This window comes from Ruegeria sp. CK2, from assembly GCF_056536585.1.
Window position 1 is genome coordinate 1 of the sequence record NZ_JBQFPW010000002.1, and the last position, 114,622, is coordinate 114,622.

General features: G+C 55.6%; 104 protein-coding genes and 3 pseudogenes. 68 read left to right on the plus strand and 39 right to left on the minus strand.

Going from position 1 to position 114,622, the window contains the following annotated elements; all coding sequences use genetic code 11:
- Together ACR0BU_RS03215 and ACR0BU_RS03220 are read left to right on the plus strand one after the other, a co-directional pair.
- A partial coding sequence (locus tag ACR0BU_RS03215; protein WP_480736297.1) for a hypothetical protein occupies positions 1-226 on the plus strand: 226 nt, incomplete at its 5' end.
- 291 nt (positions 227-517) lie between these two features.
- A complete protein-coding gene (locus tag ACR0BU_RS03220) occupies positions 518-1,207 on the plus strand; it encodes a c-type cytochrome (protein WP_480736296.1) in 690 nt (229 codons plus the stop codon).
- 125 nt (positions 1,208-1,332) lie between these two features.
- Here ACR0BU_RS03220 and ACR0BU_RS03225 read toward each other — a convergent pair.
- From ACR0BU_RS03225 to ACR0BU_RS03240, 4 genes and pseudogenes are all read right to left on the minus strand, one after another.
- Positions 1,333-1,434: pseudogene (locus ACR0BU_RS03225) on the minus strand (integrase core domain-containing protein); the annotation flags it as partial.
- Positions 1,435-1,979: 545 nt separating this feature from the next.
- Positions 1,980-2,459 (minus strand): RidA family protein, encoded by a 480-nt coding sequence (locus tag ACR0BU_RS03230; protein ID WP_480736295.1) that lies wholly within the window; start codon positions 2,457-2,459, stop codon positions 1,980-1,982.
- Between the two features lie 23 nt (positions 2,460-2,482).
- Entirely contained in the window at positions 2,483-3,241 is a 759-nt protein-coding gene (locus ACR0BU_RS03235; protein WP_480736293.1) for an alpha/beta fold hydrolase, read from the minus strand.
- A 96-nt stretch (positions 3,242-3,337) separates the two neighbouring features.
- The gene (locus tag ACR0BU_RS03240; RefSeq protein WP_299891700.1) at positions 3,338-3,784 is read right to left on the minus strand and encodes a MarR family winged helix-turn-helix transcriptional regulator; all 447 of its coding nucleotides are present in this window, start codon (positions 3,782-3,784) and stop codon (positions 3,338-3,340) included.
- 337 nt (positions 3,785-4,121) lie between these two features.
- Here ACR0BU_RS03240 and ACR0BU_RS03245 point away from each other — a divergent pair, with 337 nt between their 5' ends.
- The 3 genes from ACR0BU_RS03245 (at position 4,122) to ACR0BU_RS03255 (ending at position 7,431) form a co-directional block, all read left to right on the plus strand.
- On the plus strand, positions 4,122-5,156 hold the full coding sequence (locus tag ACR0BU_RS03245) for an amino acid ABC transporter substrate-binding protein (protein WP_480736290.1): 1,035 nt from the start codon (positions 4,122-4,124) through the stop codon (positions 5,154-5,156).
- 72 nt (positions 5,157-5,228) lie between these two features.
- Positions 5,229-6,362 (plus strand): ABC transporter permease subunit, encoded by a 1,134-nt coding sequence (locus ACR0BU_RS03250; protein WP_480736289.1) that lies wholly within the window; start codon positions 5,229-5,231, stop codon positions 6,360-6,362.
- A gap of 1 nt (position 6,363) precedes the next feature.
- Positions 6,364-7,431: an amino acid ABC transporter permease gene (locus ACR0BU_RS03255; protein ID WP_299891708.1), complete on the plus strand. Its 1,068-nt coding sequence runs from the start codon at positions 6,364-6,366 to the stop codon at positions 7,429-7,431.
- Positions 7,432-7,526: 95 nt separating this feature from the next.
- Here the strand turns inward: ACR0BU_RS03255 and ACR0BU_RS03260 are convergent, their stop codons facing one another.
- Genes ACR0BU_RS03260 through metC form a run of 3 tightly spaced genes read right to left on the minus strand, consistent with a single transcriptional unit; the run spans position 7,527 to position 10,246 of the window.
- Positions 7,527-8,411, minus strand: a complete 885-nt coding sequence (locus ACR0BU_RS03260; RefSeq protein ID WP_480736287.1) for an MBL fold metallo-hydrolase — start codon at positions 8,409-8,411, stop codon at positions 7,527-7,529.
- Between the two features lie 13 nt (positions 8,412-8,424).
- The gene (locus ACR0BU_RS03265; protein WP_480736285.1) at positions 8,425-9,060 is read right to left on the minus strand and encodes a VOC family protein; all 636 of its coding nucleotides are present in this window, start codon (positions 9,058-9,060) and stop codon (positions 8,425-8,427) included.
- A 10-nt stretch (positions 9,061-9,070) separates the two neighbouring features.
- The gene (metC, locus tag ACR0BU_RS03270) at positions 9,071-10,246 is read right to left on the minus strand and encodes a cystathionine beta-lyase (protein ID WP_480755726.1); all 1,176 of its coding nucleotides are present in this window, start codon (positions 10,244-10,246) and stop codon (positions 9,071-9,073) included.
- 92 nt (positions 10,247-10,338) lie between these two features.
- Between metC and ACR0BU_RS03275 the strand changes: the two genes are divergently transcribed.
- Together ACR0BU_RS03275 and ACR0BU_RS03280 are read left to right on the plus strand one after the other, a co-directional pair.
- Positions 10,339-12,672: a molybdopterin-dependent oxidoreductase gene (locus ACR0BU_RS03275; RefSeq protein ID WP_480736284.1), complete on the plus strand. Its 2,334-nt coding sequence runs from the start codon at positions 10,339-10,341 to the stop codon at positions 12,670-12,672.
- On the plus strand, positions 12,669-13,436 hold the full coding sequence (locus tag ACR0BU_RS03280) for an IclR family transcriptional regulator (protein ID WP_480736283.1): 768 nt from the start codon (positions 12,669-12,671) through the stop codon (positions 13,434-13,436). Before ACR0BU_RS03275 ends, ACR0BU_RS03280 begins: the two co-directional genes overlap by 4 nt.
- 20 nt (positions 13,437-13,456) lie before the next feature.
- Here ACR0BU_RS03280 and ACR0BU_RS03285 read toward each other — a convergent pair whose 3' ends face one another.
- Entirely contained in the window at positions 13,457-13,852 is a 396-nt protein-coding gene (locus tag ACR0BU_RS03285; RefSeq protein WP_480736282.1) for a rhodanese-like domain-containing protein, read from the minus strand.
- Between the two features lie 129 nt (positions 13,853-13,981).
- Here ACR0BU_RS03285 and ACR0BU_RS03290 point away from each other — a divergent pair, with 129 nt between their 5' ends.
- The 8 genes and pseudogenes from ACR0BU_RS03290 to ACR0BU_RS03325 all read left to right on the plus strand — a co-directional run bounded on the left by ACR0BU_RS03290 (position 13,982) and on the right by ACR0BU_RS03325 (position 23,830).
- Entirely contained in the window at positions 13,982-15,256 is a 1,275-nt protein-coding gene (locus tag ACR0BU_RS03290) for an NAD(P)/FAD-dependent oxidoreductase (protein ID WP_480736281.1), read from the plus strand.
- Positions 15,257-15,262: 6 nt separating this feature from the next.
- On the plus strand, positions 15,263-17,329 hold the full coding sequence (locus ACR0BU_RS03295) for a hydantoinase/oxoprolinase family protein (RefSeq protein WP_480736279.1): 2,067 nt from the start codon (positions 15,263-15,265) through the stop codon (positions 17,327-17,329).
- A gap of 3 nt (positions 17,330-17,332) precedes the next feature.
- Entirely contained in the window at positions 17,333-18,979 is a 1,647-nt protein-coding gene (locus ACR0BU_RS03300) for a hydantoinase B/oxoprolinase family protein (RefSeq protein ID WP_480736277.1), read from the plus strand.
- Between the two features lie 6 nt (positions 18,980-18,985).
- A complete protein-coding gene (locus ACR0BU_RS03305) occupies positions 18,986-19,732 on the plus strand; it encodes an SDR family NAD(P)-dependent oxidoreductase (RefSeq protein WP_480736276.1) in 747 nt (248 codons plus the stop codon).
- Positions 19,729-21,630, plus strand: a complete 1,902-nt coding sequence (locus ACR0BU_RS03310) for a propionyl-CoA synthetase (protein ID WP_480736275.1) — start codon at positions 19,729-19,731, stop codon at positions 21,628-21,630. Before ACR0BU_RS03305 ends, ACR0BU_RS03310 begins: the two co-directional genes overlap by 4 nt.
- Complete coding sequence (locus ACR0BU_RS03315; RefSeq protein WP_480736273.1) at positions 21,627-21,971, plus strand: RidA family protein; 345 nt, start codon at positions 21,627-21,629, stop codon at positions 21,969-21,971. The genes ACR0BU_RS03310 and ACR0BU_RS03315 overlap by 4 nt, the downstream gene beginning before the upstream one ends.
- 13 nt (positions 21,972-21,984) lie before the next feature.
- A complete protein-coding gene (locus ACR0BU_RS03320; RefSeq protein ID WP_299891739.1) occupies positions 21,985-22,728 on the plus strand; it encodes an amino acid ABC transporter ATP-binding protein in 744 nt (247 codons plus the stop codon).
- Between the two features lie 418 nt (positions 22,729-23,146).
- A pseudogene (locus tag ACR0BU_RS03325) lies at positions 23,147-23,830 on the plus strand (IS6 family transposase).
- Between the two features lie 91 nt (positions 23,831-23,921).
- Here the strand turns inward: ACR0BU_RS03325 and ACR0BU_RS03330 are convergent.
- Both ACR0BU_RS03330 and ACR0BU_RS03335 read right to left on the minus strand, forming a co-directional pair.
- Complete coding sequence (locus ACR0BU_RS03330; protein ID WP_480736271.1) at positions 23,922-24,272, minus strand: putative quinol monooxygenase; 351 nt, start codon at positions 24,270-24,272, stop codon at positions 23,922-23,924.
- A 60-nt stretch (positions 24,273-24,332) separates the two neighbouring features.
- Complete coding sequence (locus tag ACR0BU_RS03335; protein WP_299891744.1) at positions 24,333-24,635, minus strand: DUF1330 domain-containing protein; 303 nt, start codon at positions 24,633-24,635, stop codon at positions 24,333-24,335.
- A gap of 107 nt (positions 24,636-24,742) precedes the next feature.
- Between ACR0BU_RS03335 and ACR0BU_RS03340 the strand changes: the two genes are divergently transcribed.
- A complete protein-coding gene (locus tag ACR0BU_RS03340) occupies positions 24,743-25,657 on the plus strand; it encodes a LysR family transcriptional regulator (protein ID WP_480736269.1) in 915 nt (304 codons plus the stop codon).
- A gap of 49 nt (positions 25,658-25,706) precedes the next feature.
- Here the strand turns inward: ACR0BU_RS03340 and ACR0BU_RS03345 are convergent, their stop codons facing one another.
- Complete coding sequence (locus ACR0BU_RS03345) at positions 25,707-26,315, minus strand: TetR/AcrR family transcriptional regulator (RefSeq protein WP_299891750.1); 609 nt, start codon at positions 26,313-26,315, stop codon at positions 25,707-25,709.
- A 72-nt stretch (positions 26,316-26,387) separates the two neighbouring features.
- Between ACR0BU_RS03345 and ACR0BU_RS03350 the strand changes: the two genes are divergently transcribed.
- The 3 genes from ACR0BU_RS03350 to ACR0BU_RS03360 are packed head-to-tail and all read left to right on the plus strand — an operon-like array spanning position 26,388 to position 27,803.
- Positions 26,388-26,921 carry a peroxiredoxin-like family protein gene (locus ACR0BU_RS03350; protein ID WP_480736267.1) on the plus strand — a complete coding sequence of 178 codons (534 nt, stop codon included), beginning with the start codon at positions 26,388-26,390 and terminating at the stop codon, positions 26,919-26,921.
- Positions 26,922-26,933: 12 nt separating this feature from the next.
- Positions 26,934-27,335, plus strand: coding sequence for a nuclear transport factor 2 family protein (locus ACR0BU_RS03355; RefSeq protein ID WP_299891755.1), 402 nt, complete (start codon positions 26,934-26,936; stop codon positions 27,333-27,335).
- A gap of 27 nt (positions 27,336-27,362) precedes the next feature.
- A complete protein-coding gene (locus ACR0BU_RS03360; RefSeq protein ID WP_480736266.1) occupies positions 27,363-27,803 on the plus strand; it encodes a YybH family protein in 441 nt (146 codons plus the stop codon).
- A 538-nt stretch (positions 27,804-28,341) separates the two neighbouring features.
- On the opposite strand, the gene ACR0BU_RS03365 is transcribed toward ACR0BU_RS03360, so the two are convergent.
- The 4 genes from ACR0BU_RS03365 to ACR0BU_RS03380 all read right to left on the minus strand — a co-directional run bounded on the left by ACR0BU_RS03365 (position 28,342) and on the right by ACR0BU_RS03380 (position 32,124).
- On the minus strand, positions 28,342-29,028 hold the full coding sequence (locus ACR0BU_RS03365; RefSeq protein WP_480736264.1) for a vWA domain-containing protein: 687 nt from the start codon (positions 29,026-29,028) through the stop codon (positions 28,342-28,344).
- A gap of 246 nt (positions 29,029-29,274) precedes the next feature.
- Complete coding sequence (locus ACR0BU_RS03370; protein WP_480736262.1) at positions 29,275-29,895, minus strand: cysteine hydrolase family protein; 621 nt, start codon at positions 29,893-29,895, stop codon at positions 29,275-29,277.
- A gap of 481 nt (positions 29,896-30,376) precedes the next feature.
- Positions 30,377-30,661, minus strand: coding sequence for a hypothetical protein (locus tag ACR0BU_RS03375; protein ID WP_480736261.1), 285 nt, complete (start codon positions 30,659-30,661; stop codon positions 30,377-30,379).
- Between the two features lie 596 nt (positions 30,662-31,257).
- Positions 31,258-32,124, minus strand: coding sequence for a LysR family transcriptional regulator (locus ACR0BU_RS03380; RefSeq protein ID WP_480736260.1), 867 nt, complete (start codon positions 32,122-32,124; stop codon positions 31,258-31,260).
- A 109-nt stretch (positions 32,125-32,233) separates the two neighbouring features.
- Between ACR0BU_RS03380 and ACR0BU_RS03385 the strand changes: the two genes are divergently transcribed.
- The 6 genes from ACR0BU_RS03385 to tcuA are packed head-to-tail and all read left to right on the plus strand — an operon-like array spanning position 32,234 to position 43,020.
- Positions 32,234-33,778, plus strand: a complete 1,545-nt coding sequence (locus ACR0BU_RS03385) for a trimethylamine methyltransferase family protein (RefSeq protein ID WP_480736259.1) — start codon at positions 32,234-32,236, stop codon at positions 33,776-33,778.
- Positions 33,775-35,064, plus strand: a complete 1,290-nt coding sequence (locus ACR0BU_RS03390; RefSeq protein WP_480736258.1) for an aspartate aminotransferase family protein — start codon at positions 33,775-33,777, stop codon at positions 35,062-35,064. The genes ACR0BU_RS03385 and ACR0BU_RS03390 overlap by 4 nt, the downstream gene beginning before the upstream one ends.
- Complete coding sequence (locus ACR0BU_RS03395; RefSeq protein WP_480736257.1) at positions 35,061-37,460, plus strand: GcvT family protein; 2,400 nt, start codon at positions 35,061-35,063, stop codon at positions 37,458-37,460. The genes ACR0BU_RS03390 and ACR0BU_RS03395 overlap by 4 nt, the downstream gene beginning before the upstream one ends.
- The gene (locus tag ACR0BU_RS03400; RefSeq protein WP_480736255.1) at positions 37,460-39,871 is read left to right on the plus strand and encodes an FAD-dependent oxidoreductase; all 2,412 of its coding nucleotides are present in this window, start codon (positions 37,460-37,462) and stop codon (positions 39,869-39,871) included. Before ACR0BU_RS03395 ends, ACR0BU_RS03400 begins: the two co-directional genes overlap by 1 nt.
- A 3-nt stretch (positions 39,872-39,874) precedes the next feature.
- Complete coding sequence (locus ACR0BU_RS03405; protein WP_480736253.1) at positions 39,875-41,548, plus strand: thiamine pyrophosphate-binding protein; 1,674 nt, start codon at positions 39,875-39,877, stop codon at positions 41,546-41,548.
- 2 nt (positions 41,549-41,550) lie between these two features.
- Positions 41,551-43,020, plus strand: coding sequence for an FAD-dependent tricarballylate dehydrogenase TcuA (gene tcuA, locus ACR0BU_RS03410; protein ID WP_480736251.1), 1,470 nt, complete (start codon positions 41,551-41,553; stop codon positions 43,018-43,020).
- 134 nt (positions 43,021-43,154) lie between these two features.
- Here the strand turns inward: tcuA and ACR0BU_RS03415 are convergent, their stop codons facing one another.
- The 7 genes from ACR0BU_RS03415 to ACR0BU_RS03445 form a co-directional block, all read right to left on the minus strand.
- A complete protein-coding gene (locus ACR0BU_RS03415; protein WP_480736250.1) occupies positions 43,155-43,787 on the minus strand; it encodes a tyrosine-type recombinase/integrase in 633 nt (210 codons plus the stop codon).
- Between the two features lie 1,012 nt (positions 43,788-44,799).
- Positions 44,800-45,873 (minus strand): hypothetical protein, encoded by a 1,074-nt coding sequence (locus ACR0BU_RS03420; RefSeq protein WP_480736248.1) that lies wholly within the window; start codon positions 45,871-45,873, stop codon positions 44,800-44,802.
- Positions 45,874-45,944: 71 nt separating this feature from the next.
- Positions 45,945-47,780, minus strand: coding sequence for a glycosyltransferase family 2 protein (locus ACR0BU_RS03425; protein WP_480736247.1), 1,836 nt, complete (start codon positions 47,778-47,780; stop codon positions 45,945-45,947).
- Positions 47,777-49,315 carry a cellulose biosynthesis cyclic di-GMP-binding regulatory protein BcsB gene (locus ACR0BU_RS03430; protein WP_480736246.1) on the minus strand — a complete coding sequence of 513 codons (1,539 nt, stop codon included), beginning with the start codon at positions 49,313-49,315 and terminating at the stop codon, positions 47,777-47,779. The genes ACR0BU_RS03425 and ACR0BU_RS03430 overlap by 4 nt, the downstream gene beginning before the upstream one ends.
- A gap of 85 nt (positions 49,316-49,400) precedes the next feature.
- A complete protein-coding gene (locus ACR0BU_RS03435) occupies positions 49,401-50,621 on the minus strand; it encodes an NAD-dependent epimerase/dehydratase family protein (protein ID WP_480736244.1) in 1,221 nt (406 codons plus the stop codon).
- A gap of 151 nt (positions 50,622-50,772) precedes the next feature.
- Complete coding sequence (locus tag ACR0BU_RS03440; RefSeq protein WP_480736242.1) at positions 50,773-53,310, minus strand: hybrid sensor histidine kinase/response regulator; 2,538 nt, start codon at positions 53,308-53,310, stop codon at positions 50,773-50,775.
- A gap of 43 nt (positions 53,311-53,353) precedes the next feature.
- Positions 53,354-53,848 carry a putative pterin-binding protein gene (locus ACR0BU_RS03445; protein ID WP_480736241.1) on the minus strand — a complete coding sequence of 165 codons (495 nt, stop codon included), beginning with the start codon at positions 53,846-53,848 and terminating at the stop codon, positions 53,354-53,356.
- A gap of 155 nt (positions 53,849-54,003) precedes the next feature.
- On the opposite strand from ACR0BU_RS03445, the gene ACR0BU_RS03450 reads away from it, so the two are divergent.
- Entirely contained in the window at positions 54,004-54,621 is a 618-nt protein-coding gene (locus tag ACR0BU_RS03450) for a response regulator (protein ID WP_480736315.1), read from the plus strand.
- Positions 54,622-55,498: 877 nt separating this feature from the next.
- Positions 55,499-56,044: a LuxR C-terminal-related transcriptional regulator gene (locus tag ACR0BU_RS03455; RefSeq protein WP_480736240.1), complete on the plus strand. Its 546-nt coding sequence runs from the start codon at positions 55,499-55,501 to the stop codon at positions 56,042-56,044.
- A gap of 422 nt (positions 56,045-56,466) precedes the next feature.
- Here ACR0BU_RS03455 and ACR0BU_RS03460 read toward each other — a convergent pair whose 3' ends face one another.
- The 7 genes from ACR0BU_RS03460 to ACR0BU_RS03490 all read right to left on the minus strand — a co-directional run bounded on the left by ACR0BU_RS03460 (position 56,467) and on the right by ACR0BU_RS03490 (position 63,581).
- Positions 56,467-57,843, minus strand: coding sequence for an FGGY-family carbohydrate kinase (locus tag ACR0BU_RS03460; RefSeq protein WP_480736239.1), 1,377 nt, complete (start codon positions 57,841-57,843; stop codon positions 56,467-56,469).
- Positions 57,840-58,154, minus strand: coding sequence for an L-rhamnose mutarotase (gene rhaM, locus ACR0BU_RS03465; protein ID WP_299884489.1), 315 nt, complete (start codon positions 58,152-58,154; stop codon positions 57,840-57,842). The genes ACR0BU_RS03460 and rhaM overlap by 4 nt, the downstream gene beginning before the upstream one ends.
- Positions 58,154-59,137, minus strand: a complete 984-nt coding sequence (locus ACR0BU_RS03470; protein WP_480736238.1) for an ABC transporter permease — start codon at positions 59,135-59,137, stop codon at positions 58,154-58,156. The genes rhaM and ACR0BU_RS03470 overlap by 1 nt, the downstream gene beginning before the upstream one ends.
- Positions 59,134-60,114 carry an ABC transporter permease gene (locus tag ACR0BU_RS03475; protein WP_480736237.1) on the minus strand — a complete coding sequence of 327 codons (981 nt, stop codon included), beginning with the start codon at positions 60,112-60,114 and terminating at the stop codon, positions 59,134-59,136. Before ACR0BU_RS03475 ends, ACR0BU_RS03470 begins: the two co-directional genes overlap by 4 nt.
- The gene (locus tag ACR0BU_RS03480; protein ID WP_480736235.1) at positions 60,111-61,658 is read right to left on the minus strand and encodes a sugar ABC transporter ATP-binding protein; all 1,548 of its coding nucleotides are present in this window, start codon (positions 61,656-61,658) and stop codon (positions 60,111-60,113) included. The genes ACR0BU_RS03475 and ACR0BU_RS03480 overlap by 4 nt, the downstream gene beginning before the upstream one ends.
- Before the next feature lie 74 nt (positions 61,659-61,732).
- Positions 61,733-62,731 carry a rhamnose ABC transporter substrate-binding protein gene (rhaS, locus tag ACR0BU_RS03485; RefSeq protein WP_480736234.1) on the minus strand — a complete coding sequence of 333 codons (999 nt, stop codon included), beginning with the start codon at positions 62,729-62,731 and terminating at the stop codon, positions 61,733-61,735.
- Positions 62,732-62,777: 46 nt separating this feature from the next.
- Entirely contained in the window at positions 62,778-63,581 is an 804-nt protein-coding gene (locus ACR0BU_RS03490) for a DeoR/GlpR family DNA-binding transcription regulator (RefSeq protein WP_480736232.1), read from the minus strand.
- Between the two features lie 187 nt (positions 63,582-63,768).
- On the opposite strand from ACR0BU_RS03490, the gene ACR0BU_RS03495 reads away from it, so the two are divergent.
- Both ACR0BU_RS03495 and ACR0BU_RS03500 read left to right on the plus strand, forming a co-directional pair.
- Positions 63,769-65,871 carry a bifunctional rhamnulose-1-phosphate aldolase/short-chain dehydrogenase gene (locus ACR0BU_RS03495; protein WP_480736230.1) on the plus strand — a complete coding sequence of 701 codons (2,103 nt, stop codon included), beginning with the start codon at positions 63,769-63,771 and terminating at the stop codon, positions 65,869-65,871.
- Between the two features lie 12 nt (positions 65,872-65,883).
- Entirely contained in the window at positions 65,884-67,113 is a 1,230-nt protein-coding gene (locus ACR0BU_RS03500) for an L-rhamnose isomerase (protein WP_480736229.1), read from the plus strand.
- A gap of 316 nt (positions 67,114-67,429) precedes the next feature.
- On the opposite strand, the gene ACR0BU_RS03505 is transcribed toward ACR0BU_RS03500, so the two are convergent.
- Entirely contained in the window at positions 67,430-68,362 is a 933-nt protein-coding gene (locus ACR0BU_RS03505; RefSeq protein WP_480736227.1) for a LysR family transcriptional regulator, read from the minus strand.
- Between the two features lie 314 nt (positions 68,363-68,676).
- On the opposite strand from ACR0BU_RS03505, the gene ACR0BU_RS03510 reads away from it, so the two are divergent.
- The gene (locus tag ACR0BU_RS03510) at positions 68,677-69,450 is read left to right on the plus strand and encodes an MBL fold metallo-hydrolase (protein WP_480736225.1); all 774 of its coding nucleotides are present in this window, start codon (positions 68,677-68,679) and stop codon (positions 69,448-69,450) included.
- A 151-nt stretch (positions 69,451-69,601) separates the two neighbouring features.
- Here the strand turns inward: ACR0BU_RS03510 and ACR0BU_RS03515 are convergent.
- The 7 genes and pseudogenes from ACR0BU_RS03515 to ACR0BU_RS03545 form a co-directional block, all read right to left on the minus strand.
- Positions 69,602-70,237: pseudogene (locus ACR0BU_RS03515) on the minus strand (site-specific integrase).
- 167 nt (positions 70,238-70,404) lie between these two features.
- Positions 70,405-71,061: a TVP38/TMEM64 family protein gene (locus ACR0BU_RS03520; RefSeq protein ID WP_480736223.1), complete on the minus strand. Its 657-nt coding sequence runs from the start codon at positions 71,059-71,061 to the stop codon at positions 70,405-70,407.
- A gap of 3 nt (positions 71,062-71,064) precedes the next feature.
- On the minus strand, positions 71,065-71,796 hold the full coding sequence (locus ACR0BU_RS03525; protein WP_480736222.1) for an SDR family oxidoreductase: 732 nt from the start codon (positions 71,794-71,796) through the stop codon (positions 71,065-71,067).
- A 275-nt stretch (positions 71,797-72,071) separates the two neighbouring features.
- Positions 72,072-72,911, minus strand: a complete 840-nt coding sequence (locus tag ACR0BU_RS03530) for an MOSC domain-containing protein (RefSeq protein WP_480736220.1) — start codon at positions 72,909-72,911, stop codon at positions 72,072-72,074.
- Positions 72,912-72,940: 29 nt separating this feature from the next.
- The gene (locus tag ACR0BU_RS03535) at positions 72,941-73,300 is read right to left on the minus strand and encodes a GNAT family N-acetyltransferase (protein ID WP_480736218.1); all 360 of its coding nucleotides are present in this window, start codon (positions 73,298-73,300) and stop codon (positions 72,941-72,943) included.
- A 313-nt stretch (positions 73,301-73,613) separates the two neighbouring features.
- Complete coding sequence (locus ACR0BU_RS03540) at positions 73,614-74,279, minus strand: GntR family transcriptional regulator (protein ID WP_480736215.1); 666 nt, start codon at positions 74,277-74,279, stop codon at positions 73,614-73,616.
- A gap of 42 nt (positions 74,280-74,321) precedes the next feature.
- On the minus strand, positions 74,322-74,708 hold the full coding sequence (locus ACR0BU_RS03545) for a YciI family protein (RefSeq protein ID WP_299077491.1): 387 nt from the start codon (positions 74,706-74,708) through the stop codon (positions 74,322-74,324).
- Positions 74,709-74,792: 84 nt separating this feature from the next.
- Here ACR0BU_RS03545 and ACR0BU_RS03550 point away from each other — a divergent pair, with 84 nt between their 5' ends.
- The 11 genes from ACR0BU_RS03550 to ACR0BU_RS03600 all read left to right on the plus strand — a co-directional run bounded on the left by ACR0BU_RS03550 (position 74,793) and on the right by ACR0BU_RS03600 (position 82,824).
- Positions 74,793-75,677, plus strand: coding sequence for a fumarylacetoacetate hydrolase family protein (locus tag ACR0BU_RS03550; RefSeq protein ID WP_480736213.1), 885 nt, complete (start codon positions 74,793-74,795; stop codon positions 75,675-75,677).
- Entirely contained in the window at positions 75,674-76,339 is a 666-nt protein-coding gene (locus tag ACR0BU_RS03555; RefSeq protein WP_299077484.1) for a malonic semialdehyde reductase, read from the plus strand. The genes ACR0BU_RS03550 and ACR0BU_RS03555 overlap by 4 nt, the downstream gene beginning before the upstream one ends.
- A gap of 18 nt (positions 76,340-76,357) precedes the next feature.
- On the plus strand, positions 76,358-76,813 hold the full coding sequence (locus tag ACR0BU_RS03560; protein WP_300071775.1) for an OsmC family protein: 456 nt from the start codon (positions 76,358-76,360) through the stop codon (positions 76,811-76,813).
- Positions 76,814-76,846: 33 nt separating this feature from the next.
- Positions 76,847-77,548 carry a type 2 periplasmic-binding domain-containing protein gene (locus tag ACR0BU_RS03565; protein ID WP_480736211.1) on the plus strand — a complete coding sequence of 234 codons (702 nt, stop codon included), beginning with the start codon at positions 76,847-76,849 and terminating at the stop codon, positions 77,546-77,548.
- Between the two features lie 58 nt (positions 77,549-77,606).
- Entirely contained in the window at positions 77,607-77,741 is a 135-nt protein-coding gene (locus tag ACR0BU_RS03570; protein WP_480736209.1) for a hypothetical protein, read from the plus strand.
- 30 nt (positions 77,742-77,771) lie between these two features.
- Positions 77,772-78,323 (plus strand): TRAP transporter small permease subunit, encoded by a 552-nt coding sequence (locus ACR0BU_RS03575; RefSeq protein WP_480736207.1) that lies wholly within the window; start codon positions 77,772-77,774, stop codon positions 78,321-78,323.
- The gene (locus ACR0BU_RS03580) at positions 78,320-79,624 is read left to right on the plus strand and encodes a TRAP transporter large permease (protein ID WP_299886646.1); all 1,305 of its coding nucleotides are present in this window, start codon (positions 78,320-78,322) and stop codon (positions 79,622-79,624) included. The genes ACR0BU_RS03575 and ACR0BU_RS03580 overlap by 4 nt, the downstream gene beginning before the upstream one ends.
- 10 nt (positions 79,625-79,634) lie before the next feature.
- The gene (locus ACR0BU_RS03585; protein ID WP_300071640.1) at positions 79,635-80,501 is read left to right on the plus strand and encodes a dioxygenase family protein; all 867 of its coding nucleotides are present in this window, start codon (positions 79,635-79,637) and stop codon (positions 80,499-80,501) included.
- Between the two features lie 12 nt (positions 80,502-80,513).
- A complete protein-coding gene (locus tag ACR0BU_RS03590) occupies positions 80,514-81,329 on the plus strand; it encodes an amidohydrolase family protein (protein ID WP_480755736.1) in 816 nt (271 codons plus the stop codon).
- A 68-nt stretch (positions 81,330-81,397) separates the two neighbouring features.
- Positions 81,398-81,703, plus strand: a complete 306-nt coding sequence (locus ACR0BU_RS03595) for a FixH family protein (protein ID WP_480736205.1) — start codon at positions 81,398-81,400, stop codon at positions 81,701-81,703.
- Positions 81,700-82,824 (plus strand): cytochrome-c peroxidase, encoded by a 1,125-nt coding sequence (locus ACR0BU_RS03600; protein ID WP_480736203.1) that lies wholly within the window; start codon positions 81,700-81,702, stop codon positions 82,822-82,824. Before ACR0BU_RS03595 ends, ACR0BU_RS03600 begins: the two co-directional genes overlap by 4 nt.
- A gap of 176 nt (positions 82,825-83,000) precedes the next feature.
- Here ACR0BU_RS03600 and ACR0BU_RS03605 read toward each other — a convergent pair whose 3' ends face one another.
- Positions 83,001-83,747 (minus strand): IclR family transcriptional regulator, encoded by a 747-nt coding sequence (locus ACR0BU_RS03605; protein WP_298934002.1) that lies wholly within the window; start codon positions 83,745-83,747, stop codon positions 83,001-83,003.
- 215 nt (positions 83,748-83,962) lie between these two features.
- Between ACR0BU_RS03605 and ACR0BU_RS03610 the strand changes: the two genes are divergently transcribed.
- The 18 genes from ACR0BU_RS03610 to ACR0BU_RS03695 all read left to right on the plus strand — a co-directional run bounded on the left by ACR0BU_RS03610 (position 83,963) and on the right by ACR0BU_RS03695 (position 104,744).
- Entirely contained in the window at positions 83,963-84,799 is an 837-nt protein-coding gene (locus tag ACR0BU_RS03610; protein WP_480736201.1) for a cyclase family protein, read from the plus strand.
- A gap of 61 nt (positions 84,800-84,860) precedes the next feature.
- Complete coding sequence (locus tag ACR0BU_RS03615; RefSeq protein ID WP_480736199.1) at positions 84,861-85,205, plus strand: cupin domain-containing protein; 345 nt, start codon at positions 84,861-84,863, stop codon at positions 85,203-85,205.
- 11 nt (positions 85,206-85,216) lie between these two features.
- On the plus strand, positions 85,217-86,002 hold the full coding sequence (locus tag ACR0BU_RS03620) for an SDR family NAD(P)-dependent oxidoreductase (protein ID WP_480736198.1): 786 nt from the start codon (positions 85,217-85,219) through the stop codon (positions 86,000-86,002).
- Positions 86,002-86,928, plus strand: coding sequence for a 3-hydroxyacyl-CoA dehydrogenase family protein (locus ACR0BU_RS03625; RefSeq protein WP_480736196.1), 927 nt, complete (start codon positions 86,002-86,004; stop codon positions 86,926-86,928). Before ACR0BU_RS03620 ends, ACR0BU_RS03625 begins: the two co-directional genes overlap by 1 nt.
- A gap of 43 nt (positions 86,929-86,971) precedes the next feature.
- The gene (locus ACR0BU_RS03630) at positions 86,972-88,252 is read left to right on the plus strand and encodes an ABC transporter substrate-binding protein (RefSeq protein ID WP_480736195.1); all 1,281 of its coding nucleotides are present in this window, start codon (positions 86,972-86,974) and stop codon (positions 88,250-88,252) included.
- Positions 88,253-88,302: 50 nt separating this feature from the next.
- Entirely contained in the window at positions 88,303-89,031 is a 729-nt protein-coding gene (locus ACR0BU_RS03635) for an ABC transporter ATP-binding protein (protein ID WP_480736193.1), read from the plus strand.
- Positions 89,024-89,731, plus strand: coding sequence for an ABC transporter ATP-binding protein (locus ACR0BU_RS03640; RefSeq protein ID WP_480736192.1), 708 nt, complete (start codon positions 89,024-89,026; stop codon positions 89,729-89,731). The genes ACR0BU_RS03635 and ACR0BU_RS03640 overlap by 8 nt, the downstream gene beginning before the upstream one ends.
- Position 89,732: 1 nt before the next feature.
- A complete protein-coding gene (locus ACR0BU_RS03645) occupies positions 89,733-90,596 on the plus strand; it encodes a branched-chain amino acid ABC transporter permease (RefSeq protein WP_480736190.1) in 864 nt (287 codons plus the stop codon).
- On the plus strand, positions 90,593-91,621 hold the full coding sequence (locus ACR0BU_RS03650) for a branched-chain amino acid ABC transporter permease (protein ID WP_480736188.1): 1,029 nt from the start codon (positions 90,593-90,595) through the stop codon (positions 91,619-91,621). Before ACR0BU_RS03645 ends, ACR0BU_RS03650 begins: the two co-directional genes overlap by 4 nt.
- A 4-nt stretch (positions 91,622-91,625) precedes the next feature.
- Complete coding sequence (kce, locus tag ACR0BU_RS03655) at positions 91,626-92,564, plus strand: 3,5-dioxohexanoate:acetyl-CoA acetone transferase (protein ID WP_480736187.1); 939 nt, start codon at positions 91,626-91,628, stop codon at positions 92,562-92,564.
- A 532-nt stretch (positions 92,565-93,096) separates the two neighbouring features.
- Complete coding sequence (locus tag ACR0BU_RS03660) at positions 93,097-93,681, plus strand: ANTAR domain-containing response regulator (protein ID WP_480736185.1); 585 nt, start codon at positions 93,097-93,099, stop codon at positions 93,679-93,681.
- A complete protein-coding gene (locus ACR0BU_RS03665; RefSeq protein WP_480736184.1) occupies positions 93,678-94,847 on the plus strand; it encodes a CmpA/NrtA family ABC transporter substrate-binding protein in 1,170 nt (389 codons plus the stop codon). Before ACR0BU_RS03660 ends, ACR0BU_RS03665 begins: the two co-directional genes overlap by 4 nt.
- 271 nt (positions 94,848-95,118) lie before the next feature.
- Complete coding sequence (locus ACR0BU_RS03670) at positions 95,119-96,483, plus strand: CmpA/NrtA family ABC transporter substrate-binding protein (protein ID WP_480736182.1); 1,365 nt, start codon at positions 95,119-95,121, stop codon at positions 96,481-96,483.
- A 73-nt stretch (positions 96,484-96,556) separates the two neighbouring features.
- A complete protein-coding gene (locus ACR0BU_RS03675; RefSeq protein ID WP_480736180.1) occupies positions 96,557-97,639 on the plus strand; it encodes an ABC transporter permease in 1,083 nt (360 codons plus the stop codon).
- 5 nt (positions 97,640-97,644) lie between these two features.
- On the plus strand, positions 97,645-99,324 hold the full coding sequence (locus ACR0BU_RS03680) for an ABC transporter ATP-binding protein (protein WP_480736179.1): 1,680 nt from the start codon (positions 97,645-97,647) through the stop codon (positions 99,322-99,324).
- Positions 99,325-99,328: 4 nt separating this feature from the next.
- Entirely contained in the window at positions 99,329-101,764 is a 2,436-nt protein-coding gene (nirB, locus tag ACR0BU_RS03685; protein ID WP_480736177.1) for a nitrite reductase large subunit NirB, read from the plus strand.
- Positions 101,761-102,093, plus strand: coding sequence for a nitrite reductase small subunit NirD (gene nirD, locus ACR0BU_RS03690; protein WP_480736175.1), 333 nt, complete (start codon positions 101,761-101,763; stop codon positions 102,091-102,093). The genes nirB and nirD overlap by 4 nt, the downstream gene beginning before the upstream one ends.
- The gene (locus ACR0BU_RS03695) at positions 102,093-104,744 is read left to right on the plus strand and encodes a molybdopterin-dependent oxidoreductase (RefSeq protein WP_480736174.1); all 2,652 of its coding nucleotides are present in this window, start codon (positions 102,093-102,095) and stop codon (positions 104,742-104,744) included. The genes nirD and ACR0BU_RS03695 overlap by 1 nt, the downstream gene beginning before the upstream one ends.
- Before the next feature lie 674 nt (positions 104,745-105,418).
- On the opposite strand, the gene ACR0BU_RS03700 is transcribed toward ACR0BU_RS03695, so the two are convergent.
- Positions 105,419-106,099: a GntR family transcriptional regulator gene (locus tag ACR0BU_RS03700; protein WP_480736173.1), complete on the minus strand. Its 681-nt coding sequence runs from the start codon at positions 106,097-106,099 to the stop codon at positions 105,419-105,421.
- A gap of 340 nt (positions 106,100-106,439) precedes the next feature.
- Here ACR0BU_RS03700 and ACR0BU_RS03705 point away from each other — a divergent pair, with 340 nt between their 5' ends.
- The 9 genes from ACR0BU_RS03705 (at position 106,440) to ACR0BU_RS03745 (ending at position 113,997) form a co-directional block, all read left to right on the plus strand.
- Complete coding sequence (locus ACR0BU_RS03705; RefSeq protein WP_480736172.1) at positions 106,440-107,423, plus strand: TRAP transporter substrate-binding protein; 984 nt, start codon at positions 106,440-106,442, stop codon at positions 107,421-107,423.
- A gap of 93 nt (positions 107,424-107,516) precedes the next feature.
- A complete protein-coding gene (locus ACR0BU_RS03710; RefSeq protein ID WP_480736170.1) occupies positions 107,517-108,011 on the plus strand; it encodes a TRAP transporter small permease in 495 nt (164 codons plus the stop codon).
- Positions 108,008-109,318 carry a TRAP transporter large permease gene (locus ACR0BU_RS03715; protein ID WP_480736169.1) on the plus strand — a complete coding sequence of 437 codons (1,311 nt, stop codon included), beginning with the start codon at positions 108,008-108,010 and terminating at the stop codon, positions 109,316-109,318. The genes ACR0BU_RS03710 and ACR0BU_RS03715 overlap by 4 nt, the downstream gene beginning before the upstream one ends.
- Positions 109,319-109,415: 97 nt before the next feature.
- Positions 109,416-110,159: an SDR family NAD(P)-dependent oxidoreductase gene (locus tag ACR0BU_RS03720; RefSeq protein WP_298933957.1), complete on the plus strand. Its 744-nt coding sequence runs from the start codon at positions 109,416-109,418 to the stop codon at positions 110,157-110,159.
- A gap of 18 nt (positions 110,160-110,177) precedes the next feature.
- The gene (locus tag ACR0BU_RS03725; RefSeq protein ID WP_299886574.1) at positions 110,178-110,489 is read left to right on the plus strand and encodes a cupin domain-containing protein; all 312 of its coding nucleotides are present in this window, start codon (positions 110,178-110,180) and stop codon (positions 110,487-110,489) included.
- Positions 110,490-110,494: 5 nt separating this feature from the next.
- A complete protein-coding gene (locus ACR0BU_RS03730; protein WP_480736168.1) occupies positions 110,495-111,412 on the plus strand; it encodes a sugar kinase in 918 nt (305 codons plus the stop codon).
- Between the two features lie 31 nt (positions 111,413-111,443).
- Positions 111,444-112,640 (plus strand): mannonate dehydratase, encoded by a 1,197-nt coding sequence (uxuA, locus tag ACR0BU_RS03735; protein ID WP_480736166.1) that lies wholly within the window; start codon positions 111,444-111,446, stop codon positions 112,638-112,640.
- 419 nt (positions 112,641-113,059) lie between these two features.
- The gene (locus tag ACR0BU_RS03740) at positions 113,060-113,716 is read left to right on the plus strand and encodes a class II aldolase/adducin family protein (RefSeq protein ID WP_480736165.1); all 657 of its coding nucleotides are present in this window, start codon (positions 113,060-113,062) and stop codon (positions 113,714-113,716) included.
- A 29-nt stretch (positions 113,717-113,745) separates the two neighbouring features.
- Positions 113,746-113,997, plus strand: a complete 252-nt coding sequence (locus ACR0BU_RS03745; RefSeq protein ID WP_480736163.1) for a hypothetical protein — start codon at positions 113,746-113,748, stop codon at positions 113,995-113,997.
- Positions 113,998-114,622: the final 625 nt, after the last annotated feature.

A 114,622-nucleotide genomic window follows, 5' to 3' on the forward strand; every position in this document is an offset into this window, starting at 1 on the left:
CTTCGTCAATGATACCCACACCATCACCGCGGACTTCATCAACGCTCCAACCGGAACCGGCAGCTTCACCAACACCACCGAGCTGGACCGGCTGTTCGGCGATATCGAACTGGGCGCAACACTGTTCGGCTCCGACCGCTTCAACCTCTCCGCAAGCTACCAGGGCCGCTTCTCATCAAACACAAACATCAACACCGCAAACCTCAAAATGGAACTCAAATTCTGAGGATAAATGATCAATTCAGGATCCCAACGTGCACTCGCCCCCTCTGACACCACTGAGCTAATGTGGATTATGGGACCACACAAGTGCCGGGCCCAGGAACACACTGACGCCAACAGGTCAGTTGATTTCTATTTGTGAGGAATGATGCGACTAGGATTTATTACTGTTGTGATGGCTACAGCTGCGTTTTGTGTTAGTGCGGAGCCGTCTATCGAACGAGGAGAATACCTCGTAAGAGGACCGGCAGGATGTGGAAACTGCCACACTCCACAAACCCCTAATGGACCTGACATGGAAAATGAATTGGGCGGGTTCATGGTTGAAAAGAACCCCGCTTTCGAAGCTTGGGCCGTAAATATCACACCGGGTGGCCGCGTTGCTGGCTGGACTGATGAGGAGCTTGCAACGGCGATCCGAGAGGGAATTCGACCTGATGGTTCTGTGATCGGGCCACCTATGCCGATGACCCTCTATAGAGGGCTTTCTGACGATGACGTGTATTCGATTGTAGCCTTCCTGCGCACGCTACGCGCCAGCAAGAATGAAACACCGTTTTCGACGTATAACATCCCGCTTCCTGCAGCTTATGGGCCGCCGGTTGAAAGCGTCACGGCGCCTCCGGAAGCGGTAAGTGTTGAATATGGCGAATATCTCGCAGGTCCGGTTGCGCATTGTATCGAATGCCATACACCCATGGGTGCAGAAGGTCCGATGTTCGAAACGCATCTCGGTGCGGGAGGGTTTGAGTTTCACGGGCCATGGGGTACGTCCGTGTCTTCCAACCTGACAACCCACGAAGATGGTCTTGCAAGTTACACCGACGAAGAACTAAAAGCCATGATAGTTGAAGGTATTCGTCCTGATGGGTCCAAGATGCTCCCCCCCATGGGCTACCACCACTATGCCGTGATGTCGAAAAACGATTTGGATGCTGTTGTTCTTTATTTACGTCAGCTCCCCCCTATCCCAGACGGGAGTTAGGGGAGTGTCTGTGTTGAACCATTCCGTGACGTCTAACTCTGGTGCTTGCATTTTCTTTGTCCTCAGTAGCAGGCAGCCGCCGTGGGTTCGGTGATCAGCCCCACTTGTGTGGTCCAATTTGATTGTTAGTGCATGACCGGCCTTTGGTCCATTTGAACGATGGTATCTGGGGCCGGCGGTTTATATCCCAGAGCACTGTGCGGGCGTTTTGTGTTGTAGTGTTTTCGAGAAAACAAGAAACGGACCTTTGAACAGAGCGCGGCGAAGGTTCCAAAGGAGCCCAAATCTCCAATTTTCTGCGACGCAACAGATGTCCGCTTTTTGGCTTTCCACTGCCTCAACGAACTCTCAGTTTTGGTTGTTAATTGGTGTTTCGTTTTGAAGAAATCAGTGCTGCGGCCACTAATGACAGCAACATGATCACACTGACGACCACCATCCCACCATTAGGCCGAAATAGCTACCTGTGATCATCCAGGAAATCGCGGCCAATGTCGGGCCAATTCGATGAAGCCGCGAGGAATACATGTAGCGCCGGCAATGGTTCCGGTTTCTTGAATCGCGGCTGTGTCGCGCACGTCGATGAACACGCCGTCGCCTTTTGCGTGAATAGCTACAGCCTCAGCTGGAGGCATTTTTTGACGACAGCAGTTGCATCGTCGAGGTAAGATTGAGCAGTTCTCATTTTGTTTCCTGAAGATTGGAAGGCAGAGCCGGAAACAGGTCCGGCTCTGTCTGGTCAGGATGTGGTCTTCACTCTTTTGTTCTGGTCTTACCTATAGGCAATAAGCGCCACTTCGACCAAAACCGGTGCACCTGATTTTCCGCCAGGCAACGCTTCAACTTCAACAGCCGCGCGGGCAGGCGGAATGTCACCTTCCTTCCAATAGGTGCCATAAACCTCGTTAAACGCACCGTAGTTGCCCATGTTGGTCACGAAGACGGTGGCGCGAACCGCATCGTTGAAGTCGTATCCGGCCTCACTCAGCACGGCGCGGATGTTCTCCATCACGATTTTGGTCTGATCCTGAATGTCGTTTTCGCCGTCGCGCGCATGTTCAGGAATTTCGCCGTTGACGTAGGCAATTTGGCCCGAGACATAGAGGAAACCATTGGCGGTTTTCACTCCAGGTGAGTAGGGGGCGATGGGAACGTTTCCAGCCGGATAGACCCCTGTCCGAGCGTCTTCTGCAAAGGCCATGCCGGAGCAGGCCAACGTGGCCGCCAAACATAGTTTGAGTAGTTCCTTCATTGTCATTCTCCCTTGATTTCCGATTACTTGGCAGCTTCGATAATCATGTTGGCGACGACATTGGGATAAGTAAGCATCGGGACGTGACTGGTGTCGACTTCAACCGCCTTTGCGTTCAGCTTGTCGACCTGTGCACGTTGTATATCTGTGTGCGTCATTCGATCCTGCGTTGAAACCACGGTGAAGTTGGGCTTGATTTTCCAGGCCGCATGTTTCACCGGTGTACCCAACGATGCACTGTTGATCGGACCTTGTGAGGCAGCAATCGCAGCGATCTCTTCTTTGGGCAGGTCGAAAGCGAAGTGTTCGGCCACGCCTTTGTCGGTCAGGCGATAGTAACCTGCAGGGTCCTTATCCAGGTGATCGAGCCCTTCAGCATGGGGGAAATCTGCGGTGTAGCTGCCAAGCGATTGCCCTTCGTCCGGTGCAAATGCCGCCACATAGACTAGAGACTGTACCTTGTCCTTCAGGCCAGCTTCAGTGATGACCATGCCGCCCCAGGAATGCCCAACCAGTACAACGGGTCCTTCGAGTCTTTCGATTGCTCGGTTTGTGGCCTCGATGTCCGCTTCCAGCGAACTGAGTGGAATTTGGACGGCAATAACGTTGAGCCCTGCGTCCTCTAGCAATGGTGTCACCCGGTTCCAAGCTGAGCCGTCCGCGAACGCACCGTGGACGAGCACCACGGATTTTGCGGTCAATGTCTGTGCATAGGTGGCAGAGCCAATAGCGATTGCGAATGCTGCGGCGGATACTGCTTTTAGTAGTGTTCGACGTTTCATAGTAGGCGCTCCTTGTTAAAGCTAGTGCGCTAGGTAATAGATATTAGCTAGTGCACTAGTCAAGTAACAAGATCATGAGCTTGGCTTATGTTTGCGTTATCCCATGGTTCTACGAAGGTCGCGAAGGTGTTTCATCAACGTATCGACCTGGCTATCCGTCACGCCTAACGCACATCCAAGACGCTCTGGAACATCCCGGGCACGTGCGCGCATTGTGTGACCTTTTTTCGTAAGAAACACCTCAAATCTACGCTCATCTTCTTTGCTGCGTTTCTTCTGGACGAGGTCGAGCGATTCCATGCGCTTCAGCAAGGGCGTAGTAGTTGCCCCCTCAAGTTCAAGGCAATCAGCGATTTCTTGGACGCTCCTGCCGTCCTTTTCCCAGAGAACAAGCATAGTCAAATATTGCGGGTAGGTAAGACCTAGTTCGTCCAGGATGCCAGAGTATTTTTTCGTAATAGCACGCGACGTCGAATACAGTGCAAAGCAAAGCTGCTCGTCAATCAAAGGTGCGGATTGTTCGTTGGTCTCGGCTTTTGACATCTATGTATTCCTCGTGAATTTCCAGTTTAATCCTAGGGCGCTAGGCAATCAAGTCGTGCAAATTCGTGTTTAATCCTCAACGAGCGAATTTTCCGCGTGGTTCCAAGCTCTGCTATACACTTCATCTTTCGAGTGCCGCGCCCTGATCTTCCATGAAACCGGAGAAAACATAATCACGGGCACTCGCTACGCGCCTAAAACCTGAGCGAAGATTCCGTGGTTTTTGAGTTCAACTGCGTGCCCCACTCTCGAAACTGTTGACTCGTTGCGGCAAGTTGTCCATTCTCTATATCGACACATCTGTGCCGAAATATAGAACAACAGTGGAGTTAGAAAAATGCAAGTCAAAGGTTTAGCGGCTGGATTGGCCGTTGCCGCGGGGCTCACATTCCCAAGTCTGGCGATGGCAGAAAGCCCTACTATCAAAGCAATTCAGGACCGCGGCACCTTGCTGTGCTCGGGGCACAACGGTTCCTATTTCGGTTTTGTCGAAGTGAATGATAAAAACGAGTGGAGAGGCCTGGATATCGATCTTTGCCGCGCGATGACGACAGCGCTGCTGGGCGATCCGGATAAGTCAAAGATCGTCCCATTGAGCTGGGCGCAGCGTTTCCCTGCGCTGCAATCGGGTGATGTGGATGTCATCATCAAAGCCACTGGCTGGACCATGGGCCGTGACACTGAGCTGGGTCTGCAGTTCTCAATCCCCTATTTCTTTGGTGGTGCTCAGTTCATGGCGCATGGTGATCTGGGGATCACCGAAGCAAAAGATCTGGCAGGCGGCACAATCTGTGTCGAAGCCGGCACTACGATCGAGCGTATTGCGGCAAATTATCTGCAAAGCCTTGGCGTTGAGCACACCATGGTCAGCTATGAAAAAGCATCGGAACTACGTGCGGCTTATCTAGCCAACCGCTGTGACAGCTTTGTCGCCTGGGGTCCATTCCTGGCGGTTCTGCGTGCCACCGAGATGGAAAACCCCGACGCACATGTGATCCTGAACGACCAACTGTCGAACGAGCCGATCTCGGCCGCGATGCGTCAGGGGGACGAAGACTTTGTCGACTTCACCAACTGGATGTTGGCCGCTCTGCTGATTGCCGAAGAGGAAGGCATCACCTCGGAGAATGTCGAAGAAATGGCAGCCAACCCGCCGAACCCGAAAATCGCGCGCCTACTGGGTGCAGAGCCGGGCATGGGTGAGCGTCTGGGCATCCGTGACACATGGGCCAAAGAGATGATCGCAGCCGTCGGCAACTATGGCGAGATTTACCACCGCAACCTTGGTGACAACAGCCCGTACAAACTGGAACGCGGTCTGAACAACCTCTGGAGCCACGGCGGCGTTCTGTACGCCCCGCAGCTTGACTAAGCGCTGACTTAGCCCGGGGCCGCGCGACGTTGCGGCCCCGCATTCTCCCCTAAAATCAGAAGATTAAGAGCCATGGACGCATCCGAACTGAAGGCGCGCGCCAACAGGCGCAAATTGATTATCCAAAGCGCGCTGATCGTGTTTTCTGCGCTGATCGTCATCAGCGCCATCCAAAGTGCCAAGGTCAATCTGAATGCGCTGGGTCTGGCCAGCGGCTTTGGCTTCCTTGAACGGTCAACCGGCTGGTCCTACTCTTTCTCGCTGATCGACCGGGATATCAACGACAGCTACGCCCGAACTCTGACCATCGGGTTTCTTAACACTGTTTTCCTGGGCTCTCTGACGATTGTGCTGTCCACGGTCTTTGGGTTTCTCATCGGGACATTCCGAGACGCGCGGAACCCGGCGCTGAAAACTGCTGCGACGGTCTATATCCAGACCTTCCGGAACATTCCGCTGATCCTGCAGGGCATCTTTTGGTATGCCGTTATGATTCACCTACCGGGGCCTCGGCAGGCGATGAACCTTGGGGAAGCGATTTTCCTGTCCAATCGCGGGCTGATGATTCCGCTGCTGAACGTGTCTTTGACAGTCGCTCTTGTCATGGCGTTGGTTCTAATTGCTGCAGCATTCTTTTTGTCGCGGATGAAGATCAGCTTTGCCAAGATCGTTCTGGCGCTGATCGGCTTGGGCTTTTTCATGATTCTGGTCGCAACCGGCCTGACAGTTCCGGCGGGTGAGGGCGCGATTTCATGGCCCGCGCTCAAGGGCCTGCGGTTTGAGGGTGGCCTGACGATCTCACCAGAACTGCTGGTCATGATCATCGCCATCACGCTGTATGGCTCAGCCTATATCGCCGAGGTCGTACGCGGTGGCCTTGCCGAAGTGCCCAAAGGCCTAGTTGAGGCAGGTGAGGCGTTGGGGCTGACCCAACGTGCGATCTGGGCACGGATCAAGATGCCCATGGCGCTGCGGACGATTATTCCGCCGCTTGGCAACCAGTGGATTTTCATCATGAAAGCCACAACCATCGGTGTCGCCATCGGGTTCTCTGACCTGTTCTACATCGTCTCGACCTCGATCACGCAGTCCGGGCAGACGCTGGAACTGATCGCCATCCTCATGGGCGCGTTCCTACTGGTCAATTTCTCGATTGCTCAGTTCATCAATTGGCTGAACGAAAGCCTAAAACTGAAGGCGCATTGATATGGCTGACGCGGTACTTAACAAGAAATTCGACTGGGAGAAATTCCGCCGCCGCTCGTTCACCACGCCGACGGATTCGATCATCACGGTTGTAGTCTTCGCAGGCCTCACATGGCTGGTATGGCAGGCGCTCAGTTGGGGTGTGTTTCACGCGGTGTGGAGCGCGGACAATGTTGAGGAATGTGGCCATGGCGGGGCGTGTTGGTCGGTTATTGATGCCCGGCACCGGCTGATCCTGTTTGGTCTTTACCCGTACGACGAACACTGGCGGTCGGCCTTGGCCTGTTTGTCGATTATTGGCACGGTCATCATTTCGTGTTTTCCTTGGACCTGGACGGCCAAGCGCCTGTCGACCCTCTGGATCGTGGGCTTTGCCACCTACTTCCTTTTGATGGAAGGCAGCCTGTTGGGTCTGCCGCAGGTCACTACGGACCAATGGGGCGGTTTGGCTCTGACATTGTTCCTGTTCTCCAGCGTTGTTCTGATCGGGATGCCGATGGGGCTGGGTCTGGCGTTGATGCGCCGGTCCGAGATGCCTGTCGTGCGCGGGTTTGCCTCGCTGGTGATCGACACGATCCGCTCACTACCGTTGCTGACAACCCTTTTCACAGCCGCAGTGGTGATCCCGATCCTGCTGCCAAGTTGGCTGGAAGGGGACAAGATCTGGCGCGTGATCATTGCTTTTGGCTTGTTCTTCGCTTGCTATCAGGCCGAAGTGCTGCGTGGTGGTTTTCAGGCCATCACCAAGGGGCAGTTCGAAGCGGGCAAGGCGCTGGGTCTGACCTATTGGCAGATTCTGGGGCGCATTGTGCTGCCGCAGGTGTTCCGTCACGCGCTGCCTGCCACAGTCAACAACGTAGTTGTGACCTTCAAGGAAACCGCGATCGTGATCATCATCGGGTTCTTTGATGTGCTCGCCTCCGCCAATGCGGCCTTCGGTACCGGTGAATGGGCGCCATATTACATCGAAGTGCTGGCCTTTGTCGCCGCGATCTACTGGGTGTTCCTGTTTGGCCTTGGCCAGTACGGAGAATATCTCAAGCGGCGTATGAAAGTTGCAGAGCGGTAATTCTCCCCAACCTTCCTTGATCCGCAACTGCAAAAGCAACCGTCCATCTGAAACCAGATGGGCGGTTTGTTTTTTTGTGAGTGGTGGTTTGGGAATTACAGCTTGTTAATGGGGGTCTTGAGCATCATGTTCCCCTCGTCATCCTCGGGCACCTCACCGCCGCGCATGTTCACCTGAAGCGATGGCAGGATTAGCTTTGGAACGGCCAACTGTGCGTCGCGTTCGGTGCGGAACTTGATGAATTCTTCCCGCGACTTGCCGCCGCCAACATGGATGTTCTTGGCCTTCTGTTCACCAATTGTGGTTTCCCACGCAATCGCTCGCCCTCCGGGGCCGTAATCGTGACAGATGAAAAGCCGCATTTCATCGGGCAGCGAAAGAACCCGTTGGATCGAGTCATAAAGCTGCCCGGCATCGCCACCCGGGAAGTCGGCGCGCGCTGACCCTCCGTCCGGCATGAACAGTGTGTCGCCAACAAAAACGGCGTCACCGATCACATGGACCATGCAGGCGGGTGTGTGACCCGGTGTGTGAAGCGCAAAGCAGGACATGCCGCCCAGCTGATACGCCTCGCCGTCCGCAAAAAGAGCATCAAACTGCGATCCGTCCCGCTGAAACTCTGTGCCTTCGTTGAAGATTTTGCCAAACGTGTCCTGAACGGTTTGTACATGCTCGCCTATGCCGATCTTGCCGCCCAGCTCCTGCTGCAGGTAAGGCGCGGCTGACAGGTGGTCGGCATGGACATGTGTCTCGATGATCCACTCAAGGGTCAGATCGTTCTCGCGAATGTAAGCAATGACCTGATCAGCGCTTTCAAAGGTCAGGCGACCGGCTGCAAGGTCAAACTCCATTACCGGATCGACAATGGCACAAGCTGTCGAGCCATGGTCGCGCACAACATAGGTGATGGTGTTTGACCCCGGATCAAAAAAGCCAGTAACCTCTGGTTTTTGTGACAGGTCGACCGATGTGATCGCCATTGGCACCTCCGTTTTAGTCGAGCGTAACCGTACCGATTGGGCTTTCCAGAACAAAAGAAAGCGCGGTGGAGCCTTCGGAAACTTCTGCTAGATGCGAGATTTGAAGTTTCTCGAAAATGTCCTTCAGGCGAGCCGCATCCGGCGTCTGCACTTGGACCTTCGAAAGCGTCACGCCCAGGTTCTGCTGGCCGGTCGATGGGTGCGGACCGGGGGACCATTCGATGAAGGCCGGAAGCAGACCGTTTTCCGGCAGGTGTCCGTCTTTTGGCACGGTCAGACGCCAGCTGCGGTCGCCGCGCTGGAAATGGACAACTTCGCCCAGATCAACCGGGCTGGCGGCGATGACAGCATCCAGATCATCGGTGTTCACCACCCAGCACAGCGCCCGAGGGCGCGCGTTCAGCCGGTCTTCCGTTGCGGGATCATCCAGGGTGAACCAGCGGACCCGGCCCGGATCGGGGGCATCGGGGTCGATTGCGATCAGTTCAAAGAAGCTCTCGTTCCCTGCCTGCATGACGCAGTTATGCGTGCTCATCGCATCGTGTTTCGAGCCTTGAGGCACCTCGACACCCAGCGCGTCCTTCATGGCCGCAACGCCTTGGGCCAGAGTGTCTGCGCCGATGGCAAAATGGTCGATCTTGTTGAGCATTCTCAAATCCTTACTGATCAAGCAGGGGGAGGGCGTTGGCGAGGTCTGCTTTCAGACTTTCAAGGTCCTCCAACCCGATATTGAAACGGACAAGCTGGCCGGTTTCCGACCACTCGGTCGCTGTGCGCACAGGCGTGACCGGCAGGGCGAGGCTTTCATATCCGCCCCAGCTGACACCTATTCCGAAATGGTGCAGCGCATCGACAAAGCGATGCACGGCGCTTTCGCTTGTGGTGTGGAAGATGGCGCCAAACAGCCCGGCAGCGCCGGTAAAATCCCGCTCCCAGTTTTCATGCCCGGGGCAGGAGGGCAGCGCCGGGTGCAGAACGGTTTTCACCTGCGGTTGATCTCCAAACCACCTTGCCATTTCGCGACCGGCTTTGTCGAAATGCTCCATCCGCAGCTTCAGTGTTCTGAGCCCGCGCAGGGCGAGTAGGATTTCCTGACCGCCGGTTTTATCGCCGACCTGCATCACCGCTTTGCGAATGATCTTTGCATAAGCGGCGTTGCTGGCGGTTATCCCCAGCATACAGTCCGAGTGGCCCGAGATGTATTTGCTGCCTGAGTAGACAACGACATCGACGCCCCATGACAGGGGTTGGCTGAAAACGGGCGTTCCCCATGTGTTGTCGACGATCGTGGGCACATTTGAAGATTGCGCCGCTGCTGCGATGGCCCGGATATCTGGCATCTCGAACGTGCCGGAGCCCGGGCTTTCAAACATAATAGCAGCGGTTTCGGCGCGGATCAGATCGCTGATTGCACTGCCGATCATCGGGTCGAAGTACTCGGTCTCGACCCCTTGCTGGGTTAGCAGCCCGTCGCAGAAGACGCGGGTGTTGCCGTAAACGTTGTCTGCGACCAGAACGTGGCAGCCGGGGTGGGTCAGCGCCATCAGCGACGTTGTGATGGCGGCCACGCCAGAGGATGTCAGCGTGATCGCTTCGGCGCCTTCAAGTTTTGCCAGCATCTGCTCAAGCTTAAAGGTCGCGGCATTGCCATAGCGCCCATAATAGAGTGTGCCGCTTTCATATCGCGCATCGCGTGCAGCAGCGAATTCGGCAAAGCTGTCGAAAACCATTGTTGAGCCGAGTTCTATCGGCATATTAACATGTCGACCCTCAACACGATCGGGACGTCCATCCTGCACAAGGCAGTCTGCTAGATTAAGTGGGATGTCTTGCACTTTTGTGCCCTCTAATGCTGTTCAGCATGATGACAGCCCACCAGTTTTGTGTCAATATTCGGAAAGACAGTACTTTATACCGGAACAAAGACGTGACCGCAGAGACGACCCGGACCCTGACCGGAAACCATTGGGGTGCTGGTATTTCAGAAACAAAGGGCGGCAAACTGGCCGCGGTTCACCCGCATCCTGACGACCCGAATCCTTCAGAGATCAACCGCAATATTGCCTCAAGTCTGAATGGTCGCGCGCGCGTATTGCGTCCGGCTGTCCGTCGCGGATGGCTGGAAGGCGAGGGCGTACGTGGGCGCGACAGTTTTGTCGAGGTCAGCTGGGATGACGCGCTGGAGCTAATTGCCGCCGAGCTGACCCGAATACGTCAAACCTTTGGCAACACAGCTATCTATGGCGGGTCATATGGGTGGTCCAGCGCGGGCCGTTTTCATCATGCTCAAAGCCAGCTTAAGCGTTTCCTAAACGGGCAGGGCGGGTTCGTCCGGTCCGAGGGTAACTATAGCTACAATGCTGCACTAGTACTGATGCCCCATATAGCAGGGCCGTTCCGGACCCATGTTGCACAGGCGACCCGTTGGCAGGTCGTCGCCAAACACACCGATCTTGTCGTAATGTTCGGGGGTATGGCCACGCGGAACACGCAGGTCAGTGACGGTGGTGTTGCCAAGCACAGGATGATGGACAATCTGAAGGCTTGTTCTGAAGCTGGAGTTAAGTTCGTGAACTGCAGCCCGCTGAAAAGTGATGCTGCGGATGAGATCAAGGCCGAATGGTTGCCGCCAAAACCCGGCACCGACACAGCGGTTATGATGGGACTTGCACACACCTTACTGTCCGAAGGGCTTCATGACCCGGAGTTTCTCGATCGATACACGGTCGGGTTTGACAAGATGGCGGCATATCTACGCGGCGAGGCCGATGGGGTCAAAAAATCAGCGGAATGGGCGGCTGCGATATCCGGTGTTCCAGCGGAACGCATTACATCCCTCGCACGCGAGATGGCAGCAGGCCGTACCATGATCACTTGTGCAGCGGCGCTTCAGCGAGCGGATTTCGGTGAACAGCCTTTGTGGATGGCGGTTACCTTGGCTGCGATGCTGGGACAGATCGGGTTGCCCGGCGGTGGTTATACCGTTGGATATGGTGTGAACGCCAATATAGGAAACATCGAGCGCCCCTTCCGCTGGGGTACATTCCCTCAGGGTAAAAACCCGATTTCGGATTTCATTCCGGTGGCAATGATCACAGAGATGCTTCTCAATCCGGGCGAGGAGTACCAGTACAACGGGGAGAGCCGTGTTTTCCCGGATATTCGCATGGTCTGGTGGGCTGGAGGGAATCCATTTCACCACCATCAGGATTTGCGGCGTCTACACAGGGCATTTCAGCGACCGGAAACCATCATTGTGAACGAGTTGAACTGGACTTCGACGGCTCGTCACGCAGACATTGTCTTACCTGTCGCAGCGCCGCAGGAGCGCACGGATTTTGGCGGTGGCAAATCAGACAATGCTCTGGTGCCCATGCCTGCGTGTGCAGAACCTCCGGGGGAAGCGCGGGCAGAATTCGACGTCTATGCTGATCTCGCTGAACGTCTGGGAACTGCGGAGCAGTTCTCCGAAGGGCTAGACAGTGACGGTTGGTTGCGCCGTATCTGGGATCAGACGCAAAAGGCAGCCAGCGCATCCGGAGAGAGTATTCCTGACTGGCAGACGTTCATCAGCGGTGATGTTGTTGAGCTGAAGGACCCGTCGCCCACTCAGGTCTTTATGGCTGAGTTCCGGCAGGACCCCGAAGCGAACCCTTTGCAGACACCAAGTGGCCGCATCGAAATCTATTCGGACCGTATTGCCGGGTTTCATTTGGACGACTGTAAGGGACACGCGACATGGTTTCAGCCTCGAGATGCCGCTGCGGGCAAACAGACTCTCTATCTGCTGTCCGGTCAACCGGGCACAAGGTTACACTCTCAACTAGACAATGGCGACTATAGCCTGAGCCGGAAAATACGGGGGCGCGAGCCGGTTCTGATCCATCCGGACGATGCGGCGGAACGGGGTATTGCAGGCGGCGATATCGTAGAACTGTTCAACGATCGAGGTCGTTGTTTAGCGGGCGCACGCATCACAACTGATATTTTGAAGGGTTGTGTATTTTTGTGGACCGGCGCCTGGTATGACCCCGACTATGACGCACCACAGGACCGTGACCGGCATGGCAACCCGAACGTACTGACCCATGACATGCGCACGTCGAGCCTGACCCAAAGTCCGGCTTCACATTCTACAATGGTCGATATGCAGCGCTATGAAGGAGAGGTTCCTGATTTGATTGTTCATGACCAACCTGCGTTTGAAGACGCTTCGCGTTCTGCTATACAGCACAAGTTGCGAGGAAAGGATAAGCAGTGAGCGAGACACCCAAAGAACCTAAGGTCGATTCTACTCTGTCCAAAGGCTTGGCTATTCTGGAAAACCTCGCTGCGTCTCAGGGTAGCAAGGGTGTAACTGAGCTCTCCCGCGAACTGGAATTGACGAAATCTAATACATTTCGTCTTTTGCAGACCTTAAACACGCTTGGTTATGTCAAACACCTTGATGACAAGACATATGCTGCAACCTTGAAAACCTGGCAAGTTGGGCGCAGTTCCGTCGAAAACCTGAATCTGCGTGCCGCAGCTGCCCCCGAGATGGCGTATCTAAGTCAAGAAACGGGCGAAGCTATCTATCTTGCTGTGCCGGAAGGTTTGAATGTCATCTATATTGACAAGGTTGAAAGCCTGAAGCCTATCCGATCTTGGAACCCCGTGGGTGGAAGTGCGCCCATTTACTGTGTCGGAACGGGCAAGGCCATTCTGTCGAGCAATTTTGAGCAATTCCGCGAAAAGCTGAATGGTCAATTGGCGCGATACACTGACAAAACCCTGACGACGCTGGATGAACTAGAGGCAGATGTACAGGAAACTTGTAAACAGGGTTATGCCTTTGACCGCGGAGAGTTCCGCGATCGTATTCTAAGTTTTGGCGCACCTATCCTTTTGCCAGATGGAGAGGCGATCGCCGCCCTTGGCATCTCACTCCCCGACATCAACCTAAGTGAAGGCGGAGAAGACCGTTTAGGCAGATTGGTTCATCACGCCGCAGAAAGCGTGACGCAGAAGCTGCGCCAACTTTAGCCCGCAGCCTCTGCCAGGTATCAGTCCTTCTTTTCGACAGGACCGCCGGATTTTTCCCACGTGCTAAAGCCTTCTTTCAGGTGGGCGGCTTCAAATCCCATGTCCTGCAGGGTGGCAACGGTGATGGCCGAGCGCCAACCAGAGGCGCAATGAAAGACGTACTTCTTGCCTTCCTGGGCGAATACGTCTTTGTGGTAAGGGCTGTCGGGGTCAACCCAAAACTCAATCATTCCGCGCGGCGCGTGGAAACTGCCCGGGATGAAACCGTTGCGCTGACGTTCTCGTACGTCACGGATGTCTACAACAACCACGTTGGGGTCGCCGACCATCGCGATTAGTTCCGCTGTTTCGATCTCTTCAATTCGATCACGTGATTCCTGCACCATCTGAGCTGCTGTTTTTTTAAGCTGGGCCATGTCTACTGTTCCGATATTTAAAACAAGCTTTTCGTATATTGACACAAAGTCGGCTTCGTTGCAACTTAGGATAACAGGAATCACCAGACTGTATGGCGTATTCGTAGTTAGAAAAGAGGGTGCCCGCGCATGAGTACAGACAGCCCAATCTCTCTTTGGGATATGTCCGCGGAGGAACCGGATATTCGCAATCCGATGGCCGGCGACGCGGAGACGGATGTCGCAATCGTTGGTGGGGGCTTCACGGGTCTTTCAACAGCGCTTTTTTGTGCGGAGAAGGGGCTGAGTGCCCATGTGCTCGAGGCCAAGTATATCGGCTTTGGTGGCTCGGGTCGCAATGTGGGTCTGGTCAACGCCGGGGTCTGGCACCCCCCTGCCGCTGTTCGGGAAAAGCTGGGGGACAAGTACGGGCCGCGCTTCGTCACGCGGTTTGGCGAAGGGCCGGCACAAGTTTTTGATCTTATCGAAAAACACCAGATTCGCTGCGAAGTTACCAAGACAGGTACCATTCACGCCGCGCACGCGCCGTCCGGTTTCGAGGACCTAAAAGCGCGTCATGCCGAGTGGGCGCGTCTGGGAGAGCCGGTCGATTTGCTTTCGCCAGATGAAATGGTCGAGAAAACCGGAACAAGCGCTTTCTATGGTGGCCTACTGGATCACCGCGCTGGCACAATCAACCCGATGGGCTATTGCCGAGGGCTTGCGCGTGCAGCAAAAGGCGCAGGAGCCGAAATCAGCACCGGTGTTTGCGCGACCAACCTACGACGCGACGGCGAAAAATGGGTTGTTGAAACCGACAAGGGTACGGTCCGTGCCAACTATGTTGTGCTGGGCACAAATGCATATAGCGACACTTTGTGGCCTGACCTGAACCGCGTGTTCACCATGATCCACTATTTTCAGTTGGCTACGAAACCACTGAAAGGAGACATGTCTCATATTCTTCCGGGTCGTCAGGGCATCTGGGATACAGGCCAGATCATGTTTAGTATACGACGTGATGCACATGATCGCCTGGTGATCGGTTCCATGGGTACGGTTGTGGGCTCAGTCGGGCGCGGGCTATCGCATCGCTGGGCCAAAAAGAACCTCGCCCGCCTTTATCCCGAACTGGGTCCGGTTGAATTCGAAGAGGCCTGGCACGGTCAGATCGCCATGACTCCGGACCACCTGCCGCGCATCTATCAGTTGGCCCCGAACCTGTTGACCCCAATTGGCTACAATGGGCGTGGCATCACAACTGGCACAATCTTTGGTGAGTGCATGGCCAATCTGATCTCGGGCATGGACCCGGCAGACCTTCCGCTGCCCATGACCGAGCTTTCGACCGTTCCGTCAGCCCCGATTATGTCCCGTCTGTATCAGACGGCTTTCACGGCCAACCAAATCCTCAAGAGCCTTTAGAGTCCCATGAGCAAGATTGATATTCGCGTCGGCGTCGACATTGGTGGAACCTTTACGGATGTCGCGTTGCAGCATCCCGGCGGTTTATCTACCTGCAAAGTCCTCACCAACTATAGCCAACCGGAACAGGCGATTTTGGACGGCATCGTCAAAGCCGCGGATCAGGCCAGCATTGCATTGGGTGATATTAGGCAGGTCATTCATGGCACAACGCTGGTGACCAACTCGCTAATTGAAAGGCGCGGTGCAAAGACCGCTTTCATCACCACCGAAGGGTTCCGGGACGTGATTGAGATGCGTTCGGAAAACCGGTTCGAGCAATACGATCTGAACCTAAACCTGCCCAAACCGCTGGTGCCGCGTCAGGACCGGTTTACCCTGAACGAGCGCATGGGCCCGGACGGAAAGGTTCTTCTGGCGCTGGATCTGTCCGAGGTCAACGCGATGGTCGACACGATCAAAGCGGGCGGGTTCGAGGCGGTTGCCATCGGTCTGATGCACGCCTACGCCAATGACGCGCATGAGGTCGCCATGGGCGAGGCGCTGAGCAAGGCAATGCCGAACCTGTCGATTTCCCTGTCCTCGGTGATCTCGCCGCAGATGCGGGAACTGCCTCGGTTTAACACCGTGATCGCAAACGCCTATGTGCAGCCGCAAGTCGCCGACTATCTGGGCCGTTTGGTGGCCCGCCTGCGTGTAATGGGCGTGAACGCGCCTGTGTTTATGCTGCATTCTGGCGGTGGGTTGATTTCGGTCGAAACCGCTGCGGAACAGCCCGTGCGGCTGCTGGAATCCGGCCCGGCCGGTGGGGCAATCTTTGCCGCTGATTTTGCACGGGCACACGGTCTGGACAAAGTGCTCAGCTTCGACATGGGCGGAACCACCGCCAAAATCTGCTTGATCGAAGATGGCGCGCCCAAGACGGCCAATACGTTTGAAGTCGCGCGAACCTATCGGTTCAAAAAAGGCTCGGGCATGACTGTGTCGACGCCTGTTGTGGAGATGGTCGAGATCGGAGCCGGGGGCGGTTCGATTGCTTCTGTGGATAGGATGGGGCGTCTTCAAGTTGGGCCGCGCTCGGCGGCGTCCGAACCCGGACCGGCCTGCTACGGGCGTGGCGGGACAGAGCCAACCGTGACCGATGCCAATCTGCTGCTAGGCCGACTGGATCCGAATAATTTTGCCGGGGGCGCTATCCCTTTGAAAATTGCAGAATCCGAAAAAGCCGCCACGAAATTGAACCTCTCTGCCAGGGATGCCGCTTTTGGGATCACTGAACTGGTTGACGAGAACATGGCCAACGCCGCGCGGGTTCATACAGTTGAGAACGGGCGCGACATTGAGCATTTCACCATGATTGCCTTTGGAGGCGGCGCGCCACTGCACGCGTGTCGCCAATGCGAAAAGCTGGGGATAAAGGCGCTGATCATACCTCCGGGCGCGGGTGTAGGCTCGGCCATCGGGTTCCTGAAGGCTCCGTTCAGTTTTGAGGCGACACGCGGGCTGTTTCAGCGATTGGACGATTTTGACGCTGGGGCGTTGAACGCTGCGTTGATCGAGATGGAAGCCGAAGCGCGTGCTTTTGTCGACGAAGGCGCCAAGGGTGCAGAAACTGAAATCCGTCTGTCCGCGCAGATGCGTTATTCTGGACAGGGCTGGGAAATACCCGTGGTGCTTCCTCACAAACAATTCGAAGACAGCGACGTATCGCTGATCCTCAGCGCCTTTGAAGATGCTTATTGCACACTCTTTGGCCGGATTATCGACGGGTTGGCGGTTGAGATCACCAACTGGCTTCTCACAGTGTCCACGGTTTTGCCAGATGCCGAACCTGTCGTCGGCTACAAAAACGGGTCTGACGCGAATGTCGCGCAAACGCGCGAGTTTTTCGACGCCGCCCTGCGCAAATCCGTCGCGGCGCGTGAGGTTGAACGGTCGAGCATGACACCAGGAAAGGCCGTCGAAGGCCCCGCGATCATCGTCGAATCCGAAACTTCAACCGTAGTCACTTCGGGTTATCGCGCAGTCGGGCAGGGCGATGGAAGTATGCTCTTGCTGGCGAAGGAGGCTTAAGCGATGAGTGTGTCAGATATCGATCATCAGATCATGTGGAACCGCTTGATTGCGGTTGTAGAGGAACAGGCCACAACGCTGATCCGCACGGCCTTTTCAACCTCGGTCCGCGAGGCGGGCGACCTGTCGGCGGGACTGTTCGACCGTGAGGGGCGGATGATCGCACAGGCGGTGACTGGAACTCCGGGCCACGTCAATGCGATGGCGGAGAGCGTCACGCATTTCGCCGCGCAGATCGGGCCGCAGAACACGTTTGATGGCGATGTGTTCATCACCAATGATCCGTGGCTGGGCACCGGCCACCTGCACGACATCACCGTGGTTACTCCGGTGTTCCGCAAAGGTGCGCATATCGGGTATTTCGCTTGTACTGCACATGTGGTGGATATCGGCGGGCGCGGCTTTGGTCCGGATGGCAATGAGGTGTTCGAAGAGGGTCTGCTGATCCCGATCACCAAGTTCGCCGAACGCGGTCAGGTGCAGCCCCTGCTGATCGAGATGATCCGCGCCAATGTGCGGACGCCGGATCAGACCGTGGGCGACATGTACTCGCTGGCGGCTTGTAACGAGGCGGGCGACCGCCGTCTGCAGGCGATGATGGATGAGTTTGGCATCGACGATCTGCAATCATTGTCGGATTTCGTCATCGAGACCAGCCGTAAGGCAACGCTTGAGGCCATCGCCAAAGTGCCCTCGGGCACCTATCACGAGACCATGCAGGTCGATGGCTATGACGCGCCGGTGCATATGGAAGTGACCCTCAGCGTCGATGGCGATCAGCTGCTGGCGGATTTCGCGGGCACATCGGGCATGAGCCGGTTCGGCGTGAACTGCCCCGAGGTTTATACCCGCGCCTATGCCTGTTACGCCCTGAAGTGCGCGATTGCGCCTGAAGTTCCGAACAATACCGGCTCGCTGGAGCCCTTCCGGATCACCGCGCCTGAGGGCTGCATACTGGCCGCCAAACGCCCCGCGCCGGTGTCGGTGCGCCATGTCATGGGCCATCTGGTGCCCGATGTGGTTCTGGGCGCTTTGCACAAGGCGATGCCCGACACGGTTCCGGCTGAAGGCGCAAGCGCGCTGTGGAACATCCAGATTTCCGCACGTGCGTCCGACCCCGAAAGCGGGCTGCCGAACCGCGAGGTGTTGATGTTCAACTCGGGCGGCACCGGTGCGCGCCCTGCCTTTGACGGGCTGAGCGCCACGGCCTTCCCCTCGGGTGTGTCGACCATGAGCGTTGAGGCGACCGAGCATGTCGGACCGATCACCGTCTGGCGCAAGGACCTGCGCGAAGGCTCCGGCGGCGCAGGGGCTCTGCGGGGCGGTCTGGGACAGACCATCGAGATCGAACCGCGCGAGGGTTATGATTTCTACTTCAATGCAATGTTTGACCGGGTGGAAAACCCGGCGCGTGGGCGCAATGGCGGGCTGGCCGGTGGCGCTGGTGCAGTTGAGCTGTCCGACGGGACAAAGCTGCGATCGAAGGGGCGGCAACTGGTCAAGAACGGCCAGCGGCTGAGACTCAGCCTGCCGGGCGGGGGCGGCTATGGCGCACCCGAGCAAAGAGATCGTGACGCGGTGGCAGGCGATCTAGCCGCCGGGTTCATCTCGGCCGAACAGGCTAAGCAAGATTACGGATTTGAAGGGTAAACGCAGATGGCTGACACTCCAATTGCAGTTGTAACCGGTGCTGCTCAGGGCATTGGATTGGCCTGCGCCGAGGCGCTGACCGAGGATGGCTACAAGGTCATTCTGGTCGACATTCAGGACAGCGTGCACGAGGCCGCTGCGACCGTTGGCGGGGTCGGAATGGTCTGCGACATGGGTGATGTGGACGCCATTGGCGCTATGTTCGACGCGATTGAGACCGAGCACGGCCCGGTCTCGGCACTGGTGAACAATGCGGGTATCGCGATGCCGGGGACATTCCTGGACTATGATCTGGCCGCCTATGACCGGGTGATGGATATCAACCTGCGCGGTGTCTTTGTGGCGATGCAGCGGGTTGCGAACACGATGGTCGAGAAGGGCATCGAAGGCGCGATTGTGAACATGTCCTCGATAAACGCGCAGGTCGCGATCCCTGCGATCCCGGCCTATTGCGCCTCGAAAGGCGGGGTCATGCAACTAACCAAGGTTGCTGCACTGGCGCTGGCTCCGAAGAACATTCGTGTCAATGCTGTAGGTCCCGGCTCGATTGATACCGAGATGATGGCGGGGGTGAATGCCAACCCCGAAGCCTACAAGATGGCGATGTCTCGCACGCCGATGGGCCGCGCAGGCACCGCGCGCGAGATCGGCGATGTGGTGGCGTTCCTGTGCTCGAAAAAGGCCAGCTATGTCACTGGTGAAACGATCTACGTCGATGGCGGTCGTCTCGGCCTGAATTATGTGATGTCATGAGCTACTCAGACGCATATGCAAGCTGGCAAGTCGACCCCGAGGCGTTCTGGGGAAAGGCCGCCGAACAGATTGACTGGTTCACTCCCGCCGAGAAAGTCTTTGACCCGGATATGGGCGTCTACGGGCGCTGGTTCGCAGGGGCCACCTGCAACACCTGCTGGAACTGTGTTGACCGCCATATCGAAGCCGGGCACGGCGACAGGAAGGCGCTGGTCTATGACAGCCCGGTCACGGATACGGTTCAGACTTTCAGTTTTGCCGAGTTGCAGGCCGAGGTCGGCGCGCTGGCCTCGGTCATGCGGGCGCATGGCGTCGGTAAAGGCGACCGCGTTGTCATCTATATGCCGATGGTGCCGCAAGCGGTCTTTGCGATGCTGGCCTGCGCCCGTTTGGGCGCGATCCATTCGGTGGTATTTGGCGGTTTTGCGCCACACGAACTGGCCACCCGCATCAACGATGCCGCGCCCAAGATGATCATCTCCGCCTCCTGCGGGATCGAACCGGGGCGGGTTGTGCACTACAAACCATTGTTGGATGCTGCGATTGAGGAAGCCACCACCAAGCCCGCGCACTGCCTGATCCTTCAACGCGACATGGAACTGGCAGAACTCAAACCGGGGCGTGATCTGGATTATGCCGAACTGGTCGGCGCAGCAAAGGCAGCAGGGGAAACCACGGAATGTGTGCCGGTCGATGCCACCGATCCGCTGTACATCCTGTACACTTCCGGCACGACTGGCCAGCCTAAAGGCGTTGTGCGCGACAATGGCGGGCACATGGTGGCGCTGAAATGGACGATGGAGCACCACTATGGGATCAATCCCGGTGAGGTGTTCTGGGCCGCCTCCGATGTCGGCTGGGTCGTGGGGCATTCCTATATCTGCTACGGGCCGCTGCTGCATGGCTGCGCGACGGTGGTCTACGAAGGCAAGCCTGTGGGCACGCCCGATGCAGGCGCGTTCTGGCGGGTCATTCAGGACCATGAGGTTGCCGCGCTGTTCACTGCTCCGACTGCTTTCCGCGCGATCAAGAAAGAGGACCCCAAGGGTCAGTTGATCGGGCAATATGACCTGTCGAAATTCCGCACGCTGTTTCTGGCTGGAGAACGCTCGGACCCGGCAACGATCCAATGGGCAGAAGAGAAACTGCAACGCCCGGTGATCGACCACTGGTGGCAGACCGAAACCGGCTGGGCCATGTCGGGCAACCCAGTCGGGTTGGGGCAGTTCCCGGTCAAGTATGGCTCACCCGGCAAGCCGATGCCGGGCTACGATATTCAGGTGCTGGATGACGAAGGCCATGAGGTCCCGCCCGGCACCTTAGGCAACATCGTGTGCAAACTGCCGCTGCCGCCCTCGGGCTTTCCGACGCTTTGGAATGCGCCCGAACGTTTCCTGACCTCGTATATGAATGAATTCCCCGGCCACTACGCCACATCGGATGCTGGGATCATTGATGAGGACGGCTATGTCTTCATCATGGCCCGCACGGATGACATCATCAACGTCGCCGGGCACCGCCTGTCGACCGGCGCGATGGAAGAGGTGATCGGGGCGCACCCCGACATCGCTGAATGCGCTGTGGTCGGTGCGGCGGATGCTTTGAAAGGCCAGATGCCACTGGGGTTCTATGTGACCAATGACGGCGCCGATCGGGTCTCAAGCGAGCTGGAAAACGAGCTGGTCGCGTTGATGCGGGAACAGATCGGGGCGGTCGCAGCCTTTAAAACCGCCATTCCGGTCAAACGGTTGCCGAAAACGCGCTCTGGTAAGGTATTGCGCGGTACGATGCAGAAGATTGCCGACAGTGTTGAATTCAAGATGCCGGCCGCCATCGACGATCCGGCCATTCTGGATGAGATTTCCGATGCGCTGAAGGGTCGGGGGCTGTTGAAATGATAGAACGTCTCCGCACCGGTGCCCGGATGTCGAAGATCGTCAAGCACAATGGCGTCGCCTATCTGTGCGGTCAGGTTGGTTCGGGTGACAACGTCACCGAACAAACGCAGGACTGTCTGTCGCGCGTTGATGCCCTTCTGACCGAGGCGGGCTCGGACCGCGAACATATCATGCAGGCCACGATTTGGCTGAGTGATATGGCGGATTTTGCTGAAATGAACGCCGTCTGGGATGACTGGGTGCCCGAGGGCCATGCGCCCGCCCGCGCATGTGGCGAGGCCCGTTTGGCGCGGGATGTATTGAAAGTCGAGATCATCATCATAGCCGCAATAGAAACCTGAAGGGGAGATTGCCATGTCCGAAACACCAGCTGTCAGACTAAGCAAAGTGGAAAAATACTACGGGTCTTTCCACGCCCTCAAAAATGTAAACCTGACCGTAAGCAAGGGCGAAAAAATTGTCGTCTGTGGGCCGTCTGGATCGGGCAAATCAACCATGATCCGCACGATCAACCAGCTTGAGGAGCATCAGTCGGGTCTGATCGAGATCAATGGCCACGTGATCAGCGCCGAAGATCCCAATATCGACAAGCTGCGGCAAGATGTTGGCATGGTGTTTCAGCATTTCAACCTGTTCCCGCATATGACGATCCTTGAGAACTGCACGCTGGCCCCGATGCTGGCGCGCAAAATCTCGCAGTCCGAGGCGGAAGAGACCGCGATGATGTATCTGGAAAAGGTCCAGATCGCCAATCAGGCGCCGAAGTATCCCGGCCAGCTTTCGGGCGGCCAACAACAGCGCGTGGCCATCGCGCGGGCGCTGTGCATGAAACCGGATATACTGCTCTTTGACGAGCCGACCTCGGCATTGGACCCCGAAATGATCGGCGAGGTTCTGGACGTCATGGTTCGTCTGGCTGAAGAAGGCATGACCATGATCTGCGTGACCCATGAGATGGGGTTTGCCCGTAAAGTTGCTGATCGGATCATCTTTATGGATGCCGGTGAAATCATCGAAGAGGACGATCCCGAAAGCTTCTTTACCAATCCTAAGAGCGAGCGGACGAAGAATTTTCTGGAACAGGTGTTGGTTCATTGAAAATGAACGCGATCTGCTTTTTCAATTGCAAGGCGCGGCTTTACGCCGCGGTTCGCTTGAGGCGGCCGCTAGATCGTCTGCCCTGCGACCTCCCCAAGTTAACCTTGTCATATTCTAAGGATAGATTGGGCAGATGAGGATCGTGGGCTTCATTCGCATGCGACTCAGGCAGTCTCACAAAGTTCTCGAGAGAGACGGCTTCGGAGCTTTTCTCTATACAAATTAGGCGTCTCCACACGTCCCGCACTCAACGTCGTCCATGGAGTGTTTCTCCTACTCTGGAGATTGAACAAATGAGACCTCGTTCTGATTTCTGCGACTTTAGTACGTCCCATCGGTTCTGTCGCAAACTCCGTCCCCACCTGTCAGATCGAACGCAGTTCTGTTAACGCGGGCTTGCATATGACAGGAGCAAACCGTGACGATCTCATTTAAGGGTGCGCATTTTCCGAAAGGCGTGATTTTGCACGCGGTTTTCTTCTACCTACGCTACGGTGTTTCATACCGGGATCTGGAAGAAATCATGGCCGAACGTGGTGTTGACCTGGACTACGCGACGTTGGACCGTTGGGTCATTCGATATTCTGGTCTCATTGCGGACGCAGCGCGGTATAGAAAGCACCCCGCTGACCGTACGTGGCGAATGGATGAAACCTAAGTGCGGGTCAAAGGCAAATGGGTTTATCTTTACCGAGCGATCGACAAACACGGCAAGACCCTTGATTTCATGCCGTCCGAGCGCCGCAACAAAGCCACTGCGACGAGGTTTTTTGCGCGCGCGCTTGAGCTGAACGGTCTACCATGCAAGATCGTCATCGACAAAAGTGGTGCCAACACTGCTGGCATCAAGGCGATCAACAAGATGCTCAAGAGCTTTGGTTGTCCCATACCTATTGAAATGGTCAGACGGAAATACCTCAATAGCATCATTGAACAGGATCACCGTTTTATCAAACGCAGGGTCAGGCCCTTGCTGGGCTTCAAAGCTTTCGCTGCAGCCTCATCTGCCCTGGCAGGCATAGAATTGGTCAACATGATCCGTAAGGGTCAATTCACGCCCGAGCTCCGACCGTTTCAGCAATTCTCCCAATTGGCAGCGTAATCAACTCTCCAGTTTCGTCTATACAACTCTCAAAGAAATTTGCGACAGAACCCCGATCAATCCTCTGAGACTTGATTGTTCTGCCGTCCAATCAACGCGTGAAGCCGTCGAATAGTTTGTAGACCATTGGGCTGATGGCTGCGTGCCGATCTTGAATTTCCTGTGGAATATTGCCCAGATACACCATGCGAGTCGCTGGGGCTGCTTCCAGCCAGCGATCTGCGAAACGATCCCAGTTCGTGATGTGAATATGCGCTGAATCCACATTTGCAAAACGCTCATAGACAAGAACGGCGCCGTCATCAGAGACATAGTATTGGTAGTTCAGCGTTCCGCCTTCCGCGCGTGTGGCGGCAACGATTTCTTCTACGATGCCTTTAAAGTCGTCGCGTCGACCGTCCTTGATTTGTGCTTCAACGATCCATCCAAGGTTTTCGAACATAGTTCTATCCACTTTCTAAATTGGGAAGAGATTGGGCTGCCCGATGCACCCCAGAGTTGGTCAGGCGAGATCGTCTTTGCCTTCGATGACAAAGTGATAGCTTTCTGATCCGGCTGTGCGTGCCTCCAGATGAGATTTGTATTCGGGGTCGTTCATGAAGTTCATTGCAGCTTCTTTCGACGGCCACTCAAGAATGATGCGCAGGGCGGCGGGTTGTTCGGAGCCTTCGACCTGTTCGTGCGAGGCGGTGCGGGCCAGGTATTTGCCACCGTGTTTTGCGACCAGCTTGTTCGCCGTCGGCAGATAGTCGGGAATCCAGTCTTCGCTGGTTGGTGATACGGCGAGAACAGAGTAATAAGCCATGAACATGTCTCCTGTGATTGATATTTGATTGAGGGACATGTGATCTGTTGTGTGAGCCAAATAAACCGGGGTAATTTTGACTTCAGTATTCTGATATTGGATATAATATGGACACCAACACCCTTCGCCTGTTCGTCCTTGCCGCTGACAAGTTGAACATTAGCGCCGCCGGGCGTGAGCTTGGCTTGGCCCCATCTGTCGCAAGCGCGTGGATGAGCAAGCTTGAAAAGACCATTGGCGCAGACTTGCTCCACCGGTCAACACGTCAGGTTTCTCTGTCGTCAGAGGGTATGGCGTTTCTGCCCTACGCAAGGGATATCGTAGCTAAAGAGGACGCCGCGCGTGCCGCGCTTGGTCAAGGTCAAGCGCGAGTCTCGGGGACGTTAAGGTTTACAGCGCCGAGCACCTTCGCCCAGCTCTATATCGCGCCGATACTGCCTGAGTTTATTGACCTGCACTCCGAGGTCAAACTGGACCTGCGGCTGTCAGACAAACAATTCGACCTGATCGAGGGTAGCTTTGATCTGGCATTGCGCAACGCAGAGCTTGAGGATTCCAATCTGCGCGGTCGCAAACTTGCAGATGACACCCGCATTTTCTGCGCATCACCGGATTATCTGGAGAAATACGGCCGCCCCGAAACTCTGTACGATCTGACACAGCATCGGATCGTGGCTTTTGGAAACGACAGGTCGCTCAAAGTAACTAAACCCGATGGCACGATCGCCACCTACGACCCAAAGGCAGGGCGCTGCAATCTGGTGTTTGACGATGGTCATAGTCACAAGGTTGCTGCACTTGCAGGTGCCGGGATATCCCAAAACTCAGTCTGGAGCGTTCACGAAGAGCTTCAGTCAGGCGATCTGGTTCGGGTGTTGCATGAATACGCAGGCGTGGCGGACACCGCGCTTTGGCTCATTTACCCTCAATCAAATGTTCTGTCGTCAAAGGTTCGTGTCTTTATGGACTTTCTGCTGGACCGTATCGGGCGAAAGCCACCATGGGCAGCCTCAATCACGTAGTAGTTCCGATAGAAGAAACTACAGGTATGTGACCAACTGGTTTTAGCGCTCAATGCGACAGCAGCATCTGGACTCTGGAATCGAGGTCTTGCTGCATGCGTTCGCTACTCCAACCGGCGCGTCCTCTGAACATGTAACCTTGTCTAAGGTCATAAAGAAGCGCGGCCCGTTCACGGGACGGGAAATCTGCCGGTAAAGTGCCCTTTTCGATTTCCCGGTCGAACCGAGCAGCGAGGCGTTTCTCGGTGTCGTCAATCGCCGCCTCAACGCGTTCAGCTACGCCTTCGACCTGCCCAACCGTCGTGACAACGCTGGATGCCAGAAAACACCCTTTTGCCCCGCTTTCATGCTCGGTGGCATAGTGGACCACTTCGGACAGAAACCCTTTGATGGCTTTGGTGATGTCTTCCTCGGTTTCGAAGGCCACGACTGGCGCACAGCCATCCACGTCGGCATAAAGGTCGATGGTTTTGAGATACAGCTCTCGCTTGTCCCCGAAGGCCGCATAGAGACTTGGCCCGGTAATCCCCATCGCCTTTGTCAGATCGCGTAGAGATGCCCCGTCATACCCCTTGGTCCAGAAGACCGACATCGCCTGCATAAGAGCTTCGTCATAGTCGAAGGTTCTTGGGCGGCCCAATTTTTTTGTATCGATCAATATATAATTCCTTGACTCTCGCGTGGTCACGGTAGTTATGTATCAATCGATATATAATCAGAAAGGTTCCTCATGACCAGCCCCAAACCTGCCGTCGGAAAGGCATTTCCGGCGATCGATCTTCCTGTGCTTGACGGTAGCATCCGAAGCCTGTCCACACCCCGGGACGGGTACGACTGGATGTTAACCATCGTCTATCGTGGCAAACATTGCCCGCTTTGCACGACCTACTTGCGAGATTTGAACAGCGCGCTCCCTGACCTGAACGCTTTGGGCGTCGATGTCCTGGCGGTCTCTGCCGACAGCGCAGAGCGCGCCACCGCACAGATGCAAGAGGTCTCACCAACCTTCGATATCGGCTATGGTCTGAGCGTTGAGCAGATGCAGACGCTGGGTCTGTACATCTCCGGACCGCGCAATGGGATGGATGTCGAAGGGCCGTTTGCCGAGCCCGGTCTGTTTGTCATCAACGATCAGGGCGTACTGCAGATTGTCGATATTTCGAATGTTCCGTTCGCCCGCCCCAGCCTGACAAGCCTTGTGATGGGCATCCGGTTCCTGCGTGGATTGACAGGTGACTTCCCCGTTAATGGCACTCACGCCTGAATGAGGCATAAAATGTCAGATAGAACAGAAACAGGCGTGCGCGCCGCGATTGAGGACTTGATGAATGTCGCGGTCCACGGCGATGCAAGCGGTCTGGACCGCGTTTACCACAAAGACATGCAAATCCTGATGCTGGACATCAGTGGCGAATTGGCACGTTTTGACAAACCTGGCTTCATGGCTCTGATGGCCAGCTCGGTCAAAGACACCAACCCGGATGATCACAAATGGGCCCGGTTCAACGCTGTTGAAGCTGTTGGAGACCAAGGACATGTCCTGATCACCCGACGCGTGCCAATCGGCGAAGCTCGCAAAGTGCTTGAGCTCAGCATCGACTTGGTTTTCGAAGACGACCGCTGGCAGGTTACGCGAGAGGTGATCTTCGCGCGCCCTGATCCCGATCCGATTTCCTGACACTTCCCTATCTAAGAGGAACGCACAATGCGTATCATAACCAATATTGCGGCTTTGCTGCTGTCAGCTGGTATAGCAGTTGCAGATGATGCAACCGCCAGCCTGAACGCTGTCAACGATCAGTTCAACACCTTTGCTGCCGACCACGACGCGGCTGGGTTGGTATCACTCTATTCCGAAGACACGCTTTGGATCGAACAAGGCAAACCTGTGCGACAGGGTTTGGAAGGCCCAAAGGAGCTGTTCGAGTTTGTCACCGCCAACAAAGGCGACGTTACTCATACGATTGACCACTTATACATTTCCGACGACCAGACTCTGGCCGTGATGATCGGCTTCGTAGAGGCAAAAATCGAAACCGTCGGGATGGATGCCACAGGCACCTATCTGTTCGTCTTGCGCCCGGAGGACGATGGTTGGGAAATCGTCACTGATATGTGGCATCAGCATGCCCCCGGGGCGAACTAAAACCTACAGCACGGAACATTCGCCGGTGATGCGAGTTTGGTTGATCTAGACATGCGCTGCACCGGCCCCCGATACTCCCGGTTGAACCCTTTGACCAAATCTACAAACTTGATCGTACGCAACCAAAAGAAGACATCCAGTTGGGGCTAGCGAATGCAGATAGCGCCCCGGAGAGAGGCGCTATCAAACTTATTGGAATGTCTGCTTCCGTAGTGAGGTAGGGGTGCTTTCGCGGCGGTCGCGAATTTGGGGATCCGCCCGTCCCATTTTTCGTTGCTGACGCAAAGCGCGCAATGCGACCTTTCGTTTCGAGCGGGGCAACGGCTACATAGTCTCGCGAATTGCTAGTTCGACGACCTTCGGATTTCGCGCCTGCAGCGAATGGCCGGAAAGCGGGCTGCGAGCACAGCATTTTAGGTGGGCGGAGAAAGTCAGCTCTGGGCCGTGGGTGCAAACCGGTTAGCTCGGGCTTCCGATCGTCGGACGCGCTGATGAAAACTCTGATTTGCTTCCAGAACCCGCACTGTGCCATTTCAGATTAGCCGATAACATTGCAGCCCAAGGTTCTACGCAGTGCATCGCTAAGCTCTTCAATGGCCTCGGTGGAGATATACATGCCACCTGTGCGATCAGAAATGCATTTCGCTACAGAAACATCATCAGGAAAAAGTTCCACGTCTGGGCTGTCGCCTGCAAACCGACCTGTATCGACGCGGAACCCGATCACATGCACAGTAAGATTTGCAGCAGTAGACGCGAGCTCTGCACCAAGCGCGCAGGGCGAGCCTCCGCAAGTCTCATTGCCATCCGTGACCAGCACCACGATGCCGGGATCCTTACGGTAGTTTAGCACTTCGGATGCTTCCCGGACCGCTTCTGTAAGCGGCGTCAATCCGTTTGGATCCAACAAGGCAATTGCGTCCACAACTGGCTGCATCGCATTCGCGACCGGTCGGAACTTCAGATTAATTCCGTCACAGGAATTTTCGGGGCCCGGACCATAGGTGATCAAGCCGATACGACGAATTGGGGCGATCTGAGGCATCACGTCTCGCAAGGCCGCACGAGCAGCATCAATTCTCTTGGGTTCATCCAGATGTAAGCCAAGTTCTGCCATGGACGCTGAGCCATCAAACACGAGCATCGCATCGCGCGCACAATCTTGAGCGGAAACCGATGAAATACTCGTTAGAGCAGCGGCAAGAAGGGCCACGCAATTTGTCAATGGACGTCTCATAGTCCGATAGAATTTATTCCTTACTCTTAGGTCAACCAAGAAGGTCGAGAAAATGAGAGGTTTTAACCTACGGCACAGAGCCAGTCTCAGCTAAGCTGTGTGGCCTTTTCAACGCTACGCTGCGTTTGCTCCTAGGTTCGCTTTGAGCCCAATCCTGCCAGCATTCGACACATTTCGAATTGCCGGTTTTGGCTTTAGGCAATGTGAAACAGACATGAAGGAGAAGTTTGCTTATCAGAGCAAAGAGATCGCGTTGATCACTGTTTCACGGTTCTGAACAGCGCCGGTTTGCAAATACTCCATTGCTCTGAGCGCAGCTTCATGGGCTTCGAGGGATGACCCGCCGACGCAATCCTCCACAACGCGGCAGAAGTAGTCTGATTGGTGGCCATCAACGAACGTGTAGTGCACACAAACATCAGTCAGCCCTCCGCATAGTATCAAAGTATCTACCTTCAGGCCGCGCAGCAGAATTTCGAAATCGGTTCCAAAAAACGCAGAATAACGCCGCTTCGGAACCAAATAGTCACCAGTGCGATATCCCATCTCTTCTTTGGCAACCTCTGTCCGCGGATCACCTTCGAGACAGTGTATGTCCTCATCGCCATCCAGCTCCCGGCCGAAGTCGATTTGGTCGGAACGATGAACTTCCTGAATGAAAATGACGGGCACATTGTTTTGATGTGCGGCATCAACCAAATCGCGCGCAGCGAGCATCCGTTCCTTATAACCCGGCATATTGTCGATTGAGCGGACTGCGCTGTTATCAATGAACGTGCTCTTCTGAATGTCGATCACGATCAGGGCGGGTCGACCCTCGATCAGTTTCTTTGAATTTTTGTGATTGGTTGTCATCTTCGACCTCAGTTTTATCAGGTCGTCCTGACTAAGCGCCGTTCCTGGCCGGGTCGTCCCGGCGGGCAGATCAATTTTGCCTAAATGTGCTAGGGCGCTTGGTCAAGGGTAGGGGTATATTTGCATTGGGATGAATAGCAGACGTTCACACCCAAACCGGCATAGTCGGCTTTGTCCGCGACCCGTAAATTGGCTTCGACTATCTCGCTGCACCATGAACGAATGGCAGCGATTTCCGCCGCCATGACGTGGATGCAGTGCTGTCTCATGTGAGCTGGGTGCGCCGCATGAAACGCAAAGGCATTTTGGACTTGATAGCCGAGTACTCTGACGAAGAGGAGCCGGACTGACACAAACTTGCGGCGGTTCACATAGTGCTCTGCTCCGACGTTCGCGTTTGTTGCGCCGGTCCGGCGGCCACAAGATTTGCAGAAATCCGGGCGCTGTCCCATCAGACATGCGCCCGGAAAGTGCTTTGGTCTCAGTCTCCGTTGTCTTCGCCATTCTCCGCGAGGGAATTGCTCACAGCTTCAAGTAAGAGCTGTTCCATGCGATAGGGCATCTCATCGACGCCCCAAGCCCGTCTCGAGTCCGGCCAGAGCTTGTCAAAGAGTTCTTCGGTCATAACAACATAAGATACACGACCGCCGTGACGGAGAAATGTCGGGCCAGCATCTACTTGTTTCATAAGGCTGACGGCATTGTATTGCAGCGTTTCGATATCGAAACGCCGACGTTGGATTGGTGGAAAGTCAGTATGGTTCATGTGTTTTCCTTTCAAATGCGCACGTCACTGGCCACGGAGAATTCCGTGTGGAATGCGGCTCGAAGGAAAATGATCAGGTCATGGTTCCAGCTAGCATATCAAAGTCCTGCTGTCAGCAGAGGTGCAGAAACAGTTCAGCGCTGACGTTCGATTGGATCTTCATCAATTGCTGCTCTGCGGACAAAGCGGACTTTGGATTTCCGACCTTCGCTGACGCAGCATTGACTCGCAGTTGCGGCATAGCTTCTGCTGCGCTGCCGCATGCATAGCAAAAGCAGCCGTTCAAAGGCGGGATTTGACCCAATCCGATGCCGCGCTTTCATTGCAATTCAATCAAACCATCAAGACGCAGCCATTTTTGCTTTATGCAATTGCATTTGATCGAGGGGGCGAACAGGCTCTCGTGGCCTCGTTGACCGTGCCGCCAATCCGGTTTCTAAGATCGCGCTCTTGGACAGGCCATGTGTGGCCAAGCCGCACCCATAGATTGCAGTGCGGTCACTGAAAATCGCTGCGAAGTGCACATTTCAACTTGCCGCTCAGCTGTTTCGCGGTCTCACTCTGACCACGCGTTCAACAATAGATGCGCCTGCCAATCATGATTGTGCGATAAGCCACTCCTCAACCTCTTTCACTTCGGAGCGCGCTCTGCCTGTGTGCTGGACGTCGACAAAGTAGCCGTGGGTCGGGGTAATGCGCTCGTCGAAAATCCGAACCACTCTGTTTTCTGCCAGATCTTGGTCGATCAACGGAAGCCAGCCGATGATGACACCCTGCGATTCAGCAGCGCCGCGCAACAGCGCGTTTGCGTCCTCGAAGATTGGGCCGTGCAACATATCGGGTGTTGAAACGCCCATTGCCTCAAACCAGTCCAACCAACCCCAGTGGTTTCTTTGGTGCAACTTAGGGAGCGTCAACAGATCTTCTGGGCGTTCGATGGGGCCTTGTTTTGCGATGAAGTCTTGCGAGGCAATGGCGACGGGGCTTAGCTCGATGAGTTTGACCGCATCACTAGCCATGTCGGCGATGCGGTCCCAGCTGATGACGATATCGACGTTTTCACGGTCGGGAGCGCCGGGATGGCGGGCTGGCACCACTTCCAGCTCGATCTCGCGATGGGCCTCCCAAAAATCACTGATCCGAGGCATGAGCCAGCGAGCGGTAAAGATCGGCCCCGCCGAAACACGCACCGCTTTGCGTGCGCTTCGCCGCAGGGATTGAACCGCATTGTCCAGCAAGCCAAAGGCCTGATTGGTCGCATGGGCCAGACGCCGACCATCCTCGGTCAGGGCGACATCACGCCCTTCGCGCCTGAAAAGTTTGACGCCAAGCTGGTCTTCCAGTCCGCGAATATGATGGCTGACCGCCGTTGGGGTCACTGTAAGGTCCGCCGCGGCCGCGCGAAAACTGCCGTTCCGGGCGGCCGCGTCAAAGGCACGTAGGGCTGTAAGAGAGGCTGTCACAGTATTCCAAATGATGAGTTTTTCTCACTCATTGCTGAGAACGTTGCTTTTGTAAACTCGGTAACTTCCTGTGCAAGATAGAGAAGTACAAACCTGAGCTCATGAATCGATGACCAAAACAAACCGTCGGCGCGGTCGCAAGGATCGCTTGAAGCAAGTCTCGGAACCCGACCTGCAGCCACCGGTCTGGCCAGGCGTGGTCGGCGGGCGTCTGAAGCCGCTCTCATCTGATGAAGAGACACTGGTCGAGGAGGCTGCATTTAAGCTTCTCGAAGAGCTGGGTCTTAGTCAGGCCATTCCCTCGATGATCGAAAAGGTAACCGACGCTGGCGGATCCATGACGGATGACGGCCGGCTGTTATTCCCGCGCGCTCTGGTGAACTGGGCAATAGACGGTGCGCAGCGCGGGTTCACGTTATGTGGCCAGCGCCCCGAGAATAACCTGAAAATCGAAGCCGCCCGCGTGCATATGTCCACCGGAGGTGCGGCTCCCGGCGTGTTCGATCTCGACACGCACGAATATCGGGATTCCACACTGCAGGATCTTTATGATGCCGCGCGGATTGTTGATTGCATGGACAATATCCATCACTTCAGCCGCTCTGTGGTGGCCCGCGATATTGAAGACAATGCGCTCATGGACCTGAACACCGCCTATGCCTGTCTGGCGGGGACGTCCAAACATGTGTCGATCTCGATCACCGAGCCGCAGAATGTCGCGGCGATTGCTGAACTTTGCTATCGTATCGCGGGTGGCGAGGCAGCGTTTCGGGCCCGCCCTTTCCTGACCGTCATGGTATGTCACGTCGTGCCGCCGATGCGTTTCGCGGAGGAGGCCTGTGAAATCCTTGAACTAGCGATCAAAGCTGGTTTCCCCGTGCAACTGATCAGTGCCGGTCAGGCTGGCGCCACCAGCCCGGCCACGATTGCGGGGTCGCTGGTGCAAGCTGTCGCGGAAACACTGGCAGGCCTTGTGTTTGCCCGTTTGGTTGATTCTGACGTCAAGGCAATCTTTGCCCCCAAACCTCTGGTTGCCGACCTGCGCACCGGCTCGATGAGCGGTGGCGGCGGTGAGCAGGCCATCTTGATGGCCGGCGCCGCGCAGATGGGACGGCGTTGGGATTTGCCAACCAGTTCGATTGCCGGGATCACCGATGCCAAGCGGCTGGATGCCCAGTACGGGGCCGAAAAGTCGCTGGCGGTCACAATGGCGGCTCATGCCGGGTCAAATATCATCACCCAGGCTGCTGGTATGATGTCGAGCCTTCTGGGTGTCAGTCACGCGGCCTATGTCAGCGATAACGACCTCTTGGGAAACATCCTGCGCACGATACGTGGTATTGAGGCGACGCCGGAAAATATTGCTGCCGAGGTCATCGCTCAGGTGTGTCGGGGTGAAGGCCATTATCTAGGTGAGCAGCACACGTTCAGCCGGATGAAGTCAGATTACTTCTACCCCGAAATTGGCGACCGCCGCGCCCCGCGGGATTGGCAGGACGATGGCGCGCAGCGGATTGGGGATGTGGCTCGTCAAAAAACACGAGACATTCTTGGCAGCTATTTTCCCGATCACTTGTCAGATGATGCCGATCACGCTCTCAGAGAAAGGTTCGATATTCGTCTGACACGGGCACAAATAGGACGGCCCGAATGACCAGTCAGAGCCTCACGACCCGCGCTCGGGCCGCTTTGCCGGGCGGTGTCAGCCATGAGCTGCGGTATCGCGATCCGCACCCTATTTTCATTGATCGCGCGCAGGGCGCTGAGAAATGGGATGTGGACGGTCGCCGCTATATCGATTTCAAAATGGGCAGCGCCAGCCAGATGATGGGGCATTGCCATCCCGCCATCACGGAAGCGATCCAGAAACAGGCCGAACGCTCAATCTTTAGCGCCGATTGCCACGCTCAGGAAATCGAGTGGGCCGAGTGGGTCAACCAGCTTTACCCGAGCGCCGAACGCACGCGGTTCACCGCATCGGGCACTGAAGCCACCATGCTGGCGTTGCGATTGGCGCGGGCCCATTCGGGCAAGGACCATGTGCTGCGCGTCGACGGGCATTTTCATGGGTGGCACGACCACGCTCTGAAAGGCGCCAAGCCAGGCAGCGATCAGGCCCCCTCGCTGGGCATTCCGCAAGCGATCAATGATCTGATCCATATCTGCACGGCCGATCCCCAGGCCATGGAAAGCGCATTTCAAGATGAGCGCATCGGAACCGTCATCATTGAGGCCTCCGGTGCGAATTACGGCTGCGTGCCGTTGCCAACCGATACCCTGCGCGCATTGCATGATGTTGCAAGGGCTGCCGGTGTGGTGCTGATTTTTGATGAGATCATCTCCGGCTTTCGATGGTCCCCCGGCGGACGGCAAGCCCGCGACGGCATCCTGCCCGATCTGACCACCTTGGCGAAAACCGTGACCGGAGGTTTGCCAGGGGGGGCGGTGTGCGGCCGGTCCGAGATTATGGAAATGATGAACAATACAACAATGCGCGATGGCATCGCCCCGGCGGTGAGCCATAAGGGGACGTTCAACGGATCGCCTCTGGTTGCGGCCGCTGCCTGTGCAGCGATGCCGTTGCTGGCCAGCGGGGATGCGCAAGCTCAGGCCGATGCCATGGCGACCCGGATGCGCGACGGCATGAATGCCGCGATGCAAGACCATGGCGTCACGGGCCTCGCTTACGGGGATAGCTCGATCTTCCACGTCTTCTTTGGCCAACGCAGCCTTGAGGGTCTTGGCTCGAAAGAAATTCGCGGGCTGCCAAAACCAGTAGTCAAAGCCTATCGTGACGGGATGCTGTCGCGCGGGGTGGATATGATGGCCTACACCTCGGGCCTGACCTCAGCCGCTCATACCCCGGACCTGATAGATGAAGCCCTGACGGCTTTTAGCGATACCCTTTTGGACATGGTCCGTGACGGAGTCCTGCAATGACCCTCCCATCATCTGCGCGTACGGTCATCATCGGTGGTGGCGTCATCGGTTGCTCCATCGCCTATCACCTCGCCCGCGAAGGGCGCAAAGATATCGTGGTTCTGGAACGCTCCAAACTGACCTCGGGCACCACATGGCATGCCGCCGGATTGGTCCGCCGTCTGCGCCCCTCTGCCACGCTCACCAAGCTAATCAACTATTCGATTGACCTCTATGGTGATCTGGAGGTCGAGACCGGGCAGGCCACCGGCTGGACCCAAACGGGGTCGCTGACGCTGGCCACCAATCAAGACCGTCTGACCAACATCAAACGGCAGGTCTCACTTGGCCGCGCCTTTGGTCTGGAAGCCGAAGTCGTCGATGCCGCCCGCGCGCAAGAGCTTTGGCCTCTGATCGAGGTGGATGACGTGATCGGTGCCGTCTGGTCACCCGCTGATGGGCGCGTGAACCCATCTGATGTCGCGCTGGCCCTGTCCAAAGGGGCCAAGGCACGAGGCGTGAAAATCTTCGAAGACACCCGCGTGACAGGATTGCAAAAGAAGAATGGTCGCATTTCAGGCGTCGAGATCGGCGAGTACGTGATCGAGGCCGACGAGGTCGTGATCGCCTCTGGCCTTTGGTCCCGGGAGGTGGCCGAAATGGCCGGGGCGCATGTGCCGCTTTATGCCTGCGAGCATTTTTACATCCTGACCAAACCACTTGCCGAGGTGCAGGCGCTTGGCAAAGGGGCGCATCTGCCGACGCTGAATGATCAGGATGCCTATCTTTATGCCCGCGACGATGTGGAGGGTCTGCTAGTGGGATCGTTTGAGCCGCATGCCAAAGGCATTTCCACCAAAGATCTGCCCGCCGATTTCTCCTTTGACCTGCTGGATGAGGATTGGGATCATTTCATGCCGATGATGGAGAACGCGCTGCGCCGCATTCCTGCGTTGGAAACGGCTGAGGTGCGGATGCTGCTGAACGGGCCGGAAAGCTTCACGCTCGACAGTCAGTTCATGATGGGGGAAAGCCCCGAGGTGCCGGGCCTCTTTCTGATGGGAGGCATGAACTCGATCGGCATAGCGCTTGCGGGCGGCGCGGGCAAGGCGATGGCGGAATGGATCATTGCAGGCGAGCCCACAATGGAGCTGAACGAAGCCGATATCCGTCGCTTCAGCCCTGAAATGAATGTGTTGGGTGCGCTGGAGGCGCGGATTCCCGAAGTGCTGGGTCGCCATTATGACAACCCTTATCCGGGCCGCTCGATGGAGACTGCGCGCGGGCAGCGTCGTTCGCCCATTCATGCTGGCCTGGTCGCAGCCGGTGCCGGGTTCGAAGGGCGCGGTGGCTGGGAACGCGCTGTACATTACGGTGGAGAGGCCGCGCATCTGCCGCTTACCTTCGGCGCTCCGAAATGGCGCGAACAGGTGGCCAGCGAGGTCGAGGCCTGCCGCAATGGCGCGGCCATTCTGGATCAATCGGCCTTTGGCAAGATCATGGTGCAAGGGCCCGACGCCTGCGCCTTCCTGAACCGTCTCTGTGCGGCTGAGATGGACATCAAAGAGGGCCGGATTGCCTATACCCAGATCCTCAATGCACGCGGCGGCGTTGAAAGCGACCTGACCGTGCAGCGCCATGGGCCTGAGACCTATCTGATGATCGTTGGCGCAGGTGAAGTGGTCCGCGACATGAAGCGGATGCGCGAAACCAAAGGCGATTTCCGGGTCGAAGTCACGGATGTGACCAGCGGCTACGCCGTGATCGGCCTTGCGGGCGCCAAAGCGCGCGAGGTGCTGCAAGCCACGAGCAATGCGCCGGTGCCCGATCTCAAACGCTTTGGCTTTGCCCCGGTCGAGGTCGGTCTGGCGCGAGGATGGGCCGGACGGCTGAGCTTCACCGGCGAAGAAGGCCATGAGCTTTACATCCCCTCCGACATGGCGATGGCCGCGCATGAAGCGCTTGTCGCGGCGGGCGCTAGCCATGCCGGGCTCTACGCCAGTGGGTCTTTGCGGATCGAAAGCGGGTTCCGCGCCTTTGGCCATGAACTGACGCCCGGAATCACGCCGCAAGAGGCCAGGCTGGGGGCGTTCTGCGCCTTTGGCACCGGGTTTGTCGGCGAGGAGGCACTGGCCGCAGCCGACCAGCCCAAGCGCCAGATCGTATCATTGCTCTTTGATGATCCAGACGCGCTCCCCATCCATGATGAGCCGATCTACTTTAACGGCAAGGTTGTGGGTCAGATCACCTCGGCTGCCTGGAGCTACCGCTTTGGCCGCTCTGTCGCGCTCGCAATGATTGACGCGCCGCTGGATCAGCTCGCTCAGCAGGATGTGGTGTCCGGTTTCGAAGTGGAAATCGCTTGCACGCGCTTCGCCGCAAAATGTTCTCTTAAGCCCGCTAAGGAGGCGTTCTGATGTCAGGCACGCTCCGCACCACCCGCGTCGCCATTATTGGCGGTGGCATCATGGGGGTCGCCGCCCAATACCAACTGGCCGAAGCTGGCTGGACTGATACAATCCTCTTTGAAAAGGCCGAGCTGACCAGCGGATCGACCTGGCATGCCGCCGGTCAGATTGCCCATGCGGTTGGCAGCCGTGTGGCGGGCTGGATCAACAAAACGTCACTAGAGACCTACAAGCGCGTCGAGAAAGAGACCGGCCAAAGCATCGGCTGGCACGAGGTGGGCGGCTTGCGCATTGCCACCACGGATGACGAAGTCGATTGGATGAAATCGATTATGGGCGTCGGCCGATTGTTGGACCTGCCGATGGATTTGGTTGGGCCACAGGAGGTCTCTGAGGTCAATCCATTTTACAAGGTCGACAACGTCAAGGCCGCCGTGAGGACCTATGAGGACGGGCATATTGACCCCTCCAGCGTGACGATGGCGCTGGCGGCGGCCACCCGTGCGCGGGGGGGCAAGATCGAACGCCACAATCAGGTGCTTGGTGCCAGCCGTAAGGGCGATATGTGGCTGCTCAAGACCGAGAAGGGCGACGTTCTGGCCGAACATATCGTGATTGCAGCGGGGTCCTATGCCAATCAGGTGGGCGCGTGGTTTGGCCTGAAAATCCCCTCGGTCAGTTGTCTGCACCATTATCTGGTCACGGATACCGTTCCCGAATTCCTGGATCGCCCGGAACTGCCGGTGATGCGTGACAATTCCTATGGCGGCTATATCCGGCAGGAACAGAAATCGGGCCTCATTGGCATTTACGAGGGGCATGTCTGCCCGACCGTCTGGGAAATGCCGCAAGGCGCGCCCTGGGCCGCAGAGAACGAGCTGTTTGAGGCCGATTACGACTCCATTGGCGATTTCCTGATGGTTGCGTTCGACAAAATGCCAATTCTGGCTGAGCTCGGCATCAAACGTGTCGTGCGCGGCGCGATCACCCACACGCCCGACGGCGGAATGCTGGTTGGCCCCTCTGGTGCCCTGAATGTCTGGCTGTCCTGTGGCTCTTCGATTGGTCTGGCCTGGGGTGGCGGCGCGGGCAAGGTGCTCGCCGACTGGATGGTGCACGGCGAAACCGCGATCAACACGCGCGGCATGGACCCGCGTCGCTACGGCGATTTCACCACCGATCATTTCATCGTGGAACGCACCAAAGACGAGTTTATGCGCCGCCATGACACACCGTGCCCCGGCAAACAGTTCAATGCGCTGCGTCCGCTTAATCGGCATCCGCTTTATGATCGTCTCGCCGCCAAAGGCGCGGTGTTCGGCGAGGTCGCGGGCTGGGAGCGTCCGCGCTATTTCGGCGAAGTTGGTGAGGTAGAACAAATTGGCTGGGGCCATCAACCCTGGCACGCAAATGCATTGGCCGAGGCCAAGGCGACCCGTGAAACCGCTGGTGTGATCGACCTCTGCGCCTTTGCGCAGTTCGAGATCACCGGCAAAGATGCTGGCAAGCTGTTGGACCGTCTGTCGGCCAACCGTATTCCGCGCAAAGACGGGCGGATGAGCCTTAATCATCTGCTGACGCCAAAAGGCCGGTTTGAAACCGAAATCACCATCTGGCGCATCGCAGAGGATCGCTATTTTACCGGATCACCCATTGCCCGCGCCAACCCGGATTTCGACTGGATCAAGAGCCATATTCGTGAGGGCGAAGATGTGCAGATGGTCAACCGAAGCACGGAATGGGGGATGCTGGCGATGTCTGGCCCGGCCTCACGTCGTATTCTGGCCGAGTTGACCGACGCCGATCTGTCCAATGCGGCCTTCCCGTGGTTGTCGGGGCAGGAAATCACCGTGGCGGGCATCCCTTGCTATGCGCTACGCGTGTCCTTTGTTGGCGAATTGGGTTGGGAGCTGCACGCGCCCCTTAATCGCATTGCCGAGATCTACGACGCCCTCTTTGAAGCGGGCGAGAAACACGGGCTGGTCGATCTTGGCTCCTACGCCTTCAACGGCATGCGGATGGAGAAGGCCTATCGCGCCAGCGGCGAGCTGACCACAGATATTGGACCTTATGACGTTGGGTTGGAGCGGTTCGTCGTGACCAAAGATCGCGATTTTATCGGCAAAGACGCATTGCTGGCCCGCGATCCCGAATGGGAATTGTTCTATGCTGAGCTTCACGCGGACGATATCGACATTCATGGCGGAGAGCCGGTTCTACACAATGGCGAGATCGTCGGTCTGACGACGTCTGGCGGCTTTGGCTACACAATCGGCAAGTCGCTCGGCTGGCTCTTTGTGAAGAAAGGCACCCCGCGAGACGGGCTTAGCGTTCAGATCCTGAACCGCGACATTCCCGTCTCTATCCACCCCGATGCAATTTTTGACCCGCAGAACCTGCGGCCCCGATCCGAGGACTAATCTATGAATACGATCAATGGCGGCGAAGCCGTATATCGCGTTTTGAGGGCCAATGGCACTGATACCGTTTTTGGCCTTCTGGGCGGGTCGATGTTGGAGCTTTATGACGCCATGTATCAGGGTGGCGAGATCGCCTATGTCGGTGCGCGGGATGAACGTGCAGCGGGCCATATGGCAGATGCCTGGGCGCGGATGACCGGCAAGCCGGGTGTGGTGCTGGGGGCGCAGGCCGGGCCCGGTGTCGTGAATATCGTGACCGCCGTGGCAGAGGCGCATCTGGCCTATTCACCGATGGTTGTCATCGCCGGAGCGATCACCCGTGCCGATCAATGCAAGGACACGTTTCAGGAGGTCGATCAGGTCGCCCTGTTCGCGCCAATAAGCAAACGCTCGGTGATGGTCACAGATCCTTCTCGGTTGGCCCCAATGCTGGAAGATGCGATCCGCTTGGCCAATACCGGTCGCCGTGGTCCGGTCGTGCTGCATGTGCCACGCGACCTCTTTGCCGAAGACGTGCCCGCAATTGATCCGAAGCCGCTTCAGATCGCCCGCCCGGGTCCTGCGGCACCCGCTGACATTGCGGCCATTTCCGAGCTGCTGGCAGGCGCTGAACGGCCTGTCATTTTTGCCGGTGGCGGTTTCAAATGGGGCATGGGTCGTGACGCGTTGACGGCGCTGGCCGAGGCGTTGGAAGTGCCGGTTGTGGCCTCGACCGGCCATGCCGACGTGATGCGCCACGGTCACCCCTGGTTTGCCGGTCAGGCCGGTCCACGCGGCAACCGCGTTGCCTCTCGCTTGACCAAAGAGGCGGATGTGATGGTGGTTTTAGGTGCGCGGCTTGGTTTCAACTCCACCTTCCACAGCAATGACTATGTCGGTGCGGACACGCGGATTGCCCATGTCGATGTGGAAGGTTCCGCCGTGGGTCGCTATTTCCCGGCAGAGATTGCAGCGCAAGGTGATGCAAGGCTGACGGCTGAGGCCTTGACGGCGCTGGCCGCGAAACCCGCTTGCGATGCATGGCGTGAGAGCTTTGCCGCAGATATGGAAAGCCTGCGCGCCGAACGTGCTGAAGAGGCGGCCATCGAAACCCTTCCCATGCACCCCCGCCGCGCTTTGGGCGAGCTGCGTGCGGCCTTGCCTGAAGATGCGATTGTGACGCTCGATACTGGCAATACCTGCCTTCAGGGGGCCGATCGCTTGGCCCATTACGCACCAATGTCGCTGATCACGCCGCTTGATTTTGGCCTTGTCGGCTTTGGTCTGTCTGCCGCGATCGGTGCCAAGGCCGCGACACCGGATCGCCCTGTCGTCGCGATCATGGGCGATGGCGCGGTTGGCTATACGATGATCGAAATCCAGACCGCCATTTCCCACAATCTTCCAATCACCATCGTGGTTCTGGATAACGAGGCCTGGGGGGCGGAAAAAGCCTATCAGCAGGAATTTTACGGCGGCCGCCTGCTAGGTGCCAAAATTCAGAGCCCGCGCTATGACAAATTCGCCGAACTTTGCGGCGGCAAAGGCATCTGGGTTGACGGCCCCGGCGGGATGGGCCCGGCCCTGCAAGAGGCCATTGCCTCGGGCGAAACCACAGTTATTCAAGCCAAAATCGATCCCGGAGCGCTTATGACGCTGCGCAAGGATCTGTTCAAAGCACCGCAGAAAGAGGCCTGACCATGAGCACCTGGGATACGATTGTCGTCGGCGCGGGCAACGCCGCGTTTTGTGCCGCACATGCCGCGCAGGAAAAGGGCGCGCGCGTTTTGATGCTGGAATGCGCACCCGAAGCTGAAAATGGCGGCAACTCGCGTTATACGGCTGGCGCCATCCGCTTTGCCTATGACGGCGTCGACGATATTCGCGCGCTTTGTCCCGACCTGTCTGAAGAGCAGATCGCGATCACCGATTTTGGAACCTATACCGAGGAACAGTTCTTTGACGACATGTTCCGTGTTACCAGATATCGCACGGATCCCGCCCTTTGCGAACGGCTCGTACGCTCGTCTCGCGAAACGATGCACTGGATGCGAGAAAAGGGCATCCGCTTCCTACCGATCTACGGTCGTCAGGCCTTCAAAGTCGATGGGCGTTTCAAATTCTGGGGCGGACTTACGCTCGAGGCATGGGGCGGCGGCGAAGGGCTCGTGGATGCCCATACGAAAATCGCCAAAGAGTCCGGCATAGAGATCCGCTATGAAACCCGCGCGGTTGAAATCCTGACCGATGGCCACGCGGTAACCGGGGTCAAGGTGCGCCACAAAGGCCAGATCGAGGAGCTGAGCGCCAAATCGGTTGTCGTTGCCGCAGGCGGGTTTCAGGCAAGCCCCGAGATGCGCACGCGCTATCTGGGTCCAGGCTGGGAAATGGCCCGCGTGCGCGGCTCACGGTTCAATACCGGCGAGGGCATCAAGATGGCCTTGGATATCGGCGCCTCGACCTATGGCAACTGGTCTGGCTGCCACGCAGTTGGCTGGGATTATAACGCGCCTGAATTCGGTGATCTGGATGTCGGCGACGGGTTCCAGAAACACTCCTACCCCTGGGGCATTATGGTCAACGCAACCGGCAAACGGTTTGTTGATGAGGGCGCGGATTTCCGCAACTACACTTACGCCAAATATGGCCGGGTCATTCTAAACCAACCCGATCAGTTTGCATGGCAGATCTTTGATTCCAAGGTCGCCCATATCCTGCGCGATGAATATCGGATTAAACGGGTGACCAAAATCACCGCACCGACGCTTGAGGCCCTGGCTGAGAAGCTCGAAGGGGTTGATCCACAGGGCTTCCTCGAAGAGATCAAAGCCTATAACGCCGCGGTTGATACCGACACGCCGTTTGATCCCAACGTCAAGGACGGGCGGGCCACCAAAGGCCTGGCGGTGCAGAAATCCAACTGGGCGAACACCATCGACGAAGGCCCATTTGAGGCCTATCAAGTTGGCTGCGGGATTACGTTCACCTTCGGTGGCCTGCGGATCGACCCCGACACCGCTCAAGTGCTCGACAATGACCTAACGCCGATCCCCGGCCTCTTTGCGGCGGGTGAACTGGTCGGCGGCGTGTTCTTCTTCAACTACCCTGGTGGTACAGGACTTATCAACGGATCAGTCTTTGGCCGACTGGCCGGCACCCACGCAGCATAGAAGTAAATTTGGTGCAGCGAGCAACAGCAGCAAAACAGTGGAATTCACGGCTTGGCTCAGAGTGAACTTACGCCCTTTGAAATACCGGCAACCGCTTCAAAATGGCGAACGGCAAAACCGTTCGCCAGGGTTCGTTAGATGTCGATGCGCTCGGCTATGCTCAAGGCATCTTCCAGTTCGACACCAAGGTAACGCACGGTGCTGTCGACTTTGGTGTGACCAAGGAGCAGTTGCACCGCGCGAAGGTTGCCAGTCTTACGATAGATCTCGGCAGCCTTTGTTCGGCGGAGCGAGTGTGTACCGTATCCACTCGGCTCCAAACCGATCGCCTTCACCCAGTCACGGACAAGTCGACCGTACTGACGCGCTGAGATGTGTGGTCGGTCGTAGAACCGGCTTGGGAACATGTACAGGCAAGCAAGCATCTCCGGATTTCTGGCCCAGGTCAGAACGGTTTCTCGCGTGTTTTCCGACAGTTCGAATTGAACAGGCCGCTTGGTTTTGCTCTGGATCACTGAAACACGTTCCCGGACGCGATCGTCTTTGACAAGATCAGTCACGGTTAGCTTGACCAGATCACAGCCTCGAAGCTTGCTGTCGATGGCGACGTTGAACAAAGCAAGGTCGCGTAGGTTGCCTGCAAGTTCGAGCCGCGCACGGATCGCCCACACCTGTTTTGGCAGAAGCGGACGTTTCTGCCCGATAATTCGCCCCTTGTTCCAAGCCTTGCGTTTTGGGGTGACTGCGGGAAGTTGGACTCTTGGCATGATTTGCCCTCCGATCCGCCCTCCAACCCCAATCATCAGCAGCGCGCTGACTGGGCGAGTGTACAAGCGGGACTGAACGCCAGTTTTAGGAAGCCAGCTAGATGGGCATGTTCTGCGTGCGCATTTGTCTGCAAGGAGCCTCAAAGAACAAGATGCCGCAATCAGTGCATATGTCCGCTAGTCTATGCAGAAAGAAGAAAACATCGAGGTGTTCATGGGTGCAGTGCTGTACGCTACGAGCCTCGAAAACTTAACCCATTTCTATCTTGCGATTGGGGGTTGTCAGGCTGACGGCACCGAAAATGAATTTCGCCATAGTCAATCAGTCAGGCGTCGAATTCATCGTCCTCCAAGCTCCAAAGAAAATAGCATCTCAGATCGTGATCGAGAAGGCACCTGCTGTGCGCTCTGCAACTCCGTGTAAATCAATATTGGAAATGTCCTTGATTGATGATGTGTTGCAATTCATAGCTGAGTTCGGAGGCAAGCCTGTTCCAGGTCCAAAGCTCTGGAAGTTCCGGCAATTCCTTGTCCAAGACATCGTCGACCCAGAGCGAAATGTCATCAAGATTTGGCAAGCGGCGCAATTTCAAAGCCGCCGTTTGTGCAACTTAAGCGCACGGTGGCTTCCTCCGCGACTTCTAGACTGCCGCTTTCAACCTCGCTGAAACCCGAACGAATGGCGGTTCTTCTCGCTGCGAGCGCGCGCAGCGAAAAAACTGAATTCACAGGTTGGGCTCGAAACAGACGTTCTCCGCGCGCAGGATCAATGACTGCTATCCGGCGACTAAAGTAATGGTCCGTTGGCTCCGCAGGGGACTGACCACTCAACCAGAGATCGCTTCACATAACACCCCTTCAGCGACGTTCGTGGCTAGTCGCGAAGTAACGAAACAACAGGTGGTTGTTTGCGTCCGACGCTCTAACGAAGTGCGCACAGTCGGATCTCTTCGGTCGACTCGCAATAGTCTGAGCCTGTCTGCATATGATCTTCCATTTGCTCCGCCACTTTTCATGACCCCGGATGCGCAATATTGTCGATTTTGCCGCCATGCTTTTCCTTTGCAATTGCACCTGCCATGGTCCGTACGGTTGCTCCGCGCAGTGGACCTGATGCGCAAATTGACCAAAGCTCGCGATCCCTGCAAAAACGGTTTTGAGCCTTGATTGTACGTGTGGTCATCATCCCATCGATCCTGCCCCGGTAATAGCCCAAGGTGCGCAGCTCTTTCTGTAATATACGAACCCACGCATTCTTGTTGATCCAAAAAGCCGTACTTGCTGCCTTGGCGTAGTTTTCTGGTTGAGTGCCTTCAAGAATCTCCTCCACTTCCAACCAGAATTGGCTGGGATGCATGTCTGCGGCAAGCCTAATCAGCTCCGGCGACAATACCCGATCAGGAACGCCAGGAACTTCCGCGAGCATGGCACGCGTATGAATAGTCTCTTCGCTTCTATCAGGCTGCGAAGACAGATACACAAGCGCAACTGCGGCGTACTTCGCGTCACCCGCAAGGCCTGCACGCACAACTTGATCTACAGCGGTATCTGGTGCAGGTCCTCTTAAACGTTTCCAGTTTACGCGCACCACTAAATCGCGTGCAGCATTTTGGTCACCGCTCTGCGCCATGCGCTCCAAGATCGCTCGTCCTTGCTTGATGTCTGAAGCGGTGCCAAACTTGCGATCAATGTGGGCAGTTGCAAAAAGGCGTTCTGCGCCGGGTTGGTTGTCGCTGACACCAGCTTGGAGTAGCTCGAATGCAACATCACCCCGTCCCAACTCCATTTCTACCCGAGCCAGAGACGCGGTGGACCAAGGATGACCAGCATCGACGGCGCTCGCATACCAATGACGCGCCACTTCTAGGTCTTTTTGCGTGCCGATCCCTTTTCGGAAGTAGTATCCGACCCGATCGATTGCTGGAACGTACCCACTTTCTGCCAATGATGTCATTGCGGCATATGTTGCAATTGGATTGGTCTGCTCCTGCTTGACAAGAGTCTTGAATTGTAAGCGTTGTTCCTGAGCAGCGCCCACATTCGCCAAAGTCAAAGCTAAGGTAGCGGCCAAAGCTATTTGTTTCATTTTACGCTCCTCTACTTAATCCCGTAGTTTGTGTCGGCCAATCTTCCGTGGCAGAGAATGAAATGTCGTCATCATGCTACGCGTATGGGCTTGTCCGAGACGATGTCGCGTCGGATTGCAAGCTCAAGGTTTTCGGCGCGGATATCGATCAGAATGCTGAGCATGGATTCGAGAGTGAAATACGCCCGTAGTACCCGGAATATCAGGTATTCTGGCAGCGCAAGGATGCCGCGTGGCACGCCATTTAGCAGCGAAGCAACCACCGCGACGATTGCGGGCGCGCCTGTGGTCACAGCGATGATCGACTGCCAAACGATAGGAGTGTTTTCGTTGAACGCGACGCCCCACTCCAAGACACCAAAGATTATCAGGGGCACAAGCATCGCTCGACGTGCTGAGTTTACCAGCATGTAGGGCAGGATCACCTTGCCCCTCAACGTCACATTTGGTCCATAGATCAGGTCCCGACAGCGCGACGAGATGTGGTAGATTGAGCGAAACCAACGCATGCGTTGCTCGCGCATATGGCTGTAGGATGACGGCACCTCGGAGATATAGCGGATCTTGGGATCGACAACCGAGTGGAAGCCCAGCTCACCAATACGCAGCGAAATATCGGTGTCTTCGCCATTCATCCCTTCGACAAAACCGCCCAGGTAGCGTGGATGATGCGTGCGGTAGACAACGAACATGCCCGGTATACCCACAACTCCATTCACGGCCCCCATGGCAACTGAGTAGAAGCCGTGTTTCACGAGAACTTCTAACAGGCGCGCCCGGTCAAAAAGGGCCCCACCTGGCGGTACGGGTACGCCCCCAACAACACCAACGGTGGGATCGGTGAAGTAAGGCATAGCTCGGGTAAAGTTATCTTCACCCACAAGCGTGTCGGCATCGACACGCACAAGAAACTCGGTCTCGCACGCATCAAGACCTGCGTTGAGAGCGTTCGACTTGCCGGGCTTTGGAACATTGATCACGCGTCCTTTGGCAGCCTTGCAAGACAAGAGTGTTTCACGCGCGATCTCTTCTGTGTCGTCGGTGGAATTGTTGTTCATAATTAGGATGTTAACTTCACCACCATAGTGGTGGGCAGCGCGGTCCATCGCGTTGATTGTATCTTTGATGATGTAGGATTCATTGTGTGCAGGCACGATGACCGAAACGGGTGGGTTAAACCTGGGCGTCTTGGCGGTCACTACATCGTAGATCGCAAGCAGATAGAGCTGCCCAAATAGAACCGGCAGGAACAGGAACACACCCGGACCAATGCCGCCTAGCAGTGTCAAGTTGCGCATCACTTCGACCGCATGCAGATCCATACCACCAACCCACATCGCGACTATCGCCGCGATGCCAATTGTGACGCCAAGGCGCAATAAGGCACGCATCTGACTAACTGGGATATGCTCGACCCGGATGCGGGCAGGCATGAAGCCCCGCTCAAGCAGTTTGAACGAATAGACCGCGAAGCCGAACAGCCCAGAGGCAATGGCACTGAAATGCAGGGAGAATGATGACCCGAGGAGATTTTCTGCCAAGGCGTTTGCCAGATCGAAAACAGCGCAGCCTGCCAGGAAGGTTAGTACCAGATCGAGGCCGAACATCGAACGCCCACGTATGTCGCCGGAGCTGAAGGCAGCGAAAGCAACAAAGAATGAGATAAGAAAGATCCGGATCGCAATTGCGTGCCGTCCCGAATGGGCCGAAAACACGTAGTCACGGTTTGGAAACACCTGTGCAACAAGATCAGTGTTCACTATCCAAAGCTGTGTTGTCGCAAGCAGTGCAAACATCGCCAGCATTTTGGGTGCCTGCCATTCTGAAACCGGTCCTGCAAAGCGTTTGGGCGCGCTGTCGACCGAGACAAAGTTGATCTGCTCGCGCTTGTCATCAAGGTCACTCATCCGTCCGCCTCCGGTAATGATGGCACGGTGGGTGAAACCAGCAGTGCGAGACCGACATGCGACACTGTTTCGTTCTGTTGTAATTTTCTAACGGACAAGCCTTGGGTGACGGTGACCAACCAGGTGGGGCCAGCTTCAGTTAGAGGCGGGGTAGGGTGGTTAGGGCTCAGAACAGTGATGTGAACCTTCCTGCCGGCCGGTTTGAGTTCAACACCAGCAGGTACCACCTTGTGCAATATGCGGCTCACCACGCTAGCGTCCAGCGCCGTCAACTCTGAGGTCATCGCAATGTTCACTGGCCCTACGTTTTGCAAAGCGGATTGCAGACCCGACAGGTCGTCAGCAAAGGGCGTCTCACCAACGATCAAACGGGAATCAGGTAGCAACTCGGCCACAAGTTCAGGACCCAGATCACAAACGCCGTCTTGCGGAGCGGTCGTTGTCGCCACCACTTCGAGCGTGTTTGAGGCGACCTGAATATCAGAAGGGAGATCAATCAACGCGCGGTACTCGGCATGAGCCCCTGTGGTATGTTCTTGAAAGACAAGCCGGTTGTTTAGCGTTACGGTGAGAGACCAATTCTGACCATGCATGAGGCGCCCAAGCAGCATGCGCAAATCCAACTGGTTGGGTATGTACTGTCCGCCGCGGCCCCCCAAATCGAACCGTTCACGCCATAAAGCCTGCCTATAAAAGCGGCGCAAACCGACATTCGTTCTTTTGCGGGGTAACGCATTTCCTGCGTTGGTATGTAATTCGGTTTCAGGAAAGGCTGGAAGTGCCGCGCGTAGCTCGAGGGTACTTAGAGCTGGTTCTTGTGAGGACGGAGCAAACATGGTTGCAAGGCCCCGTCGCTGGAACTGGGTTGCCAACACCATGCGGCGAAGCTGTTCGTCCTTTTTCAGCCAATCGGGCCATGCAACGCGCACGACATTACCCCAGGCATGCACCTGATCGCGTACACTTTGCAGCGGTCGATCCAGCGTCAAAAAAACAGCACTGGTCGTTTCGATCTCAACAACGGCTTCGAAACCGTCCTGCGAACCACACTGGAGTTGAGTGCCAGTGCCCTGCAGCGAGAAGGAAACGACCAGTTGGTTCCCTGCAAAGTCTGTCGTTGAGAGAGGAATTTGCAGAGAACGTCCCACCTCGCCTGAACGCAGCAGCATCTCGCCTCGGCGGGTATTGTTGATTGAGATGCGTAGCACCCCTTCAACCCCATCCAGAACCTGAGAAGTTGCATCGATTTGGAGGTATCCAGACGTCGGGCGTGCATCCACTGGCATCATGAATGCGACGCTCTGGTAGGCGGGAAAACCGGATAAAATGACTGGATTGTCGGGATCGGCGCGCAATATCACTGCTTCGTACAAATCTTGTGCTTTGGCGGGTGTACGGTGCTCAAACACCAATTGCGGGCCGGACGTTACTTCATGGATGTAGCGTTTTCCTTGTTCCAGAATGTTCATTGTCGATAGCAGGAGGGCTATACCTGCCAAGAGAAATCCCATGAGCCCAATGCCAATCATGCGCATGTTTTTCACTGTAATTTAATGGTTACAAAAACCGCTCGCGTTAGGCCCACCTCCAAGCAGGTCCAACGCGAGCGGTGCGAAGTTGTCAGGCCACTTTGCGTGGCTTTGGAGAGACGATTCCTGGACGTTGCTTGTGGGTCCAGGTGGATACACAAGGGATCATCTTATGAATGCACCGGTCTGCGTATTTTGCGGCAATCTTTTGTGTTTCATCGATCAAGCCTTCGGCCAGCGTGATCGGCTTCAGACCTAGAGAGAGAAAAGTTTTGTTTGAAACACGCAGATCGTTTTCAGCAGCTTCGTTGCGGGGGTTTTCCACGTTGGCGATAAGCGCGCCGGAAACATCAGAAACCAGTTTGGCTAACTCGCGCACGGTATGCGTTTCGGTCATTTGGTTCAGGATGGCAACCTTGCCGTACTTTTCAGGCGGGTTTTCAACGGCCAGGGCAAGGCACTTCACCGTGTCCTGTATGTGGATGAAAGCCCGTGTCTGGCCACCTGTGCCGTGTACGGTAAGCGGATGACCAACGACGGCTTGCATCAAAAAGCGATTCAATACCGTTCCGTAATCCCCGTCATAGTCGAAGCGGTTGATCAGGCGTTCGTCCAGTTTGGTTTCGTCCGTTTGAGTCCCCCAAACGATACCTTGGTGCAGGTCGGTGATCCGCAGCCGATCGTTCTTGGCGTAGAACTGGAACAGCAGCTGATCCATGGATTTGGTCAGATGGTACACGCTGCCGGGGTTGGTCGGGTACAAGATATCACGCTTGGTGATCTGCTTATCGTCACCAGGGACATAGACCGGCAGGTAGCCTTCAGGGATTTCCAACCCGTCATCATCGTACCCATAGACGCCCATGGTGCCGAGGTGGACAAAGTGTGGATCCAAACCCAGCTCGACCGATGCCGCAAGTAGGTTGTGAGTGCCCGAAATGTTGTTGTCGACCGTGTAGCGTTTCTCACCGACACCCTTCATCGAATATGGCGCGGCGCGTTGCTCGCCAAAATGCACAATGGTGTCTGGTTTGATCGTGTCCAGCAAAGTGGTGACAGCGTCAAAATCCTCTGCAATGTCGATGTTCTCAAATGCAATGGTATTGCCTGAATGCTCTTTCCATGCGGCCAGTCGATCATCCATGGAGGCAATCGGCGTCAGGCTGTCAGCGCCCAACGCCGCATCAATTTCACGGCGCGACATGTTGTCGACGATAGTAATGTTATGACCCAGCTTTGATAGGTGGAGCGCCGTTGGCCAGCCACAGAATCCGTCGCCACCGACCACTATGATGTTTTTTGAATCTTTCATTTTGATGTTCCTCTGCGCGGGCCCCTCCAGGCGACCCTGTTCAAGATGAACTCAGGTGTAGAGGCCCGGAGCGAAATGCGCCGGGGTGCGAGAGTATAGATTGGGGGGAATAGGAATGGGGCAGCTATCCCGACGGATAGGGTAGGTAGCCCTATGGGGCGTCTGCGCCTTGGATTATAGCGCTATCAAGTACCGATTTTGACTTTGTCGCCTCGGCGTCCAGTGTTTCGGCCCAGGTCCGCGTTGCCGTGAGTTTTCCATCGCGCGCGTCAAGTTCCAGCTTTTGCAAAGTATCGTGTAGTTCAATCTGCCCTAGAAGAGACGCCGCGCCCTTGGCCCTATGGGCTGCTTCTGCAAAAGCCAGCATATCGGGCGGGTCGCTCGCTGCGCGAAGGTCCGCCGCAAATGTAGCCATCTCGGACAGAAATTTTTCTGCGATGGTTGCGACCTTGGCGCTGCCGAGCAATTTGATCATCTCCACAAGCGCTTCGGGAAAGTGTGCCGTATCCGGTTTGGACAAATGCTTGGACGTCACTTCCGCAACAATGTTGTGTAGGGCCTCCAGCCTGATGGGCTTGGTGTGAAAACGATCCATGCCCGCAGCTACAGACCTTTCACGGAACTCTTCGCGCCCATGGGCTGTTAAGCCGACAATATGTGTCCCGGCGTTTATCCCGTTACCGTGGCGCAAGCGTTGGGTTGCTTCGATCCCGTCCATGACTGGCATGCTAATGTCCATCAAGATAATGTCGAAAGCTTCATTCTTGGCCTTTTGCAGGCAATCTTCGCCGTTAACTGCCTCGTGTACCTTGTGCCCCATGGCCGTTAGCATGTCGCCAAGAACGCTACGGTTGATGCTGTTATCTTCGACAATAAGGATGTTGCATGAGGGTGCTTGCTTGGCGTTTTTGGCTAGGTTATCACTGCCAACTCGAGTCACAGGTTCCGTGCGTCGCAAGGATAAAGTTAAGATAAACACCGATCCCGCACCTTCGACACTTTTAAGGGATACATCCCCGCCCATGGCACGTGCGATACGACGAGAGATGGACAAACCCAGACCATCCCCACGAGCCTGGCGACCCTCGCTACTCGCGAGGGCAATAAAATCCTCAAACACCTGCTCATGCTTTTCGGCGGGAATGCCGATGCCGGTATCGATCACTTCGAAACGAAGTGAAGAGGCTTCGGAGCCGTGAATACCGTCTACACGTAATGTGATCTCGCCAACTTCAGTGAATTTGATGGCGTTGCCGATCAGATTGGTTAGTATCTGGCGAATTCGCCCGGAATCACCGTGATATGGACTCTGCATTGTCGGATCTATGTCAAGTTTGATGGCCAAATTTTTCTCATCGGCGAGCGGTTCGAACAGGTCGACTAACGCTTGCATAAGCTCTGTTAGATCAAAGGCTTCGGAGTTCAGTTGCAAATTGCCCGTTTCAATCCGAGTGATGTCGAGTGCTTCGTTCACATGTTCCAGCAAAATCTCGCTGGAAGATGTCGCAATTCGGGTGTAGCGAGCCTGTTGGTCGTTTAGGCGGGTAGTCTTAAGCAGATCAAGCACACCCAAGATACCGTTCAGCGGGGTGCGCATTTCGTGGCTCATTACTGTCATGAACTGTGACTTGGCCTTATCCGTCCGTTCGGCCCGGTCGCGGGCATCAATCAGCTTTTGCTCGGTGATCTTACGTTCGCTGATATCGCGGATGTAAGCGATGAACGTAATGTCATCACCACTATGCGTGGTTGTAATGTTTAGTTCGACGGGGAACTCCTCGCCACTTTTGCGCAATGCGGAAAGCTCAACACGGCCAGCATCCACGACACGTGGCATGCCCGTCTCAAGGTAACGCTTCATCCCATTGTGGTGCGCATCGCGCATTCGATGAGGGATGAACGTGTCGTCCATCGTCAATCCGACAATCTCGTCGCGCCCCCAACCAAAAACACGTTCGGCAGAGGCGTTGAAGTCGATAATCCGCCCAGAACTATCTGCAGTCACAATGGCATCAAGAGAAGCAGCGACAGTCGAGGTCAGTTGCTTTGACGATGCGGACAATGCTGCGTCCCTGCGTGCTGAGCGTTGCAAAAGACGATCCAGGAAAAGCATCAGAAGCGCCATGAGGATCAACAAGCCAATCGCAATACCTCCGGTTCGAGACAACTGACTGGCTAACTCAGCACGCCGGTCTTCGGAACGTTCGGCACCTAAACGGACTCCCAACAATGCAAGCTCTCGAACAAAAGGGCGAACGTCACGTACCAAACTTTTCAATTCAAGCAGCTTCGTTTCGTCCAGCGGGTCCGTTGAATCCAAAATCTCAACGGCATCGTCCGCAAACGCATTGATTGGCTCAATCAAATCAGCTGCTTCGGTACTGTCACCAAAAATTTCGCGTGCCCGCCCAGAATTGACAACGTTCAAACGGCTTAACGCAATATCTGCTCGCAATTGTACTTGGTCGGAGAAGCTTTTCTGTGTGGCGGCTTGCTCGGTCAGAATGGTGTCGAGGTTCGCAAACTCTATGTCGAGCTGCGAAATGCTCCACTGGATGTTGTCTTCATCAGCGCTCGACAGGTCGCGCACTTGTGATAGCAGGTTCGAGACCATTATGGCGAACAAGATGATCAACAGGCAGATGCCTGCCAATACCAAGAGACGGTATCGGTTCAACTCCGGCTTCAAGTGCAACCTCCTGTTTGAGGTCACCGTAAGCACACTCAGCGAGTTAATCCACGACCTTCAAACGCTTAAGCTGCCAGATGCTGAACGTGTATATCGTTTCAACCCGGTATTTGGGATCCTGATCGTATGGGAAAACAACCCAATACGGCCCCTTGTCCCTAACAGACATTGTCTCGCCGTCCATGCGAGTGGCTATGATCGGAGCGTTGTCTTCCAGATCCGCCAGTGGCATCGTGACCTTGTAGTCGTTTAAGGCCACCATTTCGACACTCGTGCCGTCCGTGTTTAGTGCGGTAAGCAGGGTTTTCAACGGCACCCCCGAGAACGTAACTTCATCATCTGTCCAGATCGTCGAGGTGCTGAATGACACCTGGTCCATTGCGTCAAGATCTTGAAGGCTGAGTTCGAGGGTATCGGAGGCAGGGCCTGATGTCGTTACTTCCAACGTAATCTCTGCCTGAGCTGAAGCTGGAGCGACCCAACTCAACAACAGCATGAGCAGCACGACATAAATCCGCGAGTAGTGTTTTTGTGCCATCGAATAGCCTCCGGGTCAGGTAAACAGGGTTGTAACTATTAATCCCGCACAGTCATCAGAGCATTGGCATAGGCACCTATACCAAAGTATAGTTCTGTCATGATTTGGCCTGATTTTTTGGTTGTGAATGCGTTCAGCGAAAGGAAACTGTGGACATGCCCAATATCCTCTTAGCTGACGACCATGATCTGGTCCGTGACACAATTGCGGCCTATCTGGAAACCGTAGACGACTTCAAAGTCCAGACCGCCGCCAATTTGGATGAAGCGTTGGAATTGATGCGTGGCCTAGATTCCATGGATCTGCTTATCCTCGACTATCACATGCCAGGTATGGACGGCTTGAGTGGCCTTAGTCGTGCCCGCCAGGCCTTTCCTGCGACCAAGGTCGTACTGATGTCAGGTGTCGCTAATCGCGAGGTAGCCAATAAGGCAATGGAGAATGGTGCAAATGGGTTTATTCCCAAATCTTTGAAAGCCGTGTCGCTGGTCAACGCCATCAAATTTGTACTGTCAGGCGAACGGTATTTCCCCTTTGACTTTGGACAGGCAGACGAGCCAGCGGAGTCATCTGGCGTTTTTGCCACCCTGTCAGACCGGGAGATGCAGACGCTGGAGCAGCTCTGCATCGGCCTTTCCAACAAGGAGATCGCTCGAAATCTGGGAATCCAAGAGGTTACCGTAAAGCTGCACGTAAAAAATGTGCTGGCCAAACTGGGCGTTTCCAACAGAACGCAAGCCGCTCTGCTGGCGAAAGAAAAGCAGTTGTTTTGAGCGGCGGAACAGACTTCACAACATGTTTCATCGTTTCTGCTTCAAACCCTCATTTGGTTACGTGGCGAAATTCTCACTCCGCCAAAAGTGTCCTGTGTCGAGCGCGGAGTCTAAATAGCTTTCGAGCTTTGTCTTGCCGATCACTGAAGCTGACAGCAACGTCAGTTAAAAAGGACACTCGGGTTTAATGGCAGACCCTTGAGTCGCAAATGGTAAGGTTGGTGCGCCGGAAAATACTCATAGTAAGCGAAACCAATGACTTAACTTCCATCTAATGGCAAAACTTTGTGTCGCTCCACATCTCGCAATATGAGGCGACACAAAGTTCTGCCACCAGCGAAAGAACCTTGCCATTTTCGCCTTACCCCGTTCATCCAGCATCCCAACCGATTTGATTGATCCTGACTTCGTTTTGGAAAAATCAGGGCGGCTTGCAGTTTAGACGCCGAAGGCGCCTGTTCCTGCTGATCTGCCAGTTGGAGAACGCGGATTGGGGGGCAATGCTATTCGACAATGGTGATGCGGCCCGCAGATGCAGCCGAGGGCACAGAACTCTCGAATAGGGTTGCCCGAGGAGAAGGCAGCGCCCTATACCAGTTTTAGTGGTTAAAACGGGTATAATTCATTGATCCGTGACTGGATTGCAAAATCCTTGTCCTTGCTGATGCAACGGACATCCCGGTCGGGTTTCGGCCACGACCTCAAGCGGGAACTCGGCGTCAGAGTTTCATTCTGCACCTTTCTGATCCTGACGTATTACCCTGATCGCGAGCCGGTTTTGCCATACAGCTAGATCGGGGATCCGAAACTACTGAAAATCTGTCACTCGCAATATCTGAGCGGTACGTACCGGCTTGATCCCTACTATCAGATGGCAATGCGTTCCTTTCGGCCCGGTTTCTTTCGCCTCAGAGACATTGCGCCTGATCGGTTCTACACGTCTGAATATTACCGCCGCTACTACGCACAGACGCGGCTTTGTGACGAGGTTGGTGTACTGGTCCGCCAGTCCGATGGCTCGGTCAGCGCGATTTCAAGCAGCCACGACGAGCGTGGCGGACCGTTTTCGAGGTCTGAAGTCAATGGTTGGCGCGCGATTGCACCTGTGATCACTGAGTTGCTGCGCCAGCATGCTGAGAAAGTTCATGTGTCCAGCGCTGCAGCGAAACAGACCGGTGGACCAGATACAGCAAAGTTGATCCTCAACTTCAGCAAACGCCTACCGCCGAAGGGGTTGACGCGTCGCGAGGCAGAAATTTCTGCGTTGATCCTGGAGGGCCATTCTAACCTCTCCATCAGTGGCCATCTGAATATCGCTACCGATACCGTAAAGGTTCACCGCAGGAACATTTATCGAAAGCTGCAGATATCATCTCAAGCCGAACTTTTCGCCAAATTGCACGCCGCTCTGATTTCAAGGTAAAGAGCGCACAAATTGTGCCGATGAGAGCCGAGATCAATCGTTGGTGCACCCCTCGGCGGATCGCTGCAATGTCTCTTATGGGCCGTCCTCGAGATCCGTTAGATGTGGGGCAGGCGGCAATACTGGACTGCCTCCGATGTCAGCTGTGAACCCATCTTCTTCATTAGTCACTTGGCGGCGAACAACAGGTTTTTCCATCGATACTGAATTTCTCTGTGCAGCACGGGTGTATTGAGAGATTGGATTTCAAGAAAGCACTTTGAAAGGTCATACAGACTTGACCTATGTTCACTTCAATAAGAGCCCAATAGACTGCAGCAACCAACGTTTTCAAAACCCTAAGACGGCATAAGGTCTGAGAGTTGGCGGCAGCGTCGGTTTTGATGGCTTTTCCCGATTTGGACAGGGCGTTCGACCGTGCCTCAGATAACTGCAGCCCTTCGCCACCTCTCCGCATATGCGCGATAGCTGGGGTCGTTGGCCGACATTAATGGACTCGGCTCTACGCTCTCTGGAAGTGCGTCCGATTTCAATGATAGCAGAGCAGCACCTTGGCTTGTCCCAGTTGCGCTTTCGGAGACAAAAATGGGCCAGTTTGTTGCTGCGCGGAGCATTTCACAGTAGCCGTTGTTTGTGGCGAAAGGGCCTTCGACGACGATCGGGCCCCGATGCCCTGTTAGCGACAGGCATTCCGCCGTCATCAATGCAAGATAGAAGCTAAGTGCGGCGATGCGTTCTGGCGTACCCTGCTCGGGTTCTGACCCAATCCAATGATGCACGCGCCCTTGAAAAGGGCCGCTCTCAGGTACGACAGCAGGCATAAGTAGAGGGCCGTTTTCCGCGACTGCGCTCAGCACAGCTGCATCACAAGTCGCGCTTTGGCCAGCCCGGATCACTTCGTACTCTCGACCGCCCATGAAGCGGGCGGAAGGAATTGGTTCGCCCAGACCGCTCACATTGATTAAGGCGTCGCGGGTTGCGTCCAACACCACTTTGGGCCCTCCGGCGGACATGACTATGACCCATGTCCCTGTCGACACCACTGAAAACGGAGGATTGCGCCGCATTACATGAGTTAGGAGCGATGCGTTGGAGTCGTGAATACCGCAAAGGACAGGTGTGTCGGGCCTGAGGCCGATTCTGGATGCAATATCCGGCAATAAAGAACCGAGAACATCGGTGGATTTTCGCGCCGGAGCCAGCTTGTCTCTGATTTCGAGATGGTCGGTGAGTGAAGAAAACTCCGCTTTGTAGGGGTTCCAGAGGTCAGTGTGGCAGCCCAGGGACGACACATCGCTGGCGAGAACTCCGGTCAACCGATGACCCCAGTATTGCGGATAAGTGATGATGGCTTTCGTGCGGTCGCGAAGCGAAGTGTCCCGGGTGAATTGCCAGTGGATTTGCGCGCCAAGATTAAGTCCCACCGGCAGCCTTGGCGATCCGGTTTCCTCGAAGGCGGGTCGAAGCGCGTTGTAGTCCGCGGCCACACTGTCGGGCCCTGTATGCTCGTAATCGAGTATCGGTGCTGCAAGGCTCCCGTCGGCGGCAATCAGGGCACCGGATGCGCCGTGAGTGGTAATAGAGATCGCATCGACACCCTGTTCTTTATGAAACTCGGCAAGCGAGTCGAGGAGGAATACCCAGATTCCCTCGACATCGAAATGTGGATATGGAGGCCGATCAAGGACAGTGTTTGGCAGAGTGACAACGGCAATCTCGGACAAATCAAATGTGTCTACTAGAGCAAGCTTCGCATTGGTCTTACCGATGTCGATGACAGCGACGTGGCGGGCTGTCATGGCATGTGAAACACGGGCGTTAGCGGCTCCGCTACCGGTTCATTGTCGGGTTTCGTTTCCATGATGTCTGCCATATGCAACCACCAGCGCTGCATGACCTCGTGTCCGGGCAGGGCGTCCATCGTATGCTCCTCGGTCCGCCAAAGAACGCCGAAAAGGGTGTTGGTCTCTTCGTCCAGGTGGATCGAATAATCTGACACACCTGCATCCTTCAGCAAGGTGACAAGCTCGGGCCAGATCTCGTCGTGGCGTGTCTTGTACTCGTCTTTGCAGCCCGGATTGAGATGCATCTTGAAGGCGTATTTTTCCATCAGGCAGATCTCCACATCGACCAGAGCCTCGGCAGCGCGATAACCGAAATCAAGAGCGCGCCGATTACGATCGACATTACGATCCCTGGCACATTCAGCAAGCCGAGCCCGAAAGTCACCAGCCCCATGACAAATGCTGCAATGACAACGCCGGGGATAGATCCCGAGCCGCCGAGGATGCTAACGCCGCCGAGAACGACCATGGTCACAATCTCAAGTTCCCACCCGAAGGCGATGGATGGCCGTGTTGAGCCAAGTCGTGACGTCAAACAAATCGCCGCGACCCCGGACATAAGGCCGGTTAGCAGGAACAAGATGAACTTTATGCGGCCGACGCGAATCCCGGAAAACAGCGCGCCCGTCGAATTGTTGCCGATCGCATAAACCGCACGCCCGAAATTGGTCATGTGCAAAAGGACTGCGTAGATAACCGCGATGATTGCGAAGAGCGTGAACTCAAACGAGATCACCCACCAAACGTATCCTTGCCCGAAGAAGGCGAAATCTGGCGGGTAGCCCCGATAAGCCTGATCTCCAAGGATAATGAAGCTGAGGCCACGGAACAGGCTCATGGTACCGATTGTGACGACGATAGACGGCAGCCCAAGACCCGTGACCAAAACACCGTTGAACGCGCCGCACAACAGGCCGACGGAAAGCCCAATAAAGATTAAACCGGGGGTCCCGACGCCAACCTGCACCGCTGCCCCCATAGCCGTTGATGCCAATGCAATGATAGCTGCGACAGAAAGGTCGATTTCGCCGGAAATGATGAGCAGCGCCATGGCAAACGCGATCATCGCCTTTTCCGTGAAGTTGAACGTTGCATCGGAGAGGTTCCAGGCGTTCAGGAAATACGGAGACGCGAACGAGTTGGCGACAAAGATGCCGACAGCGACTAGCAACAGCAGGCTTTCCCAGCTCTTAAGGTTTCGTTCCATTGGCGATCGCAGGCGATCGGGGATGCTACGAGTGGTACTCATGTCGCATGCTCCGCGCGTTTCAAGATGATGCGGCCGGGCGTGCGGTTGGCCTGCGCGTTCAAGACGACGGCAATAATGATCGCACCGCCTGAGATGGCCATTTGCCAGAAGGGTGAAATGTTCACGACCGGCAGCGCGTTTGCGATGATCCCGAGAAACAGCGCACCCAAAAGTGCACCCTGCACTGTACCTATGCCCCCCATGATGGACACTCCACCAATAACGCAGGCCGCAACGACAGTTAGCTCAAACCCGCCCGCGACATCTACATAGGCAACGGCAAACCGGGAGACCCAGAGATATCCTGTTAGGCCCGCTATGGCCCCCGATATCGTGAAAGCCCAGAACTGTGTTCGACCAACGTTGATCCCAGCATAAGTGGCGGCGTGAGGATTGCCTCCTGCGGCGTAGAAGGCGCGCCCCAGGGTTGTTCGCGTCATTATGACTGAAAACAAAATCACTGCGGCGATTGCGATCCAACTCAAGACCGGTAAGCCGAAAATGTCCGTTCGTGGAACGGCCTTGAAGGCATCGCTCATCTCGTGGCTATTGACCCATTTGCCCTCGGTAAGAAGGAAGATGATGCCGCGAAAAATGGTCAGTGTGCCAAGCGTCACGACGATTGGCGGGATGGCGAGTTTCCAAACCAAAATGCCATTCAACATTCCCAAGATTGTGCCGAACCCAATTGCGATCAATACGATGACGATGATTGGCAAATTGGGCACGGCAATGTTGATCAGCGAAACGACCATGCCTGTCAAAGCAAGGTTGGCAGCGACGGAAAGGTCGATACACCTGGTCAGAATGACAATCATCTGGCCGATCGCCAGCAGGATCAGCGGCGAGGTGTCATTAAAGACAACAACAAGATTTGAGGGGGCGATGAAACCCGGAAAGCGCCACGCAATCAGCATGAGCAGCAGTCCGATCGCGGTAAGTAGCAGAAGCTCACGAGAGGCAAGTATCTGCTTCATTGCACTGCCTCACTGATTCCGGCAGCGTGAGTAACCAGCGTTTCCGGAGTGATATCCTTGCGATCCAGCTCGGCTTCAATCCGTCCCTCGCGCATCACGATAACCCGGTCGGACATGCCAATGATTTCTGGGATCTCCGAACTGACCATGATGACCGCGAGGCCCTGAGCCGCAAGCTCTGCCATGAATTCATGCACCGCCGCCTTTGACCCAACATCGATACCTTTGGTCGGTTCATCCAAGATGATGACCTTGGGTTGAGTGGCGAGCCATTTAGCGATCACGACTTTCTGTTGATTCCCGCCCGAAAGATTGTTCACATTGGTGTCCAAAGACGCAGCGCGCAGATCGAGGCGTTCGGTGTACTCGCGCGCTAGTTTGAATTCTTCGGCAAGTTTGAGGAAACCATAGCGCGACGTGCGTGCCAGCGACGGCAACGTCACGTTTTGAAATATTGGTAAAGTGCCAATCGCACCTTGCTTACCCCTGTCCTCAGGAACATAAACGATACCGCTCGCCACGGCTTCTGCTGGAGAGCGGATGGTGATCGACGCGCCGTCGATTGCTACACTGCCGCCAGAGGGACGGGTGATACCAAAGAGGGCCTGCATGAACTCCGAACGGCCCGCTCCAACCAGCCCGTAAAACCCCAGGATCTCACCTCGCCGGAGCGTAAACCCGATGTTCGCGAACTCCGTCGGGTGCTCGTAGCCTTCGACTGCAAGCACCTCGTCACCAATGTTATGATCTCGATCTGGGTAAATCTGGCTTACGTCCCGCCCGACCATCATCTTTACAAGTTCTGGTTCATTGACGTCTTCGATGGCGCCTTCGCCGATCATCTGGCCGTCGCGGTAAACAGTGTAGAAGTCCGCTATACGGAAGATCTCATCGAACTTGTGGCTTATGAACATGATTGCCTTGTTTTGACGCTTCAGGTTCTCAACGAGCTCGTAGAGTTCTTCGATTTCCTTCTGGCTCAATGCTGCTGTTGGCTCATCCATGATCACGACGCCAGCATCGATAGAGAGCGCACGAGCTATGGCCACTAAATGTTTGTTTGCAGTTCCAAGATCCTTAAGCGTTGCACCAGGGTCGATCTTGGCACCGATGCCCGACAGTATCTCGCGGGCGCGCGCGACCATCGCTTTTTTGTCAATAAGTCCGAACTTGCTCCTCGGGGCGTGCCCAAGGAAAATATTCTCGGCGACCGACAATTCATCAAACAGAACGGTTTCTTGGTGGATAGCTGTTACGCCGGCGTTTTCTGCCGATTGTGGAGTCGGGAAGCGCACTGGTTGGCCGCCGATCCGGATGTCGCCCTCGTCTGGCTGGTAAATTCCCGTCAGAACCTTGACGACGGTCGATTTGCCCGCGCCGTTTTCGCCAACCAATGCCGTCACTTTTCCTGGGAAAAGCTTCAGCGACACGTCCGACAGCGCCCGCACACCCGGGAAAGTCTTCGTAATCCCCGAAAGCGACAGCAGGGGATCGATGTCTGGGGCGGTTCGGCTAGACACGTTTGGTCTGATCTCCAACTGCATGGGCTCGATTGGGTTTTTAAGAGATTGTGATTGTACCGGCGCGGATCAAAAGCCCGCGCCGGAAACCGTTCAGATCAGAAGATCGATTTGAACTGGTCAATATTTGAACTGTCATAGGTGAACGGGTCAGCCATGGCCGCTGTATTGGTATCGTCCAACGCTACGGCTCCCATCCGACCCATCGGGATCTCAGCGCCCGGAGCAGCTTCAGCGCCGTTGGCGATCGCCGCTGCCAACATGGTTGCGGAGTAACCTAGGTCAATCGGATTCCAGATCGCGAAGCTCTTGGTCGCGCCGGAGTCTACACAGCCCGCCATTTCAGATGGCAAACCCAGACCAGTAACGTTGATTTCACCAATCTTGCCTGCGTCTGTAACGGCCTGGCATGCCGCGAGAATCCCAACAGTCGTTGGTGCGATTATCGCCTTGAGTTCCGGGTAGGTGGACATAAGGCCTTGAGCCTCTCGGTAGGATTTGTCGGACAGGTCATCACCGTAGACAGTCGCGGCAAGGTTCACGCCTGCGTAGTCGGGTAGAACCTCTTTTGCGGCTTCGATCCAAGCATTTTGGTTAGTCGCTGTAGCAGTCGCGGAAAGGATCGCAACATCACCACCGTCCGGCATATGGTCAGCGGCAAGCTTGATGATGGTATTGCCGATCAACGGTGTCGACGATGGGTTCAGATGCATCTGGCGGCCCTCTTGGGCGACGCCCGAATCCCACGAAATCACAGTGATGCCGCGCTCCATTGCTTTTTTGAGCGCAGGTACAACCGCGTCAGGGTCATTTGCTGAAATCGCAATGGCATCAACGCCTTGCGCGATGAGCGAGTTGATTACCTCGATTTGGCCTTCCGCCGTAGTGTCGGTCGGACCGGTATAAATGATCTCGACATTGCCGAGCTCTCCAGCAGCCTCTTCAGCGCCTTCAGCGGCCGCCTCGAAGAATCCAATTCCCAGAGCTTTTACAACCAGCGCAATGCGCATGTTTTCCTGCGCCATAGCCGTTGATCCCAACATGCTTGCCGCTAGGCTAAGCCCGGCAACGACTGAAGTGAAAGTTCGACGTTTCATTTGATTCTCCCTTAAGGTGGCTTGTTATGGTTAGTCGATGAGGTGGTCAGGAGGCCGCCCCTTTCTCTTGAATGCTGCCAGAATTAGCGACGATGAGTTTTACGTCTGCGGCCGCCAGCATGGCCGCCGTTTTGTCAGAAACGCCATCATCCGTAATGACTTTACTGATGCGATCGAGCGGGCAAAGAACCAGGCTGGACCGCTGGCTGAACTTCGAGCTGTCGACGAGAACGACGAGTTCGTCAGCTTGGCCGATTAGCTTCTGCTCGGCCTGGATCAGCAGAGGATCAGCCTCCATAAGGCCAATTGGTCCCAGGCCCTGCGCGCCCATGAACATTCGCTTGGCGTAGAAGTTGCGGGTCACGTCGTTGTCGAATGGGGACAGAATAATGTTCTGCTCACGGTAGATTGTTCCGCCCGACAGCATGACTGTGTTCTTAGAGTGCTTCAGGAGATGTTCGGCTATCGGGAACGAGTTAGTGAAAACTTGCAGCCGCCGATTGGCAAGCGGGTGCACCATCTGGAATGTCGTTGTACCGCCGTTGATGATTATGCTGTCGCCATCTTCGCACATCTCAACTGCGGCCCGGGCGATGGCCCGCTTTTCGTTTATTCTCAAAGTCTCGTTGACCGAGAACGGGCGACCGGCAAGTCCAACGAACTGCGGTGGTGTGATAGCCTCAGCGCCTCCGCGAACACGGCGGAGCTTCTTTTGCATGTGTAAAGTCGAGATATCGCGCCGAATGGTCGCCTCAGACACGCCCGTCAGGCTGCACAAGTCCACGACGGTCACGACTGGCCGATCCTGAACCGCCGAGAGAATAATCCTATGTCGTTCTTTTTCGTGCAAGTACGCCTCCCATGTCTTGAACGGTGCGCAGATTCGGTGCATCTGTCAATCATTTTCAGTCAATATCGATCATTCTGCGGTGCGGCATGATCGATATTGATCGTTATTGATTGACATATTGCCGGATCAAGGCAAGGCTAAACGGAACACAAAGTCACCGCCGAATCCAGGCAACAGCGAGGGCAACATGTTGAAATCGGTAGAGAATCAGCTTCTGGAGAACCGGTGGGATAAGAGTGTTGCGGCAGGAATGTCCGAATCGGATTTACTGCTGTACCGTTCAAATATCCTTGGATCAGACAAACGCGTAACGAACTACGGCGGTGGGAACACTTCAGCGAAGATCATCGAGACAGATCCGTTGAGTGGCAAGGATGTCGAAGTCCTTTGGGTCAAAGGATCAGGGGGTGACATCGGTTCGATGAAGCTTGATGGATTCGCGACGCTCTACATGGATAAGCTGACTGCTCTAAAAGGGCTCTACAGAGGTGTGGAGTTTGAAGACGAGATGGTCGGTTATCTGCCGCACTGCACCTTCAAACTAAATCCGCGGGCGGCATCCATCGACACCCCGCTGCATGCCTATGTGCCGCGCAAACATGTTGATCACGTCCACGCAGATGCGATCATTGCAATTGCGGCATCACGAAACTCACGTGCGCTGACCCAAGAAATTTTTGGAACCCGTATTGGCTGGTTGCCCTGGAAGCGTCCCGGCTATGAGCTAGGCATTTGGCTGGAGAAATTCTGCCTTGAAAACCCCGATGCCGACGGTGTGGTTCTGGAGAGCCATGGTCTCTTCACATGGGCTGATACCGCCAAGGACTGCTACGATTGTACGATCGACGTGATCAATGTCGCAACCGGTTGGTTGGCAAAGCGCACAGCTGATGTTCCAGCTTTTGGTGGCGAAAAGCATGAGAGCCTTGCACCATCTGAGCGTCGCGCCATTGCTGCGCGCCTAATGCCTGCAATCCGCGGGTTCGTGAGCGACAATCAGCATATGGTTGGGCATTTCAGCGACAGCGATGCCGTGCTTGAGTTTGTAAATGCCAAGGACATGGAACCCCTCGCGGCGCTTGGCACCTCTTGCCCTGATCACTTTCTTAGGACGAAAATCCGCCCCCTCGTTGTCGGCTTCGATCCTGTAAAGAAAAACATCGACGCGGTCCTGGCCGGCCTTCCGGCGCAAGTCGCCGCCTATCGCGACGACTACGCGGCTTATTATGAGCGTTGCAAACACGACAATTCGCCCAAACTTCGCGACCCTAACGCGGTTGTCTACCTGATTCCGGGTGTCGGCATGATCACCTTTGCCAAGGACAGAGCGACCGCCCGGATATCTGCCGAGTTCTATGTCAACGCAATCAACGTGATGCGAGGGGCAAGCGCGGTGAGCGAATACTGCGGGCTACCCGAACAGGAAGCCTTCGACATCGAATACTGGCTCTTGGAAGAAGCTAAGCTTCAACGCATGCCCGGGCCCAAATCGCTTGCCGGTCGCGTGGCGATGGTCACGGGCGGCGCGGGTGGGATTGGGTCGGCAACGGCGGAGCGCTACTTGGCAGAGGGCGCGTGCGTAATGCTCGCCGATATCAACGCTGACAGTCTTGCATCCACGGAAAACGCGCTGAAGCAGAGATTCGGTAAGGATGTGCTGCGCTCTACTCTAATGGATGTGACCGACGAAGCTGGAGTGGCATGCGCCATTGCCGAAACAGCTGTCGAATTCGGCGGTATCGACATCCTGGTCTCGAACGCAGGCATCGCGTCTTCCGCTCCGGTCGAGGAAACCTCGCTGGAGCTTTGGAACCGGAACATGGATGTTTTGTCGACCGGTTACTTCCTGGTCAGCCGCGAGACCTTCAAGGTGATGCGAGTGCAGGACATGGGCGGGTCGATTGTCTTCGTCGCCTCGAAAAACGGGCTTGCGGCATCGCCTAACGCGTCGGCCTATTGCACGGCTAAGGCCTCGGAAATCCACCTCGCTCGTTGTCTTGCTCTTGAGGGCGCTGAAGCCGGGATCCGGGTCAATGTCGTGAACCCGGATGCTGTTCTGCGAGGTTCTAAGATCTGGGAAGGCGATTGGTTAGACCAGCGTGCATCGACCTATGGCACCGACAAAGAAGGCCTTGAGGAGATGTATCGCAACCGGTCGATGCTAAAGCGCGCCGTCTTGCCAGAGGACATTGCGGAGGCTTGCTATTTCTTCGCAGCCGAAACCTCCTCCAAATCAACCGGCAATATCCTGAACGTCGACGCGGGCAATGTTCAGGCGTTCACGCGGTAAAGAGGTAAAAGAATGGGTTACGAGAGCGCTAAAGAACAGTTTGCGGATTGGGGCGTCAATACCGAGGCCGCAATCGATCGCCTGAAGGACATCCCGATTTCGGTCCATTGCTGGCAAGGCGACGACGTTGTCGGATTTGAAAACCAGACCAGCTCGTCCGGCGGTGGCATACAAGCGACGGGAAACCATCCCGGGCGGGCACGCAATCCCGACGAACTTCGAGCCGATTTGGAGTTCGCCTATTCGCAAATTCCAGGCAAGCACCGGCTCAACCTGCACGCCATGTATCTGGACACAGAAGAGACCCCTGATCGCGACGAAATCGAATACCGCCATTTCGCCCCTTGGGTCGACTGGGCGAAGAACCAAGGCATCGGACTGGACTTTAACCCAACCTTCTTTGCGCACGCCAAAGCCGACGACAATCTTACGCTATCTCACCCTGACGAGGGCATCCGTGACTTCTGGATCGAACACGGTCGTCGCACACGCGACATCGCTTCAAAGATGGGCGAGGAACTCGGGTCGCCATCGGTCAACAACATTTGGGTGCCCGATGGCTACAAAGACATCCCAGTCGACCGTATGGCGGCCAGGGCGCGGCTTGAGGCTTCGTTGGATTCAATGCTGTTGCAAGCGAAGGACAACATGTTGGACGCCGTTGAATCCAAGCTCTTCGGCATTGGTGTCGAGGCCTGCACTGTGGGCAGCCACGAATTCTATCTCGGCTACGCGATCCGAAAGGGCACGCTATTGTGTCTGGACATGGGGCACTTTCATCCCACTGAAAACATCGCCGACAAGCTGTCAGCCGTATCACTCTCAATGCCGGAGATCCTGTTGCACGTGTCGCGCCCCATGAGATGGGACAGTGACCACGTAATCCTCCTAAACGATGACATGCTCGCAATGGCTCACGAATTGGTCAGTGCAGACCTTCTTGGTCGCACTCACATCGGGTTGGATTTTTTTGACGCCACGATTAGCCGTACAGCCGCATGGGTAATTGGGACCCGCAACATGCAAAAAGCCTTGTTACAAGCTCTTCTTAAACCGTGGGAGACCTTACGGGCAGCAGAGGACAAGCTAGATTTCTCCGCCAGACTGGCCCTAACCGAGGAGCTCAAGGACCTTCCCTATGGTGCCGTTTGGGCAGAGTTCTGTGCAAGAAACCAAGTGTCGGTTGGTGCAGAATTGATTGCGAGACTCGAGGCCTATCAAAATTCGGTCGCCGACCGATAACCTGCGCCCGCCAGGGTCGGCGTCACATGAGCCATCAACTCGGCACTCTTTCTTTTGGACTGGGGCAATTGCGGCCCTCTATGGTGCACAATCGCTCCAACCTAATGTGACTGGTCGTGGCACACCCGCCCCTTATCTTCCTATGCTTTTGCTGATTTTTTTGACCTCATTGTGGTCTCACTTCTGCTATAACAGACCTTCACATTCTAGCCGCTTGGTCCGCAAAGCCACCATCTGATCAAACAAAATGCTGCGCGCGGCACGGATATCAACAATGGACCGTATCTCACAGAACGACAACATTTAGTCTGAGCACCTAACGCACTGGCTGCAGGTCCTGATGCTGAATGACATGCGTTCCGCCGTAGTTGGTCAGGCCTTGATAGATGGCATTGACTACAACTCGCGTGCTTTCCGTAATGGCATGTCGATGGGGATACACAAGATAGATGTCTTTTGGTTCTATGGTGTAGTCTGCCAGCATGATTTCCAATGATCCCTTCTTAAGGAATTCATCCGCCAAGACGCGTGGCAGTCGAGCATATCCCAAGCCATCCACCAACGCGTTCATCAGATGTGAGGGCGTATCCACAATCAGCTTGGTCACCAGTTCGATCTCGGCCTCATGACTGTCCTTGCGTATGGCGTGAAAACCATAAACGCGATGATCGGCGTATTGAATAAAGGCATGTTGGCCCATTTCAGAGTGATGCTTCGGCCGGCCAAAGCGATCTAAGTACGATGGTGCTGCGACCAGAACTGTTTCAAACTGGCCAATCTTGCGGACAATCGCATTGGCGTCACCGATTTCACCGGTCCTGAGCGCCAAGTCATATCCTTCTCTGACCACGTCAACCAGGCGGTCTTCGACTTTGACCGTTAGCTTCATGTCTGGATATGCGGCATGCAACTCCTGTATCGCATCTCCGACCGGATTTTCCCCCATCACTTTGCTGATACTGATGCGCAGTTCTCCACCAGCAGTAGTGGCCAGTGCGGAAATATCAGCGCGCATCCGCTGGTGTGTGGCGACCATGTCAGAAGCATGTCTTGCAACGATGCTACCTGCACGTGTTGCCATTGCGCCAGATGTAGTGCGCTGCAGCAACGGGGTGCCGAAATCCGCTTCGAGAGCGGCCATTTGCTGGCTTATGGCTGGCTGGCTGACGTTGCGGGCTCGTGCGGCAGCGCTCAATGAGCCTTGATCCAAGACTTCAAGGAAACTTTCCAGATATCCCAAGCGATCCATTTTACCCCTAAGTAATGCTTATACCAGACATAAGGCAATGTGAGCTGGTTTCCAATATATCAGGTCATTACATCTGCGGTTGGGAAAAAAGACAATAGAAGACATAGGAAATACTTATGAAAGTCACACGCAGAAACCTTTTGACAATGGTTGGCACCACTACATTGGCAACGCCCTTCTTAGCAAAACCAACTTTGTTACAGGCCGCTGACTGCGGTGTAGTTGCTGGTAGCTTGCCGTCCTATTCCAAGCGGCGTGTCGGGGATGTCGATGTCATTGTCCTGCTGGACGGCACAATCGATGTCGGGCCAGATTTGATCGTCGGCTTTGATCAGGAGGCTGCCGATCAAGCCCTCAAACGCCAGCATTTGCCGCCGTTCAGCGGGACGCGACCTTTACCGGTCCTGGGGCATGTCATTGACACAGGCAGCAAAAAGATTGCCATCGACACTGGAACGCTGCCGGGGTTCTCGCCAAAAACTGGCGGATATCATGAAGCTTTGAAGCAGGCGGGTATCGACCCAACTGACATCGACGCTGTGCTCATAACCCATCTACATCCTGATCATGTTGGTGGCATGATGGCTGGCGCTGAGCGCCAGTTCCCGAATGCAGAGATTCTTGTGAATAAGATCGAGTGGGAGTTTTGGCATGGGGCGGCAGCGGATGCGCTTCCAGATCAAGTTCAATCGTTTGTGCAAATTGCGCGCAGCGCGACCATGCCCTACTTGGAACAAGTTGTACTTTTTGGACACGACGAGGAGGTGTTGCCCGGAATTCAGGCTATTTCAATGCCAGGCCACACGCCAGGCCATGCTGGTTTCCAGTTGCACAGCCGTGGCGACAACCTTCTATTTTGGGGCGATTTGATCCATCTTCCAAGATTGCAATTTGACAATCCCGATTGGCTTGTCGCGTTTGATATGGATCCTGCTCAAACCACTGCGACACGTGCCAAAATGCTGGATCGCGCCGCGGCAGATAGCTTGCAAGTTACCGGAGCGCATCTCGAGTTCCCCGGCTTTGGCTATGTCGATCAATTGGCTGGAAGGTATGAATTTGTGCCGGCAGCCTACGATTACTCATAAGAGTTCGTCTGCCGCATTGACCGTTCAAAGCGGCGGACGAAAGAACGGGTGGTATTAAAAATGAGCAACGGCTTTGGTGAAGCTGCACCGCAGCTGTTGACGATACGATGAAGGCGAGCTCCGGGCTGCCCATGTAGGCTGCCCGATCAAGCTAGATTTCTATGGCTTCCGCGATGGCCAATGCGTCTTCGAGCCCTAAGCCAGGATAGCGAACCTTGCTATCCATCTTTGCGTGGCCGAGCAGCAAGGGTGCGAACCGCACGCAGATTGTCCGTTTTCTTGTAGATCTGCGTGACCTTTGGGCGGCGCATCGTGTGTTTGTCACAGGCGCTAGCTTCAAGAACGATTGATGTGACGCAATCTCTAACGATCCGCGCATATAGGCGGGTCGAATGTGCAGCCGCCCATGAAATCGATCAGGCCAAAGGTATTCCGACCCCATCATGAGTTCGTCTTCGATCCATTTCTCGACGGACGAGCGCGTCGCCTCAGATATCTCAAAGCGCACACGACTCTGAGTCTTGCTCTGCATTCCCAAAGCCCGTTCGCTGATCTGACCCGATGCAATGATGACGGCGACTTTCATCTTCACCAGATCACAGCCGCGACGCTTGCTATCGATTTCCATATTGAAGAGAGCAAGATCGCGGTGGTTCTCGGCAAGTTCAAGTCGAACCCTGATCGCCGAGACGTGCCTTGGTTCCAGCGGCAGCTTCTGATCAGTTATTCGGCCCTTGTGCCAAACACGGCGAAGTGCGCGAATGGCAGGTAAGCTAGCTGTTTCCATGACTGATCCTCCGATCTGCCATGCCCTCCCAAAACGACATCCCGACGTTGATGCGGGATCATGTCACGGGATGCCGCGCTGCCTCTAAGGTCTTCTAGCAGCCCTTACTGCAAAATGTTGCGCTGCGGATGAATGGCCGCTCCACGTCGGTAGGGGAGCGCTGTGTCTTAGGCACTCTGCTCTTTTCCGCGCCGATTGAAAACGACCCATGACGTCCACAACACAGCATTCAACCCGAGCACCGCGATGATAGTCGGTGCCGGATCGTCGAGCGAGCTGATTGACCCCGCATAGGTCGCGATCAAGACATAAGGCACGGTGCCAACAGCAAAGAATGTGCAGTAGTGCGCGAGAGGCATGCGTGTTGCGCCGGCCATACAAGCGGAAACTTCGGTCACGATTGGGACGGCGCGGGACAGCATGATCATAAACGGCCCACCGGACTGGAAGGAGTTGGTCAGCGCCGCGCGGTCATCCGCATCTCTAACCAGAAAGGCGATCCCGCGCTGACCCCAGATACGGCTGATCCCATAGCCGGAGAACGCGGCCAGTGACATCCCGGTAAAGGCAGCGGCAGCCCCCATTGGAAAGCCCAGCAAAAAACCAGCGAGTATTGTGATCGTGAGTGTGGGCACAGCGACAAAAAGATCTGCGAAGAGCAGCAAAACGATGATCCCTGCGACCACAAGCGGGTCCACCCGAGCCGCCCATTCCAGCCAGTTCTGAACATTTTCGACAGTCAGGATACCAAGCAACCGGCCCGCAACAAAGGTAAGCGCGAAGAGGCAACCCAGGATGAGCATTACTTTGATAAGTGGTTTCATTCTTCAGGCCGCCTTCATAATACGGGTGGCCACGCTTGGCGCGATCCGTTGAATCAACCGCAAGGCCTTGACCTTGCCCACGTCGATATTTGCACGGGGTGATAACAACCCTTCGATGATCTCTGTGGCGGCCTCTTGCGGTGCCAACTTGTTGCTCCCCCGGCCCTTGGTCATTGAGGTGTCGACCAAGGGCAAGAAAACCTGTTTCACGCCGACATTGCTGCCCTCTAACTGATAGGCCAGCGACTGGGAAAAGATGTTCAAAGCGCCTTTGGTCGCGCAATAGATCGCGGAATCCGCTTTGGGCGCCAGCGCCAGACCAGAGTTGATATTCACAATCGTGCTGGATGGCGATTGCATCAGGTTGGGCAACAGCAGATGCACCAACACACAAACTGAGGTGAAATTGACGTCAATTTCCCGGCGTATCGTCTCGTAGCGGAAGTTTGTATCCGTGAAGCGGGGCGTGTATTGAACCGCCGCATTATTGATCAGCATGTCTATGGGCTGACCCGTCTTGGCCAGTGCATCGGCGGCTGTTTCGACTGCATCTAGATCGGCGAGGTCCGCCTCATAAATGCTCACATCGGGATAAGCTTTGCGCAGCAGATCCACCCCGGCAGAGGGTCGTGCGATGACCGAGATGTGGTTGTCAGCCTCAAGCTGCCGCAGCAGCTCTAGACCCAGGCCCGACGCGCCGCCGGTGATAACGATGTGCTTGTTTTTGATATCCATGCCGTTACTCCTTTTGCGTCCATGGTTTGAGCGCAAACTATGCAAACGGCAGCAGTCAGGAATTAACCCAGGTTAAAACGCATGAAATTATCTGACTTCGTCGCAGCGTATGGTCGAACGCTTAAGAAAAACGCTGTCGAGCATCTGTTACGAAAGGTCCACTGGCATCTGAAGCGAGGTCAGAGCAACCCACGACCGCCAACTCCGAAGCGAACAGCCAAGAGCAAGGAAGCACATTTCGTGTCGGCGGGGCGGCATGAGCGCTCTGCTTCGGATTAGGTGGAAGTATCTGGTAGAATTGGATCTCCCGCTTCTATCAGCCCATCCTCCAGGATATCGGCACGCAGCCCCCCGCGATGCACAAGGCCGCGCAGCATTCCCTTGGGCGTGGTCCTTTGCAGCCAGGCACAAGGTTCAGCCAGCCGTGATCCCTGGCACAGAACGTCGGCAATGCGGAATCGTTTCCCCATGAGGGCGTTGAGATCAATGTTACGTGTGACGATGTTCCGCCGCGTCTCGACCGGTGCCATAACGACACCATGTTCGGACGCGAGCGCCTCGAAGGTCTCGGATTCGATGAGGGTGAGCGCCTGGCCCCAGCGACCTTCGCTTTGGAAATGTCCCTTACCCAGAGCATAACGATCCCCTTCCATTCCGACGCCCGCGATGAGCTGAGCACTTTTCAGCTCTTCACCGGGCGCGCCCGAATCCGCGAACCGGTAGATCGCCTCGACAGTTCCCTGATTGGCGCCTCGTGACGGAAACGAAAGGGCCGGCGGGGCAATTACCCACCCTTCGATGACCTCACCCGATCCACAGATTACACCTGGCGGCACCCAGGCGACACCGGAGGGGGTTCCGGCCATCACGACATATCCGTCACCGCCTTCCAATCGCCCGATCCACCAGCCAGCCCACTGGAATGCGGCTGGTTCATGGACAGGGATCAAAGCTAGGTTCTGTGCCGCCAGCCAATACCCAATATAGTTCAAGCCCAAACCGGTGGACGCGCGGGGGATGTCCTTCACATCTGCCTTCAGGATTTCAGCAAGGCAGATCGAGAATGTTTTGTTCGCTGGGGATCGAACCATCGGTGGATTCAGTGTTTCTGTCATTGCTTTCCCAATCATTCTTGGCACGTCACTCAGGCAATCTGCTTTTTCAGCATTAGTACGTCACCAGTATAATATGGCTGGCAAGGATGGTCTCGCACAGGACTGTGCGCGTCTTTATCGTACCCAAGTCTGGAGTAAAGTCGTACCGCGCTGCTGTTTTGCGCGTAAACCTGAACGCTTATCTGCGCATAGTCGGCTGCCTGCGCTTGTTTCTCGGCTGCGCGAAGCAATATCGTCCCGATCCCGCTGCCGCGATAACGGGGAAAGACCGCGAGGGCATTAATGTACCACGTGCCGACCGAAAGCTGTTCCAACGCCACAAAAGGCGCGATGGCAGCGGGTAAATCATCGGGATTGTCTTCCGGGGCCGTATCAATGGGATAGCTCAACACCATTCCTAGCGTAGCCTCCCTTGCAAATGCGATGCGCGCGTATCGATAGGAGAATCAGCCACTTTCGCGCCTGGCGCGTTCGATACCGACCCCAAGCACCGATTTGTCATTGCTTGCGGACCTGGACCAGAGCCACGCCGGAATGCGCTCCCCGGCGATGTCGATCAGCTTGGCAAGGTCTTCAGCTTCGGCGGGCAAAAGCGCGTCACATAGCTCAGTAGTGGATCATTTGTCATTCTTGCCGCGCGTTTTGCCGGGGCGGTCCAGCAATTGGTTCAGCAGATCGACCAGAAACGAATTCCGTTGCATATCATGAGCCCATCTGACTGCTCAGGTATTCACCCGTTCGACAGTAGTGATCGATCAAATGCCGGCTTGCGGCATCCGCGTCTCGGTCCAATGCAGCGTCCATAATCAGCTGATGCTCGGCGGCGATGTTCCGCTTTTTGTAGCTCGACCCGCCGGCCGCTAGATAACGGTAGCGAATGTTCAGGTCGTATAGCTGCGAACAATACCGTAGCAGCAACGGCAGTTTCGAATTATCCAGTAAGGCCATATGAAACGCTTTGTGCGCGTGCTCGAAGTCGTGTGACCCGTTTTGGCCGGCCCTTTTCATATGGTGGTGACGCAAAACAAGCCGATCCTCCCAGGTCGCATCCGCGTTGAAGATAGACGCGCGCAGCGCGGTTTCTTCGAGGTTGCAACGCAGTAGAAGGATTTCTTCGAAATTACACTTGCTGACCGGTGCAGCCTTGAACCCGCGCTGGTCAATCCGCTCGACCAGCATGTCCGAAGTTAACAGGCTAAGCGCCTCACGTATCGGACTAGCGCCAGTGTTCAGAAGCTTGCGGAGTTGCTCGATCTTGAGTTTCTGCCCTGGGGGCAATTCGCCTGTCAGGATCATTTCGCGCAACCTTCGATATGCACCATGAGTGGCTGATGTTTCTTTGCCCTCGGTATCTAGTATGGCGTCCATATCCGACTTTTCCTTTTTCGCGGCGCAAACTCTTGGGTGCTCTTAACTGAGGGCGCTTGTTCCCGTCGATAGACCAACTGAAATGTTCAGCGAGCCTTCGTTGATCATCCAGCGTCGAAGTACAAAGCTGCGCGCCCCGCTTTTGTGCATGGGGTCGTCCTCGGCCAGCTTCCGCGCGGCCTCAAGACTTTCGGCGCGATAGATGATCAGGCCAACCCCTTGCATATGATCACCGGTCTCATCCGACATCGGTCCGGCAAAAGCCAACTGCCCCGAGCGTTCAAGATCCGCCTGATACGCCAAGTGATCTGGAACTGACGCCTTTACGTCTTCTGGCGCTTTGGCTGGTGTGCTGAGTGCAACATAAAGCTCCAGTGCCAGTGCGCCACGGCTTTTCGCTTCTGATTTGTAATCTGCCCAAGCAACCATCGGGGTCTCCAAGAATATCGATATTATTTGACACATGGCAAAATAGTCGGCAAAAATCAAGCGAACTGACATGGATGGTGAAAAATGAAATGCTTGGTGGGAGAAACTTCGGAAGGCACGGCGGTTTTTGCCGTAAACGGTGAAAACGCAGTGAATCTAACGGCTTTGGACCCTGCCATCGGTTCCGATCTGATGGGTTTGATAGGTATGCCGGGATTGGCCGGCTCAATGGCTGACAAAATCGCCGCTGCAGATAGTGTACCTGTGTCGTCTATCACACCGGCATTGCCCGTGGCCTCGCCCGGCACAATCATTTGCATGGGTTTGAACTACACGGACCACATTAAGGAAGGTGGTTACGACATCCCCGAGTACCCGACGCTGTTCATGCGCGGGAAAAACTCGATCATGGCGGCTGGGCAGCCCATGGTGCGGCCTGCCTGTTCTGAGAAGCTGGACTACGAAGCCGAGCTTATGCTGATTGTCGGAAAACGAGGTCGGCATATCTCGGAAGAGGACGCATTGGATTATGTCTTTGGTTACACCGTGTTCAACGACGGGTCGCTGCGGGACTATCAGCGCAAAACAGTTCAATGGACGCCTGGCAAAAACTTCGATGATACGGGCGCGATCGGTCCTTTCACCGTAACGCCGGACGAACTGCCTGAAGGGGCGTCCGGTCTGAAGATCGAAAGCCGCGTGGGCGATGAAATCCTACAAAGCTCGAACACCGCCAACATGATCTGGGGCGTTCGTCAGGTCATTGCGACGATTTCGGAATACACCACTCTGGAGCCTGGAGACTTGATTGCGTTGGGCACACCACCGGGTGTCGGTCACGCCAAAAAACCCAATCCACGTTGGCTGAAGCCGGGTGAAACCGTCGAAGTCGAAATTGAAGGCATCGGAATTTGCGCCAGCCCGGTCATCGACGAAAAGGACGCCAAATCAAGGGTGGCTGCGGCATGAGTGCACCAACCGGGGCAGAGCTGGAGGCACTTCGCGCCAAGGCGCAGCAGGATCATCGCGATCTGCGCGATCGCATTCCACGTTTGTCGGATGACGCGATCGCCTTGATCTTGCGCGAATCCAGATCGCATTACGCGTGGAACGACAAGCCTGTTTCTGACGACATACTTGAAGAGATCTACGACATCACGATCAACGGCGCGACCAGCATGAATACGTTGCCTGCGCGCTTTATTTTCGTGAAAAGTGCAGAGGGAAAAGAGCGGCTTGCCAAGTCGTTGAAGCCAAAGAACGTGCCAAAGATGATGGATGCACCGGTCACGGCGATCATTGCCTATGACTTGGACTTCTGGAAGGAACTGCCGTTTCTTTTCCCGCACGAAGATCGTCGGCCTTTGTTTGAAAACAAACCCGAATACGTAGCGGACACAGCCTACCGAAACGGCACTCTGCAGGGCGCGTACTTCATGATTGCGGCCCGGGCTGTCGGGTTGGACGTCGGCGCCATGTCAGGCTTTTCGAACAAGATCGTCGACGAGGAGTTCTTCGCTGGCACGACGCTCAAGTCCAATTTTCTTTGCAATCTGGGCTACGCGGACGAGACCGGTTTGTTCCAGAAGCTTCCACGTTTCCCATTCGAAAAGGTTTGCTCTTATGCATGAGGAGGTAACCCTGTGGCCATGAAAGTGAAACCTGTCGTGACTTACCGCACGACAGCTCAATGCCCGACACATGCGCGTACCGAGATCCCAATTCGCGATCTTGATGTGGTTGTCGACGAACCCGTCGAACGCGGCGGAACAAATCTTGGCCCGTCTCCGACCGAAACCGCAATGGCAGCCCTGATCGCCTGTACGAATGTCATTGGGCACAAGAACGCGCACCGGTTCGGGATTGATCTTGGCACGGTGACAATCGATGCGAAATGCAGGTTGGATCGGCGCGGTGTTCTCATGGAGGAGGAAATCGATGTTCCGTTTCCTGAAATCGAACTCACCGTGAAGTGTGACACGCCCGCCAGTCAGGAGGAGCTGACACGCGTGGGTGAAGAGACAGCCAAGTATTGCGCCATCGCAAAACTATTTGAAGCGGCAGGCACGGACCTGACCGTCAACTGGGTCAAAACAAACAAATAAAGACAAAAGGCCCGACTTTCTGGGAGGAGAGAAATGAAAATCTGGACCAAACGCAGCCTTATCGGAGCTGCTCTGGCAAGCGTCATGGCGCTGCCCGCCGCAGCAGAAGAAACTATTTCTGCCGTTGTCATCGACGGCTACCCAGACCGGGCATTGTGGGTGAAAGAATTCACCAGCTTCTTCATTCCGGAAGTGGACAAGCGACTGGCCGAATCCGGCAACTACAAGATGAACTGGCAAGAAAATTATGGCGGTTCAATCGTAAAGCCGAAAGGCGTTCTGGAAGGAATCCAGCTGGGCCTTGGCGACATCGGTATCGTGACAACAATCTTCCATTCCTCGAAGCTGCCCAGCCAGGGTATTTCGGGATCGACACCCTTTGTGGCATCGGATTCCCGTGCCGTGGCCAAGGCCGTAGATGAAATCGCACGCGAATACCCGGCGATGCAGAACGAGTTTGCCGCACAGAACCAGGTGTATCTGGCCACGGGTGTTGTCCTCGACACATATCAGATTTTCTGCACGGAACCGGTTGCTTCCGTTTCGGACCTAGAGGGGCGCAAGATTGCCGGTGCCGGTCTCAACTTGCGGTATCTCGAAGGCATCAAGGATGCGGCAGGTGTGCGTGGTGGGCTGACCGATTTCTACAACATGCTTCAGACGGGTCTGGTTGATTGTGGAATGCTGTGGCCCGAAGCGGCGAAGACGTTCAAGTTCGCGGGATGCTTACGTTGAGGCCGGTGGAACGATCGTCGAGGTTTCGGACGAAGACCGCGCCGCATGGGCAAACGCCATGCCGAATGTCGCGCAGGAATGGGCCGCGACGCTGAATGACAACGGCGAACAAGGAACGGAAATGCTGGCCGCCTACCTTGGCAAGCTTCAAGACGCCGGTTTCACCGGAGTGCGTGACTGGACGGCCGAATAACCGTCCGGCGATCCACGAAAGGGGCCCCTCATGCTGAAGACCGCAGTTGCTGCCCTGTCGCGGGTCGCCAATTCTCTAGCAATCGCCGCCAATGCTTTGGGTACGCTCGTCGTCCTGGCGTTGGTGGTTGTTCTGAATGTCGATGTTATCGCGCGTGGTCTGTTTTCAGCCCCTTTGCGCGGCACTTATGAGATGGTTCAGTTTTCGGTCGTGTTGATCGTCTTTCTGCAGTTGGCAGACGTGGTCAGAGTGGACCGATTGACACGTTCGGACGGGTTCCTGAACCTGCTGCACCATCGTCGCCCCGGTCTAACTGCAAACCTGAGGCGCATCATCAATGCCATCTCGGCCATCTTCATGGCATTGATCGCCTATGTGACATTCCCTGAATTCCTAAACATGTGGCAGACGCAGGACTACTTCGGAGTGCCCGGTCTTTTCACATTACCCTGGTGGCCAGTCAAACTGGTCATTGCGTGCGGTACTGCGCTTGCCTGCGTGATCTTCCTGCTCAAGGTCGTCACGGCGCAGGACCGCCCGCAACTTATCCGCACTCCTGAACATGACGGGGCCGCAGAATGACGCCGATTGAGATTGGCCTGATCTCGGTCGTTGCCATCGTCTTTTTGATCTACGCAGGCGTCTACATTCCCATAGCGCTGGGCGTCGTCTCGTTCGTGTCGATCTGGCTAATGCGGGACAATTTCACGCTTGCGCTTAACCTGCTGAAAGTGGCGGTCGGCGACAGCGCGATGGAATACAGTTTCGCAACTATCCCACTGTTTACCTTTATGGGGCTCATCGTCTCGAAGGCCGGTTTGGGCAGGGACATTTACGAAGTCATGACCATGCGGTTTCGCAAGGTCAAAGGCGGCATTGGAATGGCCACGGTCGGAGCCAACGCGGTCTTTGCCGCGGTGACCGGGTCGTCCATTGCATCGGCATCGGTGTTCACCAAAGTCTCAGTACCGCAGATGATGTCACAAGCCTACAATCCGCGCTTTGCTGTTGGCGTGGTGGCTGGGTCTTCGGTTTTGGGCATGATCATCCCGCCTTCCGCGATGCTGATCATCTACTCCTTTGTTGCTGAACAATCCGTAGGGGACATGTTCCTTGCCGGGGTCATTCCCGGGATCATGCTGGCGATCGCCTATGTTGGCGCGATCTGGGCCATGGGCCGTTTCACACCGGCGTTCGTCGGTGGCCGCATCGTCGAAGATACCGAATGGATGTCCGGCCGCGAGATCGCATCCAAAACGCTACCAACGCTGTGCATCATCACTATCGTTCTTGGTGGGATCTACACCGGCTGGCTTACTGCGGTCGAGGCAGGAGCAGCCGGGGCATTTGTCGCGTTGATTATCGCGGTCTTACGCAGTTCCATGTCCCCAAAAGCGTTCTGGGACGCGTTGCTGGAAACCGGTCATATCACGGCGGCGATTTTGTTCCTGATCACTGCGGCTTCGATCTACAGCCGCATGCTGGGACTTGCGGGGCTGCCCAATCAGTTGCAGGACTTACTTGCGGGGAATTCAGCGTCCTTTTGGTCGATCATGCTGCTATATGTCTTGCTGATGCTGTTTTTGGGAACATTGCTCGACACGGCATCCATCATCCTGATTGTTGTCCCGTTGTTCCTGCCCATGGCCGAAGCGCTGGATATGTCGCTGATCTGGTTCGGGATCATCACCGTGGTCGGAGCCGAAATCGGGCTTTTGACTCCGCCTTTAGGCATATCGTGTTTTGTTATCAAATCCACGATCAACGACGACCGCATCTCGCTGAAAGACGTGTTTATGGGCGCGCTGCCCTTCGCCTTTGTGATGCTAATCGTCCTGTTCATTCTGATCGAGTTCCCGATCCTCAGCCTTGCCCTGATTTAAGGAGGCCAAGATGCGCTCTGTCACCAAAGACAATATCACCGAAGTGTTCATGGGATACCTGTCCAAAGACACCGATCCGCGGATGCGTGAAATCATGGGATCTCTGGTCAAGCACCTCCACGATTTCGCCCGTGAAACTAACCTGACGCATGACGAATGGCGCAGGGGAATTGCATTTTTGGAAGGGTGTGCCGCTGTGGAAACCGAAGACAGGCATGAGTTTATCTTGGCCTCGGACGTATTGGGCCTGTCATCGCTCGTGGACATGCTCCATTCAACTCCAGACGCCACAAGCTCGTCCGTTCTTGGGCCTTTTCACGTCTCTGGCGCACCGCCACTGCCATTCGGTGGTGATATGAAGCGTCACTACGGTGGGCCGGTTCTGCTGGCCGAGGGCGTTATCCGGGATGTCGAGGGTAATCAGATTGCCGGTGCGGAACTCGACATCTGGCAAACGGCGCCAAATGGAATGTATGCAAGCCAGGATGAAGAACAGGACACCTATTCTTTTCATGGCCTGATGACCACCGGTGACGACGGTAAGTATGCATTCACGACCGTCAAGCCAGTTGAATACACGGTGCCGTCAGATGGGCCTGTCGGGGACATCCTGCGCGCCTGCGGCCGCCATCCCTGGCGACCTTCGCACCTGCACTTTATCGTCAAGGCGCCTGGCCACAGATCTTTGGTTACTGAGATTTTTCCGGACGATGATCCTTATCTGGATCAGGATACAGTGTTTGGTGTACGGGACGATCTGGTGATGACCTATGTTGAACGGCCAGCTTCAGAATTTCCCGAAGGCATGGAACTTTCTGGCAAGATCACTGAACCTTTCTTGCACGTAAAGTTCGATGTGAAGCTAGCCAGAGTCTGAATGCTGTTGAGGATGCTTGAAGTGTTAAAATATATCTTCCTTTTAGTTGCAGTGGTGCTCAGCGCAGCGGCGATCGCAGAAGAGCGACCGATCTTCGATGCACATATTCATTACAGCCATGATGCCGTCAAACTGGTTCCACCCGAACAAGTGGCCAAAATCCTTCGGGACGCAGGTGTGCGGAAAGCACTGGTTTCCAGCTCGGATGACAATGGTACCCAATTGCTATTGGCCGCAGCGCCGGACATCGTTGTTCCGGCCCTTCGCCCTTATCGTCGTCGCGGTGAGATCAACACCTGGATGCATGATGAAACCGTAATCGATTATCTGGAAGCAAATCTGGCAAAGAACAAATACGAAGCCATCGGTGAATTCCACGCTTATGGAAACGACATTAAAACGCCAGTTATCCAGCGTATGATCGCACTGGCAAAGGAGCGGAACCTAATTCTGCACCACCACGGTGATCGCGAAGCGGTTGACCTGATCTTCGAAACATGGCCAGAGGCTCGGGTTCTGTGGGCCCATTCTGGCTTTGACGACCCGGCCAGTGTGGTCGATGCCCTAGACACTTATCCCAGGCTTTGGGCCGATCTGGCGATTCGTTCGGATATGGCCTCGCGCGGCCGTCTCGACCCGGATTGGAGGGCTGCGTTCGAAGCGCACCCTGATCGGTTCATGGTTGGTACAGATACATTCGCCCCGGAGCGTTGGTACTACGTCGGCTCTCATGCAGATTTTTCACGCCAATGGTTGGATTTGCTTCCAGACCAGATCGCGGACAATATCGCGTATGCCAATGCAGAACGTTTACTGGCATCAGAATGATCCGCTGGGCTTTCTGGTTTCTAGTATCGTCCGGCGCGGCCGTTGCTTGTGAAGCGACAGGACAACGCATGGGTTCGGAAACTCAAAACGCACCCAAGGTGCATGTTACAGTCGATGAAATTCCATTGGCCCAACCGTTTTCCATTCTCATTACCGTTTGCGACAATACTGACGTAAGCGAGATGCGTGTTGATGCACTAATGCCCGCTCATCAACATGGCTTGAACTATACCCCTAAGGTCACCGCATTGGGCGATGGAGTATTCCGTGTTGATAACATGCTGTTTCACATGCCGGGTCTGTGGGAACTGCAAGTTGACGTCGGCTTCGGCGATCGATCGGTGTCCTACACTTCTAACATCATGCTAAAATGAAGGTGTTGGTGACAACAGCGTTGTTTGTTCTGACAGGTGCAGCGCGTGCAGAGGTCTTGTTATCAGAAGACCAAATCCAACAAACGCTACCCTTCGGGCCGTGGCCGCCATCGTTCCAATCGGATCCAAGTAATAGGGTTTCAAACGATACAAGAGCAATTGCGCTGGGCGCGGCCTTGTTCAACGATCCGGTGTTGTCCGTCGACGGTGCTTTTTCCTGCGCAAGTTGTCATGATCCAGAACAGGCATTTACAACGTTCGAGGCGCGAGCGCTCGGCCGTGTCTTGCTAGATCGAAACTCTCCATCACTGCGGAACCTTGCTGGTCTCCGGTGGTATGGATGGGGCGGCAAGAGTGACAGTCTTTGGGCAGCTAGTCTGCATCCGATCATCGAAGAACAAGAGATGGCACACAGTAAAGAAAGCCTGAAAACAGCTATCTCTGAAAGTAGCTACATTGATGAATTTGAAGCCATGTTTGGCGACATCCAGACACAAGATCCAGAACTCGTGCTGGTGAACACTGCCAAAACTCTATCCGCCTACTTGGAAACGTTGGCTACGGACCGGACTCAGTTTGACGATTTTCGTGATGCATTGGAACGCCGCGATTTGGCTATGGCGGCGAACTATCCCGAACCTGCCCAGCGAGGTCTTCAACTCTTTTTGGGCCGCGGAAAGTGTGTGTTGTGCCACAATGGTCCGAGATTTTCCAACAATGAGTTCCATGACGCTGGCGTACCATATTTTCTGAGTGAAACCGAAGTCGATGAGGGGAGGTTTGGTGGATTGAACTTTTTGCTCTCCAGCGCTTACACACTGGATAGCGACTGGAGCGACGATCCGGATAAGCAAGGTGCATGGGTTGTTCGCAGTGTACGCAGGAGTCACTCTAATTTTGGAACCTTTCGTACACCAAGCCTGCGGGGCGTGGCTGAAACCGCGCCTTACATGCATGACGGCAGCCTGATTGATTTGGAAGCAGTGATCCGACACTACAGCGAAATTGATACGGAAAGGTTGCACGTCGACGGTGAAGCCATTCTCTCGGAGTTGAATTTGACTGAGCAGGAGGTTGCAGACTTAGCTGCATTTTTGGTGACACTGTCCAAAGCACCCTAGCACAAGGATAAGTTAACGGCTTGGGAACGAGTTATCTGGCTTGCAACCTTGTCGACCTTGGAATCTGTGCATTACTTCGCCGAGAAACCCTAGTCCCGAGGCTATGTGGGCCCATCGTGGACGTTTGAGCCAACTGGGGTACGCGACTTCACCGAAGCCGGATCTCAGTTGCGAGCTCACTGAAAAGTTTGATGTATATTGGCGGCTGTCTCAAGCAGCGCTTTTTCGATGATGGCTCTTTGTCTTGAAAACCGTGTCGTGGGGACGGGAATTGAGATCGCGTGTAAATCCCCAACCCAGTCGACAAAGGAAAATCCGATTGCCGACACGCCGGCTGAATGTTCGTCCAGGTCGTAAGCAAGTCCCTGCTTTCGGATCTTGTCCAACTCAGCCAGGAAATCTTCGAGACTTCTGTTAACGCCGTTTCGGTCCCACTCGTTTTGGATGAGCTTGATGGCATCCTCCGCCTTGAGTTTCGCCAGGCATGCTTTTCCGTTCGCCGTCGTGGTCAATGGGAAAACCTCCCCGACTTGGGAGACCGTAGTTAATCTGTAAACTCCCGGAACCTGGTCCAGAAAAACCATACCGATACCACGCATAACTGCGAGGTCTGTGGTTTCTCCGGTTTTCTGGGTCAGTTCCGTCAATAGAAGCCGGCAGTGTTCTACAATATTGTAGTTAGCTGCGCCTGCGAGCACGTTCAGTTCAGGGCCGAGCCGCAACCCGCTTCCATTGGCGTCGGCAATAACAAACTTTTCTTCAGCAAGGGCACTTGTGATTCTCTGTACCGTAGAGCGGGGCAAGTCGACGCGTTCGGCGATTTTCCCCAGGCTCATTCCAGATTGGCTTTCCTTCAATACGCGCAGAATCGAAGCTGCTCGTGAAATAACCTGAATTCCACCTTTTTCATTTTTTTCCGACACTTAAGTCACCCTCGCACTTCGTACTGCCACTGCATATCGGTATCGAGTATCCAGCCACATTGTATCGCGATACGGTGCAAGTCAACCGTAATGTGAGTTTTATATTGACCGCATTGCGGTGCGCGTGCATCATGATACGGGACAGGTGGGGAGGCCACCCATACAATTCAAAGCGACAAACGCCGCATCGTCGGCGAACAGAGGAGATATGCCCAATGGTTGAAATCCGCGGTATCGAGTTCCAGGGCAATACCGACAATGACATGGGGTTGGAGTTTCATAACCTGAGTCACAGATACGGGTTCCAGTGCCCCAACTGGCCGTACTTCAAGGACGTCCAGATCGACCGGAAACACTACATGGCGAAGTCGGGCGTCCTGTCGCAAACAATTACTACGACCATGCATGTGACCACGCATATCGATGCACCTGCGCACGTGGTTCAGGGAACGCCGTTCATCGACGAGGTGCCACTGCCGCATTTCTTCGGTTCAGGCCTGGTGGTTTCAGTTCCCAAGAAGAAGTGGGAACAAATCACAGGAGATGATCTGGAAAAGGCTTGCGGGCACGCGATCCGCAAGGGTGACGTTCTGATCATCAATACCGGTTGGCACAAGCAGTACGAAGATGGTGACTACTTCGCCTATTGCCCGGGTCTTGTTCCTTCAGCCGCCGAGTGGATGATCGAAAAAGGTGTGAAAGTTGTCGGGCATGACACCCAGGCAAACGACCACCCGCTGGCAACAGCCATCGGCCCGCAGCGAAACGGTCCGATCATGCCGCATCTTGAGAAGGAATATCTTGAGTGGTCAGGTGGAACTCCTTGGGAAGTTGACTTCCCTGAGTGGGAACCGGTGCACAATATGCTGTTCTCCAGAGGTATTCTTGGAATTGAAAATGTTGGCGGTGACCTTGATGCGGTGACCGGCAAGCGATGCACCTTCGCATTCTTCCCTTGGAACTGGGACCGTGGTGATGGCTGCATCATCCGCTTGGTGGCGATGATCGACAAGAGCCAGTCCTACCGCATCGAAGCTGGCGAAGACTTCTGAACACTCACAGACCGGTCGTCAGTTCGCTGGCGGCCGCCATTAACCTTGAACGGAGACGGATATGCACCTGAAGCGTTTTCCAGACGCCCAACCCTATGAAGCACCGAACCATTTTGGGTGCCATGGGCTTCGTCTGCAGGGGTTTGAGGAAGGCGGGCCAACAAATCAGTGGGTCGGTTTCAGCCAATTCTTACCTGGGGGCGGGGCAGGGCCGGACTCTACGCCGTTCGAGAAGGTCTACGTGGTTTTGAAAGGCGAGATGACCGTCATCGTAGACGACACCGAAACTACTCTTGGTCCCATGGACAGCTGCACGATCTCGCCGGGCGAAGTGCGCAAAATTGAAAACCGTTCGAACCACACCTGCAAGATGCTTGTCGTCATTCCGTACCCGCCAGAAAGCTGAGGACGAATAGTATGTCTAATCCACCCAAGATGTTTGATGTTAAGGACAATGTCGCACTGATCACGGGGGCCTCTGGGGCTTTTGGCATGGTGGCCGCACGTGTTCTTGCCGGGGCCGGGTGCAACTTGGTTTTGGCAGCAGGCAACCAACAAGCGCTCGATGAGATTGCCAAAGAGTGCGAGAAGCTCGGAGCTGCTGTTGTAACAGTGAACACACGCCCAAACGATGAGGCGTCATGCGACGCGTTGGTCGATGAAGCGGTCAACAGTTTTGGCAAGCTGGACATTCTCGTCGTCGCGTCCGGCATGAACAAAGTCGCTCCAATCAACGAAATGGCTCCCGAAACCTTTGATGCGGTAATGGATGCCAACGTCAATCAAAGCTGGTTGCTCGCGCGTTCGGCGGCGAAACAGATGAAGGTCAGCGAATATGGCAAGATCATCTTCGTCAGTTCCGCTCGCAGTATCCTTGGCCACCCGGCTGGCTATACTGCGTATTGCGCATCAAAGGCTGCAGTAAACGGGATCACCAAAGCCTTGGGGTGTGAGCTCGGGCCGACTGGAATTACCGTCAACGCGATTGCGCCGACAGTGTTCAGGTCCCCTTTAACAGCTTGGATGTTCGAAGAAACCGACGAGGCCAAAGCGGTGCGCGATGGCTTCCTTACCCGTGTTCCCAAGGGGCGACTGGGTGAGCCAGAAGACCTTGCAGGTCCGCTCCTGTTTCTCGCGTCGAGGGCATCTGATTTTTACACCGGGCATATCCTTCATGCCGACGGTGGATATACGGCGGGTTAATGATGGTTCGTAAGAAGCAGCAGATGGCAGTGGTTGGCGCAGGTCTTATGGGCCATGGCATTGCACTGACTTTAGCGAAGGCCGGTCAATACGTCGCCATCACGGATCCGGTGAAAGAAGCCCGAGATACGGTGTCAGAACGCATTAGCACCAGTATGGCGGCGATGGGGGATGACGAGGATAAAATCACAAAGACCCTCAAGATGATTGAGATCTTTGCGACAACGGAAAGCGCGGTCCGAAATGCGGACGCGGTTTTCGAAGCGGCACCGGAAAAATTGGAGCTTAAGCAAGCGATATTTGCTGAAATCGAGGCGCACGCACCGGAGACTTGCATTCTCGCATCCAATACTTCGGTCATGCCGATCACTCAGATCATGTCTGGTTTGCGGCTGAAAAACCGAGCCATCGGAACGCATTGGTGGAACCCGCCGCATATGATCCCGCTGGTCGAGGTCATCAAGACTGAGTGGACAGACCCAGAGACTGCACAGACAATGTACGATCTATTGAAGGATGCCGGAAAAACTCCGGTGATGGTCGAAAAGGATGTGCCCGGCTTTATTGGAAACCGGCTTCAGCACGCCTTATGGCGTGAAGCGGTCAGCCTGGTGGAAAACGGTATCTGCAACGCAGAGGCGGTTGATACTGTGATCAAGTCCAGCTTTGGCCGCCGGCTGGCAGTGCTTGGACCGTTGGAAAACGCTGACCTTGTTGGCACCGATCTGACACTCGATATCCACGAAAACGTGCTGCACGATCTTGAGGCGCACAAGGGCCCTTCATCCTATCTCAGGGCGCTTGTCGATGCGGGCAAGCTGGGCATGAAATCCGGGGAAGGGTTCAGGAAATGGGCCGAGGGCGAGGCGGATGAAGTTCGCCAGCGTGTCGCAACGCATCTGAAGAATCTCGAGAAGACTTTGTAAGATCAATCAAACACTGGCGGGAGGCCGGTGAAGGGAGGACGCAATGACAAGGACTTTCAAAACAGCCACAAGGCGTGGTTTCATGGCCGGTGCCACAGCGGCGATTGCTGCTCCGGCCATCCTTCGGGCAACGCGGGCCTATGCCGCGAACCCGACGCTGCGGATCGGTAATGTCAGCCCGCGCACCGGACCACTGGCCGGTTTTGCCGAGGCCGATGAATATGTGCTGCAAGCCATTCAACAGGTCTTTTCGGCGGGGTTGGACAACAATGGCAAGACCTGGAATGTCGAAATTATCTCAAAAGACAGCCAGTCCAATCCAAACCGCGCTGCAGAGGTCGCCGCTGACCTAATCTTGGGCGATGAAGTCGATATCATCGTCGCGGCGTCAACGCCGGACACGGTGAACCCGGTCGCTGACCAGGCAGAGATTAATGAAGTTCCCTGCATCACAACCGACTGCCCATGGCAGCCGTACTTCTTTGGCCGCAACGGCGTTCCGGGCGAAGGGTTTGAGAACACCTATCACTTCTTCTGGGGTCTGGAAGACGTTATCGCCGCGTTCCTCGACATGTGGGACAAGACAGGCGTGGCCAAGACCGTGGGCGGTCTTTTCCCCAATGATGCCGATGGCAATGCCTGGGGCGATGCGGAACTGGGTCTGCCCAAACCGCTTGCTGCTGCAGGATACACGCTGACCGATCCCGGCCGCTATCAGCCATTGTCTGACGACTTCTCAAACCAGATCGCAGCGTTTAAGGCGGCTGGATGTGAAATCGTTACCGGCAACATGATCCCGCCGGATTTCGCAACGTTCTGGAGCCAGGCCGCGCAGCAGGGGTTCAACCCCAAGGTTGTCACGATCGGCAAGGCGCTGTTGTTCCCGTCTGTCATTGAATCGCTCGGTGATCGTGGCGATGGATTGTCGACCGAGGTCTGGTGGTCTCCACATCACCCGTTCTCGTCCTCGCTGACCGGCATTTCGTCGAAACAACTGGCAGAAGGGTACACAGCAGAGTCGGGGCGTCCGTGGACGCAACCGCTTGGCTTCAAACACGCTCTGTTCGAGGTCGTCGCGGACGTGATCAAACGGGCTGATGATCTGGAAGACCCGTCTTCGATCATCTCGGCAATCACATCCACGAACCTAAACACAATCGTCGGGCCGGTGAACTGGGGTGATGGGCCGATCAACAATGTCACCAAAACACCGCTGGTCGGCGGTCAGTGGCAGAAGTCCGGAGACGGGTTCGAGTTGCAGATCGTTGCAAACAGCACCGCGCCCGAGGTTCCGGTGACGGCAGACATGAAGCTGCTGGGCTGACCAATTGTTCGGCGCCGATCTTGGCGCCGAACCCTTCATCCGAGAGAAGCATGACAACAATCCTGAATCTCCAAGACCTGAGCAAAGCATTTGGCGCAGTCACTGTCGCCGATGCGCTGAACTATCAGGTCCAACAAGGTCAGGCACTTGGGGTGATTGGCCCCAATGGCGCCGGTAAAACCTCGATGTTCAATCTGATTACAGGGACGCTGAAACCGAATTCCGGACGTATCGACTTTGATGGTCAGAACGTCACCAAATGGAGCGCGGCAAGACGCAGCCATGCAGGGATCGCCCGTTCGTTTCAGGTCCCGCAGCCATTTTCGGGCATGACCGTTTTCGAAAACGCCATGATCGCCGCCACGCAATCGGCTGGGCTGCGTGGGCACCAAGCTGAACGGTTTTGTCTGGAAGTACTGGATCAAACGGAGCTGCTGCCAAAGGCAAACACTGTTGCAGGTAGCCTGACATTGCTGGAACGAAAACGCCTGGAACTGACACGCGCGCTTTGCGCCAAGCCAAGATTGCTGCTGCTGGACGAAATCGCCGGTGGGCTGACCGAAGCTGAGTGCAAGTCACTGGTTAAAACCATCAAGGACATTCATGCCTCCGGCGTCACCATCATCTGGATCGAACACGTCGTGCATGCGCTTCTGGCTGTTGTGGACCGCCTGATCGTTATCGATTTCGGAAAGAAGATCGCCGAGGGCGAGCCGCAAACAATCATGGAAAGCACTGAAGTCAAAGAGATCTATCTGGGGATCGAAGCCGATGCATGATCCAATTCTCCAGACACGCGGTTTGAACTCATACTACGGCGACTTCCAAGCACTCTACGACGTCGAACTGGACGTGGGCGAGGGCGAAGTCCTTGCCATTATTGGTGCAAATGGTGCGGGAAAAACCACCTTGATGCGGTCCATCACAGGGTTGCTGACGAACGGACCGGGTCAGATCCACTACCGGGGGCAGGATATCAGCCGACTTCGAGCGGACGAGGTTGCCGAACTTGGCCTCGCCATGGTTCCAGAAGGTCGTCAATTGTTCCCCTCTTTGTCAGTCAAAGAAAACCTGATGATAGGTGCTCAAGTTGGCCGCAAAGGCCCCTGGGATCTGAAAGCCGTCTACGATTTATTTCCGATCCTTGAAGAGCGAAAAGATCAGGCCTCTACTTCGCTCTCTGGCGGTCAACAGCAGATGGTTGCTATCGGGCGGGCTCTCATGGCCAATCCCGATCTGATCCTCTTTGACGAAGTTAGCCTCGGGCTGGCACCGATCATCATCAAAGACATCTACGAAGCGCTTCCCGGCATTATTGGCGAGGGTATGAGCGCGATCATCGTTGAACAGGACATCACCAAGGCGCTGTCGGTCTCGAGTCGGGTCTACTGCCTGCAAGAGGGACGCGTTTCGCTGGAGAGCGCGTCTGACACCGTTTCGCGCGAAGACATCTCGCGCGCTTATTTCGGGATCGAATAACATGGAATGGCTGAACGCTATCGTGCAGGGAACCCTACTCGGCGGGCTTTACGCTCTGTTCGCGGCAGGGTTGTCATTGATCTTTGGCGTCATGCGGCTGGTCAATATTGCCCATGGTGACCTGATTGTGCTGGCCGCGTATCTCGGGCTGACGGTAACGACCGCGACGGGAATGCATCCGATGGCCGCGTTGGTGATCGTTGTTCCCGCAATGGCGTTGATCGGATATGCCCTTCAACGCGGCCTCCTGAACCAAACTTTGGGCGACGATATTCTTCCGCCCTTGCTTGTCACCTTCGGCCTAAGCGTGATCATCCAGAACGGATTGCTGGAGGTCTACACAGCAGACCCCCAAACATTGAATGCCGGTGCGCTTGAAACAGCAAGTGTTGCCGTGGGCGGTGTGGCACTCGGAATCTTACCGCTTCTCACCTTCGGTATCGCCATCGCGGTGATCTGGGGGCTGCAATGGACCTTCTATCATACCGCTCTGGGGCGCGCGTTCCGTGCCGTTTCGGACAATCAGGACATCGCCCAGCTCATGGGCCTTAATCGTCGCCACATCTTTGGTCTGGCTATGGCCTTGGCCCTGGGCGTGACTGCGATTGCCGGTATCCTGCTTGGTATTCGAACCAGCTTTGATCCCTCAATTGGCGGAGGGCGCCTGATCTTTGGCTTCGAGGCCGTCATTATCGGGGGGCTGGGCAACCTTTGGGGGACGCTGATTGGTGGCGTGATCCTTGGTGTTGCGCAAACAATCGGCGCCAAGATCGACCCGGGTTGGCAGGTGCTTGCTGGCCATATCGCCTTCCTTGTCATTCTTGCCGTTCGTCCGAACGGCCTCTTCCCGAGGGTTTCCGGATGAATCTGCAGGACTATTCCGTATCTCGATCATCAAAGGCAGCGCGAGTTGCTGCGATCCTTACCGCAATCGCTTTGCTTGTTTTGATAGCAGCGCCTTTGTGGGCGGGTCGCGCCGACATGCGGCTGATGGGAGAGTTGTTTCTTTACCTGTCCCTCGCCACCCTTTGGAACCTGATGGCAGGTTACGCCGGTCTCGTCTCGGTTGGTCAGCAGGCCTATGTGGGCTTTGGCGGCTATATGCTCTTTGCGTTGACGATGTTGGGCGGGCTGCACCCTTTGGTTGCTATCGCAGCTGCAGGCGTGCTGGGGGCTTTGGTCTCGATCCCGGTTGCCGTTCTGATCTTCAGGCTTCGGGGCGCTTATTTCGCCATAGGCACCTGGGTCATCGCCGAAGTCTTCCGGCTGAGCTTCGCGCAAATCTCTGCGCTTGGCGGAGGATCAGGATCTTCGCTCCCGGTTGCCATCGTGAAATCCCTGGCGTCCGGTCGTGCGATGCGAGAGGCGTTGAGCTATTGGTTGGCGCTCGGCGCTGCTGTTTTGGTGGTGACAGCCGTGTATCTATTTCTGCGCTCTCGCCAAGGGTTGGCGTTGACGGCAATTCGCGACAACGAACTCGCAGCTGGAAGCTTGGGTATCGATATCTGGCGCACGAAGTTCATCGTGTACGTCGTCACCTCGGCATTCACAGCGATGATCGGCGCGCTCATGTTTTTGCAAAAGCTGCGCATATCACCGGATGCCGCGTTCAGCGTCAATGACTGGACCGCCTTTGTCATCTTCATCGTGGTGATCGGCGGCATCGGCACAATCGAAGGTCCGATTATCGGCACGCTTGTTTTCTTCGCCTTGCGCGAAACATTGGCCGACCTCGGAACAACTTACCTGATCGTTCTCGGCGGGGTCGCGATTGTCGTCATGCTCAAGGCGCCGAAAGGCATCTGGGGTCTCGTCCGCAGCCGCTATGACCTACAACTTTTCCCGCTGGGCTACCGCGTGAAGCACATCGGACAATCCAAGGAAAACTGAACCCATGGCCCGACAGAAAAAGACCATAATCACCTGTGCCGTAACTGGTGCAATCCACACGCCGACAATGTCAGATGCATTGCCCTACACTTATGACGACATCGCACAACAGGCGGTTGAAGCGGCCGAGGCCGGTGCATCAATCTTGCACCTGCACGCGCGAAACCCCGAGAACGGCTCTCCGTCGGTCAACCCGAAAGATTTCGCCCCTTTCCTGCCACGCATCAAACAGGCCAACGACGCAGTTGTGAACCTATCAACCGGTGGATCACTGACATTGTCCATTCAGGATCGGATCACCCCAGCCAAGACCTTCAGCCCTGAAATGTGCTCGATGAATATGGGTTCGATGAACTTCTCGTTTCATCCATTGGCCAACCGTTATGGCGATGACGATTGGAAATTTGATTGGGAGAAAGACTATGTCGCGAACTCCGATCAGAACATCTTTCGCAATACGTTCCGTGACATTCGCGAAGCGGCCGAAACTCTGGCCCCGCATGACATTAAATTCGAGCACGAATGCTATGATGTTGGGCACCTCTACAACCTTAAGTTCTGTATGGATATAGGACTGTTCAAAGCGCCGATATTCATTCAGTTCATTTTTGGTATCCTCGGTGGCATCGGCCCCGAGGTCGATAACCTGATCTTCATGAAACACACTGCAGATAGGCTGTTTGGTGACGACTATCGTTGGTCCGTTCTAGGAGCTGGCGGCGCGCAAATGGCACTTGCCACCACTGCAAGCCAGATGGGCGGTAACCTTCGTGTCGGACTGGAGGACAGTTTGTTCATCTCTCGCGGAAAACTGGCCGAGAGCAATGCTCAGCAAGTATCCAAAATTAGACGTATCGTAGAGGATCTGGGCAGTCAGGTTGCTTCGCCCGATGAAGCTAGGGAAATTCTGGATTTGAAGGGTGGAGATCGGGTGGCCTTTTAGGCGTTCAGTCCCGACATCTTGTGGACAGGATTAATAATGAATCGATCCGACTCGGCAGCCCAGGTTTTGAAAATGTCTTCTTAGGGCCTGAGTCCCCCGTGTGTTTTCAACCTGCCAGCAACACGTTGTTTTTTAACAGAATCGGCGGAAATCCGACATTCGCACGCAGGTTCGGGTTCACGTGGGTCGAGTTGCCCAATCGGGCTTGAGACAATGGCCGCCCCCACTGCTAGCGAAATTCAGCACTGCGACAACTACGGCTCCCCAAGCGAGATGCGACTTCGCGTTGCCGATGCGAATGGTATTGCTCCTTCGGGACCCAAGGTGAACGTCAGATGTATGAGCCAAAAACTCGATCCTATGCTCGGAGACCAGGCTCAAAGCAATTTTCTTTGATGGCATGCAAAAAAACTGTGCAATCATTCTGCTACATCAAAATAAACGCTGTTAAATTGGGCGAACCCGTAGCCTGACAGAGAGTTTGATGGCTTTCGAATTGTCATCAACAAAGCTTGGGCTCAATTGAGTTCGCATGAAACAACACCTGACTGTCGTTGTAGTCGAGCAAAATCAAGAACACGCTTTCGCGATTGTAGATGCCTTAAAAGAGTCCGGAGATGTAGACGTCTTTGTAATCGGTAATGTCTCAGGGCTAGCACGTCAGATTGCGACGCACAGCCCGGACATTGTTCTGATTGATATAGACAATCCATCGCGCGATATGCTGGAAGAATTGACCGTTGCTTCGGGCCCAATGGAACGCCCTGTGGCAATGTTTGTATCCAGTGCGGCTGGCGGATTGGCCAAGGCAGCAGTTGAGGCAGGCATGTCCGCATACGTCGTCGACGGTCTTCAGGCCGATCGGATCAAACCCGTTATGGATATCGCTATCGCACGGTTTAAGATGCTGCGTCAGGTGCGCGTTGAATTGGAAGAAACGCGCCGCGCGCTGGAAGAGCGTAAGCTGATCGACCGAGCCAAGGGACTGATAATGAAAGCAAAAGGCTTTCAGGAGGATGAGGCCTACGCTCTGCTGCGCAAAACAGCGATGAACCAGAACCGGCGCGTGGCGGATGTAGCCGAAGCCTTAGTGACAGCTTCGGGGTTGCTATCGTGAGAACCGTTACCTTACCCGTCGCTTATATGCCGCTGGTCGATGCGGCCCCGTTGATCGTCGCGCGCGAGATGGGTTTCGACCATGCCGAGGGCATCTCGCTAGACCTGCAGCCAGCTCCTTCATGGTCATCACTGCGCGATATGCTGGCCTTTGGCCATGTCGATGCCGCGCATTTGCTTTCTCCGATCCCTGTGGCGATGGCCTTGGGTTTGGGCGGCATCGCGACACCGCTTTCCGCGGTGTCCGTCCTATCCCTGAATGGCAACGTGATTGGTGTTGGCACCAATCTGGCGGGACGGCTAGCCGGTTTGGGATATGGCTTCGATTTTAAGGATGCCGAAGCGGCAGGCGCTGGCTTGGCCAAGGCTGCCAGTGACGTTCTTGTCTTCGGGGTGCCTTTCCCGTTTTCGATGCATGTCGAATTGCTACGTTATTGGGTAGCAGGAACCGAACTTGCTTCGAAACAGGTCGAAATTCGCACCGTACCACCGCCATTGATGGCGAAGGCACTTGCGACCGGTGAGATCGATGCCTTCTGCGTGGGTGAGCCTTGGGGTTCGGTTGCTGTAGACGACGGCGTCGGTACTTTGCTCCTGCCGGGTCGCGCAATCTGGACCTGTGCGCCGGAGAAGGTGCTAGCCGTCCGAAACGGCTGGGCCGAAACCGAGCCCCACCTGTTGGGCAGCCTTATGCGAACGGTCTGGCGCGCGGGTCGGTGGCTGTCTAACCCAGAAAGCCGGACAACCGCATCTGAGATGCTGTCGCGCAAAGCCTACCTGAATGTCTCGCCCGAGTTGATCGACTGCGCTCTCATAGGCGACTTCACGATTTCCGGGCTTGGAGAGCAGCGCCATGTGGAGGGGTTTGTCGAGTTCTTCGACGGAGCCGCCACCTTTCCATGGCGTAGTCAGGCGAAGTGGGTCGCGCATCAACTTGCAATACGAAACGGGTTGGACGCTGGTATTGCGGAACGTCAGGCAGCCAAAGTCTTTCGCAGCGATCTGTATCGTCGCGAATTGCAGAGCCTTGGCGTTGAAACACCCGGTGCATCCGAGAAGCTGGAAGGTGCATTGACCGAGTCGACCGCAGTCGCGTCGACCAATGGCAGTCTGATTCTGCCTCGAAACGTGTTTTTTGACCGGCGCGTTTTCGAGCCGACCGGGTGAGACTGCACAATTTTGTTGCACCGCAGCATTAAAGTTTGTTGCGATGCAGAATTTCCCACGACGAAATGGCGAAAACTGATGACGTCCCGACGTCTGACGGGCTTAATCGTCTCATCGGCAAGCAACGACGCTTACCGACGGAATTCGCCCACAATCCAGGGCACCTATCAAGAGCAAAGCTGCTCGACCATCCGCCACCTCCTCCCGGCGGACTGTGTCGGCGGCTTTTTTTGTTTGCCCAAGGGGTTGGGCTGAACCGAAAGGGATCGAGATGAAAAAGCTACTTCTGAGCCTGGCAGCGACGACATCGTTTGTCTCTCCTGCATTTGCTGAGCTGGAACTGGAGAAAGACGAACTAACCTTTGGCTTTATCAAGTTGACAGACATGGCACCGCTGGCTGTGGCCTATGAGCAGGGATACTTCCTTGATGAAGGACTGTTCGTCACGCTGGAAGCACAAGCCAATTGGAAGGTGTTGCTGGACGGTGTGATCGATGGTCAGTTGGATGGCGCGCATATGCTGGCCGGGCAACCCTTAGCGGCGACCATCGGGTACGGGACGGAAGCCCATATTATCACTCCGTTTTCGATGGACCTAAATGGCAATGGCATCACCGTGTCCAACGAAATCTGGGAAGAGATGAAGCCGAACATCCCTGTGATGGATGACGGCCGTCCGCAGCACCCGATTAGTGCCGAGGCGCTCGCTCCGGTTGTTGAGAAATACAAGTCTGAAGGCAAGCCCTTCAACATGGGCATGGTCTTCCCGGTTTCGACCCATAACTACGAACTACGCTACTGGCTGGCCGCTGGTGGCCTGCACCCCGGCTACTATAGCCCCGAAAACGTCACCGGTCAGATCGGAGCGGATGTTTTCCTGTCGGTGACGCCACCGCCGCAGATGCCCGCCACTTTGGAGGCTGGCACAATCTATGGCTACTGCGTGGGTGAGCCCTGGAACCAGCAAGCGGTGTTCAAGGGCATCGGCGTTCCGGTCATCACCGACTATGAACTTTGGAAGAACAACCCCGAAAAGGTTTTTGGCATCACTGCCGAATTCGCCGAGGAATACCCGAACACCACCTTGGCCGTGACCAAGGCGCTGATCCGCGCGGCGCAGTGGCTGGATGAAAACGAAAATGCCAACCGTCCGGAAGCGGTCGAAATCCTCAGCCGCCCGGAATATGTCGGCGCGGATTACGATGTTATCGCCAACTCGATGACCGGGACTTTCGAATACGAAAAGGGCGACAAACGTGACGTTCCGGATTTCAACGTGTTCTTCCGCTATCACGCGACCTACCCTTTCTACTCGGACGCTATCTGGTACCTGACCCAGATGCGTCGCTGGGGCCAGATCCCCGACTCCAAGCCTGACAGCTGGTACGACGAGGTGGCCAAGTCGGTCTATAAGCCCGAGATCTATCTGGAAGCCGCGCGTTTGCTGGTCGATGAAGGCTTGGCGAATGACGCCGACTTCCCTTGGAACAGTGACGGTTACAAAGCGCCGACCCCGTCGGAGGATATCATTGACGGTATTGCCTATGACGGTCGCACCCCCAACGCCTATCTCGAAAGCCTGTCTATTGGTCTGAAGGGCGACCAGAAGATCGTTGGCTCGGACGTACAAGGCTAACCCCGAAACGCCACGCCCGGCATCAGTCGGGCGCGGACCCCAACAGTGCCCCGCCATCGCAAGGACACAAAAGATGACAACGGTCGATCCCGAATTCAACACAGACGTCGCGCGGCAACAGCGTCGCGCCCGCCTTTTCACTCGCATCAACGCAGCGGATAAATGGTTTCAGGTGCTGGGCCTCAGCTGGGCCACGCCCGTCCTAAAGGCAGCCGCCGGAGACAATCCCCGCGCTCAGATGACCGAGATCTGGCGGTTGCTGATCGTGCCGTTGCTGTCGATTTTCGCTTTCCTGCTTCTGTGGGGTTCGCTGGCGCCAAAGGTACAGACCTCGCTGGGCGCGGTTCCCGGACCGGCGCAGGTTTGGGCGGAGATGGTCAGCCTGAATGAAGACGCAAAAGCCAAGGCGGCAAAACGCGCCAAGTTTGAAGCCATGGTCGAAAAGCGAAATCAGAAATTCATTGATGCCGGCCAGCCGGAGAAGGTGAAAGACGTCGCTTTCACCGGGGCTCCGACCTACTACCAGCAGATCTGGACCTCGGTCAAAACTGTGTTTTTCGGCTTTCTGATCGCCACTGTGATCGCGGTTCCGCTTGGTATCGCTGCTGGCCTGTCTCCGACCGCAAATGCTGCCTTAAACCCGCTGATCCAGATCTTCAAACCGGTCTCACCTCTGGCATGGCTGCCGATCGTGACCATGATCGTCTCGGCCGTTTATGTCACCAATGACGGCTGGTTCGCCAAGTCCTTTCTGATCTCGGCCATTACCGTGACCCTGTGTTCGCTGTGGCCCACGCTGATCAACACCGCGCTGGGTGTGGCGTCCATCGACAAGGATTTGGTGAACGTGTCCAAGGTGTTGAAAATGAACACCTATACCAAGATCACCAATCTGGTTCTACCGTCGGCGCTACCGTTGATCTTCACCGGCCTGCGCCTGTCGCTTGGCGTCGGATGGATGGTTCTGATCGCGGCCGAAATGCTGGCGCAGAACCCCGGTTTGGGGAAGTTCGTCTGGGATGAGTTCCAGAACGGCTCGTCCAGCTCTCTGGCCAAGATCATGGTTGCAGTCTTCACCATCGGCATCATCGGCTTCTTGCTGGATCGGGTGATGTACGCGCTGCAATCCCTCTTTACCTTTACCAACAACCGGTGAGCGCGATGAGCATTTTGAGCTTCAAAAACGCCTCGAAATCCTTTGGCGACGGCACCGCGCGCACCGATGTGCTGAAAGACATCGATCTGGACGTGCGGGAGGGTGAGTTTCTGGTGATCCTCGGCTTTTCGGGCACCGGGAAAACCACCCTGATCAACCTGCTGGCGGGGCTGGATAACCCAACCGGCGGCGAGGTCACATTCAAGGATGCCCCGATCAAGGGACCGGGGCCGGAACGTGGTGTGATCTTCCAGAACTACTCGCTGATGCCATGGCTAACGGTCAGCGGCAATGTGGGGCTCGCTGTCGATACGGTCTTTCCCGGTCTCAACAAGGCTGACAAGGCCGCGAAGGTCGCGCATTATGTGAAAATGGTGGGCCTGAGCCACGCCGCGATGCGCCGCCCGGCGGAATTGTCCGGCGGGATGCGCCAGCGGGTTAATGTGGCGCGCGCCTTGTCGATGAACCCCGAGGTTTTGCTGTTGGATGAACCTCTGTCGGCTCTTGACGCACTGACCCGCGCCAATCTGGCAGATGAGATCGAACATATCTGGGAAGCCGACAAGAAAACCTGTGTCCTCATCACCAATGACGTAGATGAGGCGATCATTCTGGCTGACCGCATCATTGCCCTGAACCCAGATGGGACGCTGGGGCAGGAATTCCGCGTCTCGATTCCCCGCCCGCGCGACCGCGGGGCCATGAACAATGACGAGACCTTCAAACACTTGCGCGCGGACGTCACCAAATACCTGATGGATGTAGGCATTGAGGCCAAAGTTGAAGGTTCGCGCATCCTGCCGGATGTGACGCCGATCCATGGTGTGCCGACTGCGGTGGCTGAGGCGCAGAAGGGGCTGATCGAGAACCGGTTCCTCGACTTCTCGCAACTGCACAAGGTCTATCCAACGCCCAAAGGTCCGCTGACCGTGGTTGAGGATTTCGACCTGAAAATCGACAAGGGTGAGTTCATCTCGCTGATCGGGCATTCGGGCTGCGGCAAATCCACGGTTCTGACTATGGCTGCGGGTCTGAATGACATCTCGAAGGGCGCGATCAAGTTGGATGGCCGTCACGTCGAAGGCGCCGACCCGGAACGCGCTGTGGTGTTCCAATCGCCCAACCTGTTCCCCTGGCTGACCGCCAAGGAGAACGTCGCGATTGGCGTCGACAAGGTCTATCCCAAGTCAAGCATCGCCGAGCGGCAGGACGTGGTGGAGTACTATCTGGAACGCGTCGGACTGGCCGATGCGATGGACAAATCTGCCTCGGATCTCTCGAACGGTATGAAGCAACGCGTCGGTATTGCCCGCGCTTTTGCCCTGTCACCCAAGCTGCTTTTGTTGGATGAGCCTTTCGGGATGCTCGACAGCCTCACGCGATGGGAATTGCAGGAAGTGCTGATGGAGGTCTGGTCCCGCACCAAGGTCACCGCGATCTGTGTGACCCATGATGTGGACGAGGCGATCCTGCTGGCTGACCGGGTGGTGATGATGACCAACGGCCCGCAGGCGACGATCGGCAAGATCACCAAAGTCGACCTGCCGCGTCCGCGCACCCGCAAGGCCCTGCTGGAGCATCCGGATTACTACGCCTATCGGCAGGAAGTCCTGGATTTCCTTGAAGAATATGAACACGGCGCCAAGCCGAAATCTCCCGCCCCCAAGGCGATTGCAGCGGAGTGAAATCATGAAGCAAAGACTTGTTGTCATTGGCGCAGGGATGGCCTCGGGCCGGGTGCTTGAACACCTGACCGATGCCGCGCCGAATGCGTTCGACATCACCCTGTTCAACGCCGAGCCGCGCGGGAACTACAACCGCATCATGCTCAGCCCGGTGCTGTCGGGTGAGAAGTCCTATGAAGAGATCGTCACCCATGATGACGCCTGGTATGCCGAGCGCGGCATCGCCTGCCGTTTTGGCGAGAAAGTGGAAAAGATCGATCGCGAGATGAAGGTGGTAGAGGGCGCGAACGGGCATGTGCCCTATGACAAACTCGTTGTCGCGACCGGGTCGAATCCTTTCATCATCCCGCTGCCCGGTCACGATCTTGAGGGCGTGATCGCTTATCGCGATCTGGAAGATACCCAACAAATGATGGACATGGGTCCTGACAACAAGGTTGTCGTGATTGGCGGCGGTCTGCTGGGGCTTGAGGCGGCGGCAGGTATGGCCGCACACGGTGTTGACGTGACCGTAGTTCACATCATGGGCCACTTGATGGAGCGCCAGTTGGACGAAGCCGCAGGCTACCTGCTGAAGAAATCGCTGGAAGACAAAGGCATTAAGATCTGCCTGCAGGCGAACTCGAAGGAGATCCTTGGGCGGAGCGGAAAAGTCCGCGCGCTGCTGCTGGATGACGGAACCGAGCTGCCCTGTGACCTGCTGGTCATGGCTGTGGGCATCCGCCCGAATACTGCGCTGGCACAGGACACTGGGTTGGCCACCGGGCGCGGTATCCATGTGGATGACCAGATGCTGACCTCGGACCCGGACATCTACGCCGTCGGGGAATGTGTCGAGCATAATGGGGAGGTCTTCGGCCTTGTCGCGCCGCTTTATGATCAGGCAAAAGTGGCGGGGCAGGCGATTTTGGACGAGGAAGCTTCCTTCGTCCAGAAGAGCCTATCGACCAAGTTGAAAGTCACCGGCTGTGACCTGTTTAGCGCGGGCGATTTTGCGGATGGGCCAGGACGCGAAGATATCGTGTTCCGTGATCCTTCGCGCGGGATCTACAAACGACTCGTGATTGAAGAGGACTGTCTGATCGGCGCAGTCATGTATGGCGATACCGCCGATGGCAGTTGGTTTTTCGGCCTGATCAAGGACGGTACCAACATTGATGAAATGCGCGAGACTCTGATCTTCGGCCCGGCCTATCAGGGGGGCGATACTGCGGACCCTCTCTCAGCCGTTGCAGCATTGCCGCCTGAGGCGGAGATTTGCGGCTGCAACGGCGTATGCAAGGGCGATATCGTAGAGGCGATAAGCGCGGGTGCCGGTGATCTGGGCGCAGTGCGTGCTAGCACCAAGGCCAGCGCATCTTGCGGGACGTGCACCGGTCTGGTCGAGCAATTGCTGCAGGTCACTCTGGGCGACGGGTTCGAGATGCCGACCGCGCAGTCGATCTGCGGCTGTACAGACCTGACGCACGAGGATGTGCGTCGATTGATCAAGGGACAGGAACTAAAAAGCCAGGCCGCTGTCTGGCAGGAACTGGGCTGGATCACGCCCAATGGCTGCCATGTCTGCCGCCCGGCGATCAACTATTACCTGCTGGCAGACTGGCCTCTGGAATACCAAGATGACCCGCAAAGCCGCTTCGTCAACGAACGCAAACACGCCAACATACAGAAGGATGGCACATTCAGCGTTGTGCCACGCATGTGGGGCGGGATCACCACGCCCGAGGAGTTGCGAGCGATTGCCGATGCGGCGGACAAATACGACGTGCCAACAGTCAAAGTGACCGGTGGCCAACGTATCGACTTGTTGGGGGTGAAGGGCGAGGACCTGCCCTTAATCTGGTCGGATCTAAACAAGGCGGGGTTGGTCTCAGGTCATGCCTATTCCAAGGGGTTGCGCACAGTAAAAACCTGCGTTGGCACTGATCATTGCAGGTTTGGGACCCAAGACAGCACGGGGCTCGGCATCAAACTTGAGAAGATTCTCTGGGGGTCTTGGACACCGCACAAACTCAAGCTGGCTGTCTCGGGCTGCCCCCGGAATTGTGCCGAGGCGACCTGCAAGGATATCGGCGTGGTCTGTGTCGACTCCGGCTATCAGATCAGCATCGGCGGGGCCGCGGGTATGGATGTGAAAGAGACTGAAACACTATGCCAGGTGTCTACAGAAGATGAAGCGATCGAAGTCGTGATGGCAGTCACCCAAGCTTACCGAGAAGGCGGTAAGTATCTGGACCGCCTTTATAAGTGGCTGGGGAAGGTCGGCATGGACTGGGTCAAAGTTCAGGTCGTCGATGATCTTGAAAACCGCGACGCCTTGGTCGCCCGGTTCGAGCTGTCCCAAAGTATCTACCGCAAGGATCCCTGGGCCGAACATGTGCGGGAGAAGGCGCAGACCTACGGGCCGATCGCAGATTTCACACTGGAGGCCGCGGAATGAGCTGGATCGACATCGGACATATCGACGAGGTGCCGTTGCGTGGCGCGCGCCTGGTGAAAACCCATATAGGTTGTATCGCCGTCTTCCGCACCGCCGAGACGGAAGTCTACGCCGCCACCAATAGCTGCCCGCACAAGGGCGGGCCTCTGTCCGAAGGTATCGTGCATGGCCAGTCGGTCACTTGCCCGCTGCACAACTGGGTTTTTGACCTGAACACGGGTGAGGCGCAGGGCGCTGATGAAGGTCGGATCAACACCTATCCAGTGCGTCTCGAAGACGGTCGTATCCTGCTGGACGATAGTGCGGTTACCCGGCGGAGCGCGGCCTGATGGATGGAACCGGCCTGCCTGAGGTCCGCTCGACTTGTGCCTATTGCGGTGTCGGCTGCGGGGTCCTGTTGCGTCACGATGGGGCCGGAGGGTTGGCGGTACGCGGTGATCCGGACCACCCGGCGAATTACGGGCGCTTGTGCTCGAAGGGCTTAGCGTTGGGCGAAACGATTGGGCTGGAAAAGCGATTGCTGACTCCTCGCGCCTTTGGCCAGGACACCAGCTGGGACAATGCGTTGCAACTGGTCGCGGATCGGTTCTCAGCCGCCATAGATGAGCACGGGTCGGACAGTGTGGCCTTCTACGTCTCGGGCCAGTTGCTGACCGAGGATTACTATGTCGCCAACAAGCTTATGAAAGGCTTCATGGGTTCGGCGAATATCGACACCAACTCGCGGCTTTGTATGGCCTCAACAGTGGCCGGGCACAAACGGGCCTTCGGGACGGACACAGTGCCCGGAACCTATGAGGATCTAGATCAGGCGGATTTGGTTGTATTGGTTGGCTCGAACCTCGCTTGGTGTCATCCCGTTCTCTATCAGCGGGTCATTGCGGCGCGTCAGGCGCGCGGTACAAAGATTGTGGTTGTAGACCCACGCCGAACAGCTAGCTGCGATCAAGCCGACCTGCATTTGGCACTGCAGCCGGGCAGCGACGTGGCGCTGTTCAACCGTTTGTTAACCAGAATTCACCAAACTGGGCATGTGGCAGCGGATTTTCTGGATCGCAGCGTTGGGTTCTCTGAGACCCTTGAGCTGGCACAGCTTGACGATCCCGATGAGACGGGGCTTAGCCCTGATGAGATTGAGGCGTTTTGCGGTCTGTGGATTGGTACCGAGCGGGTTGTTACGATCTTTAGTCAGGGCGTGAACCAATCCTCAAGCGGAACCGACAAGGTCAACGCGATCTTGAATTGCCATTTAGCCACCGGTCGGATCGGGCGCGCAGGGATGGGGCCGTTCTCAGTCACAGGTCAGCCAAACGCGATGGGCGGTCGAGAGGTGGGCGGCTTGGCCCATATGCTCGCCTGCCATTTGGATATCGAAAACGAAACCCACAGTGCAGCCGTCCGGGATTTCTGGAAGGCGCCCAAGATGCCAAAGAAGCCGGGGTTCAAAGCAGTTGATCTGTTTCGCGCCGTCGAACGCGGCCAGATCAAGGCGCTTTGGGTCATCCACACCAATCCAGCGGTCACCATGCCAGATGCAGACAGAGTGAAAGCTGCTATCAAAAACTGCCCATTCACAGTTGTAAGCGACCTGACTGCTCAGACAGACACCGCTCGCATCGCAGACGTATTGCTGCCAGCTGCGGGTTGGGGCGAAAAAAGCGGTACAGTAACCAATTCCGACCGCACGATCAGCAGACAACGCGCTGTGCTGACACCCCCGGGACAAGCGCGCGCGGACTGGCATATCCTGGCCGAGGTGGGTCGCCGCATGGGATGGACAAAGGCTTTCAGCTATGAGTCTCCTGCGCAGATTTTTCGAGAATACGCAAACATGACCTCCCTTGCCGTGTTGTTTGGCAAGGACTTCGACATTGCAGGATTTTCAGACATTGATGACGAAGACTATGAGGCGCTGAGCCCAACACGGTGGCCGACGACATCGCGCACTAAAGACGGGCGTTTCTTTGGCGACGGGCAGTTTTTCCATCCAGATGGCAAAGCGCGTTTTATTCCTGTCGCCCACAGACCACCCGAGGCAGAAATTTCTGAACGATACCCTTTCCTATTGAACACAGGGCGGAATCGGGATCAGTGGCACACTATGACCCGGTCTGGCTTGTCGCCTCGTCTATCGGCCCATCTTGCCGAGCCTTATGTGGAGATTAACCCGAAGGACGTTGATCGACTGGGTCTTGGTACTGCCGATTTGGTCGAAATTAGAAGTTCAGTCGGAAGCGGCATCTTTCGGCTTCGCATCACGGAAGCTATCGCCCCGGGTCAGGTATTTGCGCCTATTCACTGGACGGGCGAAACGTCCCCAGCAGCCCGTGTGGACGCGCTTGTTCCAAGTGTGACCGATCCGATTTCCGGACAGCCGGAAAGTAAGGCAACACCAGTTTCTGTACGACGTATGAATGCCGCTTGGTACGGTTTTGCCGTTTCAGTTGCTGCTGCCTCGCCTAAGGCAGACTATTGGGCAACCACCAGAGCGGCCAAAGGATACAGGATGGAGTTGGCCGGGAAACACGTCGTCGACGACTGGGAAAGCACCGCCCGGGAGTGGTTCGGATTACGCAATGCCGTGGCAACTTCTGTAGAAGATTCAAAGAGTGGATCGTACAGAATTGCGCTGTCGGAGGGGCGGCGCTTATTGGCGGTGTTCTTCGTATCCCGAAAACCTATCACCCTGATGCGAGACTACTTGGCAACCTTACCCGAGGTCGCGCCCCAGCAGATTTTGTCCGGCCGTTCAGCTGCGGCTTCGGAAGACTGCGGACCAATCGTCTGTTCGTGTTTCGGGGTCGGGCTAAGAACCATCATCCGCGCTATTCACGACAAGCGTTTGATCAGTGTGAACGATATCGGAGATGCTCTTCAGGCTGGAACGAACTGCGGTTCTTGCCGGCCAGAGATAACTGATTTGGTCACTGAGCATTCGAAACTACTTCACGAGGAGTCGGAGCATTGCCCGCAAGAGTAAATCATAGGGTCTGATTGCTCTTGCTACAGGTTGGGCGCCCGAAAGTGGCCACCGGAGTAGTCGCAGCGAATTGGCGCTTCGTTGCACGCTTCAGTCATGTGTGACAGCCGCACCGAGTGACGGGCTTGCCAATTTCGTTCCGGGGGCTGACCGCGCCTGCCATATATGCTTGCAGATGCAATGACTGATTAGTTTGCTTGTCTTCGCATCCAACACAAACGCCTTCGTGGCTCCTTGGGTGAGCAATTTTCCGAACGAATGCATTCGGGTTTTCCTCGCTGCGGGAGCAATCGGCATAGTGCATCCAGCAAATCTGCGCTGTTCATCTTCTGTTTGACCGCCATGGGTAAAGCCTCGCATGTGTACTCTCCAACACCGTGAGCATCTTCTAGGGACGTCTGTTACTCAGCTTGTGTGAATACAATCGACGCTCCAGATGTGATTGGGATGTTGCGGTCAGGGCCGGATGATCGAGCTGCCCTTGTGTTGCTGAGGGAGTTGCAGGCCTTCTTCGCACCTGAGCCAATGACGGCTTTTGGACCGCTTGAAGGGGAGACGCCGGAGACACGCAGCCGAGCCGGCTTGCTCAGCCAGAGATCGTTTCAAGTAACACCGGTTTCTACGTTATACAGCGGAGCAGCAAGACATAAAAGAAGCCGCCTAAAACAAGTTTGCTACTCATCAAAGTAAGCGTTGTGGGTCGTGTAAATCGCTTGGATCGTCGGTGTCAAACGGTCAAGATGCGTGCGAAGGATTTGATCGGCTGTTTTCGCATCCCCGCTGAACAGGGCCTGCAAAAGAGATTGATGATCTTGGTACAGAACATCCATTGCTTCTTTGCTGGTCAAAGCCAGCATGCAAAGGCGATCAACCTGCGCCTTGTTCTCGGCGATGATTTCGAACGCAAACGCTTGTTTGGCCGAAGCGCAAAGTAGTTTGTGAAACTGGTAGTCCAGATCATGGAACAAACTGACACCTTCTGATGAGATTGCAGTGGCCTGCTCACGTAGGTTGGCTTTTAACGCTGCATCTACCGACTTGTCGCGATCTGACGCTGCAGCACGAATGACTTCCAACTCGACCGCTGACCGCACAAAGCGGGCATTTGCGATTAACTGCCGTGAGAACGGCCGAACAACTGTTGCCCGTTGGGGTCGAACCAAAAGAAGATTGAGGTTGGCAAGCCGTGTGAAAGCCTCTCGCACAGGTTGACGTGAAAATCCGAATGATTTCGCGACATCCGCTTCGGATATCTTTGTCCCTGGAAGCAACTCCAGCCGGGTAATTTGTCCAAACAGTTCGTCAAAGACGACATCGCTACTCGTCGTACGCTCAAGTGTTCCCAATGCTGCCATTTGTTTTTTCCAACCTCTGCTTAGCACCAGTTTGGCAGATAAATGAGAGAAGTAACAGAGTAAATTAGGATACTAGGAGACATAATATTTACTGTTTTATATGGATAATTATAAATGTTCTGAAAAATTTTACAGAATCTAGGTTGACTAGTATCCCAGTTTTCGTGTTGTGTATGCCCATGAACGAGGGCGGAGCAATCGTGCTAGCTGGGAGGGCATCAGATCATCCAGATTTGGGTGAAGACTGATCTGGCAATGCCGCTTGCAAGGTTTCGAACACGATCGCCAGTCAGAGACGACTGGAAGAAAACAAGACCTGAACTTGATCTGGGAGGATATAATGTTCAATTTTTCACTTAAGACGATGGCTGCGACGGCTGTTTTGCTAAGCGGGATTTCGACCGCGCAGGCTGATGTCACGCTGCGCGGCGCAAGCATGTTTGATGAAGAGCATGCGTTCACCAAGACACTGCGCGAGTTTGAACGGTTGGTCGCCGAGAATTACGATGGTGAGGTCGAGTTTGATCTTCGGCTGAATGGTGAGCTTGGGGTCGAATCCGACTATGTCACCTACCTCAACCAAGGTGTCGCGGTAGATTACACGATCCTGGCCCCGTCCAACATGGCCGTGTTTTCAGAGTCCATTCCATTGATGGATATGCCTTTCCTGTTCCGCGATCTCGAACACTGGGATGCGGTGCTTTCATCGGATGCATTGAAACCTCTTGAGGATGATCTGCGTGAAGCCGCGGGCATTGTGATCGTCGGGTATCACGGTGGTGGAGTACGCAATCTCGCATCTGCCGAGCCCATCACAAACATGGAAGAGCTTGCAGGACACCGTATGCGCGTCATGGGGGCGCCGATTCAGGCGCAGACATTCTCAGCTGTTGGTGCGGCACCATCTGCCATCGCCTACAACGAAGTCTATAACGCAATCCAAACAGGCGTTATTGCCGGGTTCGAAAATGAAGCGGCCTCGATCCAGAACCTGAAGTTCTACGAAGTCGCGCCGCATGTTTCATTGACCCAGCACACGATCACTGTACGCCCAATTGTGATGTCAGCGAAAATCTTCGATGAACTGCCAGCGAACCTGCAGGCTGCTATCATGGAAGCTGGCGCTGAAGCCGGTGCATTTGGTCGCGCGCTAGAGAGCGGTCAGGACGGTGAAAAGCTTCAGGCAATGATCGACGCAGGTCAGATCGAAGTGCACGAGTTCGAGGGCCGCGAGAAAATGCTGGAATTGGTTCAGCCGGTCCAAGACGCCTATGCTGAAGAGCTGGGCGCGACAGAACTGCTCAACAACGTTCGCGGAATGTAATCTCCCGGCTGACGGGCGGGTGAGTCATCAAGCTCGCCTGTCGGCATAATTTCAGATGCGCTTGACGCGTCACATTGCGGAGTAGGGCGGAACATGCTTGGAAAATATCTGGATAAGTTCTGCGCTGGGCTTCGCATATTGCTTGGTGTGATGATGGGCACACTCGCCATCCCGGTCGCGATGCAAGTTGTTTCTCGCTACACCGGTTTGATCCCAACTTACCTTTGGACCGAAGAGCTGGCGACGTTCCTGTTCGTCTGGATTGTGATGATCGGGTCAATTGTCGCTGTCTGGGACGGTACGCATTTCGACGTTCGGATCACCCGGAATGTGATGAGACCGCTGCCAAGTTTGCTTCAAGACGGCATAGTTCACGTTGCCATCATGATTTTTGGGGCTTTCTTCCTGTTTTACGGCATCGAATACACCGAATTTGGGGGTAACCAGCGGTCCGTAATGATGCGCGCCAATCTTGCGATTACGCACATCTCGGTCCCGATTGCCGGAGGGTTTTGGTTTCTCTTGTCAGGCTACCGGTTGGCCGAAGCCGTCGCGAAATATCTTAACCGAGAGAGCAACCAGGCATGATCCTCGATACTGCAACTGCCGCCACGATGCTTATTTCGGGCTTTCTGGTGCTGATTTTCATCCGTGTCCCAGTGGCATTCGCATTGGGTTTGGCGACCCTTCCGGTTGTGTTGCTTGAGCTGCGGCTGACGCCGTTCATCGTGCTGGATCGGATGTTTCAATCTTATAACTCGTTCATCCTGTTGGCCGTGCCATTCTTTCTACTGGCAGCCAACCTGATGAATTCCGGCAAGGTAACCGACCGGCTGATCGAACTGGCGCGCGTGTTGACCGGCTGGATGCCTGGCGGCTTGGGCCATGTGAATGTCGCTGTGTCGATGCTGTTTGCAGGCATCTCCGGATCTTCCACAGCAGATGCGGCGGGCATTGGAAAAATCCTGATCCCAGCCATGCAGAAAGAGGGGTACGACACGCGGTTTGCCGTCGCCATTACCGCCTGCTCTTCGGTGATGGGGGTCATCATCCCGCCGTCGATCCTGATGATCGTCTGGGGCGGTGTCATGCAGGTCTCTGTCGGCGCGTTGTTTCTGGGTGGTGCGATTCCGGGCTTGATGATCGGCCTTGCCTTGATGGCCACGGTATATGGCTTCGCAAAAGCTCGCAATTACCCGGTGACAGCGACGCCTAATTGGGGTGAGTTCTGGGCCGCTTGGAAAGGGGCCGCACTGGCTCTTTTGACGCCGGTCTTTGTGATTGGCGGTATCGTGGGCGGCCTCGTAACGCCAACTGAAAGTGCAATCATCGCAGCGGGTTATGCGCTGATCCTGGGTATGTTTGTCTATCGGACGGTCACACCCAAAGACTTGGGCTTCATCCTCTACGATACGGCACGATTTGCAGCCATTTCGCTGTTTGCAATCGGCACCGCGTCGGCATTCGGCTGGCTACTGTCCTTCTACGATGCGCCGCGTCTTATCGTCGGCGTCTTGACCGCGTGGGAGTTCGGCGCTTTTGGAACAGCACTGTTGATTGCCCTGCTGTTTCTCCTCTTTGGCCTGTTTATCGACGCAATCCCGACGATCATCATTCTTGGCACGGTTCTGATGCCTGTGGCCCAAGCGGGTGGGGTTGATCCAATCGCCTTCGCCATCATCGGTATCGTCTCGCTTGCTTTCGGGCTCGTGACGCCGCCCTATGGCTTGTGTTTGCTAATCTCTGCAGCGATCGGCGGCCTAAACGTTGTGCAAGTCCTGAAAGAGGTTGTGCTCATCCTTGCCCCAATGCTGGTCATTCTCATTCTGCTGGCGGCATTTCCCGAAATCATTCTGTGGCTCCCAAAGGCACTTATGCCGGGGGCATTCCGTTAGTGGCTCCTCCCTTTGCGCTATGAGCGCATTCCGCAGGCAGCCAACTTAAACCAATGACAAATGCGAAGCTGGGTGCTTCGCTACAGGAAGGACCAAGATGAAACTTGCAGGTAAAACCGCTATCGTGACCGGGGGAGGCCGTGATATTGGTCGCGCCGTTGCACTCAAGCTCGCCACTGAAGGCGCAAATGTTGCGATTAACTACTTTTCCAGCTCGAATGGCGCGGACGAAACCGTCGCTGCAATCGAAGCCAATGGCGGTAAGGCGATCGCCTTACAAGGAGACTTGAACAAGAGAGCGGATGTTGACGCGCTGGTGTATCGCACTGTCGAAGTTTTTGGAGGCGTCGACATTCTGGTCAACAACGCGGGCGGCCTGATTGCTCGCAAAACCATTGCGGAAATGTCCGTTGAGCATTGGGACGCCGTGATGAGTCTGAATCTGACCAGTACATTCCTGATGACGCAGGCCTGCCTGTCCAGGATGACGTCAGGAGCCATTGTGAATCTCGCCAGTCAAGCCGGGCGCGATGGTGGTGGGCCGGGTGCCGTCGCCTATGCCACTGCCAAAGGCGCGGTCATGACCATGACACGCGGATTGGCAAAGGAAGTCGGCCCGGACATTCGCGTAAATGCGCTTTGCCCTGGTATGATCGACACCGATTTTCACAACGTTCACACGCCTGATGCAGGTCGTCGCGGCTTTGAAGCCAACGCGCCGCTAAAGCGTCAAGGTCATGTGGATGATGCAGCGAACCTGGTTCTATTCCTGGCCTGCGAGGACAGTGCTTTCATCACTGGCGCAAATATTGATCTCAACGGTGGCATGCTGTTTTCCTAATAGAAAAGGAGAGAACCTGTGTCCCATTTCCCGATCGTCTCCACCGGTGAGCATGTCACGCGGCAGGTCCTTTCTGATCATTCGGAGATCATGGTTGTCGCCTTCCGGTTTCAGGCGGCCGGGGCGATTGGTGCCCTTCACAGCCATCCGCATGTTCAGGCGACCTATGTCGAGAGTGGACGATTTCGTTTCACACTTGGTGAACGCGAACAAGAGTTTGGCCCCGGTGACAGCTTTGTCATCCCGTCAGGCCAAACCCATGGCTGCATATGCCTGGAGCCCGGTACATTGGTCGACAGTTTCACACCCCGTCGCGACGATTTTTTGTAACTGATATGCGTTTCTTGGCAATCGGGGAGTGCATGGCAGAACTTGCCCCATCAGATCAGATCGGTGAGTTCAAGCTTGGTTTTGCGGGCGATACCTTCAACACAGCATGGTACCTTGCACAGGGCGCATCAGATATCGACGTCAGCTATCTGACCGCCGTCGGAGACGACGTGATTTCGCAGGACATGCGGACGTTTATGAAGGACAGTCGGATTTGCGATACGCACGTCCAGGTCATCGCAGGCAAAACAGTTGGGCTATATATGATCCATCTCACCAATGGTGAGCGCAGTTTTTCCTATTGGCGCGGCGACTCCGCAGCCAGACAACTCGCGGTCGACGAGATTGCACTTGGGCGGGCAATTGGCGACGCAGACTTAATCTACTTGTCTGGAATAACTCTCGCCATTCTCGATCAACCATCGCGCGAAAAGTTGCTTGATGCTTTGCGTCATGCTCGAGCGCACGGAATGACTGTTGCCTTCGACACGAACCTGAGACCGCGGCTTTGGTCTACGCCGCAAGAAATGACAGACATGATTATGATGGCTGCGGCACAATCTGATATCGTTCTGCCATCATACGATGATGAAGCAGAGTGGTTCGGGGATCGCGATTCAATTGCAACGCTGAACCGATATGCTGAGATTGGGGTGGATCAGATTGTCGTCAAAAACAGCGCTCAGCCAGTGGTTTTTCAGAAGGCAGATCAACGCGGTGAGGTAGACGTTGATCCAGTGACAGGTGTTGTCGACACCACCGCAGCAGGGGACAGTTTTAATGCTGGTGTATTGGCAAGTGTTTTAAGGCACGATGATTTAAGTGCCGGGATACGGCATGGATGTCGCCTTGCAAGCCATGTCGTCCGCCACAAAGGCGCGCTCATTCCTGTCGATGTAAATCTCGGGAAAGATGAGGCGTGATGGTGACCCCGTATGATCAAAGAGCAACACCATGAAACAGACCTGGCGGTGGTTTGGCCCTTCCGATGCGATTTCGATTGGTGAAATACGGCAAACCGGCGCAACCGGCATCGTCTCAGCCTTACATCATGTTCCAACAGGAGAGGCTTGGTCCGTCGAGCGGATCAAAGAGCGGCTGCAACAGATTGAACAGCCCGGAGGTGTTCCATCCGGGTTATCTTGGGATGTCGTTGAAAGTGTGCCGGTGTCTGAAGCAATTAAATCGCAAACCGGACCGGTTAGCCATCACCTTGAAACGTACAAGGAAACGCTTTGCAATTTGGCTAAGTGCGGCATTTACACGGTCTGCTATAACTTTATGCCTGTACTGGATTGGACGCGGACAGACCTAAGCTATGCGCTTCCACATGGTGGGCACGCGATGCGATTTGATCTCTTGGATTTTGTCGTATTCGATTGTTTCATCCTATGCAGGAAAGGCGCAGAGCAAGACTATTCAACCGAGATCGTAGAAGCTGCACAGGCCCGGTTTGTAAATCTGGGCGACGGAGATCGCCTGAAATTGTCGAACAATATCGTCGTTGGTTTGCCAGGGGCGAACGACAATTGGTCTCTTGCGGACGTGAAACGTAACCTCGACGCATATATCGGTGTGACACCTGAAATGCTCCGGTCCAATCTGGTTGATTTCCTGTCCGAGGTAATCCCGACGGCTGAAGACCTCGGCATCCGGTTATGTTGCCACCCCGATGACCCGCCGTTTCCTTTGCTTGGGCTGCCTAGGGTCATGTCGTCGCAAAGTGATTACGTCACCGTGTTGGATGCGGTCGACAGCCCGGCAAATGGGGTAACTCTATGCACCGGTTCATTGGGTGTTGATACAGAGTTCGACCCTGTGTCTTTCATTGCTCAGCTTGGTCATCGCATCCACTTTGTACATCTTCGCAATACGATGCGCGGCGGTCCAAGTGACAACAATCGCCACAGTTTTTCCGAGTCCGAACATCTGGCCGGAGACACCGATATGGTTGCAACGATCCGCGCCTTGCTAGCCGAGGAACAACGGCGCCGAAATAAGGGACGGTCAGATTATGAGATCCCCATGCGACCGGACCACGGCCACGCCCTACTGAGCGATCTCACACGTCCGTCACAGCCTGGTTATCCATTAGTAGGCAGGATGCGCGGTCTCGCTGAACTGCGCGGCGTTATACATGGCTGTAGTTAGACCTTATTTGGGTTTGGTGCCTAAATTCGCAGGTTATTGGCGAGCGTCTGCCCTTCCGGACAATTGCCTGATTTGATGGAAAGCCTGAATGTCGCGCCACAATCATGTAGGGCGCGCAGCGCGTGTGTTTCATGCCTTTGCCCTGCAACCATTCAGCCAGATCGCCCGAGACTTAGTCGGGGCTGTTGTCGCTGAGCAAGCGCGGCTTGTGACCGACGTGGGCCCGATCATATGCGCGAGACATCCTCTGTCGAATCCACGCACCCGATCGGTCATTGCTTCTAATCGATGACGTGACACTGACCCCTTACATCGCGAGCGCCTCGGCACGGGCCGCACTATACGCTGCCCAAGTTCTTGCCGGGTATGTAAGCTACATCAAGGGAAATCCTTTGAACAACTTTTGTGGAGCCTAGCATATGAATGAGACCAAAATCCGGGCCGAAGTCGTTGCCGCCTATCAGGAATTGAGCCTGGAAGGGATGAACAAAGGCGCATCAGGCAACGTCTCGGCCCGTTGCGGAGATCACATGCTGATCACGCCTTCAGGTATTCCCAGCGCGCAAATGTCGCCCGACCAAGTTGCCAAAATTGCCATCGATGACGAGACAGGCGCGTGGGACGGGCCATGCAGGCCCTCGACTGAATGGCGTTTTCACCGCGGCATCCTTGCTTCGCGCGAAGATGCTGGCGCGGTCGTGCACACCCACGCACCATTCGCTACCATCTTGTCGATCCTACGCAAGCCTATTCCGGCGGTCCATTATATGATTGCAGCCTTCGGTACCACTGAAATCAAATGCTCTGACTACACAACATTTGGTACAGATGATCTGTCGAAGATGGTTCTAGAGGCAATGACTGGCAGTGCCGGTTGCCTGATGGCAAATCACGGTATGGTCGTAACTGGCCCGAACATGACCCGCGCGATGTGGTTGGCCGGTGAATTGGAACAATTGGCCAGCCAGTATTATCACAGCCTCCTTTTAGGCACGCCGCATGTCCTAAGCGAAGCAGACATAGAGAAGACCGCAGAGTTGTTCTCCAGCTATGGCCCACAGACCACAGAGGAGTAGCGAAGCCCGACGACATTGATGTATTCGTCATGGGTGTGCTCACACCCGACATCAAGATCATCGCTCGTGACAATCACGGCTTGATCGTCGCCAGAGACACTGTTGACGAAGTGTGCGCTGCAAATGCGGTGCACACTGCGCTTCCACTGCCTCCAACGAAACTGGATGCGGAAATCACACCGCCTTGCTGGTCCTCGTCGATGGCGGAGCCGATGACCTTCTCGATGACCCGTTGGCCCATAAATTTGCTCTTTTGGATCAAAGGATTGCGCAAGCCGTAGCAAGTGATGATGATCGCCCCCTCTTTGTCTCCTCGCCCCGGGCAGGGGTCTTTTGCTGCACAAAGATGCAAGTATCGGCGCAAAACCACGAACTCAGCGCGCTTGGCACACCGCTGTTACAAACCATCCGCACAGTAGGCGCAGCGGCCCGGAATGATTCCGTCATCAAAGTCCGCGAAAGCTTCTTGGACCTTCGAAGCAGTGTACCGACACATGTTAAGGCGGACTATGGCGTGGCGCTTTTGGCGGAAATGGGGCGCAGGAATGAGCCTTGTGGCTGAACCGATTTGCCTATTGGTTGATCTCTACGATGCGTTCCTCATCAATCAGTTTGGCGATGAGGTTATTGTTTTTGGCCAATGGTCCTCGGCAAGAGCTTGAAAAGGTTTGGCCAATCAAAACCAACCCGCCCGATACGGGCGCTGTGTTCGCTTTCGCCACGTACCGGCCCGGTTTGGGGTGTGAGGCGTACGATACATGAGGACGGCCAAGCCTCGCCAGTTCCACATCAGTGTTTGAGAAATGTAACATTCTCGCGATTGCTGCAATTGCGTCTCTTTTCCGCCGGAATCTCGACTGATAAGGGGGCGTGCGTAAGTGGTAGTATGTTGAAAGGTGTGAGTGG

What these genes read in the sequence shown, in the direction of transcription:
- ACR0BU_RS03730 (WP_480736168.1), top strand. Translation starts at nt 110,495, where the DNA reads ATGCGTTTCTTGGCAATCGGGGAGTGCATGGCAGAACTTGCCCCATCA.
- ACR0BU_RS03555 (WP_299077484.1), top strand. Translation starts at nt 75,674, where the DNA reads ATGAGTGCACCAACCGGGGCAGAGCTGGAGGCACTTCGCGCCAAGGCG.
- ACR0BU_RS03525 (WP_480736222.1), bottom strand. Translation starts at nt 71,796, where the DNA reads ATGGATATCAAAAACAAGCACATCGTTATCACCGGCGGCGCGTCGGGC.
- ACR0BU_RS03545 (WP_299077491.1), bottom strand. Translation starts at nt 74,708, where the DNA reads ATGGTTGCTTGGGCAGATTACAAATCAGAAGCGAAAAGCCGTGGCGCA.
- rhaM (WP_299884489.1), bottom strand. Translation starts at nt 58,154, where the DNA reads ATGGAAAAATACGCCTTCAAGATGCATCTCAATCCGGGCTGCAAAGAC.
- ACR0BU_RS03435 (WP_480736244.1), bottom strand. Translation starts at nt 50,621, where the DNA reads ATGAAAGATTCAAAAAACATCATAGTGGTCGGTGGCGACGGATTCTGT.
- ACR0BU_RS03500 (WP_480736229.1), top strand. Translation starts at nt 65,884, where the DNA reads ATGGGTTACGAGAGCGCTAAAGAACAGTTTGCGGATTGGGGCGTCAAT.
- ACR0BU_RS03390 (WP_480736258.1), top strand. Translation starts at nt 33,775, where the DNA reads ATGACCAGTCAGAGCCTCACGACCCGCGCTCGGGCCGCTTTGCCGGGC.
- ACR0BU_RS03455 (WP_480736240.1), top strand. Translation starts at nt 55,499, where the DNA reads ATGCGTTCCTTTCGGCCCGGTTTCTTTCGCCTCAGAGACATTGCGCCT.
- ACR0BU_RS03395 (WP_480736257.1), top strand. Translation starts at nt 35,061, where the DNA reads ATGACCCTCCCATCATCTGCGCGTACGGTCATCATCGGTGGTGGCGTC.
- ACR0BU_RS03550 (WP_480736213.1), top strand. Translation starts at nt 74,793, where the DNA reads ATGAAATGCTTGGTGGGAGAAACTTCGGAAGGCACGGCGGTTTTTGCC.
- ACR0BU_RS03640 (WP_480736192.1), top strand. Translation starts at nt 89,024, where the DNA reads ATGCATGATCCAATTCTCCAGACACGCGGTTTGAACTCATACTACGGC.
- ACR0BU_RS03660 (WP_480736185.1), top strand. Translation starts at nt 93,097, where the DNA reads ATGAAACAACACCTGACTGTCGTTGTAGTCGAGCAAAATCAAGAACAC.
- ACR0BU_RS03570 (WP_480736209.1), top strand. Translation starts at nt 77,607, where the DNA reads ATGCCGAATGTCGCGCAGGAATGGGCCGCGACGCTGAATGACAACGGC.
- ACR0BU_RS03335 (WP_299891744.1), bottom strand. Translation starts at nt 24,635, where the DNA reads ATGGCTTATTACTCTGTTCTCGCCGTATCACCAACCAGCGAAGACTGG.
- ACR0BU_RS03680 (WP_480736179.1), top strand. Translation starts at nt 97,645, where the DNA reads ATGAGCATTTTGAGCTTCAAAAACGCCTCGAAATCCTTTGGCGACGGC.
- ACR0BU_RS03505 (WP_480736227.1), bottom strand. Translation starts at nt 68,362, where the DNA reads ATGGATCGCTTGGGATATCTGGAAAGTTTCCTTGAAGTCTTGGATCAA.
- ACR0BU_RS03260 (WP_480736287.1), bottom strand. Translation starts at nt 8,411, where the DNA reads ATGGCGATCACATCGGTCGACCTGTCACAAAAACCAGAGGTTACTGGC.
- ACR0BU_RS03710 (WP_480736170.1), top strand. Translation starts at nt 107,517, where the DNA reads ATGCTTGGAAAATATCTGGATAAGTTCTGCGCTGGGCTTCGCATATTG.
- ACR0BU_RS03405 (WP_480736253.1), top strand. Translation starts at nt 39,875, where the DNA reads ATGAATACGATCAATGGCGGCGAAGCCGTATATCGCGTTTTGAGGGCC.
- ACR0BU_RS03315 (WP_480736273.1), top strand. Translation starts at nt 21,627, where the DNA reads ATGATAGAACGTCTCCGCACCGGTGCCCGGATGTCGAAGATCGTCAAG.
- ACR0BU_RS03530 (WP_480736220.1), bottom strand. Translation starts at nt 72,911, where the DNA reads ATGACAGAAACACTGAATCCACCGATGGTTCGATCCCCAGCGAACAAA.
- nirD (WP_480736175.1), top strand. Translation starts at nt 101,761, where the DNA reads ATGAGCTGGATCGACATCGGACATATCGACGAGGTGCCGTTGCGTGGC.
- ACR0BU_RS03575 (WP_480736207.1), top strand. Translation starts at nt 77,772, where the DNA reads ATGCTGAAGACCGCAGTTGCTGCCCTGTCGCGGGTCGCCAATTCTCTA.
- ACR0BU_RS03385 (WP_480736259.1), top strand. Translation starts at nt 32,234, where the DNA reads ATGACCAAAACAAACCGTCGGCGCGGTCGCAAGGATCGCTTGAAGCAA.
- ACR0BU_RS03305 (WP_480736276.1), top strand. Translation starts at nt 18,986, where the DNA reads ATGGCTGACACTCCAATTGCAGTTGTAACCGGTGCTGCTCAGGGCATT.
- ACR0BU_RS03450 (WP_480736315.1), top strand. Translation starts at nt 54,004, where the DNA reads ATGCCCAATATCCTCTTAGCTGACGACCATGATCTGGTCCGTGACACA.
- ACR0BU_RS03670 (WP_480736182.1), top strand. Translation starts at nt 95,119, where the DNA reads ATGAAAAAGCTACTTCTGAGCCTGGCAGCGACGACATCGTTTGTCTCT.
- ACR0BU_RS03630 (WP_480736195.1), top strand. Translation starts at nt 86,972, where the DNA reads ATGACAAGGACTTTCAAAACAGCCACAAGGCGTGGTTTCATGGCCGGT.
- ACR0BU_RS03470 (WP_480736238.1), bottom strand. Translation starts at nt 59,137, where the DNA reads ATGAGTACCACTCGTAGCATCCCCGATCGCCTGCGATCGCCAATGGAA.
- ACR0BU_RS03290 (WP_480736281.1), top strand. Translation starts at nt 13,982, where the DNA reads ATGAGTACAGACAGCCCAATCTCTCTTTGGGATATGTCCGCGGAGGAA.
- ACR0BU_RS03285 (WP_480736282.1), bottom strand. Translation starts at nt 13,852, where the DNA reads ATGGCCCAGCTTAAAAAAACAGCAGCTCAGATGGTGCAGGAATCACGT.
- ACR0BU_RS03745 (WP_480736163.1), top strand. Translation starts at nt 113,746, where the DNA reads ATGGGTGTGCTCACACCCGACATCAAGATCATCGCTCGTGACAATCAC.
- ACR0BU_RS03230 (WP_480736295.1), bottom strand. Translation starts at nt 2,459, where the DNA reads ATGAAGGAACTACTCAAACTATGTTTGGCGGCCACGTTGGCCTGCTCC.
- ACR0BU_RS03580 (WP_299886646.1), top strand. Translation starts at nt 78,320, where the DNA reads ATGACGCCGATTGAGATTGGCCTGATCTCGGTCGTTGCCATCGTCTTT.
- ACR0BU_RS03650 (WP_480736188.1), top strand. Translation starts at nt 90,593, where the DNA reads ATGAATCTGCAGGACTATTCCGTATCTCGATCATCAAAGGCAGCGCGA.
- ACR0BU_RS03330 (WP_480736271.1), bottom strand. Translation starts at nt 24,272, where the DNA reads ATGTTCGAAAACCTTGGATGGATCGTTGAAGCACAAATCAAGGACGGT.
- ACR0BU_RS03355 (WP_299891755.1), top strand. Translation starts at nt 26,934, where the DNA reads ATGTCAGATAGAACAGAAACAGGCGTGCGCGCCGCGATTGAGGACTTG.
- ACR0BU_RS03420 (WP_480736248.1), bottom strand. Translation starts at nt 45,873, where the DNA reads ATGAAACAAATAGCTTTGGCCGCTACCTTAGCTTTGACTTTGGCGAAT.
- ACR0BU_RS03705 (WP_480736172.1), top strand. Translation starts at nt 106,440, where the DNA reads ATGTTCAATTTTTCACTTAAGACGATGGCTGCGACGGCTGTTTTGCTA.
- ACR0BU_RS03695 (WP_480736174.1), top strand. Translation starts at nt 102,093, where the DNA reads ATGGATGGAACCGGCCTGCCTGAGGTCCGCTCGACTTGTGCCTATTGC.
- ACR0BU_RS03250 (WP_480736289.1), top strand. Translation starts at nt 5,229, where the DNA reads ATGGACGCATCCGAACTGAAGGCGCGCGCCAACAGGCGCAAATTGATT.
- kce (WP_480736187.1), top strand. Translation starts at nt 91,626, where the DNA reads ATGGCCCGACAGAAAAAGACCATAATCACCTGTGCCGTAACTGGTGCA.
- ACR0BU_RS03445 (WP_480736241.1), bottom strand. Translation starts at nt 53,848, where the DNA reads ATGGCACAAAAACACTACTCGCGGATTTATGTCGTGCTGCTCATGCTG.
- ACR0BU_RS03645 (WP_480736190.1), top strand. Translation starts at nt 89,733, where the DNA reads ATGGAATGGCTGAACGCTATCGTGCAGGGAACCCTACTCGGCGGGCTT.
- ACR0BU_RS03350 (WP_480736267.1), top strand. Translation starts at nt 26,388, where the DNA reads ATGACCAGCCCCAAACCTGCCGTCGGAAAGGCATTTCCGGCGATCGAT.
- ACR0BU_RS03480 (WP_480736235.1), bottom strand. Translation starts at nt 61,658, where the DNA reads ATGCAGTTGGAGATCAGACCAAACGTGTCTAGCCGAACCGCCCCAGAC.
- ACR0BU_RS03265 (WP_480736285.1), bottom strand. Translation starts at nt 9,060, where the DNA reads ATGCTCAACAAGATCGACCATTTTGCCATCGGCGCAGACACTCTGGCC.
- ACR0BU_RS03340 (WP_480736269.1), top strand. Translation starts at nt 24,743, where the DNA reads ATGGACACCAACACCCTTCGCCTGTTCGTCCTTGCCGCTGACAAGTTG.
- ACR0BU_RS03635 (WP_480736193.1), top strand. Translation starts at nt 88,303, where the DNA reads ATGACAACAATCCTGAATCTCCAAGACCTGAGCAAAGCATTTGGCGCA.
- ACR0BU_RS03235 (WP_480736293.1), bottom strand. Translation starts at nt 3,241, where the DNA reads ATGAAACGTCGAACACTACTAAAAGCAGTATCCGCCGCAGCATTCGCA.
- ACR0BU_RS03520 (WP_480736223.1), bottom strand. Translation starts at nt 71,061, where the DNA reads ATGAAACCACTTATCAAAGTAATGCTCATCCTGGGTTGCCTCTTCGCG.
- ACR0BU_RS03740 (WP_480736165.1), top strand. Translation starts at nt 113,060, where the DNA reads ATGAATGAGACCAAAATCCGGGCCGAAGTCGTTGCCGCCTATCAGGAA.
- ACR0BU_RS03495 (WP_480736230.1), top strand. Translation starts at nt 63,769, where the DNA reads ATGTTGAAATCGGTAGAGAATCAGCTTCTGGAGAACCGGTGGGATAAG.
- ACR0BU_RS03540 (WP_480736215.1), bottom strand. Translation starts at nt 74,279, where the DNA reads ATGGACGCCATACTAGATACCGAGGGCAAAGAAACATCAGCCACTCAT.
- ACR0BU_RS03320 (WP_299891739.1), top strand. Translation starts at nt 21,985, where the DNA reads ATGTCCGAAACACCAGCTGTCAGACTAAGCAAAGTGGAAAAATACTAC.
- ACR0BU_RS03370 (WP_480736262.1), bottom strand. Translation starts at nt 29,895, where the DNA reads ATGACAACCAATCACAAAAATTCAAAGAAACTGATCGAGGGTCGACCC.
- ACR0BU_RS03700 (WP_480736173.1), bottom strand. Translation starts at nt 106,099, where the DNA reads ATGGCAGCATTGGGAACACTTGAGCGTACGACGAGTAGCGATGTCGTC.
- ACR0BU_RS03625 (WP_480736196.1), top strand. Translation starts at nt 86,002, where the DNA reads ATGATGGTTCGTAAGAAGCAGCAGATGGCAGTGGTTGGCGCAGGTCTT.
- ACR0BU_RS03360 (WP_480736266.1), top strand. Translation starts at nt 27,363, where the DNA reads ATGCGTATCATAACCAATATTGCGGCTTTGCTGCTGTCAGCTGGTATA.
- ACR0BU_RS03245 (WP_480736290.1), top strand. Translation starts at nt 4,122, where the DNA reads ATGCAAGTCAAAGGTTTAGCGGCTGGATTGGCCGTTGCCGCGGGGCTC.
- ACR0BU_RS03560 (WP_300071775.1), top strand. Translation starts at nt 76,358, where the DNA reads ATGAAAGTGAAACCTGTCGTGACTTACCGCACGACAGCTCAATGCCCG.
- ACR0BU_RS03310 (WP_480736275.1), top strand. Translation starts at nt 19,729, where the DNA reads ATGAGCTACTCAGACGCATATGCAAGCTGGCAAGTCGACCCCGAGGCG.
- ACR0BU_RS03430 (WP_480736246.1), bottom strand. Translation starts at nt 49,315, where the DNA reads ATGCGCATGATTGGCATTGGGCTCATGGGATTTCTCTTGGCAGGTATA.
- ACR0BU_RS03400 (WP_480736255.1), top strand. Translation starts at nt 37,460, where the DNA reads ATGTCAGGCACGCTCCGCACCACCCGCGTCGCCATTATTGGCGGTGGC.
- tcuA (WP_480736251.1), top strand. Translation starts at nt 41,551, where the DNA reads ATGAGCACCTGGGATACGATTGTCGTCGGCGCGGGCAACGCCGCGTTT.
- ACR0BU_RS03460 (WP_480736239.1), bottom strand. Translation starts at nt 57,843, where the DNA reads ATGACAGCCCGCCACGTCGCTGTCATCGACATCGGTAAGACCAATGCG.
- ACR0BU_RS03610 (WP_480736201.1), top strand. Translation starts at nt 83,963, where the DNA reads ATGGTTGAAATCCGCGGTATCGAGTTCCAGGGCAATACCGACAATGAC.
- ACR0BU_RS03375 (WP_480736261.1), bottom strand. Translation starts at nt 30,661, where the DNA reads ATGAACCATACTGACTTTCCACCAATCCAACGTCGGCGTTTCGATATC.
- ACR0BU_RS03600 (WP_480736203.1), top strand. Translation starts at nt 81,700, where the DNA reads ATGAAGGTGTTGGTGACAACAGCGTTGTTTGTTCTGACAGGTGCAGCG.
- rhaS (WP_480736234.1), bottom strand. Translation starts at nt 62,731, where the DNA reads ATGAAACGTCGAACTTTCACTTCAGTCGTTGCCGGGCTTAGCCTAGCG.
- ACR0BU_RS03720 (WP_298933957.1), top strand. Translation starts at nt 109,416, where the DNA reads ATGAAACTTGCAGGTAAAACCGCTATCGTGACCGGGGGAGGCCGTGAT.
- ACR0BU_RS03255 (WP_299891708.1), top strand. Translation starts at nt 6,364, where the DNA reads ATGGCTGACGCGGTACTTAACAAGAAATTCGACTGGGAGAAATTCCGC.
- ACR0BU_RS03295 (WP_480736279.1), top strand. Translation starts at nt 15,263, where the DNA reads ATGAGCAAGATTGATATTCGCGTCGGCGTCGACATTGGTGGAACCTTT.
- nirB (WP_480736177.1), top strand. Translation starts at nt 99,329, where the DNA reads ATGAAGCAAAGACTTGTTGTCATTGGCGCAGGGATGGCCTCGGGCCGG.
- ACR0BU_RS03240 (WP_299891700.1), bottom strand. Translation starts at nt 3,784, where the DNA reads ATGTCAAAAGCCGAGACCAACGAACAATCCGCACCTTTGATTGACGAG.
- ACR0BU_RS03620 (WP_480736198.1), top strand. Translation starts at nt 85,217, where the DNA reads ATGTCTAATCCACCCAAGATGTTTGATGTTAAGGACAATGTCGCACTG.
- ACR0BU_RS03425 (WP_480736247.1), bottom strand. Translation starts at nt 47,780, where the DNA reads ATGAGTGACCTTGATGACAAGCGCGAGCAGATCAACTTTGTCTCGGTC.
- ACR0BU_RS03475 (WP_480736237.1), bottom strand. Translation starts at nt 60,114, where the DNA reads ATGAAGCAGATACTTGCCTCTCGTGAGCTTCTGCTACTTACCGCGATC.
- ACR0BU_RS03615 (WP_480736199.1), top strand. Translation starts at nt 84,861, where the DNA reads ATGCACCTGAAGCGTTTTCCAGACGCCCAACCCTATGAAGCACCGAAC.
- ACR0BU_RS03595 (WP_480736205.1), top strand. Translation starts at nt 81,398, where the DNA reads ATGGGTTCGGAAACTCAAAACGCACCCAAGGTGCATGTTACAGTCGAT.
- ACR0BU_RS03565 (WP_480736211.1), top strand. Translation starts at nt 76,847, where the DNA reads ATGAAAATCTGGACCAAACGCAGCCTTATCGGAGCTGCTCTGGCAAGC.
- uxuA (WP_480736166.1), top strand. Translation starts at nt 111,444, where the DNA reads ATGAAACAGACCTGGCGGTGGTTTGGCCCTTCCGATGCGATTTCGATT.
- ACR0BU_RS03415 (WP_480736250.1), bottom strand. Translation starts at nt 43,787, where the DNA reads ATGCCAAGAGTCCAACTTCCCGCAGTCACCCCAAAACGCAAGGCTTGG.
- ACR0BU_RS03585 (WP_300071640.1), top strand. Translation starts at nt 79,635, where the DNA reads ATGCGCTCTGTCACCAAAGACAATATCACCGAAGTGTTCATGGGATAC.
- ACR0BU_RS03220 (WP_480736296.1), top strand. Translation starts at nt 518, where the DNA reads ATGGAAAATGAATTGGGCGGGTTCATGGTTGAAAAGAACCCCGCTTTC.
- ACR0BU_RS03675 (WP_480736180.1), top strand. Translation starts at nt 96,557, where the DNA reads ATGACAACGGTCGATCCCGAATTCAACACAGACGTCGCGCGGCAACAG.
- ACR0BU_RS03715 (WP_480736169.1), top strand. Translation starts at nt 108,008, where the DNA reads ATGATCCTCGATACTGCAACTGCCGCCACGATGCTTATTTCGGGCTTT.
- ACR0BU_RS03590 (WP_480755736.1), top strand. Translation starts at nt 80,514, where the DNA reads ATGCTTGAAGTGTTAAAATATATCTTCCTTTTAGTTGCAGTGGTGCTC.
- ACR0BU_RS03300 (WP_480736277.1), top strand. Translation starts at nt 17,333, where the DNA reads ATGAGTGTGTCAGATATCGATCATCAGATCATGTGGAACCGCTTGATT.